The organism is Comamonas trifloxystrobinivorans (genome assembly GCF_043359985.1).
Lineage (GTDB): Bacteria > Pseudomonadota > Gammaproteobacteria > Burkholderiales > Burkholderiaceae_C > Comamonas > Comamonas trifloxystrobinivorans.
Map to the genome: position 1 here is coordinate 128778 of NZ_JBHZGV010000007.1, position 110091 is coordinate 238868.

Genomic DNA, 110091 nt, shown 5'->3' on the forward strand with positions numbered 1-110091 from the left:
TCAAGGAGATGTTTGCCTCGATCAACAAGTTTCCGCTGGCCGCGATTCCGTTCTTCATCCTGGCCGGCAACCTGATGGAGACCGGTGGCATCTCGCGCCGCTTGGTGGAGTTTGCCAAGAGCATTGTGGGCGGCGTGCAAGGCGGCCTGCCGATGACTTGCGTGCTTACCTGCATGATCTTTGCGGCCGTCTCGGGTTCGTCGGTGGCCACCACGTTTGCCATTGGCGCCATCCTGATTCCGGCGCTCATCAAGCACGGCTACCCGCGCAGCTACGCCGCTGCGCTGCAAGCCACCAGCGCTGAGCTGGGCGTGATCATTCCGCCATCGATCCCGATGATTCTGTACGGCGTGAGCGCCGAAGTCTCGATTGGCGAGCTGTTCATCGCCGGATTTGGCCCTGGCCTGCTCATCAGCGCCGCGCTGATGGTGTTTGTCTGGGCCTATTGCAAGTACAAAGGCTGGGGCAAGAACGACGGCGAAGGCCGCCTGGGCTTTGGCAAAGCCCTGCTGCAAGCGGGCTGGGCGCTGCTGATGCCGGTGATCATTCTGGGCGGCATTTACGGCGGCGTGTTCACGCCCACCGAAGCTTCGGCCGTGGCGGTGTTTTACGCGCTGATCGTCGGCATGCTGATCTACCGCGAGATCAAGGTGAAAGACCTGTACGCGATCTTGCGCAAATCGGCCATGTCGTCAGCCATCATCATGTTCATCATCGCCAACGCCGGCCTGTTTGCCTTCTTGATCACCCGCGCCGGCGTGCCCGAGGCCATTGGCCACTGGCTCGAAGCGGTGCTGCAAAGCCCGGCCATGTTCCTGCTGGGCGTAAACGCTGCGTTGTTCGTGATCGGCATGTTCATCGAAACCAGTGCGGCCATCATCGTGCTGGCCCCGATCCTGGCACCGGTGGCCGCGCACTTTGGCATTGACCCGGTGCACTTTGGCCTGATCATGGTGGTGAACCTGGCGCTGGGCATGATCACCCCGCCCTTCGGTGTGAACCTGTTCGCGGCGTGCACGGTGGCCAAGATTTCGCTGGACCAGATCATCAAGTACCTGCTGCCGTTTGTGGGTGTGATCTTGCTGTGCCTGATGGTGATCACCTATGTGCCCGGCGTGTCCCTGGGACTGCGGGATTTGGTGTACCGCTAAGGCGTACTGCAACCAGCAACATGGGTGTACGCAATGCACCCGCCCATAGCAACGCCCGGCAACAGCCGGGCGTTTTTCATGAACGATGCCTGAGAGTTTCTGCTTTGCAGGCCATCCACGCTAACGCTGGATGGGACGACGAGCGGCGCTAGCGCTCTTCGCGCAACTCTTTGAGCATGGCTTCGCGCAGAATCTGGTTCATGCGCGTCTGGTAGCCCTTGCCTTTGGCTCGGAGCCAGGCAAGCACGTCGGAATCCACTCGAATCGTGGTCGGCTCCTTGGTTGGCTTGAAGAAGGGATTGGGCTGCGCCTGCGCCCAAAAACGGGCGTCGGTTTGGGGGATATCGCTGTAGTCAATATCGCGCTCGCCAGCGGCAATCAGCTCACGCAGCTCTTGCTTTTGCGCCTCAGTCAAAGAAGGCAGCTGGTCCAGATCCAATGATTTGCGAATAGTTTTGCTCATACATCCTCCTTTCACTTTTGTCGGCCCGACGCGCCGAGATGATGCGTATGGTTTCGCTGCCATCCTCGTTGCTGCGGACGGTATGGGCTACGAGCAACAGTACGTACCCCTCTACCATTCCCAGGGTTTGCCAGCGCAACTCGCCATTCTCGATTCGGTGTTGCACCACGAGCGCAAACCGATCTGAGAACACACGTGCAGCAATCTCAAAGCTCAGTTGGTGCTTTTTTATGTTAAGCGCTGCCTTGTCTGGGTCCCACTCGAAAATTGGAGTCATGGGACGACGTTAATACAAAATTGTATGTACATTCTTGCGCTATGTCCAATCGAATACCGAGACCGGCGCTCTCCTGTTCAATATTTCGCGCTCAGGGAGCGATCAGGCAGCAGGGTAGGCAAGCCCTGAAAATTCCCCAGAGACAGCCCACCACAGCAAGCCCATATTTTTTGCCCCAATATTGCTGTTTCGTGGCAGTCTTGCCGCTAAAATGCCGCCAGTCAGGAGAGAGTCGCCGCCAGTTTTGTACTGTGCAGCGCGACCGCCGAAGGCGCAGGCTAGCACCCAAGCTGCTACCGAACGCTCAGGCAAAAGGACTGGCACACGCTGACTGGTTTCAGCGTTCCCCAGCTGGAGAGAGGTGGTGCCACGACACCATCCACCGAAGGAGCAAACCCCCAGGCCTGAGCGCTGCGGGTGAATCTCTCAGGTAAAGCGGACAGCAGGGCAAACAGCGTGCGGCTGGCAACGGCTGCATGGCATTGTTATTTGCCCTGGAGTTTTTTGATGCCCGCTTCTGCCGCTCTGCTGACCACGCCCCTCAACGCCCTGCACCTGGAACTTGGTGCTCGCATGGTGCCGTTTGCCGGTTATTCCATGCCGGTGCAATACCCCGAAGGCCTGATCGCCGAACACAAGCACACGCGCGCAGCCGCCGGCTTGTTTGACGTTTCGCACATGGGCCAGTTGCGCCTGGTAGGCCCGGATGCAGCCGCCGCCTTTGAGACCCTGATGCCCGTTGATGTGGTGGACCTGGCCGTGGGCAAGCAGCGCTACGGCTTGCTGCTCAACAACGAAGGCGGCATTCTTGATGACTTGATGTTTTTCCGCGTCTCGGCCGATGAGCTGTTCGTCATCGTCAATGGCGCCTGCAAGGTGGCCGATATCGCTCATATCCGCGCCCTGATCGGCCACCGCTGCAAGGTGCAAACCATGCCCAATCACGGCCTGCTCGCGCTGCAAGGCCCCAAAGCGGTCGATGCACTGGCCCGCCTGGCGCCCGGCGTGGAAAAGCTGGTGTTCATGACCGGCGGCAATTTCGACGTGGCCGGCATCCCCTGCTTCATCACCCGCAGCGGCTACACCGGCGAAGACGGTTTTGAGATCTCAGTAGCCGGCGAGCAAGCCGAAGCCCTGGCGCGCCAGCTGCTGGCGCAGCCCGAGGTAAAGCCCATTGGCCTGGGCGCCCGTAACTCGCTGCGCCTCGAAGCCGGCCTGTGCCTGTACGGCAGCGATCTGGACACCACCACCACGCCGTCCGAAGCGGGCCTGAACTGGGCCATCCAGAAAGTACGCCGCACTGGCGGCGCCCGCGCTGGCGGCTTCCCCGGTGCCGACAAAGTACTGGCCCAAATAGACAACCCCGCCAGCCTGCAGCGCAAGCGCGTGGGCCTGATTGCGCAAGAGCGCATTCCCGTGCGCGAGCAAGTGGAAATCTGCACGCCCGACGGCAAAACCGTGGGCGTGAGCACCAGCGGCCTGCTCGGCCCCACCATCGACAAACCTATCGTGATGGCCTATGTAGAGCCAGCGCACGCAGCAATCGGCACCCAGTTGAACGCCATGGTGCGTGGCAAGCCGGTGCCGGTGGAAGTGGTGGCTATGCCGTTTGTAGCCCCCAACTATTTCCGTGGATGACAGTGGCGCCTGCCGCCAGCGCAGCGGGCACCCCGGATCCCACTAATATGTTCGCACCGTAACCACGGTCAACCCTTTAAAACTCTCTAGCTCCCGGAGCCAACATGACTGTCAAATTCTCCAAAGACCACGAATGGATCAACGCCGCTGACGCCAACGCTGCCGTCGTCGGCATCACCGTGCACGCGCAAGACGCGCTGGGCGATGTGGTGTTCGTCGAGCTGCCCGACGTAGGCGCCTCGTTCAACCAGGGCGATGTGGCTGGCGTGGTCGAATCCGTCAAGGCCGCGGCCGATGTGTACATGCCCGTGAGCGGCGAGATCGTGGAAGTCAACGAAGCTCTGCGCGCTGACCCTTCGCTCGCCAACAGCGACCCGCTGAACGCCGGCTGGTTCTTCAAGGTCAAGCTGTCGGATGCTGGCCAGGTTGACGACCTGCTTGACGAAACCGCTTACAACGACTTCGCTGCCAACAGCTAAGCCGCTGCAGCCTTGGTGTCAGCCCCGGCTGGCACCAGGCATACGCCCCTTTATCGCTGCTCACGCTGCAACCCATTACCCAGCGCCAGCGGCACTTTCAAGCACTCAAAAACCCCTCCTCGGACCATGCTGATGCCCACCAAAGAGCCGCTCGCCGCGCTGGAAAACAGCCGCGAATTCATCCCCCGCCACATTGGCCCTGATACGGATGACCAGCAAAAAATGCTGGCCGTCATTGGCAAGCCCACGCTCGACGCACTGATCCGCGACGTGGTGCCCGCCTCCATCGCCCGCGCCAAACCCATGGACTTGCCTGCCCCGGTAACGGAAGCCGCAGCTTTGGCTGAGCTGAAGGCCATTGCCAGCAAGAACCAGGTGCTGAAAAGCTTTATCGGCCAAGGCTACTACGACACCTTCACGCCTGGCGTGATTCTGCGCAATATCTTGGAGAACCCCGCCTGGTACACGGCTTACACGCCTTACCAGGCCGAAATCTCGCAAGGCCGCATGGAGGCGCTGGTCAACTTCCAGACCATGGTGACCGACCTCACCGGCATGCCGATCGCCAACGCCTCGATGCTGGACGAAGCCACCGCCGCCGCCGAAGCCATGACGCTGGCCAAGCGCTCGGTCAAGTCCAAGAGCAACCGCATCGTGCTGGCGGGAGACGTGCACCCGCAAACCATCGAAGTCATCCAAACCCGCGCAACGCCCATCGGCATTGAAGTGGTCGTGGCCAACAGCAAAGAAGAATGGGAAGCCGCGTTGGCGGGCGACCTGTTTGCCGCCGTCATCCAGTACCCCGCATCGAGCGGCTGGATTGTGGACTGGAAAGCCGACGTGGATGCCATCCACGCCAAGCAGGCTGCCGCCATCGTCGCCACCGATCTGCTGGCCCTGACCCTGCTGACGCCGCCCGGCGAATGGGGCGCCGACATTGTGGTGGGCAACAGCCAGCGCTTTGGCATGCCCATGGGCGCTGGCGGCCCGCACGCCGCCTTCATGGCCTGCCGCGACGAGTACAAGCGCTCGCTGCCCGGCCGCCTGGTGGGCGTGAGCGTGGATGTGCACGGCAAGCCCGCTTACCGCCTGGCGCTGCAAACCCGCGAGCAACATATTCGCCGCGAAAAGGCCACCTCCAACATCTGTACCGCACAGGTGCTGCCGGCTGTTATCGCCAGCATGTACGCGGTCTACCACGGCCCGCAAGGCTTGAAGCGCATTGCCCAGCGCGTGGCACGCTTTACCGCCATTCTGAGCCGCGGCCTGGCTGCGCTGGGCTACAGCGCCCGCCACCATGACAGCGCTTTCGACACGCTGAGCCTGCACACTAAGGGCGAGACGGATGCCATCGTGGCCCGCGCACTGGCCAAGGGCGCCAACCTGCGCAAAGCCTGGGGTGAATACGTCTGCATCAGCCTGGACGAAACCACGACCCGCGCTGATGTGGAACTGCTGTGGAGCGTGTTCGCCAAAGACGGCGCCAAGCTACCCACAATTGCGGCCATGGACGAAGGCGCAGCCTCGCTGATCCCCGAAGACCTGCAACGCACGAGCGCCTACCTGACGCACCCGGTCTTCAACAGCCACCACTCCGAAACCGCCATGCTGCGCTACATCCGCAGCCTCTCGGACAAAGACCTGGCGCTGGACCGCAGCATGATCCCGCTGGGCTCGTGCACCATGAAGCTCAACGCCACCAGCGAGATGATCCCCATCACCTGGCCCGAGTTTGCTGGCATGCACCCCTTCGCGCCCGCCAACCAGCTGCAAGGCTACGCCGAGCTGGATGCGCAACTGCGCCAATGGCTGTGCCAGGCCACCGGTTACGCCGGCATCAGCCTGCAGCCCAATGCGGGCTCGCAAGGTGAATACGCGGGCCTGCTGGCGATCAAAGCCTTCCACGAATCCAAGGGCCAGGCGCACCGCAACATCTGCCTGATCCCGAGCAGCGCCCACGGCACCAACCCCGCATCGGCCCAAATGGCTGGCCTGCAAGTGGTGGTGACCAAGTGCGACGACAACGGCAACGTGGACATGGACGACCTGAAGCTGGCCTGCGAGAAGCACAGCGCCAACTTGGCCTGCATCATGATCACCTACCCCAGCACGCACGGCGTGTTCGAAACCCAGGTGAAAGAGCTGTGCGCTCTGGTGCACAGCCACGGCGGCCGCGTCTATGTGGACGGCGCCAACATGAACGCCCAAGTGGGCCTGGCAGCGCCCGGTGAGTTTGGCGGCGACGTCAGCCACCTGAACCTGCACAAAACCTTCTGCATCCCGCACGGTGGTGGCGGCCCCGGCGTCGGCCCCGTCTGCGTGGTGGAAGACCTGGTGCCTTTCCTGCCCGGCCACGCCACCGGTGGTGATGTGCGCAAGGTCGGTGCCGTCAGCGCTGCGCCGCTGGGCAATGCGGCTGTGCTGCCGATCAGCTGGATGTACATCCGCATGATGGGCGAGCCCGGTTTGAAGCTGGCCACCGAAACCGCCATCCTCAACGCCAACTACATCAGCGCGCGCTTGAAGGAGCACTTCCCCACGCTGTACGCGGGCGAAAACGGCCATGTGGCGCACGAGTGCATTCTGGACCTGCGCCACTTCAAGGAAACCTGCGGCGTGATGGCCGAAGACGTGGCCAAGCGCCTGATCGATTACGGTTTCCACGCGCCCACGCTGTCCTTCCCCGTGCCCAACACCTTGATGGTGGAGCCGACCGAAAGCGAAAGTCTGTACGAGCTGGATCGCTTTATTGACGCAATGATCACCATCCGCGCCGAAATTGCCGAGGTAGAAGCCGGCAAACAGTCGCAAGAAGACAACCCGCTCAAAAACGCCCCGCACACGGCCGAAACCCTGCTGGTGGCCGACTGGCAGCACGCCTACAGCCGCGAAACCGCCGCCTACCCCGTGCCGGCTCTCCGCCGCGCCAAGTACTGGAGCCCCGTGGGCCGCGTAGACAACGTCTACGGCGACCGCAACCTGTTCTGCAGCTGCGTGCCCATCAGCGCGTTTGAAGACTGATCCACCGTTTACTCCCAGGTAGCGGCCCTTCGGGGCCGCTTTTTTTCGCCCCACGTTTTGCGCGGGGCGCGGGAGTGTGGACGCTTAGCGGCGAGCGACTGTGTCCGTTGCTCAGGACTTCTGCGCTTCGCGCAGACCTCATTGCAGGGGAAACAAACGCTCGCCGCTACGCGTACGTAACAGACCCAATTGCCGCAAGCATTACCCAGCACAACGCCAGTTAGAAAAGCAACTTCCCATCTCTGCGCATCGCGCAGACGTCCACGCGACGGGCGCGGATACCCCTCCCTCCGCGCCCATACCAAGCCTCACCACCAGGCTGAACTCAGGCAGCCTTTGCCTGACCACCCCAGTCGCACAAGCGCCCGCACCCCAGCACCACCAGCCCCACCAGTGCGATACTCGTGCGCCCCCAAACCAGCAGGCGCTCATCGCCTGCCAACCTGGATCACGGCACTCGCCCTCCCCGCATCTCAACACTGCCAGCGGCCACCACGCACCCGCTGCCTGCCATGGAAATCACCGTCATCATCATCGGCGCCGCATTGGCGGGCTTTGTGCAAGGCTTGTCGGGCTTTGGTTACAGCATGACGGCGATGGCGCTGTGGGCCTGGACTTTGGAGCCTACCTTGGCCGCAGCACTGGCGGTGTTCGGCGGGCTCACCGGCCAGATCATCCAGGCTTTCAGCATGCGGCGCGGGTTTGACTGGCGGCTGCTGTGGCCGTTTTTGCTGGGCGGTTTGTGCGGGCTGCCGCTGGGGCTGCAATTGCTGCCCTTGCTGGACGCGCATTTGTTCAAAACCGTGCTGGGCGGTCTGCTGGTGGTGTTCTGCCCGGTGATGGCCTTGGCGCACAAGCTGCCGCGCCTGAGCGACTGGCCTTGCATGCAAGGGCCGCTGGGCCGCGTGGCCAATGGCGTGGCCGGGCTGGCGGGCGGCGTGATGGGCGCGCTTGGCGGCTTCTCTGGCGTGGTGCCTACTTTGTGGTGCCAGGTCAGCGGCATGGCCCGCGACACGCAGCGCCAGGTGATCCAGAACTTCAACCTCACCATGCTGGCCGTCACCTTTGCCAGCTACCTGGGCACAGGCTTTGTCACCACCCGGATGCTGCCGCTGTTTGCCGTGGCGCTGCCGGCCATGCTGCTGCCCTCGATCTGGGGCGGGCGGCTGTATCAGCGCATCAGCGATGTGACTTTCCGCCGCGTGGTGCTGGGGCTGCTCACACTGGCCGGTGCCGCCATGCTGCTATCGGCCTGGAGCGGCCGCTAAACCACCCACTTACCGCACCACGGGCCTGCCATTTGTTGCAAAAACCCTGGCGCCATATGCGCTTGCTTGCAATATCCACACAACGGTCTGCCCCCTGCTTGCGCGTGCAAATGGGCTTGTAAGACAGCACCGCATACCGCAATGAATAAGCGCCTTGGCCGGGAAAATCCGGCTTCAGCCCCCAAAAACCGCGCTAGGCTAAGCAGGTTTTCCATGCCTGAAGGCTTTGCAGCCCGTTTCGAGGCTTTTGTCTGCGCCAGATTCCTTCAACAAATGTAAGAAACACGCCAGGGCATTGAAACAACTAGCGACAGATTGGATAATAGAGTTTCATTTCCAGCCCCTTGCACACCATAGCTTTGTAACCAAGCCACCGGATGTCCACACCGCTCGCCAACACCTACCGCAGCCGCCCCAACGAGGCCGCTGCCGCGCGCCCCCAGGTGGCGCCGGTGTGGCGAGCGCGCAGTTTGCGCACCTATCTGGTGGCTATGATGCTGGCAGCCGCCCTGCCCGTGTTGGTGGCCAGCATCTACACCGTGCAGCATGTGGCGCGCTCGTACCGCGACAGCAGCCTGCACCGCCTGCTGGACACCACCAACAACCTCGGCCACACCATCGAGAACGATCTGGCCAGCCGCGCCGCCATGCTGCAGGCCTACGCGGCCGATGCGGCCTCGGCCGACTCCGAGGCGCTGGCCAAATGGCTGTCGCTCACCGGCATGAGCGCCGACAGCGTGCTCATCGTCACCTCGCCCGATTCCGATTCGCCGCAACTGGTCTCGGCCAACACCCATGTCACGCGCTACGTGCCGCCCGGCTTGACGCAGCAAGCGCTGGCCAGCGACAAGCCGGTGTTCTCTCAGCTGTATTTCCACGGCGACCAGCCCCGTGTCGCCATTGCCGTGCGCATGCGCAAGACCGACGACCATGTGCTGATGCTCACCACCACGCCCAAGCACCTGGTGAGCGCCGCGCAAGACAGCTCGGCCCAAGGCGTGCTGATTGCGGTGACCGACGGCACCGGCCGCATCCTGGCGCGCTCGGTGCAAGTGGAGCGCTATGTGGGCACGCCCGTGCCCGATTGGAAAAATCTCAAAAGCCTGGGCACCACCAGCGGCACCTTTGAGGCCGAGCGGGCTGACAAAGGCAAGGTGATCTTTGCTTTCCACGAGATCATCGGCACGCCCGGCTGGGTGGTGGTGGCGGGGGAGCCGCTTGAGGCCTTCAACTCGCGCTGGCAAAAGCCCATGTTCAACATCGTGCTGGTCAGCGTGCTCGCCATGACGGTGGCCGTGCTGCTGTGCGCCTGGGTTTCGCGCCAGCTGCTGCGCCCCATCCGCCAGCTCACCGAAGCCACGCGCAGCGGCGCTGCCTACGATTTGCCGGTAACGGACGACCAGCAAATGCTGCTGGTGCAAGAGTACGAAGTGCTGCGCCAAAGCCTGGCCAGTGCCCGCGCCCAATTGGAATCGGCTCTGGCAGACCAGCGCCAGATCGCCAATGCGCTGGCCGTCAGCGAACAACGCTCGCGCACCCTGGCCCATGCCGGAGCCGCCGTGCTATGGACGCTGGACGCCAGCGGCCGCGCCACCTCCATGCTCGGCTGGAAAGCCATTGTCGGCAGCCCCGACGAAAACGCCCTGGGCTTTGCCTGGCTGCGCCGCGTCCACCCCGACGATGTGGCCGACCTGCGCCGCCAGGCCAGCCATTTGCTAGCCAACCCCGACCACACCCTCGATGTAGAGCTGCGCCTGCGCACCCACGACGGCCAGTGGCGCTGGATGCGTGCGCGCGGCGCCGCCATTCTCAACCCCGAGCAGCACATCCACGAATGGCTGGGCGTGCTCGAAGACGTGGACGACCGCAAACGCGCCCAGGCCGCCGTGGCCTACCTGGCGCACCACGACCCGCTCACCGGCCTGCCCAACCGCAGCCTGCTGCAAGACCACATCAGCAACGTTGGCGGCGCTGGCAACACGCGCACCTCGGGGGCGCTGCTCTACCTCGATCTGGACCGCTTCAAGCAAGTCAACGACACGCTGGGCCACGCCGCTGGCGACAGCCTGCTGTGCTCGGTGGCCGAGCGCCTGCGCGGCCTGCTGCGCGACACCGATCTGGTGGTGCGCCTGGGTGGCGACGAGTTCTGCATCGTGCAAAAAGCCTCATCGCCGCAAGCCGCCGCCAGCCTGGCGCAGCGCGTGATCGAGGTGCTGAGCGCCGATTACTTTATCGAAGGCCAGCGCGTCAACATCGGCGTCTCGGTCGGCATTACCCTGCACGTAGGCCAGTCGCAAACCCTCGACCCAGACCGCCTGCTGCGCGAAGCTGACATAGCACTGTACGAAGCCAAGAACCAGGGCCGAGGACGCTACGTCTTCTACACGCCCGATCTGGTGGCTTGAAATTTCGAGCTCGCGCCTTGGCGTACACTGCTCGCGGAACTTTATCGGTCTATCACTCTCCCACTGAGCCATGCGCGCCCTCTTGTCCTGTTTGCTGATCCTCACGCTGGTCCTGCGCGGCCTGCTGGGCGACGCCATGGCCATGGGCATCGTGGCTCCGGCCATGCCAGAGGCTGCGCACAGTGCACACCAGGCGGCACCAACCGACACCGATGCAGGCCACCACGGCCATGCTGGTGCACATTCCGCAGCACCGGCTGAGCAAGCAATCGCGCACAGCGACGCAGCCGCGCACCACCAAACCGAAAAAGCCAAACACGCACCAGCCAGCCACTGCGCTCCAGCTGACAACAGCGCTTGTGGCGACAGCGGCATTCACGGCGCGGTCTGCTCGGCTTGCGGCATTTGCCACTCGCCCGTAGGCTTGGCTGGCCTGGCCGCGCTGCCGGCACTGGCTCCCAGCCACAGCTTGGCGCTGGCTGGCGACGCCCGCTTTGCCAGCGCCTGGTCGGCACCCGTCGCCAAACCACCGATTTCCCTCGTCTGACACCCTAGCTGCGTCCGCAATTCGGGCAGCAGGCTGCGCCTAGGCGCCAGCCCGCTGTGCCCAGCGGCCGCGAACTTGGTTTTTGACGACAGGAATCGCCCATGCGCCAAGCGCATTCATCACCCTTCAGGGGCCGCGCTGCCCGCTGCTGCCTGGCCGCACTATTGGCTAGCTTCGGCTTACCGCTGGTGGCCCAAACCACAGCCAGCCCAGCGCTGGTCACCAGCCCGGCTGCGCCCAGCGCGCCCTTGCACCACCCACCCTTGCCCACCAGCGGCAGCCTGGTGAGCCACCCCGCTGATTGGCGTGCTGCCAACGCAGCAGTGGCTGAGTTTCCGCGCGGCCATGCCGACGTGGTGCAGTGGGAAAAAGCCCAGGCCAGCGGCAAAGCGCCAGCCACGCCCGGCACCCATCCACCAGCGCCAGCCCATCACCACGGAGGCCGGCCATGACACGCTTGCTCCCCCGACTCAGCTTGCTGGGCGCTGCCTTGCTACTGGCAGGCTGCGCCAGCGTGGCACCCGACGGATTGCGCGGCGATGTTGCCCAGCAAGTACAGCGCCACTTGCCAGCCGATGCACAACTGCCCTCTGCTGACGCTGCCGCCCAGCAAAGCGCGCAAACGCAGATCAGTACCTGGCTGCAAGCGCCGCTGGACGCCGACACCGCCGTGCGCATCGCGCTCTTGAACAACCCCGCCCTGCAAGCGCAATTGGCCCAGCTGGGCATTGCCGATGCCGATCGCGTGCAAGCGCTGAGCCTGCCCAACCCCAGCTTCACCTTTGGTCGTTTCCGCAACGGCCATGAGCGCGAGATTGAACGCCAGCTCAGCTTTGGCTTGGTACAACTCATCACCTTGCCATGGCGCAGCCAGTGGCAAGGCTGGCAGCTGGAGCAGGCCAAGCTGACAGCGGCGCAGCAAGTGCTGCAATTGGCGGCCGACACACGCCGTGCCTGGCTGCGTGCGGTATCTGCTCAGCAAGCTTTGGCGGCCAACGAGCGCATGCATGAGGCCGCTGCCCTGGGTGGCGAATTGGCACGGCGCATGGCGCAAGTCGGCAACTTCAGCAAGCTGGACCAGGCACGCGAGCTGTCCCAACAACAGCAAGCTGCCGCCCAGCTGGCCCGGGCCCGCCTGAACGCGCAGTTGGAACGCGAGCAACTGGCGCGCCGCATGGGTTTGTGGGGCGAGCAACTGGCTTTCCAACTGCCCGAGCAACTACCGGCATTGCCCACCTCTGCTGAGCAACTGCGCGACGGTGCCGACGTCGAAGCCACGGCCTTGCGCCAGCGCCTCGATCTGCAAGCCATGCGCCGCGATCTGGACGTGACCGCCGGCCGCCAAGGCTGGGCCACCATCGGCGCCCTCTTTGGCGACATTGGCCTCACCTACAGCCACAACACCAGCACCGAGCGTGCCAGCGGCCACAGCGAAAAAACCCGGGGCTGGGAGCTGGAAGTGCCGCTGCCCTTGTTCGACTGGGGCTTTGCCGCGCAAGGCATGGCGCGCAACCAGGCCATGCGCAGCGCTGCGCAGTTGCGCGAAACAGCCATCCGCGCCCGCAGCGAAGCACGCAGCAGCTGGCTCGCCTACCGCACCGCTTACGACCTGGCGCAGCAACAAAAAGCCGAGGTCTTGCCACTGGCGCAGCAGATGCAAGAAGAAAGCGTGTACCGCTACAACGGCATGTTCATCAGCGTCTGGCAACTGCTGGCCCAGGCCCGCGCCACCACGCAAGCCGTGGTGACTGCCACCGAGGCGCAGCGCGATTTCTGGCTCGCCGACACCGATCTGCAACTGGCTTTGACCAGCGCCAGCGCAGGCAGCACCAGCACCGCCGCCAGCTCCACCACCACTGCAGCCCCGGCTGCCAACAACGAGGCAGGCCACTGATATGCAACGCCGACAATTCTTCAGCGGTGCCGCTACAGCCGTAGCCGCCGCCAGCGTAAGCCGGGTTGCCCTGGCCGCGCTGCCCGAGCCCGCCAGCCAAGCCAGCGCCGACACCGCTGCGCCGCTGCTGCCGCCCAACGGCCGCCCTTACCACCCGGTGGTCACGCTCAACGGCTGGACTGCGCCCTGGCGCATGAACGCCGGCGTCAAAGAGTTCCACCTGGTGGCCGAGCCCGTGGTGCGCGAAGTGGCGCCAGGCTTCTTCGTCAACATGTGGGGCTACAACGGCCAGTCGCCCGGGCCTACCATCGAAGTGGTCGAAGGCGACCGCGTGCGCATCTTCGTCACCAACCGCCTGCCGGAAAACACCACCATCCACTGGCACGGCCAGCGCCTGCCCAATGGCATGGACGGCGTGGGCGGCCTCAACCAGCCGCACATTCCGCCCGGCAAAACCTTTGTCTACGAGTTTGTGGCGCGCCGCCCCGGCACCTTCATGTACCACCCGCATTCCGACGAAATGGTGCAAATGGCCATGGGCATGATGGGCTTGTGGATCACCCACCCCAAGGCCAAACACCCGCTGATTGCCGAGGTGCAGCGCGACTACGCCTTTTTGCTGAGCGCCTATGCGGTCGAGCCCGGCACGGCCACGCCGCGCGTCAATGAGATGACGGATTTCAACATCTGGACTTTCAACAGCCGCGCCTTCCCCGCCATCACGCCGCTGGTGGCGCGCCAAGGCGAGCGCGTACGCATCCGCGTGGGCAACCTCACCATGACCAACCACCCCATCCACATCCACGGCCACGAGTTCGAGGTCACGGGCACCGACGGCGGCCCGGTGCCGCCCAGCGCCCGCTGGCCCGAAGTGACCACCGATGTCGCCGTGGGCCAGATGCGCCAAATCGAGCTCATCGCCGACGAGCCCGGCGACTGGGCCTTCCATTGCCACAAAAGCCACCACACCATGGGTGCCATGGGGCACGACGTGCCCACCATGATTGGCGTGGACCACCGCGGCCTGATCAGCCAGATCCAGAAAATCGTGCCCGACTACATGCTCATGGGCGAGCGCGGCATGGGTGACATGGGCGCCATGGAAATGCCGCTGCCCGACAACACATTCCCGATGATGACCGGCCGCGGCCCCTTCGGCAACATCGAAATGGGCGGCATGTTCACCACCTTCAAGGTGCGCAAAAACCAGGCCGCCAACGACTACAGCGACCCGGGCTGGTACCAGCAACCGCCCGGCACCACGGCTTACGAATGGAAAGGCGCGCCGCTCGCCGCGCAAGCCCCGCGCCAAACCACGCCAGGCACGGCGCCCAGCGCTGCCAGCGTGCACAAGCCCAGCAGCAAGGCCGCGACCGGCCACGAACACCACTGAACAGAGAGCGAGAAAGCATGTCTACCAACACCACCACCCGCCGTCACGCCTTGCAACTGCTGGCCTCAGCCGCCGCTCTGGCGGCCTTGCCAGCTTGGGCAACCCAAGCTGCAAAAGCACCCGCCAAAACGCCCATGGAGGTCTGGAAAGACCCCAACTGCGGCTGTTGCCAGGATTGGATCGACCTGATGGAAAAAGCCGGCTTTGCCATCACCGTGCACAACAGCGGCAACAACGCCGTGCGCGCCCAGCTCGGCCTGCCCGCCCGCCTGGGCTCTTGCCACACTGCCGTGGTTGGCGGCTACCTGGTCGAAGGCCATGTGCCCGCAGCCGATGTGCGCAAACTGCTTCAAGAAAAGCCCAAAGCGCTCGGTATCACCGTGCCCGGCATGCCCGTTGGCAGCCCCGGCATGGACGGCCCGGCCTACGGTGGTCGCAAAGACCCGTACGACGTGCTGCTGGTCAGCAAAAACCTGATGAACAACGACGTCAGCACCAGCGTCTTCACCAGCTACCGCGGCTGAACCCTCAACAATTTGGAGAACCCCATGCAACACCTGATCCCCAACAGCATCGCCACCCTTTGCCTCAGCCTGGCGCTGGCCGCCCCCGCCTTGGCGCAAGACCACTCTGCCCATGCTGGCCATGGCGCAGCCGCCGCCAGCTCGGCACCTGCAGCTGCGCCAGCCACCAGTTCGACCGAAGCGGTCATGACTGCCGGCGAAATCACCCGCGTCGACGCCCGTAGCGGCAAACTCACCATTCGCCACGAAGACATCCAAAACCTGAACATGCCCGCCATGACCATGGTTTTCAGCCTGAAAGACGCCACCCAGGCCCAGGCCGCGCAATACAAAGCGGGCGACAAAGTGCGCTTCCATGCCGAAGACAACAACGGCGCGCTGGTGATTACGCAAATCGAACTCGCCAAGTAAGCGCCGCTTGCGCTACGGTTTGCTCAGCTTGCATGGCCGCACAACTTACACTCTGCAGCCATGCAAAGTCTTCAAGAACTGGATGCGCAGTTGCGCAGCGGTGCGCTGCGTGGCGCCCAGCGCGTTCAACTGCGCGCCAATCTCAGCAGCTTCCCCGAGCAGCTCTACCAACTGGCCGATACGCTGGAAGTGCTCGATCTCTCGGGCAACCAGCTGAGCAAGCTGCCCGACGATCTGACGCGCTTTGGCAAGCTGCGCATTCTGTTCGCATCGAACAACCCGTTCCGCGAGCTGCCGCGTGTGCTGGGCCGCATGCCGCAGTTGGAGATGGTGGGTTTCAAGGCCTGCCAGATTCGTGAAGTTGCCGCCGAGAGCCTGCCGCAGCAACTGCGCTGGCTGATCTTGACGGACAACCAGCTCAGCGAACTGCCGCCCACGCTGGGCCAGCGCCCGCGCCTGCAAAAGCTGATGCTGGCCTGCAACCAGTTGGCAGCACTGCCCGCCAGCCTGGCGCAATGCAGCAAGCTGGAGCTGCTGCGCATATCCAGCAACCGCTTCACCGCCTTGCCTGAGGTGGTTTTGCAACTGCCCACACTGGCCTGGTTGGCCCTGGCTGGCAACCCGTTAACTCGCCACAGCGAAGAGCAAGCCTTGGCCGGCAGCGCGGCTGCAGCCATGGAGCACGCCAGCCTGCAAGTGCATGAGCTCTTGGGCGAAGGCGCCAGCGGCCACATCTACCGTGCTACGCGGGCCAGTGGCGCAGATGTTGCGCTCAAAGTTTTCAAAGCCGGCCAGACGAGCGACGGCACGCCGCAATCCGAGCTGGCCGCCGGTCTGTTTGCCGGCCAGCACCCGCATCTGCTGACACCGCTTGCCGCCGTGCGTGGCCAGCCGCAAGGCAAGCTGGCCATGGCATTGCCGCTGTTGCCAGCCGGCCTGCAAACCTTGGCCGGGCCACCCAGCATGGCCAGTTGCACCCGCGATGTGTATGCGCCCGATGCGCGCTTTTCGCCTGCCGCCGCAACGCGCTTGCTGCAAAGCATTCGCAGCGCGGTAGCGCATTTGCATCGACGCGGCATGTTGCACGGCGACTTGTACGCGCACAACACTTTGTGGAACCCCGCCACCGGCGAAGCGGTGTTGAGCGACCTGGGCGCGGCCGCCCTGTTGCACGAGCTGCCTGCAACGCAAATGGCGCAGCTGCAGCAGATGGAACTGCGTGCACTGCGCCATTTGGAGGCCGAGGTACAGGCGCGTATCGCCTGAAACCTGACACTTCTGAGCTTGGGCTTTACTTCAGAAAAGCGGGCTTGGAATAACCGGCAAACTGGCTGTCCACCACGGCTTTGAACTCGGGCGATTTGTAGGCAGCGGCCAGGTCTTGTGCCCAGGCGGCTTTCTCGTTGCCCGTCTTCACCGCCACCACGTTCAGGTACTGATCGGGCGTCTTCTCCAACACCACGGCTTCGCTCAGCTTCAGGCCCGAAGAAATGGCGAAATTGCCGTTCACCACCACGTAATCCGCGTCTTGCAGCACGCGCGGCAGTTGCGCTGCCTCCAGAGCCACAAACTTCAGCTTGTGCGGGTTGGCCGACAAATCCAGCTCCGAAATACGGGCCGGGTTCACGCCCTCTTTCACCTTCACCAAACCGGCTTGCTGCAGCACCAGCAGCGCGCGAGCCAGATTGCTCGGGTCGTTGGGCAAAGCCACCTTGGCGCCATTGGGCACGGCGTCCAGATTCTTGTGCTTGGTGCTGTACACGCCCATGGGCGCCACCGGGCCTTGGGCAATTGCTGTCAGCGCCAGCTTGCGGTCGGCGGTGAACTGGTCAAAGTAAGCGCGGTGTTGGAAGAAGTTGGCGTCCAGCGAACCATCGCTCAAGGCCAGATTGGGCTGCACATAGTCGTTGAACTCGATCAGCTTGATCTGGTACCCCTTCTTCTCCAACTGCGGCACGATGCCCTTTTGCAGCAAATCGTAGTTGGAACCAGCGGTGGCACCAATCTTCAGCTGCTTCTTGGCCGCATCTTGCGCCATGGCGGGCGTGCCCACGCTGGCCAGCACCAACACAGCCGCCGAGGCCAGCAGCGCACGGCGGCCAGCAGCAAAAGAAAAACCTGCAGACATGAATCACTCCTCAAAAGCCAAGCACAAGGCAGCGGACACAAGAGCGTCCACTACCGCAATTGGTTGAGTATGCACCCAATTGCACCTGCAGCTTCAGACTGATTGGCCATCAGCAAATGCGCAAAACGGCATATGCGCTGGGTTAGGCGTGAATTTTCTCAAGCCTTGGCCGGAGCAACGCTGGCAGGTGTTGGCGCAGGCAGCGGCAAATGCTGGCCGTCCATGTCGCGCACCGCATCCACGCTCGCGCCGCTCTCCAGCGGCACGCCGTGCAGCACTTTTTCCCAACCCGGCTTGAGCGAGAATGCCATCGAATCATTGATCAGCTTGCGCAGCGCGTTCACCTCGTGCCAGGTGGCATCGGTCAGCTCAATCGCTTGCGGGTAAGCGTTGTCGTGGGCCTTCCAGTGCTCGTGGATCGCGGTGATGATGTTCTCGTAGGTATCGGCCATAGCGGCCGCACTCTACGCCGCTGGGTTTAACTGCGTTGGCAGCAGTAGTAAATGGCGGTATGCATCCGCTTTCTCTGCATGAAGCGCTGACAAAAAAAGGACCGCAAGCGGTCCTCGGTCCTGATCGCTAAAGCCTAGCTGGCTTTACTGCAAAAACGCAGGCTTGGCGTAACCGGCAAATTTCGTATCCACCACGGCCTTGAACTCGTTCGAGCGGAAAGCCTCGGCCAAGTCCTTGGCCCATTGGCTGTCTTTGTCCTTGGTCTTGACGGCGGCGATGTTCAGGTAGTGCTCGGGCGTCTTCTCCAGCAGCACGGCATCACTCAGTTTCAGGCCCGAAGAAATGGCGAAGTTGCCGTTGATGATGGCGAACTGCGCGTCATCGAGCGAGCGCGGCAGGTGCGCAGCGTCCAGCGGCACCAGCTTGATTTTCTTGGGGTTCTCGGCCAGGTCCAGCTCCGAGACGCGCAGCGGGTTCACGCCCTCCTTCAGCTTTACCAGGCCCGCTTGCTGCAGCAGCAAAATACCGCGCGCCAGGTTGCTCGGGTCATTGGGCAGCGCCACCTTGTCTCCCTCTTTCAGCTCGGCCAGCGATTTGCGCTGCTTGCTGTACACGCCCATCGGCGCGATCGGGCCTTGCACCAGCGCGGTCAGGTCAAGCTTGCGGTCGCCCTTGAACTGGTTGAAATACACCTCATGCTGGAAGAAATTGGCGTCGAGCGAGCCGTCGGCCAGCGCCAGATTAGGCTGCACATAGTCGTTGAACTCCACCAGCTTGACCTTGTAGCCTTTCTTCTGCAGCAGCGGCACAATGCCCGCTTGCAACTGGTCAATGTTCGAGCCCGCCGTGCCGCCAATCACCAGCTGCTTCTTGCTGGCATCTTGCGCCAGCACTTGCCCACTCAGCCCCAGCGATGCAGCGGCCAAAACGGTCGCGGCGAGCAAAGAGCGGCGGTTCATAAAACGGGTCGTCATGTCAAAAGCCTCCTGGTGCAGTGCACCTTGTCATTGGTTGAATGGTGCAGGCAGTATCGGCGGGCGGCTTTCCAATCACAACGAATAAATTCTCCAATCCATATGCCTGCGGAGTATGAAGCGCTGATGCAGCGCTGCGCGTTTATGCCAGCCGTTGGCGCAATGCATGGATTGCGTTATCGAAGGACGCAAGCGCGCGTTCAAGTACGCTTAACCGTCGCCAACGGCAGGAACAGGGTGAGCGGCGAGTCTGGCAAGGCGATGAAACCGTGATGCCGGTAGAAGGCCGCTGCTGTCTCGTCTATGGCGTCCACCATCAGGGCGAAGGCGGCAATCTCCGAGCGTGCGACGCGATCGAGTGCATCGGCCAACAATGCGCCGCCAAGACCTTGGCCCTTGAACGCCTGATCAACAGCCAAACGCCCCATGCGTACAGCAGGCACAGTCGGATAACGCGGCAATTTCTTGCCGGTGCTGGCTGGAAGATCGGCCAAGAGCAGGCTGGCGGAAGCCAAGGTGTAATAGCCAGCGATGCGCTGCCCATCCGCCAAGGCCACGAAACAAGCCGCCACACGGCGGCGAATGTCCTGGCTGACTTGTTCCCGCAGGTAACGGTTCAGCACCTCCGAATCGCTGCTGAACGCGGCGCGATCATGGGCAGCATCCAGCTGCGCGAGCTGGAATGGTGCCTCACTCATTCAGCGCGCAGGAGCTTACGGCGACGAGCGAAAGCACGCTCCAAGGCCGGGGTCGGTTTCGGTGGAGATAACAGGGCTTGTGCAAAGCATTCCTGATCGGCCAACGACAGGCGGACGACCTCGGCTTGCTCAATGGCGCGCTGCGCGGCATCCTGAACGGCAGACACCACGAAATCGGTCATGGTGCGCCCCTGAAGTTCGGCGGCACGCTTGAGTAAAGAATGCAGATCGGTGGTGATTCGGGCTTCGAGACGGGCGGTAGAGCTGACTGCGGGCATGGTATTGTCCTCCAGATGCAAGAATACGGCAAAATGCCGTACAAATCAAGGCAGCGTTTTTTGCCGTTTCGCCCAAACCATCAAGCCATTGGCTCCAAGTACTATTTTTGCGTTGCTGAGACGACTCCCAGCCGGACTGCTCACACTGCCACCGCTTCAGCCCTTCGCTGCAATGAAAAAAGGCCAGCCCCGAAGCTGACCTTTTTGTGCTTTGCCTTTACGGCACCATCACTTGCTCTTGCGCTTGCCCTTCTTGGGCGCGGCTTTGCGCTCGGGCTCGCAAGGGGCGGCGTTTTGCTTGACCAGATGCTCGGGCCACAGGCTGTAAGTCAGGTCTTCGTCGGTGCTGCCGTTCACGTTCAGCGGGTACAGGCCGGGGGCGAACTTCTTGCAGTCCTTGTAGGCGTCGGCGGGGCTGTTCAGCTCGGGGCGCACTTCGTAGCTCAGGTTCACTGCATCGTCCGATTTGGCGTCCTTGGCCGCCACGTCGATCTGGTTGCCCGTGCGCTTCCAGGTGCCGCGGTAGAGCACAGCGTCGCCGCCGTCGGCCTTCGACTTGTAGACCACCTTGCCGCCCTTGAGGAACTGGATGCTGAAGTTGCTATTGCCTTCGCCATTGGCGGTGGCGTAGCTTTGCTGCACAAACTTGAGGGGCTTGGCATCGGCAAACTTCGCCTGGGCCTTGGGCACCTCGGCCGCCGGTGCGGGTTGGCGGGCCGCCTCGGCAGCCTTGGCTTGCTCGGCCGCCTTGGTCTCTTCGGCCTTGGCGGCAGCGGCCTGCTCTTCCTTCGAAGGGCCGGATGCGCAACCCGCCAGCACCAGGGCCGCCAACAGCGCACTGGTGGCGCCCAAAGGATTCAATCGTTTCATATATGCCTCAGACTTGTGCTCTTGCCGAGCGGGATTCACAACACCAGCCCTGGCCACGACGGCGGTCAGCAGCGGCTTCTTAAAATAGAAATTATGAATCGACTCATTTGCACCGAGTGATAAGAAACATCAATTTTTACACCTCCGTTGCGCCCGCGCTGCACACCGTGCAGCTGCTGTGGGCAGCGGGCGCCAGCCACAAAAGCAGCCGCTGACGGCCTGAGGCAGCAGCGGCAAACGGGCTGAAAACCTGTTGGAATGGGCGCATTTCTGGCCTGCGCCAGCGCTGCCAGCACCTGGCGCGGTACTCACAGCGTGCGCCAGACCTGTTGCAGGCCTTTGAGCATGTGGGCCAACGAATCAGCCGCCTGGGCCGTACTGTGGGGCCACACCAGCACTGAGAAAGCCAGTGCGACCACAGCCACCAAGGCCAGGAAAGTGGCGAAATCTGTCCAATGTGCATGGGGATGATCAAACATACGCGACCTCCTTTCATTCAGCATGGGTCGTAACGCTATTGCAGCACCGGCAGCCAGCAAAAGCTGTCAGAGAACTGCGCAATGCCCCTACGCCACACTTGGCAGCTTTTGGGAATGATTCACCACAAAACAAGCAAAACCCTGATCTAGGCCTTTGTGTGCATTCAACTGACGCTATCAAATTGATTGCAATCCAGGCCTTTCAGGGCAGGCACAGCAACTGTAGGCTGGCGGAAGATGGCAGCAAATTACCGCCAGCTGGCACAAGCTAGCACGCAAGTTCGGCCAACTTCTGCCATTGCACCGCCAAAAAGCATGCTTCTGCCAACAGCGACAACAATCAGCCTGAAGTGATACAGAGCGCAGCAAACAGAAAGCTGGTGCGACAATGGCTGCCAACGCCCCACAGCCCCGGCTGCCGGGCCTTGGCGCCCGCTGGCAGCCCTGGATTCGCCCTTTCGGCAAGTCCGCCAAAACCGGCCCGGGTTGCCAAATCTGCCAACTTGTTTTTTGACGTTTTTCGCTCCGCCCATGTCCGCTCCTTCCGCCACACCCGCCTCAGGCATCCAGCTGCAAGACGTGCACCTGATACGCGGCGCCCAGCCCGTGTTCGCCGGCCTGAGCCTGAGCCTGACCGAGCGCCGCATTGGCCTTATTGGCGACAACGGCGCGGGCAAAACCAGCCTGTTCCGCCTGCTGTGCGGGCTGGAAGTAGCGCAGCAAGGCCAGGTGCTGGTGGCAGGCCACGATGTGCAGCGCCAGCGCGAGCAACTGCCCGGCGTGGTGGGCCTGATGTTTCAGAACCCGGACGACCAAATCATCTTCCCCACCGTTGAAGAAGAGCTGGGCCTGAGCCTGCAATACCAGGGCGTGGCGCGCAAAGCGGCCATCGTGCAAGCGCAGGCTTTTCTGGCGCAGCGCGGGCTGGCCGCCTGGGCGCCGCGTGCTGTCAGCAGTTTGAGCCAAGGCCAGCGCCAGCAAGTGTGTTTTCTGGCCATGCTGCTGGCCGCGCCGCAGGTGATGCTGCTGGACGAACCCTTCGCCAGCCTTGATCTGCCCGGCCAGGCGCGGCTGGCGGCCGAGCTGGAGCGCAGCCCGGCGCAAACCGTCATCTCCACCCACGTGCTGGCCCATGTGCGCCACTTTGAGCGCGTGGTCTGGCTCGACCAAGGGCGCGTGCGCGCCGATGGCCCTGGCGACACCGTCTGCGCCGCCTACGAGGCCGACGTCGCAGCCCGCAGCCAAGCGCTCAGCGCCAATGCCAACACCAATCCAGCGGCACAAGGCTGATCACAATGGGCAGCTTGTATAGCGACATCCCCAGCTGGCTGCACCGCGTTTCTGCGGGCGCCAAGTTGCTGGTGCTGGCCTTGTGCGGCCTGGGCCTGCTGTTTGTGACCGACGTGCGCGGCCAAGCCGCCGCCTTTGCCGTGGTACTGGTTTTGTACCTGAGCATTGGCGCCGCCTCCCGCCCCACGCGTCGCTTGGTAAAAGTGGCGTTCATTGCCTCTTTGCTGGTAGGCGCGCTGCATGCGGCCACCGGCCAGCCCATGGTGGGCCTGCACAGCGGCTTGCGCTTGCTCAGCGCCACCATGCTGGGCGCCATGCTCACGGCCACCACGCGCTTTGGTGATCTGCTCAGCGTGGCCGAATGGCTGCTGCAACCGCTGGCCCGTTTTGGCGTGCCGGTAGAACGCCTGGCGCTGCAACTGGGTTTGATGCTGCGCTTTGCCGAACAGTTTTTTGTGCAATGGCAGCGCCTGGCCGATGCACACCGCGTCCGCACCGGCCGCGCCGGCGGCCTGCGCCTGCTGGCCCCGCTCACCATCCGCATGCTGCAAACCGCCCGCAAGGTGGCTGACGCGCTGGCCATCCGGCTCAAACTCTGAAGCAGTACTTGTGCCTGTAAGCCCTTTGTAGATTTTTTATGATTTGATGGAGCACCTCCGCATGACCATGACCACCTCCCGCCACGACACCCCCGCCCAGCGCATTGCTCTGGTAGCGCTGTTCGCCGCCCTGCTGGCCGCCTTCGGCATGATCCCCAAGATCGACCTGCCGCTGGGTGTGCCGATTACCGCGCAGACCATGGGCGTCATGCTGGCCGGCTGCTTGCTGGGCGCCAGCATGGGCATGCAAGCCATGCTGCTTTTCCTGCTGGCTGTGGCACTGGGCTTGCCACTGCTCTCGGGCGGGCGCGGCGGCTTGGGCGTATTCTTTCTGCCCTCGGCCGGTTACCTGATCTCTTGGCCGCTGGCCGCCCTGGTTTGCGGCTGGGTCATGCGTGCTCTCTCCGTCGGCAACGCCAGCCCCAAGCGTTTGGCACTGGCAGCATTTGTGGCTTCGGTCGCAGGTGGCATTGTGGTCATCCACGCAGGCGGCGTCATCGGCCTGGTGCTGCTGGCCAAACTCAGCTGGACCCAAGCGCTGGTGGGCACGCTGGTATTCGTGCCCGGTGATTTGATCAAGTGCGTGCTGGTAGCGCTCATCGTGCACACCGTAGCCCGTGGCCTGCCCGACTGGCGCTTTGGCGGCCGCGCACTGTGAGCGCAGCGCTCCCCGCCTGGCAGCAACTCGTACACGGCCCGCTGGCGCACTGGGCGCAAACCCGGCCCCAGGCGCTGGCCTTGGACGACGGCTCGCAGCGCATCACATTTGCCGAGCTGCATGCCGCCGTGCAAACCCGCGCCGCTGAGCTTGATGCCAGCGCCGCGCCCCACACCTGTTTGCTTGACGCCCGCTTGCCACCCGTTGCGCTGCTGACCGGATTTTTGGCCACCAACGCCAGCGGCCGTTGTGCCGCCTTGGGCGACGCCGCTTGGCCCGAAGCGCAGCGCCAGCAAGCCCAGCGCTGGATTGCCGAGCTCTGCACCACCCCGGCGCACCAAGGCGCTGCCAGCCTGGCGCCCTTCTACATAGGCTTTACCTCGGGCAGCACCGGCCAGCCCAAAGGCTTTCGGCGCCACCATTTCTCGTGGGCCGAAAGCTACCGCGTCTGCGTCGAAAGCTTTGGCGCGGCCGCGCAAGGTTGCGTCATGGCGCCGGGCAACCTGTCGCATTCGCTGTTTCTGTTTGGTGCGCTCATGGGCATCTGGACGGGTGGCGGCGCGCAACTACAAGCGCGCTTTTCTGCGCCGCAATGCCTGGCCACGCTGCGGGCCCAGGCCGCGCCCTGCCTGGTGGCCGTGCCCAGCCAACTGCTGGTGATGCTGCAACTGGCCGAGCGCCGCCATATCGAGCCCATCGACAGCGTGGAGCTGGTACTCATCAGCGGTGCCCGCTGGATGCGCCAGCACACGCCTGCTTTGCAAGCGCTATTTCCACGCGCACGCATTGTGGAGTTTTACGGCGCTTCCGAAGCCAGCTTTATCGCCTGGATGGACGCCAACGCCGCCACGCCGCCGCACGTGGTGGGCCGCGCCTTCAGCAACGTGCAACTGCAAATCCGCAACGCCGCGGGCGAACCCTTGCCAACGGGCGAAATCGGCCAGATCTGGATCCGCAGCGCCATGCTATTCATGGACTACGTGGGCGGCAGCGCCGACGCCACCGCCGCCCTGCGCGCTGGCGAACACGACGAATGGCTGAGCGTGCGCGACATGGGCAGCCTGGGCGATGACGGCTACCTCAGCCTGGTCGGCCGCGAAAAACGCATGCTTGTCACCCAAGGTAAAAACCTCTTCCCCGAAGAAGTGGAAGCCCTGTTGTGCGAACACCCGCGTGTCGCCGCCGCCTCAGTACACGGTGTGGACGACGCACTGCGCGGCAAACAGGTATGGGCTGCGGTGCAGATCAAAGATGCGATGCCGCAAGGCGATGGCCGCCTGCAGCCGCTGGATGCCGAGCTGGCCGCCGAACTGTCCACTTGGTGCCGCAGCCAACTCGAAGCCTACAAATGCCCGCGCCGCTGGTTCACTGCCCAGCCCTGGCCGCAAACCGCCAGCGCCAAAACCGACCACCCGCAACTCGCCACCGCACTGCAAAACTGGCACGCCGCGCACGCGCTCACTGCTGAAACAGCGCTGGCAAAGCAGGTATAAAGGTTGGCTGGCGCGCCGTACCGGTTGCGCCTGCCAGACCTTCCTACCGTTCCAAACTTTGACCCGCATGCCTGCAGCTCCCATCGCCATCACCGCTTTCGCCCGCAGCGCCGTGGTGCCTGTCGGCGGCGCATTCAAGGCATTGCACACGCACGAACTGGGTGCGCCCGTACTGCAGGCTCTGTTGCAGCAAGCTGCTCTGCCCGCCAACGCGGTGCAAGCCGTGGTGCTGGGCAACGCCTTGGGCGCAGGCGGCAACCCGGCGCGCATGCTGGCTTTGGCGGCGGGCTTGTCGCCCAGCTGCGCGGCCTACTCTGTTGACACGCAATGCTGCGCCGGGCTGGACGCCGTGGCGCTGGCCGCCAGCCTGGTAGCCAGCGGCCAGGCCGATGTGGTGGTGGCCGGCGGCGCCGAAGCCTGGAGCCGCGCCCCCATCCGCGCCACGCGCCCGCTGCACGCTGGTGATGCGCCCGTGCCTTACGAACGCCCGCCCTTCGCCCCCAACCCGCAAGATGACCCCGATCTGCTGCTGGCCGCCGCCCGCTACGCGGCCGCCCAAGGCCACAGCCGCTCTGCGCAAGACGCTTGCGCTGCCGCCAGCCACGCCCGCGCCTTACAAAACGCCGAGCTGCTGCGGCCAGAAATAGTACCCATCCACGGCGTGGTGCAAGACGCCTTCCCGCGCCAGCTCAGCGAACGCCAAATTGCGCGCCTGCCCGCCGTTGCGCAGACCGATGCCGATGTAGCCGATACGGTGCGTGCCGAGCACGCCGTCAGCACCATCGCCATCTCCCCCAAAGCCGACGGTGCTGCACTGGTGCTTTTGATGAGCGACGCCGCTTGCCAGCGCTACGGCATAACGCCTCGCGCCCACTGGCTGGGCCACCAGTCGCTGGGCGGAGCGCCCGCCATGCCATTGGTACTGGCTGCCGATGCTGCGCAAGCCTTGCTGCATGCCCAACAACGCCGCTGGCCCGAGCTGGCCGCCATCGAGTTGCACGACGCCTTCGCCGTCCAAACCTTGCAATGGCAAGCGCTGCTGCAAGCCCACGGCGCCGACCCCGCCCTGCTCAACCGCCACGGCGGCGGCATCGCCCGCGGCCACCCCATCGGCGCATCCGCAGCCGTAGCCTTGGTGCGTGTACTGGCCGATCTGCAAACCGCGCCCGCCGGCGCTCTGGGCTTGGCTGCGGTGGCTGGGGCTGGGGCTGGGGGCTTGGGGAGCGCGGGGTTGGTGCAACTGCACATATGCCTCATTTAGCCAACGCAACGAGCCGTAGAGCGGTGTTCGAAATTCAGTAGAAAAATATATTTACTTTTCCCACAGAATTGTTACAATCACCGCTAGACCAGATGTTTCGTCTGGGCTGCTTTTTTGTGTTGATTTAGCTTTAGAGAAGTCTAAGTTTTTCTTTTTGGAAAAACGTTCTGTTCAACAGAACTTTACCGGCTCCTCGGGATGTATCCGCCCCTATCAGCAAGATGAGGGCAATACGCCTGAGGCTCTCTCCTAAAGAGTCGGTTGTTGTGCTAAAAAGTAAATACCTGGGCCAGCTGCGAGTTTTTATTCTCTAGGTTTCTTTCGGACGTTGTGCGATACGCGCCATCCGGCGCGTCGAACCCGAAAGGACCCATATGGCAAAAAAGCCTAAGCAAAAAAAATCAACATCAGGTCATCGCAAGATGACGCCTACAAAAAAAAGTCGTGGCAAGCGTGAGCAATCTACGATTTATAGCAGCGCTAGTAGCTGGCTCGGCAATTTTTGCTCCCTCGCCCGGATCATTTCTTGCCTCGAATCCATTTCTAATTGGATGAATGAAAATTCACCCTTCTAGATGGTAGGTATTTATCTTTTCTATAGTTAATATGCGCCCATACTACAATGCAAGGCCAATAGGCTCTCTTGCCAGCTTATCGCAGACTTTGCAAGTAGATTTGGGTATTCTAAAAAATACCGCCAAAGAAATCGAAAAACATTATCACCCACATTCGATTCCCAAAAAGAATGGTGGCGAACGCTCGATAAGCATTCCCAGCAATCATTTAAAAATAATTCAAAAAAGAATTAACAAAAAGATTTTTGGAAATGTCACATACCCTCCATATTTACATGGAGGAATTGCAGATAAAGATTATGTCAAAAATGCATCTCAGCATTCCAATGCCAAGATTGTCATTGCACTAGACGTAAAAAATTTCTACCCCTCAATAAATCGCAAAAAAGTTCTCGAAATATTTCAATTTTTTTGCAAATTCCCTCCGGACGTATCAGCACTATTGGCAGATTTATGCTGTTTTAAAGATTCAGTACCTCAAGGTGCTTGCAGTAGTTCGCACCTTGCCAATCTCACTCTTCATAATACTGAATACAGCTTAGTTTCTCGTCTCCAAGGAAGGGGCTACACCTACACTCGCCTTCTGGATGACATATCAATCTCTTCCGCCAAAGAAATAAGCAAAGAAGAAATTGAAAAGATTATTAAAGAAACCAAGGCAACATTAAAAAGTTCCGAATTAAAGTTAAACAATAGAAAACAAAAAATCACATCGAAATCAAATCCAATAGATTTCATGGAAGTAACTGGGCTCTGGTTAAATCGCGGACACCCCAGAGCCCACCGCAGTGATCGAAAAGCAATTCGTGCCGAAATGCATAAGTGTCAATCTCAAGCTGCAATAGATAGGCATAGCGAAATATATCACCAATTGCACAATTCAGTTTCTGGGAAAGTAGCAAAACTGTCTTATTTAAATCATATTAAAGCAGAAAAGTACAGAACCATACTTCAATCTATACTCCCTCTTTACGACGAAAAAACGGCTCACAGCATTACTCAACAAGCAAAACATTTAAGCAAATCCAAAAGCAACTACAGAAGAAAATTTGTTTACTTTAAAAAATATTATAAAATTCACTATAAAGTAAACATCCTAATGCGAAACAATAGAAAGATCGCATTTCATATCAAAAATATACTCTCCCATTGCAAGCCTCTTGGAGATAAAGATGAGCTACTTTATGACGAACCTATCTGAGAGCAGCAACAGAGAAACCGGGACAATAAAATGCTTTTTTCCATTTAAAGGATTTGGATTTATAAGCCGAATAAAAGGCAAAGACCTATTCTTTTTCTACAAAGATTTGAATGAAGAATGGCAAATCTACGAAGGTGCTAAAGTTGTTTTTACAGTACATAAAAACAAACCGGGGAAAGGCCCCTTCGCAACCGACATATCACGTATCGGTTAAATGAGCTGAATTTTTACCGCTACAACACGGCATACTCACATCTCCGGAACAAGTGATTCCGTAGAACGTGTTCTTCATGCTCACCACCCTAGCCATCGCCAACTACCGCTCGCTGCGCCAGCTGGTGCTGCCGCTCGGGCAGCTCACGGTGGTGACCGGGCCCAATGGCAGTGGCAAAAGCAGCGTCTACAAATCGCTGCGGCTGCTGGCCGAGATTGCCAGTGGCGGCGTGGTGCGCTCTTTGGTGCGCGAAGGCGGGTTGGAATCTACGCTCTGGGCCGGGCCGCAAGAGATAAGTGCCCGCATGCGCCGAGGCGAGGTGCCAGTGCAAGGCACGGTGCGGCGCAAACCGGTGGATTTGAAGCTGGGCTTTGCCAGCGATGACGATGGTTTTGGCTACGCCATCGACATTGGCTTGCCCGCGCCTACCAGCGTACCGGCCGCGTTTGCGCACGATCCCGAGATAAAACAGGAAGCCCTGTGGGCCGGCCCGCTGCTGCGCCCCGCCGCCACTCTGGTGCAGCGCGAAGGCCCGCTGCTCAAGCTGCGCAACACCAGCGGTGGGCGCGGCTGGAACGTGGTGGAGCGCCCCATACCACGCTGGGCCAGCATGCTCACCGAATACGTCGACCCGCAAGCCGCACCCGAAATGCTGGCCCTGCGCGAGCAAGTGCGCTCCTGGCGCTTTTACGACCACTTCCGCAGCGATGCCGATGCGCCCGCCCGCCAGCCGCAACTGGGCACCTACACGCCGGTGCTCAGCAACGACGGTGCCGATGTGGCCGCCGCCTGGCAAACCATCGAATCGATTGGCGACCACGAAGCACTTGCCCAAGCCGTAGACGATGCCTTCCCCGGCGCCAGCGTGCAGGTGGAGCAGCGCGATAGCCGCTTTGCCTTGCTCATGCAGCAGCCGGGCCTGCTGCGCCCTTTGCAAGCAGCCGAGCTGTCCGACGGCACGCTGCGCTACTTGCTGTGGATTGCCGCGCTGCTCACGCCGCGCCCGCCGCAACTCTTGGTTTTGAACGAGCCAGAAACCAGCCTGCACCCCGATCTGCTGCCCGCGCTCGGCCGCCTCATTGCCGTGGCTACGCGGCAAACACAAGTCATCGTCGTCACCCACGCCAACCGCCTGATAGCTGCGTTAGACGACGCCGCTGCCGAGCTCGATTACCAAGCTCTGCATCTGGAAAAGCAAATGGGCGAAACCCAGGTAGCCAACACGCGGGCCGAGCAACTGCCGGCATGGAGCTGGCTGGAGCGCTGAGCGCCAGCATGCATGGCCATGGACGCACAACCTGCCCCTCCTCGCCCACCTGCTGAAGATGCCAGCATTCCGCAATTGGCCAGCGTGCGTATAGAGCACATCCGTTTTCAGCGCACCAACCATGGGCGCCATGTGTTCTGCAGCCACTGCGTACGCTTGCAGGGCGACGGGCCTGCACCCGCCCTAGCGGCCCTGGAAGAATTTATGAATGGCAGTTGGCTACAAAGTTTGGACGGCAGCTGGATCGAGGCCATGCTGCAAATGCAGCCGGACGAAGGCGTCAACCTGCGCGAAGAAGGCCAAGCCCTGCGCAGCGGCGCTTGGGCAAAAATCTGGCTCTCTTATGCATCTGAGGCGCCCGATCTGCAACTTCCCTGGGTTGCCTACTGCGAGCTGCTGCAAACCAACCGCTTGTATTTGATAATTCGCTCTTTTTACGAAGACCAAGGCGACCCGGAATATTCGCACCAAAGCGGGTTCCGCGTGCGCTTGCATGCACCGGCGGTATTAGCGCTAAAGCGCTAACCCAACGCTCTCTATCGAAGCAGCCTCAATCGCCACCCAGGCGCTGAAAAAAATCGCCCAGCGCGGCGCGCTCAGTGCGCGTCTGGTTGATGGGTGCGGCTGCGTCCTCGTAGCCCAGCGCCATGCCGCACACCACCGTTTGCGTCGCTGGCAGTTGCAGCGTGTCGCGGATCAGGCCGGGGTAAGAAGCCATGGCGCCGATCGCGCAAGTGGCCAAGCCGCGTGATTGGGCAGCCAGCATCAGGCCATATATGGCCATGCCCAGGTCCATATAGCCACCGGGGCCAAAACCGCTGTCGATGGTGATGATCAGCGCCACCGGCGCATCAAAAAAACGGAAGTTGCGGCCAAACTGCAAAGCGCGGCCCGCCGCATCGCCCCGCTCCACACCCAATGCGCCATACAGCGCCTGCGCGGCAGCCACCTGGCGCTTGCGCAACGACATAGGCAAAGGGCGTGGGAAATAACCGTAATCCTCGGCCTCCTGCTCGCCCGCCTCGTAGGCCTGCTGCAAACGGCCGGCCAATTGCTCACGCAAACCACCTGCTACCTGCCAAAAATAGCCGGGCTGCAAATTGGCCCCGCTGGGCGCACGCCGCGCCTCTTGCAACACCGCGTGCAACAAAGCGTCTGGCACCGGCTGCGGCGTAAAGCCGCGCACCGAGCGGCGCAACAGCGCAGCCTGCGACTGCTCGCCCAGCGCCGGGGCAAATGGCAAAGATTCAGGTTTGTTCATGGCTCGGGCGCCATTGTAGAGGCGCACAGACGGCGCTCTTGGCATGCACCATGCGATACCCATCACACCCGGTACATAACGGACTTGAATGGCCAACCCCTAAACCAAGGGCAGTCCTCAAAAACGACAGGGCGCCGCACCCGATAAAGCGCGTTGCAACCAGCTCCCAAACGCCCCTACGCTTCCGACTCTGTCTGAAACAGCGATAACAGCAAGCCAGCCACCCATTGGTGTAATGCCGAAGCGTCATTGCGCTCGTGCCAGAAAAGCTCAATGGCGCGCAAAGGTGCGGCAACTGGAAGCGGCACCCGGCACAAACCCTGTAGATGCGCTTGGTCCAGCTCTGGCGACCAAGGGAGCACACCCACGTAATCTGAATTGCGGACAACTTCCCAAGCAGTGGCGTAGTGGCTCACGCTGGCAGCTAGATTGCGCTGCAAGCCGCGGCTGCGCAGCAACGCATCGTAAATGGGGACGCTCTTGCCCGACAGATTCACATCTACATGGGGTGCGGCCAAGAACTTTTTCAGTGGAATTTTCTCCAGCTGGGCGAACGGGTGGGTTTCACGCACAAAACAAGCCATCTCCAGCAGCCACAAGGTTCTGGAGCGCAAAAAGCCCGGTCGCTGCACATCGTCGTTATAAGCGCCAATCGCAAAGTCTGCGCGGTCGTTCAGCAAGATGTCACCAAAGTCGCTAACCGTTCCCGCCAGCGTATACAGCTTCATCGCTGGCGCCATCACGCTCATTTGCGACAACAACCTGGGCGTGACATTGCATGCCACGTAATCAGACATGGCGATCCCGATTTGGGCATTGCTATTAGCGGCGTCAAAAGTATCCCCTTCCAGAACGCTGCGAATCAAATGCATCGAACGTCCCAGCGGCTCCCACAGATCCATGGCTCGCCGTGTGGGCCGAATGCCCGAGCCATGCCGTGTAAACAGCGGGTCGTTGAAGTTTTCCCGCAATCGCCGCAGTGCATTGCTGACGGTTGGCTGGGTGAGTGAGAGCTTCTCTGCCGCGCGCGTCACACTCCGCTCGGTCATCAAGGCTTCAAAGACTTTCAGCAAGTTCAGATCTGTCGTACGGAAGCTCATAAAGCGCTGGAATCTCCAGGTTCAAACATTCGTCTGGTCAATAGTTCACATTCAACATATAAACTTTACGACACATCATAGAGCTCCCTATCATCTGGCTCCAATTTCTGCAGAACCACGACAACGCCAGCTTGGAGACCCTATGACCATGATTTCCGCTCGCATAGAGCGCCTGCCTTTTTCCGGATTCCACCGCCAGCTTTTATTGGCCGGTGGCCTGGGCTACACCTTCGATGCGATGGACGCCGCAGTGATTGCCTTTGTGCTGCCAGTACTGCGCACCGATTGGGCCCTGAGCAACGTGCAGGTGGGCGTGCTGGCCAGCGCCAATTTCATTGGCTTTTTCTTTGGCGCGCTGGCGGCCGGAACGCTTGGTGATCTGATCGGTCGACGTGCCGTCATGATGTGGGCACTCTTTATCTACTGCCTGGCGTCGGCATTGAGCGCCATGGTCAATGATTGGACGTCTTTCCTAGGCTTGCGCATTTTTGCGGGCCTGGGAACTGGCGCAGAAAGCGCCATCATTGCGCCCTATTTGTCTGAGTTTGTGGCGCGCCGCTACCGCGGCGCCTTTACGGGTGCCTTGGCCGGATTCTTCTCGTTCGGCTTTGTCGGGGCCGCACTCCTGGGCTACTTTCTGGTGCCAGCCAGCGCCGACGGATGGCGAATCGTCATCTTGATCACGGCAGCCCCCGTTTTGATGCTGTTGTGGTGGCGCCGCAGCTTGCCTGAATCTCCGCGCTGGCTGGAAAGTCAAGGCCGCACTGCCGAGGCGGAGGCCATCGTCGTCGCCATGGAAACCTCTGCGCAACGCAGCGGCAAACCCTTGCAAACCATGGACGCTGCAGAAATGGCCGCCCCGCCCCCCAGCAGCTCGCGCGGCTCCGTCTTGAAGAACTACTCTGCACTGCTCTCGCGCAAGCTGCGCAAAATCACCATCATGACCTGGGTGATGTGGTTGTCGATGACCTTCAGCTACTACTCCTTCTTCACCTGGATTCCCAGCCTGCTGGTGCAAAACGGCATGACCGTCTCCAAAAGCTTCGGCTATGCCTTGGTGATGTACATCGCCCAGGTTCCCGGCTACTTCTCGGCCGCCTGGCTGAACGATCGTATCGGACGCCAAGCAACCATTGTGAGCTACATGCTGCTGGGCGGGCTGTGCGCGCTGGCTTTGGCCTACTCATCCAGCGACCAGCAGATCATGCAGGCCGGCGTGCTCTTGTCCTTCTTCATGAATGGTGCCTATGCCGGGCTGTATGCCTACACGCCCGAGGTCTTTCCCACCCATGTGCGCGCCACCGGCTCCGGTCTGGCATCGGCAATTGGCCGGATTGGCGGTATCAGCGCCCCCATCTTGGTGGGTTATGTGTATCCCACCTTGGGCTTTGGCGGCGTCTTTGGCATGACGACAGCCGTCCTGCTGCTGGGCTCGGCCGCCGTTCTGATCATGGGCGTCCCCACCCGGGGCCGTTCGTTGGAAGCCATTGCCGCCGATGAGCTGGCATAAGGCACGCAACCCGCTTGATGAATCGTTTTTTAAGAGTCGCTAAATGAACCCGCCCATCCCCGCCGTATTGGAAGCACTCGCGCTGAGCCATGATGCGCCCGCACAACCCCAGGCCACATTTGCCGCCATCGAGCGTGCAGCCGCAGACATACTGGGACACCGCTTGTTTACCGTGCTGGTCTACTGGCCTGGCGCCAGCGAATCGCAGCGTATTTACAGCAACATGCCCGATGCCTACCCCGTAGGCGGGCGCAAAGCGGTCACCAATGCGCCCTGGATGCAGCAAGTCGTGCAGCGCGGTGAGTTCTACATTGGCCGCAACGCACAAGACCTGCGCGAAGTGTTTTACGACCACGAACTCATCGACTCGCTGGGCTGCCAAAGTGTCTTGAACCTGCCTGTGCGCTGGCAAGGGCAGACGCTCGGCACCGTCAACCTGCTGCACCGGGAAGGCTGGTACAACGAAAGCCATGTAGCCCCGGCCAGAGTGCTCGCTCAGCTGGCGCTGCCAGCGTTGATGGGCTTGCAATGAACAAAAACAACAAAAAAGGAAACGCCCCATGACCCAAGCCATTCTGATCAAAAACGCCCACCTGCTCGACCCCAGCCAGCCCGAGCTGCAAGACCGCCACGACATCCTGATTGAGGGCGGAGTCATCCGCGAAGTCTCGACCCAGCCCATTTCCAGCGCGTCGGCCCTGGTCATCGATGCGCAGGGCAAAACCGCCATGCCCGGCCTGATTGACCTGCACGTACACATCGTGGCGGTGGAGGTCAACCTGGGCCGGCAGGTACACATGCCCAATGTGCTGGTCACGCTGCGCAGCCTGCCTATGCTGCAAGGCATGCTGCGCCGTGGTTTCACGACCGTGCGAGACGCAGGCGGCGCCGGCCATGCATTCAAACAAGCCGTGGACACCGGTCTGGTACAGGGCCCGCGCCTATTCGTATCGGGCCGGGCGCTGAGCCAAACCGGCGGCCACGGCGACATGCGCTTGCGCTCTGACCATTTGAACAACGGGCTCTGCCCCACCTGTGTCCGGGTCGGCTCATTGGCCCGCGTTGCCGATGGGGTAGACGAGGTACGGCGCGCAGCCAGAGAAGAACTGCAAATGGGGGCCGACCAAATAAAAATCATGGCCTCGGGCGGTGTTGCCTCGCCCACCGACCCTGTTGGTGCGCTGGGCTACAGCGAAGCGGAAATCCAGGCCATCGTTGCGGAAGCTGCAGCGCGACAAACCTACGTACTCGCCCATGCCTACACCGCGCAGGCCATCTCCCGCGCTGTACGCTGCGGTGTGCGCACCATCGAGCATGGCAACTTGGTAGACGCCGCAGCCGCACAAGCAATGGCTGAGCACCAAGCCTACGCTGTGCCCACCTTGGTCACCTACGACGCGCTGGTTGATGAAGGCCCCGCCTTGGGCCTGCCCGCCGACAGCGTGGCCAAAGTGGCCGACATGCGCGCCGCTGGCCTGCGCTCGCTCGAAATCCTCAAGGCAGCCGGCGTCAAAATGGGCTTTGGCTCCGATCTGCTGGGCGAATCACAGCGCCTGCAAAGCGATGAGTTTCGCTTGCGCACCCAAGTGCTGACGCCCGCTGAAGTCATCGCTAGCGCCACCCTGATCGGCGCTGAGGTCCTGGGCATGCAAAACCGGCTGGGCCGCCTCATCCCTGGCGCTATTGCCGACCTCTTGCTGGTGGACGGCAACCCGCTGCGCGACATCCACTGCTTGCTGGGCCAGGGCGAGCAGATTCCGCTAGTGATGAAGGCCGGAAAAATCGAGTTCAATGCGCTTTGATTAGCCCCTGACTGCACCCGCGCCGCATTAGCGCCACAGCCAGCGGCCCGTGGACTGCCATGGCTCCCTCTCGGGCCTAAAGGCGCAAACAGGCTGGTTCTGCAACAGCCCAGCACCATTGCTATAACGGCGGGGCGCACTCCCCAAAAAATCCAACGCACCGCGCTGGACGAAGATCTTGCATCCACCCTCCAGCATCTGCTTGGGAGTGCACCTGCGCGGCCCAAAACCCCCAATGCCTCTGCCCTAAAACAGCCCAGGCGCAGCCATGCGGGGCAGCACCGCTTCCAGGGCCTGGCCCAGCGCCAACAGGCGGCGGTCGCTGTGCATGGGGCCGTCCAGCGCCAGGCCCACTGGCAGCCCTTGTGACAGGCCAATGGGCAAAGACAGCCCGGGAATGCCGGCATTGCTGCCGGGGCCGGTGTTGCGGGTGAAGGTTAAAAAAGTGGGGCTGAGATGGCCGTTGTGGTCAAAAACAAGGTCGTCGCCAATACGTGGCGCCGTGCTGGGCGTTGTGGGGAACACAAGCGCCTGTACACCATTGGCAGCAAACACATCGCCATACATGGCTTGCAGCTGCGTGCGTGATTGAAGCGCTGCCTGGTAAGCCTCTGCAGAAGGTTTGAGCGTGCCCAGCAATGGCACAACAATCGCCGCAACATCGGGGCTGAGCACTTGGCCAATCAGCTCTGCAAGGCTCAACTTGGCGGGGTGCTTGCGCAGGTACTGGCCCAGGTCACTGACAAATTCAAACGACGTCAGCGCAAACGCGATTTCTGCATTCAGCTTGGCTATACCGGGCAGCGCTACCGGCACAAACTGAACGCCAGATTGGCGCAGTAGCTGCAGCGCAGCGTTGCACGTTTTTTCCACCCCGGCATCCAGATCGTCCCAAAAAATGTCTTGTGGAATACCAATTTTCAAGCCCTGCAGCGGCGCCGGTGTCTGTGCCTCCCAGTCGCCGGTCAGCACGCTGTCCAGCAAGGCAAGATCGGCCACGCTGCGCGCAATGGGGCCCGCTGTATCGCGTGTAGTGGCAATGGGGCAAAGGCCTTGGCCGCTCACCCGCCCGGTACTGGGCCTGAACCCCGCCACCCCGCATAAAGCGGCAGGAATGCGTATGGAGCCCCCGGTATCCGTACCAATAGAGGCTGGCACCAACCTGGCAGCAACGGCTGCGCCTGAACCACCGCTGCTGCCACCGGGGATACGGCTCGCATCCCAAGGGTTGTGGATGGCACCGGTACATGCGTTGTTTGACGTAATGCCAAACGCCAGCTCATGCATGCCCAGCTTGCCCGGGATCAACGCGCCCGCCTGGCGCAGGCGTGCCACCAGCTCTGCGTCCTGGCCAGAGGTAAGGGCGCCCAAAGCACGAGTGCCCGCGCCGCAAGCGAAACCAACTGCCTCGATATTGTCTTTCAGCGCAATCGGCACGCCCAAAAGCGGCAGGCGCTCGCCTTTTGCCAGCTTGGCATCAGCCGCTTGGGCCTGGCGTCGCAAACCCTCTGCGTCGAACTGCACATAGCAATTCAGAGCCTCTGCGGCCTCGGTGCGTGCAATCCAATGCTCTGCCAAATCTATGCAGCGCACATGCCCTTTTGCCAGCGTATCTCTCACCTCAATGGCGGTGCCATCCATCAGTTCCATGCGTGTCTCCAGAAACGGAGCCCCAGCTTAGGAGACCCATGTCCGCCATGCACCTGACAGGAATGCTAGGTGGCGCGGGTCAACCCTGATGGATATTGGGCACGGTGCTCCTAACATCGGGAAAACCTCTACTCCCTACCCGCTACCCATGCTGCTTTTCATCGTCTTATGCAACTGACCAAGGCCCAAACTTCTGCATTGAGCGGGCTGATGCGGCTGCTGGCAGAAACCACGGGGGCCGACGCGCTGCGCGAGGCCTGCGCCATCCACATGCTCAAGCTGTTAGAGGCCGACCAATATGTCTCGATGGTGTGGAACGCTGCGGCTGAACAGTTCGAGCGCGGCACCGCCATGAACGTGTCAACAGACAGCTTGCGCGCCTGGGACGAGCACTACCGCTTTGTCGACCCGCTCACCCTGCCGATGATGGCCCAGCGCCGCCCCACGCTGGCCACGCAGATCCTGGGCCAGGCCGAACTTGTGCGCACCGAGTTTTTCAACGACTTTCTCAAACGCGAGCGCATGCACTGGGGCATGAACGTCTACTTTTTTGCAGGCGACGAATGCATGGGCGACATGCGGATATGGCGGCGCCGTGATCGCGGCAACTTTGGCTTTGAGCAGCTGGAGCTGCTCCGCATGGTGGAGCCTGCCATTACCGCGACACTGGTCCGGCTGGCTCCTCGCCTTGGTGCTGCACATGCCGTGCCAAAGGTCGCAGAGCCAGAGCAACTGCTGCAAGCGCAAACCCAGTTAAGCAAACGCGAAGCCGAGGTTGCCTGGCTGGCCACTTGCGGCTGCACCGACAAAGAAATCGCCCAACGCCTGCGGCTGAGCTTTGCCACCGTGCGCTTTCACATGGCCAACGCCTTCCGCAAAATGCACGTGGAAAACCGAGCAGCGCTGGCATCCAGAGTGCAGGCCATTGTGGGCCAGCAACGCGCAGAGCTTGCAGGCCAGCAAGCCAATCCGGGCGTCCAAGACCTGTGCTTGTTGAGCGTTTAGCCTGCGCGGCAATTTAGCGCCGGGCCGCTTGCTGCCAAATTCGCGGTGATGTCGCCAATGCCAATCCCTGCCGCTCGCACCGCTCACCGCTGTACACCCACGCGCCACAAAACAAATCGCAAAATGCTGTGCATTCATCCAGTATTTATGTATACTGGTGTTTCGTACAGTACTTCATTGATCTCACCATGGACAGCACACCGCTTCTGGAAGTCAAACTCTGCGATTTTCCCCAGCTGGAAGACCAGCACCGCATAGCTGCCGAGCAACGCTTTGGCCGCACCCTGGCCCGCTATTTCGACAGCTTGGATGCGCTGGCCCAAGCGCGCAAGGCCTTTATCGATTGCAGCGAAAGCTACGACCCGCCCAAGCCTGACGACATTCGCTTGGCCAGCGCCTGGCAACAAGCCTTTGTGAAAGCGCACGAGGCCGGCATGCGCCCGCTGGGCGGCGCAGAAGAAGCGTATTTTGATGTGCGCATTGCGGCCTGATTGCCGCAAGTCCAACCAAGTATTTTTGGGCGAAAGCGGATGCTGGTGCGGCGCAACGGCCACCACCAGACGCAGCGAGTAACCCACCCCTCTCCTTCGGCGCAGGCTCCCTCCGAGCGTCGTTCAGCCACCGTTTACGGTGGCTTTTTTTTGCTTCAAGGGTTTCCTTGGTTCGCAAGTCTGGTGGCAAAGCAAGCTGCAACCACCGCAACCAGCCGAAACGCGCTGCATCAAACACGCGCGCAAAACGCCTGCCACACCTTCACACCACCCCGCCATTAGCCCGCAGCACCTGGCCGTTCACCCAGGCGCCGTCGGGGCTGGCCAAGAAAGCGACTACGGCGGCAATGTCTTCGGGCTCGCCCAGGCGCTCCAGTGGCGCGAGCTTGGCGATTTGCTCCATCAGCTCGGGGGTTTTGCCGCTGCGGAACAGCTCGGTGTTCACTGGCCCGGGCGCCACAGCGTTGACGGTGATGCGGCGGCCGCGCATCTCTTTGGCCATGATGTGCGTCATAGCTTCTACCGCCGCTTTGGTGGCGGCATACACGCCATAGCCAGGTTGGTACAGGCCCACCACGCTGGTCGAAAAGTTGATGATGCGCCCACCCTCGCGCAGGCGCTGGCCGGCTTCGCGCAGGCAGTTGAAGGTGCCGCGCAGGTTGATGGCGATGTGTTGGTCAAAAAGCGCATCGTCGCTTTGCACAATGGGCGCCAGCTTCATCACGCCGGCGTTGTTGACCAGCACATCTACGCCGCCAAAGGCTTCGGTGGCTTGGTCCAACATGGCTTTTACCGCTGCTGCGTCGGCCACATCGGCCTGCACGGCAATGGCCGCCCCGCCCTCGCCCTGAATCTGCGCCACCAGAGCCTTGGCCACATCTACGCCGCCGGCGTAGTTCACCACCACGGCAAAACCGTCTTGCGCCAACCGGCGCGCCACCTGGGCGCCAATGCCGCGCGATGCGCCGGTAACGATGGCTGTTCTGGCTGTGCTCATGGAGATTCTCCTGCGATGAAAAGTTGGATGTAGCGTTGGCTGGGCCAAGGCATGCCCGCGCCAGCATAGCGCCCGGCCCGCCAACCCGCTGCAGGAGAAATACCCAGGCTGCGCCAGCCGTTGTTATGTGACTGATCTCAAGCATTGCTCCACCGCGCGAACGCCGATAAGCCCGGCTGCATCCATAATCCACTCAGTCTCCTGTACAGGGGCGGGTGCTTCAAAACATCTGACAGCAAGCGGTATCGCCTCCTCGAAAGCGAGGCTCTTCAACAAGGAGCACTTAACCATGCCCCAAATGCACTCGCTTTACCGCTGCAACGGCCACGCGCCTTGCCTGCCCCGCCACCGCCTTTTGCAGACAACAGGAGGTGCGCAATGACCGATACCCTGCGCGACGCTCTCCCCGCATTTAATCTGCACACCGCGGCGCACGCCAATACGGTGGCCGGTTTTACCTCCCCTTTGCGGCTGCAAAGCCACCAAGCTGCTCAGCTGGCCAGCAGCCTGCGCGGCATGGAAGCCATCGCCCGCGTGCTGGTGGCCGAGACCGGCGAGGATTGCAGCGACACCGCGCTGATCGTGGGCGACTACCTGCGCAGCGGCTTGCTGGAAGCCATAGTCTCCATGGCCGCCAACGCGGGTGAGATGCTGGAGACGCTCAACAACCAGGCCAAAGCCGCCCAAACGGCAAACCAGCACTTGCGCTAAGCCTACAAAAAACGAAGCCCGCCCGGCCGTGTACCAGCGGGCTTCGTTTTGTCCAAGGCAAGCAGCTTTCTAGCTTTGCCATGGCTTGGTAGCACGCTGCTATGGATGCCAGGAGCAAGCTCACCTAGACCCGCCACGACCGAGTGAGTCTGATTGCCTGGGAGAAATTGGCGTCGCTTTTTTACCCGCCATCTGGTGGGCTGAGGCTGCGCCATTTCTTCAGCGCTACAACTGGCGAAGGCTCAAGAGTTGAGCCGCAACCGGCACCGAGACCGTCCATGCCCATGTCATGTTTCTGGCCTCTGTACGGGCCAACGCATTGCCACTCGCCGCTCGCTTGGCAAGCCGTGGCTGGCCTCGGCATCCAGTGCTTCTCGAAGATGTAGAACGGGATGCTTCACCGGGTTGAATCCCAATTTTGCATACGCTGGCGCGCACCATGGCACATCTTTGAATGTTGTCAGCGTCAGTGCGGCCAAGCCGGTTTCCAAAGCATATTGATATGCGCTGCGAGCCAAGCGCGTGCCAACGCCTCGGCGCTGCCAATCACCATGAACGGAGAGCTCCCAAATGTGTAGTTCATGGTTTAAAACTTCGGCGTTCAGAAAGCCGACCAAGTGACCACGCGATGACTCGGCAACCAACACGGTTTTCTTGAGGATGAGCCGCGCATGCTCGGATGGCTCTATGACCTGCCCGTCTGCCAGCCACGCCAAATCGGGTTCAGCTCGATAGAGCTCGCTGGCAGATTTTTCAATTTGCGGCAGAAACGCCGCGTCCTCAAGAGAGGCGACACGAATCAACATGTGTACGGTAAAGACTGATCGTGCAGCCTTTCAGGAGCTTGATCGAACGCATCTGCACGCCAAACGTGGAGACGCTATGGGAGTAGTCTATCGCTTGCCTGCGCTCCAGTAGCGAAAGCAACGGGCTACGAGCTGCAATCTGGAGTCTGGAACCTGCAAACCCTGTTTGATGCGGCCAATAAATCAATGGGTCAATGGTCCATGGAGCTGACATTCAGGTCAGGCCGCGCGCGCTGCCAGCGCTGATCGTCGCAGCAGGCCGCCCGGAGCCAGAAAACTGGCCGCTGAAACAGCGCCAATTACTGGCCATGCTTGTGCACTACCTGCCCGCTCCAGCCATGCCGGCCTGCAGCATCTCGTACATGTGCATGACTGCGGCACTCGCCTCTGCCTCATTGCGCAAAATGCCCAGCTCCAGATCTGGCAGTGGCGGCAAGCCTTCGCGGGCACCCAAGATGCTTAAGCCGGGCGGGACGCTGCAGCGCGCAATGGCTGCCACCGCCAGCCCGGACTGGACGACGGTAACTAGCCCGGCCAGCCCGGTGCTGGAGTAGGTGTTGCGGTACGGGCGGTCTGCTTCGGTCAGCGCTTTCAAGGCGTATTCACGTACCGATGGCGTTTGAAAAAGCGCAATCGGCAGCGGATTTTTCTCCCACACGGCATGCGCTGCAGAACCAATCCACACCATGGGTTCGCGGCGAACAACGCCACTCGTCTGCCCCATGACATGCGTGACAACGGCAATGTCGATCAGGTCGCGGGCCAGCGCGTCGATCAAGGAAAAAGACGGTTCGCAAACAAACTCCACCACCACCTCCGGATAGTGGCTGGCAAAGCGCTCCAAGATGGGCGATACCAGCGGCACAGCGTAACTCTCGGGCACGCCGAGGCGGACTTTTCCGCTGACGTGCGGCCGCGTCACACTGGCCCAGGCCTCGTCGGACAGTCGCAGCAGCCGGCGCGCGTGCACCAGCAAATCAGTGCCGGCACTGTTGGGCGTAACACGCTTGCCACCGCGTTCCAGCAAGGGTTTGCCAATGAGCGCCTCCAGCTTTTGGATTTGCATGCTGACTGCCGACTGGCTGCGCCCAATGCGCAAGGCCGCATGGGAGAAGCTGCCGCTATCGACCACCGCAACAAAGCTGCGCAACAGATCCAGATCGAGAGGCTGAGGCATGGGTATCAGGAAATCAAATTCGACTTATCAGTTTAATTCGTTTGACTGATGCCAACCAACACCGCATGCTCAGCCCATGTTCTGCCTCCAGCCCGCCTGGCACGCTTTGCTCTCGCCAGCGCTCCCCATCCATGCACTCCCGCACCCGCACAGCCCGCGCTGACAGACTCAACCTGCCGGCGCTGGTGTCCATCATGCTCGGCGTGATCGTGGTAACGCTGGATATCTCGCTCACGAGCACCGCCATCCCTTCGATTGCCGCAAGCTTGGCCGTGCCGCCGGCGCAGCTCATCTGGGTGATCAATATTTATTACCTGGCTGTGGTTGCCGCGCTTTTGCCCTTGGGCGCGCTGGGCGAGATCCACGGGCACCGGCGCGTATTTTTGGGCGGGCTGCTGGTGTTTGCACTAGGCGCGCTGTGCTCCGGGCTGGCCAGCTCGTTGTGGGCGCTGATGGCCGGGCGCGCCGTTTTGGGCCTGGGCGCGGCCGCAGTCTCAGCCACTACGCCAGCGATGATTCGCGCACTCTACCCGCCCGAAAGACTAGGCCGCGGCCTGGGTTTGTACGCCATGGTGGTGGGCATCGCCTTTACCGTGGGGCCTACGGCGACTTCGGCCGTGCTGGCCGCTGTGGACTGGCCGTGGCTGTATTGGATGAGCGCGCCGGTGGCCCTGCTTGCACTTGGCCTGGGCATTTTCTACCTGCCGGAGACTGAGCCCAATATTCGCCGCTTTGATACCCGCGCTGCAGCACTGTGCGCCGCCACATTTGCCTGCCTGCTTTTAGCCATTGCCGGCGCTGCGCATTTGGGGTGGTTGCCCGTCGCAGCTGCGGTAAGCGGCGCCCTGCTTTTTGGCTACCTGCTGCGCCTGCGCGAGGCCAAGCAGGCGGCGCCACTGCTGGCGGTGGATTTGTTCCAGATTCCGGTGTTCGCCCTCTCCGCCGTTACCGCCAGCTTCGCCTTTGCGGTGCAAGGTTTGGTCTTTGTGGTGCTGCCATTTTTGCTGATGTTCAACATGGGTTACAGCCAGGTGGAAGCCGGTTTGCTAATTACGCCTTGGCCCGCAGCACTGGCTTTTATGACGCTGATCGCACCCCGTTTGGCCGAGCGGGTGAAACCCGGGCTTTTGGGCGCAGTCGGCTTGGCCATTTTGGCCGCCGGCCTGTGCCTGGTTGCCACCATGCCAGCCACACCGAGCATCTACAGTATTGCCTGGCGCCTGTGGCTGTGCGGCGTGGGCTTTGGGCTTTTCCAATCGCCCAATATGGTGGCGCTCATGAGCAGCGCGCCCAAAAACCGCAGCGGCGGAGCCAGTGGCATTTTGGCGGCATCGCGCTTGCTGGGCCAATCCATTGGCGCGGCCGCGGTGGCTTTTTGCCTGACCACCTGGCCCACGCAAGGCGTAGCCACCGCCCTCTGGCTTGGCATGGCGTTGGCTTTGCTGGGCAGCTTGGCCAGTTTGCTGCGCCTGCTGCCATCGGTTGCGCAGCGCGCGGCGGCGTGATACCCATGCTGGCACGCACCTGAAAGCAGACGCTCCAGCACCCAATACCGCACCTTGCAGGTGCGCAATGCGCGAGCGGATACAATCGCTACTTCATCTGAGTATTTTCCGTCAAGAAAAATTTATCAATCACAACAGCAAAACCAATTAATTGATAAGCACTCAGCCCGCAGAACCCTTGTTTTCTAAAGGAGCTGAAAGACTTGCAAACCGCTAACGTCACCACCCCTCGCCTCACGCCCGTCGCCTCGGCAGGCAAGAGCGGCACGCTCAATGCCCTGAGCAACCGCAGCCGCAGCAAACTCAAGGCCTCGCCCACGGCGATCGTCACCAAGACCAGTGACACCAAGTACACCTACGCCGAGTTCAAGCCCGATCCAAGCGGCCCCTTTTTGAACGCTACCATGACCGAACCGTACCTGGGCCTGGAACTGGCGTACCGCAAGTAATCCCTCAGCTTTAAGCCTCAACGCTACGACAGCCCGCCGCATGACAACGGCGGGTTTTTTTGTTTCACGATGGCTCCAATCGGACACTTCGCTGGACTGCGCCGAAGCCATATGGACACCGGTCTTTCCAAGGCGTCATGATGAGCCAGATCAAGCTCAGCCAAACCGCTTTGGAATCGGCGCAACCCCAGGCACAGGCAGTCGAACTGCAGGATACCGTGAACTACAGGGAGCCTGACTCACTCAGCATGATCCGCATTGCGCCATAGCACACCACGCCCCCACCGCCAGCCCGAGTAAGCTGGAGCACACCGGCTGCTGCGGACACCGCCGACAATGCTGCGAAGGATTTGGACCCTATGAATGTCACCATCAAACAGCTGCGTGTGTTTTGCGCGGTTTATGAGCTTAAAAACTTCACTCTGGCAGCGGACGCCATGTTTATGACGCAGTCCGCCGTCAGCAAAGTCTGCGCCGAACTGGAGGCGGAGCTCGATATCCCGTTGTTTGAACGCACCACCCGACGCGTAGAGCCTTGCGACGGCGCGGCTGATTTCTATGTGCATGCGCAAGAGATTTTGGCCAACCTGCGCGCGGCTGAGCGCTGCGTGGCCAGCATTCGCGGGCTGGAGCATGGCAGTGTGAGTTTTTCTGCTTCGCCGATGATGGTGTTCTCGCTGCTGAAGCCGGTGATTGCACAGTTCCACCGCAGCTACCCGGGTGTGTCGATTGCCTTGCACGAGCTGTCGACTGAAGAGTCGATTGAGTTTGTGCGTACCGCCAAATGCGACTTCGCCCTTGTCTCCTACACCGGCAATGACCCGCAGTTAGCGGCCCGAGTCGTGTCTCGCAAACCCATGCAACTGGCAGTGCCCCTCAGCCATGCGCTGGCTCAGGTCGATGATGTGGACTGGGCCGAGCTGGTGTGCCACCAGCACATCACGCTGCGCAGCGCGTACAGCGTGCGACAGACCATTGATCGCATGCTCAGCTCACGGGGGCTGCAGCTGCCTTCGGTGATTCAGGCGGGCACGCTCGCGTCTGCCTTGTCGCTAGTGCGTGAGGGCCTGGGCGTGACCCTGATGCCCAGTTACGCCGCCTCGGCCGCACGCGAGATGGGGCTGAAGGTGCTGAACATTGGCGGGGCCACGCCCGAGATGCATGAGCTGTCGCTGCTCACCCGCAAAGACGCCAAGCTCTCGCTCACGGCCAACGCCTTTGTGCAGGCGCTGGACGATTACCTCAGCGCGCAAAACGCCCTCTAAACCCTTCGGTCACAGCGCATCTCCCACCGCACGCGGCCACGCCGCCGAGTGCTTGGCCAGCACGCGCCACCATTCATGAGCCCGAGGACTGGTGCGACAACTTTTATTCGCTTGTCCCGCAGCGCCTCAGCCTGCATCATTTGTCTCAGTTCAGCGCCCACCTAAAGCGTGGCAACCGCTAGCAATTGCAGCGAACCTGAACGACCCCGTCATGCGCTTTTGAGCATTGCCAAGCGGCCGCCACCCATGCCGCAGGCTATCCAGGCTGAAGATCGCATGGGCCCCATTTTCCAATAATCCATTCGGAGACAAAATGATCAAAAAGGTACTGACCTTTGGCTTTGCCGTGGCCGCAGCCGCCGCCATGGCCCAGGATGCCTACCCATCCAAACCCGTCACGCTGGTGGTGGCCTATGCCCCGGGCGGCATGACCGATATCCTCACCCGCAAGATTGCACGTGACCTGCAGCAGACCACTGGCAAGCCTTTTGTGGTGGAAAACAAGCCCGGCGCTACCGGCCAGATTGCCACCGACTACGTGGCCCGCCGCGCCCCCGATGGCTATACCATTTTGGTGGGAGCCACGAGCCACGTTATCAACCCGGCGCTGAAGAAAGGCCTGCCCTACGACCCTCGCAAGGCGTTCGAGCCGGTGGCGCTGCTGGCTGTCAGCCCCAACTTCGTCCTCGTCAACCCCAAGCTCAACATCCAGTCGTTTGCCGACCTGAAAGAGTACAGCAAGACGCAAAAAACCATTCCGTTTGGCACCGCAGGCACGGGCGGCGCGCCGCATATCGTGGGCGAGCTGTTGCGCCAGCAAAGCGGCCTGCCACTGGTGCACGTGGCCTACAAGGGCGCAGGTCCCGCCATGGCCGACCTGGTATCAGGCCAGGTACCGTTTGGCATTTCCGAATCGGTTACCGCAGATGCATACCTGAAGGACAAGCGCATTGTTCCACTGGCCATTGGCTCGGCTAAACGCTCACCCCGCTACCCCGATGTGCCCACCCTCAACGAGCTGGGCTACAAGGATTTTGACCTGTCCACCTGGGTCGGCGTGTACGCGCCAGCAGGCACTCCGGCACCCATTGTGGAAAAGCTCAACACCGAAATTCGCAAGGCCATTGCCGCCCCCGACACGCTGGAGTACATCCGCTCCACCGGCTCAGAGCCCGGAGAAATGGATGTGAAGGAATACCAGAAATACGTGGGCAACGAATTTGACAAGTGGGCGCGTGTGATTCAGGAAGCCGGGGTCAAAGATGAGTGAGCCAAGCACCACCACTGCCACACCCGAATCTCCCGAGCAGCGCTTTCTTGCCGAGCTGGCCACCGGCACAGCCAAGGTCCAGCAGTGCGCCGATTGCGGGCAGAAATTCTTTCAGCCACGCACGCACTGCCCACACTGCCACAGCGCACGTTACCACTGGGTGCCTCTCACCATGGCTGGCGTGCTGCACAGCTATACCAACCGCCCTGCGCAAAAGGACCGCGCCGCCTACAACGTGGTGCTGGTTGATATGGCTGACGGCTTTCGCATGATGTCCACCTGCCCTGGCATGGAGCTCGACATGAATGCTATTGGCCAGCCGCTTACGGCGCGCATTGACCTGGGCTGCTCGCCCGCACGCCTTGTTTTTGGAGCTGCCGCATGAGCCCATCCCTCTGGAACCCTTCTTTGCGCGCTAGCGTCTCCATTGTGGGCTGCGCCACCTATGGCATCGGCGATGCCGGCGGGCAGACCGATCTGGAGGTGTGCTCACATGCCGTGCACGCTGCCGTGGCCGATGCGGGCCTGACGATGGCCGATATCGACGGCATCATGACAGCGGGGCTGACTTCGTCGATGTGGGTAGTCAAGCTCGCTGAATACCTGGGCCTGCGCCCGGCTTTTTCAGACAGCACGCAAATAGGCGGGGCCTCGTTTGTGGCCCACCTGCTAACAGCAGCTGCGGCCATTTCGGCGGGCCTGTGCCGCAATGTGGTCATTGCCTACGGCGCCACGCCGCGCAGTGGCAGCAGCGCCTCGGCCACCTCGCCGGAGCGGGCCAAGATGGACCCTTACCCGTTTGAAGACCCGTTTGCCCCGTTTAATCCGCCTTCCAGTTACGCACTGGCGGCCACGCGGCACATGCACCAGTACGGTACTACCCGCGAGCAGATGGCCGCCGTGGCGGTCGCGGCGCGCCAATGGGCCAATCTGAACCCCGAGGCTTTCAAACAAGGGCCGCTCAGTATTCAGGATGTGCTGAATGCCAAGCCCGTTTCCACCCCCTTCACCGCAAGAGACTGCTGCCTGGTGACCGACGGAGCAGGTGCCATTGTGGTAACGGCACGAGGCAACGCCCGTGGGCCACACCAACCGGTACACATGCTGGGCACGGCAGTAGCCCACCACCACCGACAAATTTCGGCCATGCCGGACCTTACGGTCACCTCGGCGGTAGAAAGCGGTGCACTTGCCTTTTCAAGAGCAGGCCTGTCGGTGAACGACGTGGATGTGCTGCAGCTGTATGACGCGTTCACCATCAACCCCATTTTGTTCCTCGAAGACCTGGGCTTTTGCCAAAAAGGTGAAGGCGGCGCCTTTGTGGCCGATGGCCGCATTGCCCCAGGTGGCGCGCTGCCGGTTAATACCAATGGCGGCGGCCTCTCGTGCGTACACCCCGGCATGTACAGCATGTTCGCGCTGGTCGAAGCGGTGCGCCAGTTGCGCGGCAACTGTGGCGCGCGCCAAGTGCAGGGCGCACAGGTTGCCCTGGTACACGGCAACGGCGGCGTGCTCAGCGCGCAAGCCACCACCTTACTTTCAACGGAGTTCTAACCCATGCTTTCTGGAAAAACTGCAATTGTCACCGGCGCTGCGAACGGTATTGGTCGTGCAACGGCTCTGGAGCTGGCCCGCCTGGGCGCCAACGTGGTCGTCAACGACTTGAGCGTGTCGATCGACGGACGCGAATCAGAGGGCAATGCCGCACAGGCCGTGGTCGACGAGATTGTGCAAGCCGGTGGCCAAGCTACGGCCAATGGCGACTCGGTGGCTGATTACGCCGGTGCCCAGCGCATGGTGCAGCAGGCCATGGACACCTTTGGCGGCCTCGATATTGTGGTGAACAACGCTGGCATTGTGCGCGACAAAATGTTCTTCCGCCTGACCCCGGAGGACTTCGACGCCGTGGTCCAAGTGCACCTGTACGGCACCTTCAACGTCAGCCGCGCGGCGGCCGAGCAGTTCAAGGCGCAAAACGGCGGCAGCTTCATCCACATGACGTCCAACTCCGCCGTGATCGGCAATCGGGGCCAGTCCAACTACTGCGCGGCCAAGCTGGGCATTGTGGGCTTGTCCAAAGCCATTGCACTCGATATGGCGTCCTTTAACGTGCGCTCCAACTGCATCTCGCCACTGGCCTGGAGCCGCATGAGCGCCACCATCCCCCCCAAGACGGATGCGCAGGCCAAGTTCATCGCCAAGATCAAGCGCATGGGCCCCGAGACCATTGCACCCTTGGTGGGTTATCTCGCCTCCGATGCAGCGGCCGAAGTGTCGGGCCAGATCTTCGCGGTGCGCCTCAATGAGATCTTTCTGATGTCGCAATCGCGCCCCGTACGCTCGGTGCACTGCTCCGACGGATGGGAGGCCGAATCCATCGCCACGCATGGCATGGCTGCGCTCAAGGCCTCGTTCATGCCGCTCGATACCTCGGCCGAGGTGTTCGCCTGGGACCCGATTTAACTCCCCTCCCCACCATGCACCATGGCTCTGAACTACGCACAGCTTAAAAGCCTGCAACTGCCGCCCACGCACCAGACGCTGCGGCCCGAGGACTGCATCGTCTACGCGCTGGGCGTAGGTGCCGGGTTACGCTCGCCGTCAGACCTGGGTGACGAGACGCGGTTTGTCTATGAGGAGCGGCTGCAAGCCCTGCCCTCACAGGCCAGCGTCATGGCCTACCCGGGTTTCTGGATGCGCGAGCCCGCCTACGGGCTGGATTGGCGCCGCATTGTGAATGCCGAGCTGCGACTGGCCCTGCACGGCCCGCTGCCCACTGAGGGCGAGCTGGCCGGCCACACCGTGGTATCGGCCATCCACGACAAAGGTGCGGGCCGGGGCGCCATGGTGCAAACCGAGCGCCGCGTCTGCAATGCCTCTGGCCAGTTGCTTGCCCAAGTGACACAGCTGAATTTTTGCAGAGGCGATGGTGGCTATTCTGCGGGTGACAGCGCGCTGTCAGATGCACTGCCCCCCGCCATCGACAAGCCGCCTGCGCACGCCCCCGAGCGCCAGCGGGTGCTGGCCACCGGCCACCAGCAAGCCGCCATTTACCGACTAACGGGCGACCGTAACCCGCTGCACATCGCCCCCGAGGCCGCCCGCGCTGCAGGCTACCCTGGCCCGATTTTGCACGGCGCGGCCACGGCAGGCATGGTGTGCCGCGTGCTGGCCAGCCTGCCGGAGGCGCAGCACGCGCCGTATCTGCAGACCTTTCAAATACGCTTTACCGGCGTGCTCTTTCCTGGTGATGCACTGCACGCAGACCTGTGGAGCCTGCCGGATGGCCGCCTCTCTTTTCGCTGCACCACGCTGCGCGATGGCAGCAGCCACGACGTTGCGTACGGATGCGCGCAATGGGCCCACTGAACATGACTACTTTCCAAGACAAACGCATGGCCCTGCACGCTGCAGTGGCCGATATACCCTCGGGCGCCTCCATTTTCATAGGGGGCTTTGGCGGTGCAGGCATGCCCGCCCGATTGCTGGAGGCGCTGTGCGCGCGCACAGAGGTGGACAACCTCACCCTCATCAACAACAACGCAGGTGCCGCCGATGTGAGCTTTTTGCAGTTGGTAGAGAGCGGGCGTGTCTCGCGCATTTTGTGCTCTTACCCCCGCATGCCCGGCTCCGAACCCATTCGCCGTCAGGTGCAGGCAGGCCAGTTGGAAGTGGTCGTCATGTCGCAAGGCACCTTTGTAGAGCGCATTCGCGCTGCCGGCGCGGGCTTGGGGCCTTTCTACACGCCTACCGGCTATGGCACACGCTTTGCCGAGGGCAAACAAACCTGCATCTACCAAGGCCGTGGCCATGTGCTGGAAGAACCCCTGCATGCCGACTACGCCTTTGTGAAAGCCGACGTGGCCGATGCCATGGGCAACCTGACCTACCGGCTGGCCCAGCGCAATTTTGGCCCCGTCATGTGTACCGCCGCGCGGGTGACGATTGTGGAGGCCCGTGAAGTAGTAACGCCCGGCGATCTTGCCCCCTCGTCCGTGGTAACCCCGGGGGTTTTTGTGAATCGTTTAGTGGAGGTGCAATGAACTGTTCCACCCTCAACCGACAAGAAATGGCCGACATGGTGGCCCAAGACCTGCCGCGCTACGCCGCAGTGAACCTGGGCATTGGCATGCCCACCCTGGTCGCCCGAGCGATCAAACCTGAAAGCGGCGTGCAGTTGCACAGTGAAAACGGCATTCTCGGCATGCGCGGCCTGCACGCTGGTGAGACAGGTGACCGCGACCTGATCAACGCCAGCAAAGAGTTTGTGGCGCTGCTGCCCGGCGCATCTATTTTTGACCACGCCCTGTCGTTTGCCATTATGCGCGGCGGCCATTTGGATGTGACGGTGCTGGGCGCGTTTGAGCTGGCCGCCAATGGCGATTTGGCCAATTGGTCGCTTGGCGACGACGACCCACTGCCGTCCGTGGGCGGCGCGATGGACCTGGCCATGGGTGCCAAAACCGTTTGGGTGATCATGGAGACACAAACCCGCGACGGCCGCTCCAAGCTGGTGCAGCAATGCACGCTGCCGCTCACCGGCCTTGGCGTGGTGAGTCGGGTGTATACGCAAATCGGTTCCTTCGACCTGGCGGACGGCGCCTTTGTGCCCCGTGCGCTGCTCCCCGGCTTGAGCGAAGCCGACGTGCGCCAGCATGTGGCAGGCCCCTTGCGCTGGAACGCCAGCGTGCTCCGCATTCCCCCCAAAAGCCAACAGGAGCACAGCCATGTCTGATGCCATCGTCATTCGCGATCACAACACCGAGGTTTTTCTGGCCGATGTCACGCAGTGGCTGCAGCACGCACTGCAAGTGCTGCGCACCGAATTTGACGACTGGCAGTTCCCCCACGATGCCTGCCGGGCCCGCTGGAACCAGATGCTGTGCAACGCCGGGCTGGTGGCTCTGAACTGGCCGCAGGCTTATGGCGGGCGTGCCCTGCCTACGGCCACAGTCATCCGCTTTCATGAACTGTGCGCCCAGCACGGCGCGCCGCAGCCGCTCAACAGCATTGCCCATTCCATATTGGCGCCCACCTTGCTGCAATTTGGCAGCGATGCGCAAAAAGCCCAGTTCTTGCCCGGCATTCGCGATGGCAGCGCAGTCTGGTGCCAGGGCTATTCCGAACCCGGCTCAGGCTCGGACCTGGCATCGGTGCGTACACGCGCCGTGGCTGCCGACAACGACCCCAGCAAGGGCTGGCACGTTTCGGGCCACAAAATCTGGACCACCATGGCCCACAAGGCGCAGTGGTGCTTTGCGCTGGTGCGTACCCAGGCCGACAGCCGCGCCCACCACGGCCTGAGCTTCATGCTGATCGATATGACAGCACCCGGCGTGCGCGTGGAGCAAATCCGCCAGCTGACCGGCGAGGCCGATTACAACGAAGTGTTCTTCGACCAGGCATTCGTGCCCGCAAGCCAAGTACTCGGAGCCGTGGGTGAAGGCTGGCGCATGGCAATGGCCGCTGCCGAGTTTGAGCGCGGCGTGTATTTTTTGCCGCGTGTGATTCAGATTGAGGCCGAACTGAAAAGCACCCAGGCCATGCTTGACGCCGCCCGCAATACCCACCCCGATGCCGGCCGCATTGCCACCACGCTGGAACAGCTGGAGGACCGCTGTGCCGTGCTGCGCTGGCGAGTAGACACGATTGTCGAACGTGTTTCGCGCGGCAGCACGCCAGGGATTGATGGTGCCATCCTAAAACTGATCTGGAGCGAAGCGCGCCAGGCCTTGATGGATGTGCGCATGGAGCTGCTGGGTGAGGCCGCGCTGCTGGGCCCCGGCTCGGGCAAACGCTTCCCGCGTGAGGCCGCCATTTCTCGCGAATTCTTGTGGTCGCGCGCCGAAACCATTGTGGCAGGCACCTCCGAGGTTCAACGCAACATCATCGCCGAGCGCCTGCTTGGCCTGCCCAAGGACAAACATGTCAGCACAACCTGAAACCCATACCCTCGAATACGCCCCCGCATTTGCCGAACTATTGCAGCACAGGCACCCGCTGGCAGCGGCGCGCACGGCGGTAACGGCAACAGGCAAGCTCAGCTCGGCGGCCGCTGAGCTCTGGCAGCAGTTGGACGATGATGGTTGGCTGCAACTGTGGCAGCCTGAGCACCGCGAGGCTGTTGCCCCGGAGATTTTGGCCTTTGCCGAAGCTGCAGGCCGCCAATCGCTCACACTGCCCTATGGCTTTGCCACCTTTGTGCTGCCCGCGCTGCGCACCATGCCCGAGTTGGCCGCGTTTGCGTGGCAACTGCCCGAAGGCAGCTTGACCGTAGGCCGCGTTCATGCCAGCGCCGATACTGCGCCAGTTCTGATCGATTTTTTAGGCCCTGATGCCGCCTACTTTGACCTGGCCCTGTCGCCCGGCACTTGCCAGTTGCGCCGGGTGGCGCTGACCCATGGCGATACCGTCGGAGGGCTTGACCCTTGCGTACCGGTGGCCGCCGTAGCCCCGGCCAATGCCCAAGTACTGGCACAAGCGCGCTTTGCCATGGGCCGCGAACGCATGCTGGGCTTGCTGCAGCCCTACCTGGTATTTGAGTACGGCCAAATGGTGGGCGCTGCCCTGGCCGCGCTGGATTTGGCGATTTCCTACGCCAAAGAACGCCGCCAGTTTGGCCGTGCGATTGGCGAGTTCCAGGCCATCAAGCACCAATTGGCCGATGCCTGGGTGGGTGTGGACAACGCCCGCTACGCACTCCGGGCACTGCAGGCCACTGCAGCTGGTGATGCGGCTCTGCCCGCGCTCTTGCGCCAGTGCGATCGCATCGTATCTACCAACTGCCAACGGGCCACGCGGCTGGCCGTGCAAGTGCATGGCGGCATTGGTTTTGCCTGGGAGCACGATGCGCACCTGCACCTCAAGCGCAGCTACAAGCTGGCAGCGCAACTGCGCCCGCTGGTGCAAGCACTGGCCTGATGCGCAACCCTCTCTCCCATTCACCCTGGCCCTCTCTCGCCGACCCACCATAGCTACAACCTTAAGGAGACAAACATGCCCATCCCCCATGACCGCAGAACCGTTCTGAAGAAGCTGGCCGCCGCCACGCTCGCCCCCGCATTCAGTGGGCTGGCCTTGGCCGACACCTACCCGAGCCGCCCCATCAACCTGGTGGTGCCCTTTGCCGCTGGCGGCATGACCGACATTTTGGGCCGCCAGCTGGGCAAGAGCATCACCACCAGCTGGGGCACCCCGGCGATTGTGGACAACCGCCTGGGCGCAGGCGGCATTATTGGTGCGGATCGCGTGGCCAAAGCCCCGGCAGATGGCTATAACCTGCTTATCACCACCACCGCGCACGTGGTGAACCCCGCCATCACCAAAAAGCTGCCTTACGACACACTGGGCGACTTTACCCCCATTGCCATGCTGGCTCGCACGCCCAATGTGCTGCTGGTGCACCCCGGCATTCCAGCTAACAACCTGCAAGAGCTGCTGGCCTATGCGCGCAAAAAAGGCGGCGTTACCTACGGCTCATCAGGCACCGGGGGCACCACGCACCTCTCGGGCGAGCTGCTGGCCTCCAAAGCCAACGCGCCATTCATCCATGTGCCGTACAAGGGCACGGCGCTGGCGATTAACGATTTGATTGGCAAGCAGATCGATGCCTCGTTTGTCGACGCGCTTTCGGCCGTCAAATATGTGGAATCGGGCACGCTGCGAGCCATTGCCGTGTCTACCAAAGACCGTAACCCCGCCCTGCCCCAGGTACCCACCATTGCCGAGCAAGGTGTGCCCGGATACGAAACGGAGATTTGGATCGGCCTGTACGGCCCGGCCAAGCTGCCCGCGCAGTTAGTCGACAAGCTCAACAAAATCGCCCTTGAATCCATGGCCGAGCCTGACTTTAAAAACATGATGGCCAAGCAAGGCACGCAAAACGGCACCATGGATGTGAACGCCTTCCAGGCCTACGTACCGAGCGAAATGGCCAAGTGGGCCGACATTTGCAAGTTGGCCAATATTCAGCCTGCCTGACACCCCTTTATTTGATTCCCCCGCAAAAAACGCCTGGGTCATTCCAGGCGCTTTTTGTGCCCGCTACCGGGCGGAGGAAAGAGCGGGGGTAATTTAAGCCTGCGCTTTGGCGTGTTTGCGGGCTAAAAACTCGTTCATCACACGGCCTGGATCTTCAGATTCGTAGGCCGACCCAAAAATCTCCACACTGTGCCGCACAGCGCTGTCGAGATACGGCGCTTCGGAAGTACGCAACACCCGCTTTTGCGCACGCATGCCACTGGCAGACATTTGAGCAATGTCATCTGCCATGGCTTGGGCGGTGCTCATCAGCGCCGCGACTGGTACCACCTCGGTCACCAGACCCCATTGCTCGGCCTTGGCGGCGTTAATGTGTGCGCCGGTCAGCATCAGCCAACGCGCACGCCCCTCACCCACCAGGCGACTCAGAAAAGCACCCTGAATCACCGAGGGAATGCCAATTTTCACCTCGGGCATCACAAACTGCGCGTTCTCGGCGGCCACGCGAATATCGCACACCGCCGCCAGCTCCAGCCCCACGCCAATGCACCAACCTTGTATGGCGCAGATCGAAGGTACCGGCAGGTCTCGGGCAGCTTCACACAGCTCGTCGAGCTCGGCAATAAAGCTACGCGCCGTGGCTGGCTGCAGTTTGGCCAACTCCTTCAGGTCGGCTCCTCCAATAAAGGTTTTTTCGCCGCTGCCCACAAAAATCACGGCTCGCAGCTCTGGGTTGTTGGCCAAGGCACGCAGTTGCTGTCCCAGCCCCTGCGCCGTGGATTTGCTGATGATGTTGAGCGGCCCACCGCCGGTCAAGGTAACAGTGGCAACACCATTGGGCGCCAGCTCGATACGGGCAGGGGCGGTAAGGTCGTGTTGGTTTACAGGTACGGTGCTCATGCTTTTTGAAGAAGTGGTGGATGGGAAAGATAGGCTTCGGTGTGCTCGCCCAAATACGGTGCGCAGGCGTTGCGCACTGCGGGCAAGGCGCTGGCAGCCCACTCCGTGCCGCTTGCGCGGCGGTGGCTTTGGTAGAAACCAGTGCTTTGCAAGTGCTCGTCGTGGAGCAGACTCTCTACGCTGTTAACCGGGGCGCAGGGAATCTCTGCCGGGCCCAGCAGCGCCAGCCACTCTGCCGTGCTGCGCTGTGCAATGGTGCGGGCCACAAATGCATAGATGTAGTCGTAGCTATCGGCGCGCTTGTCGGCGGTGCGAAAACGCTCATCCGCGTGGTAGAGCGCCATCTGGTCGATGACTTCAAAGAACGTCTTCCAGTGCTTGTCGTTATAAACAATCACCGCCAGGTAACCATCTGCCGTTTGGTAGGGCTTGCGGTATGGGGTCAGCAGGCGGTTGTAGCCTGTGTCACCCTCGTCCGGGTTAAAACTGCGTGCGCCCAGGTGGTCGGCCATCACAAACTCGGCCATGGTCTCAAACATGGCCACATTCAAATAGCTGCCACGCCCTGTGCGCACGCGCTCCAGCAGCGCAGCCATGATGCGGTGCGCGGCAGTCACCCCCGTCAGCCGGTCTGCAATGAGAGCGGGCAAATAAGCAGGCGCCCCGCCAGTTTGGCGTGCAAACAAAGAGGCAATGCCCGATTCGGCCTGGATCACATCGTCAAATGCGGGGCGGTTGCCATACGGTCCATCTACGCCATAACCAGTCAGCTCGGCATACACTAGGCGCGGGTTTGCCTGCAGCACGTGCTCGGCATGCAAGCCAATGCGCGCAATGGCGGCAGGCCGAATGTTATGCACAAACACATCGCTGGTTTTGAGCAGTTCGCCAATCTGCCGCCGGCCCTCATCAGTCTTCAGATCAATCACCACCGATTTTTTGCCTCGGTTGGAGTGCAAAAACATCGCCCCCATACCGGCTTCGACCTTGGCACCCGCATGGCGCATGATGTCGCCCTCAGGCGCCTCTATCTTGATGACTTCGGCCCCGTACCCAGCCAAAATCTGCGTACATACCGGCCCCATGATGACGGAGGTAAGGTCGAGCACCCGCATGCCTGCCAGCGGGCCTTGTGCGTTGGAATGGGTCATTCTGGCTTCACCCCTGCCGCTTGTGCACGCGCAGTCCAAATTTTTTGCTGCTCAATGGCAAAGGCCCGCATGGCCTCGCCCGCCAGCGGTGCCACCTGCATGCCAGCATCGTTCAGCTTGGTCACCACCTCGGGGTTTTTAAGTGCGGCAGACACGGCTTGCGCCAACTTGTCGCTAATGGCAGGCGAAGTCCCCTTGGGCGCAGCCAGCCCCACCCAAACCACCAGGTCAAAGTTTTTAAAGCCCTGCTCTTGCAAGGTGGGCACGTTGGGGAAGGCCGGTAAACGTGCGGGAGTAGACACAGCCAGCGGCACCAGTTTCTTGGCGTCGACAAAGGCCTTCACCACCGAGATATCGCCAAACATGTAGTCCACCTGCCCTGCAATGAGGTCAGACACCGCAGGAGGCTGGCTTTTATAAGGCACGCCCAGCGCATCCACCTTGGCCTCGGTGTTAAAGGTACCCGTCGCGATCTGGCTCGATGCGTTGCCGTAGCCATAGTTCAGCGCTACCTTGTTGTGCGAGGCTTGGATGAGCGCCGCCACATCTGGCAGATTTTTGCTGGGGTTGGCCACCAGCATCAGCGGAATGTTGGTCATGCGCGAGACGTGCACGAAATCTGTCACCCCGTCATACGGCACGCGTTTGACCAGCGCTGCCGCGCCTGAGTGGGTAGAGCTGCTGGTGAGCACCAGCGTATAGCCATCGGGCGCCGCCTGGGCGACGCTTGCCGCGCCAATGGTGCCACCTGCCCCAGCCTTGTTGTCAATCACCACCGGCTGCTTCAGGCTGGTAGCCAGCGACGCACCCACAATGCGCGCCACCGTATCAGAAGCGCTGCCGGCAGCAAACGGCACCACTATTTTGATAGGCCGGTTGGGATAAGCCTCGTCCTGCGCCACAGCACTGGCCGCTGCTATCGACAGGCTGCAAGCCACCACGCCAAGAGCGAGGCGGCGGGTAGCCGTGAAGGGATACGACATAAAACATCTCCATAGGCGCCCAGGCACCTCGACTGAAGCTATGCAGCATCCTTGAGAACCCGCTATTTCACAATCGACTAATATTCATTGCGCCATTCCAAAATTGAATAAACGTTGAATGCCCATGTTTTTAGCAACGTGGCTCCACATGGGTGTAGCACTTGAGGCTGGGACTTAACCAGGAAAGACCGGGCAATTCATACGATCAAAGGCATAACAACCATCTTGCGGTCAAGATGTAGGCTCGGGCCTCGACAATGACTGCGATCGCCCCTCCCCCTTCCCGCTGAAGATGCCGGGCTGAGTCACGACAGCTAGAATCAATGCATACATCATTTGCCCCTTCCCCCGCCTTTCTTGGCGGCCCATGAAGGGGCATGAATTCACCACCTAAAAAATAAAATAATCAGCTATCAAAGGCATAAACCAAGTATGAAAATCGCCACCTGGAACGTGAACTCCCTGTCCGTTCGCCTGCCGCAAGTGCTCGATTGGCTGGCTGCCAACCCGGTCGATGTGCTGGGCCTGCAAGAGCTGAAGCTGACCGACGACAAGTTTCCGCACGACGCCCTGCTCGCCGCCGGTTACCAGGCGGTGAGTTTTGGCCAGAAGACGTATAACGGCGTGGCCTTGCTGGCACGCAGCGAGATCCGCGATGTGGTGCGCGCCAACCCGCTGTTTGAGGACGAGCAGTCGCGCATCATCGCGGGCACGATGGCCAGCGCAGCGGGCGATGTGCGCGTGATCAACTGCTATTTTGTGAACGGCCAGGAGCCGGGTTCGGACAAGTTTGCCTACAAGATGCGCTGGCTCGCCGGGCTGGAAGCCTATGTGAAAGCGCAGCTGGCCGAGCACCCCCGCCTGGTGCTGGTGGGCGATTTCAACGTGGCACCGGAAGACCGCGACAGCTACGACCCCGATGGCCTGCGCGAAACCATTCACCACACCACCGAAGAGCGCAACCACTTCCAAGGTCTGTTGAACCTGGGGCTAAGCGATGCCTTCCGCATGTTCGAGCAGCCTGAGAAGAGCTTCAGCTGGTGGGATTACCGCATGCTGGGTTTTCAGAAGAACCGTGGCCTGCGCATTGACCATATTTTGGTGAGCGACGCACTCAAGGGCAGCGTGAGCGCCTGCACGATTGACCGCACGCCGCGCAAGAACAAGCAGCCAAGCGACCACACGCCGGTGATCGTGACGCTGGGCTAAGCACAGCGCTTGCGCCATAAAAAACGGGCATCCCAGGACGCCCGTTTTTTTATGGGTTTGCAGCTGCCAATCGGCCGCCATTCAGCAGCCGATCCAACTTTCATCAAGCCTTGTGCGGCGCGCTGTGCAAGCCCAGTGCGGCTTCTTCGTCCAGCTTTTTGGCATTGGCTTCGGCGTCGGATTCGCTCAGCAGCTCGCCTTCCCATTTGGCAACGACGGCCGAGGCCAGCGAGTTGCCCACGGCGTTGGTGGCCGAGCGGCCCATGTCGAGGAAGGTATCCACGCCCAGAATCAGCAGCAGGCCGGCCTCAGGGATATTGAAGTGGCCCAGGCTGGCAGCCAGCACCACCAGCGATGCGCGGGGCACGCCTGCAATGCCTTTGGAGGTGAGCATGAGCACCAGCAGCATGGTGATTTGCTGGCTGAGCGAGAACTCCATGCCGTAGGCCTGCGCGATGAAGAGCATGGCGAAGGTGCAGTACATCATGGAGCCGTCGAGGTTGAACGAGTAGCCCATGGGCATGACGAAACTGGAGATTTTGCGTTTGACGCCAAAGCGATCGAGCGCATCCAAGATCTTGGGGTAAGCCGCCTCGGAGCTGGCGGTGGCGAACGACACCATGAAAGCTTCTTTGATGAGCACCAGCAGCTTGAACACGCGCTTGCCCAGGAAAGCAAAGCCCGCCCCCACCAGCAAGGCCCACAGAATGAACAGGCCTAGGTAGAACTCGCCCATGAAGACCGCGAACTTGAGCAAGATGCCCAGGCCGTTGGTGGTCACCGTGGCCGCCATGGCGCAGAGCACGGCCAGCGGGGCCAGCTTCATGACATAGCCGGTGATTTTGAGCATGACGTGCGAGAGCTCGTCGATCATGCTCAACAAGGTTTTGGCCTTGTCGCCCAGGGCCGACATGGCCACGCCAAAGAACAGCGAGAAGACGACGATCTGCAGAATTTCGTTGTGGGCCATGGCCTCGGTGAACGATTTGGGCACCGTGTGGGCAATGAACTCCTTGAGCGAGAACTTGCCCGTGGCCAGGTTGGCCGTGGCTCCGGCATCGGGCAGCGGCAGGCCCAGGTTATGGCCCGGCTGCAGCAGGTTGGCCAACACCATGCCCAGCAGCAGCGAGATGAGCGATGCGGTGATGAACCAGAGCATGGCCTTGACGAAGACGCGGCCCACCGCGCTGGCGTCGCCCATGTGGGCAATGCCGATGACCAGGGTGGAGAAGACCAGCGGCCCGATCAGCATTTTGATGAGGCGCAGAAAGATGTCCGAGACCAGGGAGATGTAGCCGGCGATCTCTTTGGCCGCTTCTTTGTCAGCCACGCCAGAGTTCACCAAGTAGCCAATGGCGATGCCCAGCACCATGGCCGCCAGTATCCATAGCGCGGAGGACGCGCCTTTTTTGCCCGTTTGAGCCATAACCAATACCTTTTCAGAGCGAATGTGGGTGCCATCAACGCTCCTAGGCGGGTTCATGGAACGCATCGGTGCTTGCTTTTGTTTGTGCCGATTGCGCTCTGCGCTCCAACAACTGCCCCGGCATGCCCAAAACGGTGCGCGCAAAAAGCACGCACAACTGCTGTGCGCCGTTGCTCACACAACAGCCACAGCCAATGGCACAACCAGGTGGGGAAAGCAGCAGCCCGGAACGCAGCCAAGTCGCCTTGCCAGGCGCTTGCCACGGGGCTGCCGCCTTACGGCAGCGAGGAAGCAATGAACCCGCTTTTTGACAGCAAGGTTGCAAAGTTCTGCGTTAGTGATTGTATCCGCAACCACTTTCCAAGCCAACGGCCCCGGCGCGGAAAGCAGGTGCCCACACAGGATTTTTTTGACTGACGCGGAAAATTTTTGAGTGCAATGCTAGGCGGGGCTGCGCCAGGGCGCGCCCTGCCCTGTGGCCAGCTTGTTTTCGCCAAGCAAGGCCGGCGCCAGATTGTTAACACTGCGGGCTCCAAAAGCTTGCTGCCGCGCAACACCTGGTGCTCGGCAGCAAGCGGCGCAAGCGTTGGGATCGGTTTAACGCGCCCAGGCGTCTTGCATGTGCTGCAGTTCGTCGATATGGCGGCGCAGTTGCTGGGCCTGGCCTTGCAGCAGGGGGCGCAGCTCCAGCGGCAGGGCCGATTCAAGCACGCGCTGGTAGCGCTCGGCCGCCAGCACCAGGCAGAGGCTGCATTCGGCGATCAGGTCGCGGTCGCCTACCAGGTTGGCGCGCAGTTTGAAATCGGTCCAGCGCTTGTGCAGGCGACCGGCCATGCTCAGGCCCGGACGCTCTACCAGCAAGGCGTTGCCATCTTGCGCCAACAAAGCGTCTTGCAACTGCCAATCCATGGCGCGAAACTGCTCGGCCAGTGCGTACAGATGGGTGCGCAAGGCAATGGCCCGCGCCTGCTCGCTGCCAGCGACCAGGCAAGCCTCGCAGTCTTGCAGGCCTTGCTGCAAGGCCTGCACGGCGTGCTGTACCTGGTCAGCAGAGAGCTCTTCGCCTTTGATGCCTTCGAGCGCGTGGTCGTAGGCGGCGCGAGCGATTTCGCATACTTGCGGCCAAGTCAGCGTATTGGCATCGCGCATGTGGCGCCACTGCACTTTGAGCTGCTCCACCATGTCGTCAAAACCCATGGGGTTGCGCTGCGCAGCAAACCAGCCCAAGGCCAGCGCCGGGCGGTAGCGCTCAAAGGGCTGACCCACTTCGTAAAAATCGCAGCTTTGGTAGTGGCTGCGCCAGTAAGCGTCTTCACGCGCCGGGTTGCCCCATTGCGCCTTGGCTTTGGGTGGCAGACCGCCCGCCAGCATGCCTTGCGCCACATCGCCCGCCACTTGCGCAATGCCGGTGGCGGTAGACGCCGCCAATCGCAAGGTGTTGAGCATGGCCGAGCGCTGCCGCCCTACGCGCTCGGGCGAGTTGCGGTAGGCCTGCGCCGTGAACACCGAAGACATTTTCTGCATAGTTGGACACCCCAGTACAAGCGTTTGACCCATTGTGGCACGCCAGCGTTGATTCCAAATGCAACACAGCCCGCTGCAAACGGCTTGCAGCGGGCTGTGGTGGTCGCGCGCGTGGCGAACTATTCGTCGCTGGCCGACAAGCCCAGCTCCTGGATTTTGCGCGTGATGGTGTTGCGGCCAATGCCCAGGCGTTGCGCTGCCTCGATGCGCTTGCCGTGCGTGGCGGCCAGGGCCGATTTGATGAGCTGCGATTCAAAGCGGCGGCTCAGCACGTCCCACACCTCGGTGCTGCCCGATTGCAGCAGCACATCGGCCTCGCGGGCGAGGTCGGCCTCCCAATGTGCGGGCTGGCCAGCCGATGCCGAGGCGGGCACATGGTGCGCCGCAGCGCCAGAAGCGCCGTTCACTGCGCCACTCAACGCAGACGCAGATCCAGCTGCAGGTGCTGCCGCCAGCGCAGCGGGTATATCCGGCATCAGGCTTTGCGGCACAGGGGTGTGCGGCTCGGCCGGACCGGCCGTGGTTTGCAGCACTTCAGGCGGCAGATCTTGCTCGGACACCCATTGCGCCGGCGCCATGACGGTGATCCAGTGGCAGATGTTCTCCAACTGGCGCACGTTGCCGGGGAAGGCAAAGCGCTGCAGCCGCGCCAGCGCAGCTTCGGACAACTGCTTGGGCTCTACGCCCAGCTGCCGCGCGCTGGCGGCCAGAAAGTGGCGCGCCAGCATGGGAATGTCTTCGCGGCGCTCGCGCAGCGGCGGCAGGCGCAGACGGATCACGTTCAGGCGGTGGAACAAGTCCTCGCGGAACACGCCTTTTTGTACGCGCTCTTCGAGGTTCTGGTGGGTGGCCGCAATCACGCGCACATGTGATTTGACGGGCACGTGGCCGCCCACGCGGTAAAAATGCCCGTCGGACAGCACACGCAGCAGGCGCGTTTGCAGGTCGAAAGGCATGTCGCCGATTTCGTCGAGGAAGAGCGTTCCGCCTTCGGCCTGCTCAAAGCGGCCGCGACGCTGGGTTTGCGCGCCGGTGAAGGCGCCGCGCTCGTGGCCAAAGAGTTCGGATTCGAGCAAGTCCTTGGGAATGGCCGCCGTGTTGATGGCCACAAAGGGGCCGTTTGAGACCGGCGAGTGCTTGTGCAGCGCACGCGCCACCAGCTCTTTGCCCGAGCCCGATTCGCCCGTCACCATCACCGTCACATTGCTTTGCGACAGGCGGCCAATGGCGCGGAACACGTCTTGCATGGCCGGCGCCTGGCCCAGCATTTCGCCGCCGCCGGCGGCCTGCGCCAGCTCGGGCGTCTGGCTTTGGCTTTGTTGCACGGCGCGCTTGATCAGCTCTACCGCCTTGGGCACGTCAAAGGGCTTGGGCAGGTATTCGAAAGCGCCGCGCTGGAAGGCCGAGACGGCGCTGTCCAGATCGGAGTACGCCGTCATGATGATGACGGGCAGCTGCGGCTGCGCCTCGTGCAATTGCTCCAGCAGCTCCAGGCCGTTGCCGCCGGGCATGCGGATGTCGCTCACCAGCACCGAAGGTGCCTGCGCCGGATCGGCTACGGATTCGAGTGCCTGCAGCACTTCCTTGGGGTGTACAAAGCTGCGCGTGGGCAGCTGCTCGCGTGCCAGTGCTTTCTCCAGCACGAACCGGATCGAAGGGTCGTCATCCACTATCCAGATTGGTTTCATTGTCGCTCTCGCCCTTCCCTACATAGTCTTCATGTCCAGATCCTGCAGCAAGGGTGCGGCGCAACCCTAATCTGTCAATGGCAGCATGATGCGGAAATCCGTGTGCCCGGGCTCGCTTTCGCATTCGATCAGGCCCTCGTGCCTTTGCACAAAGGTCTGCGCCAGCGGCAGGCCCAGGCCCGTGCCACCATCGCGCCCGGTCACCAAGGGGTAGAAGATCCGCTCCTTGATGTCCGGCTCAATGCCAGGACCATTGTCAATGACATGCAATTCCAATGCCAACTTGTGGCGCTTGCGCCCCAAGGTGAGTTGGCGCGCAATGCGGGTGCGCAAAGTGATGCGCGCCGTGCCCAGCGCAATTTGCGGGCGCAGCACCTGCGCCGCGTTTTGCACGATGTTGAGCAAGGCCTGAATGAGCTGCTCGCGGTCGCCCCGAATCTCAGGCAGCGAGATGTCGTAATCGCGCTCGATCTTGAGGCCGGGAAACTCCAGCAGCACCAGCTGGCAAACACGCTCGCAGACTTCGTGGATATTGACATCGCCCACCGTGTGCGGGTGGCGGTGCGGCGCAAGCAAACGGTCCACCAAGGCTTGCAGGCGGTCGGCCTCGTGGATGATGACGTCGGTGTACTCTTTGAGCTGCGGATCGGGCAGCTCCAGCTCCAGCAGTTGCGCTGCGCCGCGAATGCCGCCTAGCGGGTTCTTGATCTCGTGCGCCAGATTGCGGATCAGCTCTTTGTTGGCAAGCGCCTGTTCGCGCACACGCTCTTCGCGGTCTTGGCGCACCTGCTGCTCCAGCGGCCACAGCTCCACCAGAATGGTTTCGTCGTCTTGCCACCAGGACAGGTTGGCGTGCACGGGGAAAGAATCTTGCAGGCTGCGGCGCATGTGCGCCTCGAAACGCAGCGAGGAAAAGCGCTGCGCACGCGCATCGACCAGGGCTTTGTGCACCAGCTCGTCGTCTTGGAAAAAACTGCCCAGGTAGTGGCCCAGGATGTTTTTGCGCGAGACGCCGAGCGCGTTCTCCAGCGCGGCGTTGACGCGGACGGCCGAGCCGTCGAGCTGGATGACCGCCACCAGCGTGGCAATGTGCTCCAGCGCCTGCCATTCGCGGTCAGCGCCGCTCAGGCCACTCAGATCAGGCATGGCTGTGGTTCTAATACGCTAAAGCGCAAATTATGGCGCAGGCAGACGCTGCAGTTCGCGTTGGATGCCAGCGATATCGCTGTCCATGCGGGTCATTTCGGTCTTCAGGTCTTCGATGCGCTTGTTGTAGAAGGCCGGGTTACGCATTTCCAGCGCGTTCTTTTGCGGCTCGCCGTTGTTGTACTCGCGCGCCAACTCGGCCTTGCGCGATTCGGCCTTTTTCAGCTCCGTCTCCAAGATGAGGCGGGCATCGGAATCGCGAGCACGGCCTTCGGCTGTGGTGGAGCGCGGTGCAGGCGTAGCCGCTGCCGGAGCACGCGCCGGGCGCGGCGCCGCTGCAGCGCCCGATGCAGGAGCTGGCGCCGGGCTGGCTGCACCGCCTTGTGGGCGCGTGCCTTGCACAATGGTGACGTTGCCGCCTTCTACCAGCGTGCAGCCGCGCTGGCGGGCTTTGGACGCGTCGTTGGTGTATTCATTGCCGCAGCGATAGATACGATCTTGCGCCTGCGCCGCTTGCGCCCCCAGCACTGCCACAGCCAAAAACAACCACTTGATTTGCATAACCTCGCGCCTATGTACCCCAACCAAAAACATGTACCGCCTGCCGGCCCTCACCAGCAGCACCCGCAGCAGCCAGCGGCTGCGCGCGTGAGCTGGCAGTGTATAGACAATGAGCCAGCACTACAGCATCAGTTCCCACTGTTACAGATTCGCAGCCACTGCGCCACACTCTGCTGGCCCCATTTCGCGGTTGCGCTATCAACTTTATACCAAATCGCCACAGCCACCTTTGAGCCTCGCAGCCTGCAGGCCGATATTTCTCAGTAACGCATGGCAGTGCTGGCAAGTGGACAGCTTTTTGGATCCCTTACCGCAAGCCCTCTGAAAACTACGGCACAGCTCTCGCAGGCTGTTAGCTGTTAGCTGTTAGCTGTTAGCTGTTAGCTGTTAGCTGTTAGCTGTTAGCTGTTAGCTGTTGGCTGTTGGCTGTTGGCTGTTGGCTGTTGGCTGTTGGCTGTTGGCTGTTCAGGATGTACCTCCCCACCCTTTCAGCCAGCGCCTGTGGACGCAGCAAATACCGGCGGTTTGGCTGCCGCAGAGCAGCCAAACTTCGTGCTCTGACTTGCGGCAGCTGTTTAAGTGAAGCGCCTTGGCGCGCAACGAGTTTTGCCGCACGCCGGTATTGGCTGTGGCCGCAGGTTGCCCCGAAAGATTCGCAACGCGAAGCTTTCGGGGACGCTGGATGTGGGGCAGATTTTTCGCCTCCCTTTTTGGCTGGGCAAAAAGGGAGGTCGCCTGCCGGGGCGAGACCCGGCAAGCTAATGCAAGCATTGCCAGCCAACGCCAGTTAGAAAAACCACCTGAGAGTAGAGTAGCAAGCAGCGCCAACCAAGCAACCCCAGCATCTGCAATAACCCAATAAAAAAACGGCCCGCTCAATGCGGGCCGTTGCAGAGGCCGCTTTCGCTTGCCTCACGAGGGTATCGATTACTGCGATTCCCGCTTATTACAGCGAGTAGTACATGTCGAACTCGATCGGGTGCACGGCTTGGCGGAAGCGCGTCACTTCGGTCATCTTCAGCTCAATGTAGGCGTCGATCATGCTGTCGCTGAACACGCCGCCCTTGGTCAGGAATGCGCGGTCCTTGTCCAGTGCTTCCAGCGCCTGGTCCAGGCTGTGGCACACGGTAGGCACCAGCTTGTCTTCTTCGGGCGGCAGGTGGTAGAGATCCTTGGTGGCAGCTTCGCCGGGATGGATCTTGTTTTCCACGCCGTCCAGACCAGCCATCAGCAAAGCGGCAAAGCCCAGGTAGGGGTTCATCAGCGGATCGGGGAAGCGCGCTTCCACGCGACGGCCCTTGGGGTTGCTCACGTAAGGAATACGGATCGAGGCCGAGCGGTTCTTGGCCGAGTAAGCCAGCTTCACCGGGGCTTCAAAGCCGGGCACCAGGCGCTTGTAGCTGTTGGTACCGGGGTTGGTGATGGCGTTCAGGGCACGGGCGTGCTTGATGATGCCGCCGATGTAGTACAGCGCAAAATCCGACAGACCGGCATAGCCGTCGCCTGCGAACAGGTTCTTGCCGTCTTTCCACACGGATTGGTGCACGTGCATGCCCGAACCGTTGTCGCCAGCGTAAGGCTTGGGCATGAAGGTAGCGGTCTTGCCGTAGGTATCGGCCACGTTCCAGATCACGTACTTCTGCACTTGGGTCCAGTCAGCGCGCTCAACCAGGGTCGAGAAACGGGTGCCCAGTTCGTTCTGGCCAGCGCCAGCCACTTCGTGGTGGAACACTTCGACTGGAATGCCCAGCGATTCGAGCACCAGCGACATCTCGGCGCGCATGTCTTGCGTGCTGTCGACGGGAGGCACGGGGAAGTAGCCGCCCTTGGCGCGAGGACGGTGGCCACGGTTGCCGTTGTCCAGCTTGGCGCCGCTGTTCCAGGGCGCTTCGTACTCTTCGATTTCGTAGAAGGGGTGGTTGGGTTCGGTGCTCCAACGCACGCCGTCGAAGATGAAGAATTCGGGTTCAGGACCGAAGTAAGCGGTATCACCCAGGCCCGATGCCTTCAGGTAGGCTTCGGCGCGCTTGGCCACCGAGCGGGGATCGCGGTCGTAGGCCTTGCCGTCGCCCGGCTCGATCACATCGCACTGCAGGAACAGCGTGGTTTCTTCAAAGAAGGGGTCGATGTTGGCGGTGCTGGGATCGGGCATCAGCAGCATGTCCGAGGCTTCAATACCCTTCCAGCCAGCGACGGAAGAGCCGTCAAAGGCGTGACCCGAGCTGAACTTGTCTTCGTCAAAGTGCGAGATAGGCACCGTGACGTGCTGTTCTTTGCCACGGGTGTCGGTAAAACGCAGGTCCACAAACTTGACCTCGTTCTCGCTCAACATGCTCATCACATCTGCAACGCTCTTGGCCATCTATAGCTCCAAAGAAAATCGTGAATAAAAAAGGCTGTGACAAGACTAAAGCAGTTTGCGTGCCAGTTTTATGACAACCCTGCTGCGCCCGGGGCCCAGGCCCGGCAAACCCGCCTTGTCGCGGCGCTGAGCGTGACTGTACAGCGCTTTGGGGAGGCCTACGCTCTTGTCGACCATGAAATTATTTTTGCACCGCGACCGCCCAGCGAAGTGCACGCTGACCGTGCATATGCCCTGCCCCGACGCACCAGAATGAGCAAACCAAGCCACGCACGGCACCAACTGCGTGCAGACCGCAGAGGCAGCCTGCGCTGCGCGCGCATGCACCAAATTTGCACTTTTATGCACCATTATGGTGCATGCATCAATCCGGTGCGTGGTCACTTGCCGCCGCCGGGCTGTGGTGCACCAATTGCTCGTTTTGCAGTCTGTTGTCCACGCCCGGGGCCGATGCGGGCGCGCTGGCGGGCGCGTCGATCACCTCGCCATCGCCCTGCTCGGCACGCAACTGTTGCAAGGCCGCCAGGCTGAAGTGGATGAACCAGAGCGATGAGAAAGCAAAGGCAATGGCGTAAATCCACACCGCAATAGGCACCAGCACCACAAAACCAATGGCAAACACAATGCCCGAGGCCCAGACCACGCTGGGCGCAATGCCGATGTAGCCACAGATCACACCCATCAGCAGCAGCGGCCAGCGGTAGCGTTGCAGCAAGGTGCTGCGCTCAGCCTTGCTGGCGTGTTCGGCCAATGCATCCACGCTCATCACACGGTAAGTCAGCCAACCCCAGATGACCGGCGGCACCACCAGCACCAGCGGCGGAATCAGCCACAGCGGCATGGTCACGACAAAGGCAATCACCGCGAGCACCGAAGTGCCCAGCGCCCAGGCAATGGCAGCCATGAGACCTGTGCCGTGCTTTTTGGCCAAGGTGGCAAAGCGCTGCTCGGTCACCATGCGCAGCAAAGCAGGCGTCATCAAAAACGAGATCACCAGCAAAGCCAGCACGGCGGCCACGGGCGTCATCAGCACCAGCACCACAAAAGGCGCTATGCCGGCAGCAAAACCCTCAGTGCTGCTGCCGCCAAACCAGCTGAACATGGTGCGCAGCCAGCCAATGGTTTCCACCCAATGCTGCACTGCCGCCACGCTGCCCGACCAGAAGAAATACGCCCAGCCGCCCAGCGCCAGCAGCATCACCACCAGCGGCACCAGCGACAAAGCAATCACCCGGGGCCGGAAACAGTACGCCGCGGCGCGCCAAAACGAATCCAGCATCAGGCTGGTGCCTTGTTGGGACATGGGAATCTATCCTTGCAGTTGACTATGACCGGTGCGCAGCCCAGCGCCACGCCAGCGCACATCCTAGCGGCAAGCCGCGCTGCAGCGAAGTAGTCCCAGCCCGCAAACATGCGCCGCCATGGCTGGTGAGAGGCCCTGCCCGCACGCAAACCCGCCCAGTCAACGACAATCAGCCCCCATGAACAGCCCAGAACAACCGCGCAACCCTCTCCACGGCATCACCCTGGAGCGCATGCTCAACGAGCTGGTCGACCATTTCGGCTGGGCCGGCCTGGGCGACCGCATCCCCGTGCGCTGCTTCAACCTGGACCCGAGCATCTCGTCGAGCCTGAAGTTTTTGCGCAAGACGCCCTGGGCGCGCGAGAAAGTGGAGCAGCTGTATTTGTGGATGCTGCGGGGCGGCGATCAGCGCTAAGTTTCCGCGCTTCGAGTAAAGGCCTTGCAGTTGGTCAGAGAAGGTTTGAAGCGCCCCCTTTGTAAGCAGCTTCCAACGGCAACTGGCCGATTGCGGTGATTGCCTGTATTATTCACCGCATGTTTAGCGGCGAATACATCTGGCAATCGCCTGATTGGCCCCAATGGCGCTTCGATATGCAGGCACTGGCCCCAGCCCTGGAGCGCGTAAGCCATGCCCAAGGCATGCTGCTGGGGCGCCTGGCCGATGTCGGCATGGCCTTGCGCGACCAGGCCAGCCTGACGGTGCTGACGGAAGATGTGCTCAAAACCTCCGAGATCGAGGGCGAGACCTTGAATGCGGCCTCTGTGCGCTCGTCCATCGCCCGGCGCTTGGGCGTGGATATTGGCGCTTTGGCGCCGGTAGACCGGCACGTTGAAGGCGTGGTGGAGATGGTGCTGGATGCCACGGCCAACCACCAGCAGCCCGTGACTGAGCAGCGACTTTTCGGCTGGCACGCGGCTTTGTTTCCCACAGGCTACTCCGGCATGAGCAAGCTGACAGTCGGCGCCTGGCGCGACGACGCGGCAGGCCCGATGCAAGTTGTCTCCGGCCCTTTCGAGCGGCAAAAGGTTCACTATGAGGCGCCCCCGGCTGCCCGGATACCTGGCGAGATGGCAGCCCTGCTGGCCTGGGTCAACAACGCCGATGCCCTGCCTGGCTTCATCAAAGCAGGCCTGGGCCACCTGTGGTTTGTGACGGTCCACCCCTTCGACGATGGCAATGGGCGCATGGCGCGCGCTTTGGGCGATCTGCTCCTGGCGCGGGTCGATGGCAGCGGCCAGCGCTTTTACAGCTTGTCGGCCCAAATCCAGCGCGAGCGCAAAGCCTACTACGAGATACTGGAGCGCACACAAAAGGGCGATATGGACGTCACAGCCTGGCTGCAATGGTTTTTGCAAGCCTTGCAACAAGCGATTGAGCAGGCCAACACCACGCTCGAAGACGTGCTCAGCAAAGCCCGGTTCTGGCGCCGATGGTCGCTGACGCCAATGAACGAGCGGCAGACCAAAGTGCTCAACCGCTTGCTCGATGGCTTCGACGGCAAGCTCACCACCAGCAAGTGGGCAGCGATTGCCAAGTGCTCCAGCGATACGGCGCTGCGGGACATCACCGCCTTGGTCGAGCAAGGCGTGCTCCAAAAAGATGGAGCAGGCGGGCGCAGCACTGGCTACCAGCTGGCGCCGCTGTAAGAACGTGTTTAGGATCTCTACGCAGTCGCGTTGTGCCGCAATCGAGTCCGAGTTCGCTGCGATGGGTCGCAGAATGCACCCATGTGCATACAAGGCCCAGCGCTGTGAAATCGGCCGATTTCGGTGCAACCCTTGTGGACAGTGGCTTTGCGATGCACAAGCAAGGCTGTAAGAGAGCCCCGCGAGCAGTGCACAGGCAGAATTTGCAAGAAGCCCTTTGTCTCGCAAAGCCGCTGTCGCGGCGCGAGGAGATCGTAAACACGTTCTAAGCGTTTCCCAAGACGCTGAAAGCGGCCCCGGGCGCCCCTCAAGCCCGGTTGAACAAACGCAAAACCCCGCGCCATTGCTGGCTCCAAAAGCCGCTGCCGTAGTCGCGCAACTGGCCTTGTTTGTTGGGCTGCACCTGGTCGCGGATGCCGGTCGGGTCGTAGCGCAGCTCGAAGTTGGCGGTGCCAAACAGCATGTCCCACCAAGGCAGCAAGACGCCAAAGTTGCAACCACCCAGGCGCGGGCGCGGCTTTGCGGGCGCGGCTGCATCAACAGAAGCAGCTATCGGCTGAGAGGCAGCAACAGCAGTTGCCGCGCCAGCCGCTGCCACCGGTTTGCTTGGCGATTCATGGCCGATGCCGATGGCGTGGTGGCGGCGGTGGAAACGGGGGCTGATCCACAGCCGCTCGCCAATGCGGCCAAACCACACGCGCAGGTTGGCGTGCTGCAGGCTTTCGCTCAGTTGGGTGATGGCGACAATGGCCACGAACTGGCTGGGCGCCACGCCAATCAGCACGGCTACCAGTACCAGGATGCTGTCGTGGATCACGTCATCGAGCAGGTGGTTGCGGTTGTCGCTCCACATCGTCATCTGGCGCTGCGAATGGTGCAAGGCGTGCAGCTTCCACCACCAGAGAAAGCTGTGCTGGCCGCGGTGGATCCAGTAGGCGACAAAGTCGAAGATCACCAGGTAAATCAACAAGCTGACCCAGGCCACATCGGTCACGCCCGGCCACAGTGCGTCTACGTGCCAGGTCTCAAAGCCTTGCATGCGCAGGCTGCCCACCAGCCAGTCCCACAGCGGGTCGATGGTGAAGAACAGCGCCAGCCGGAACAGGCCCAGGCGGTGGATCATGGTGTAGAGCATGTCCACGCGGATGGCGTGCTTGTCCGTTACCGCCTCCACCGGGCGCCAGCGCTGCAAGGGCGCAATCACCAGCACCATGATGAGTATTTGCACGCAGCCCACCAGAAACCAGCCCGCCGCCGTGAAGCCATCTTCCAAAAAATTGGCCAGGCCCAGGTTGAACATCAAGGGCTGAAACACCTGTTCAAACACCCACTGCTGGGCGGTGTCAAAAAGCGAGCTGAGAAATTCCATGGTGCAAGAAAGCTTGCGGGCTGCAAAGGCCGCCAGTGTGCCAAACGCGGGCGGCCATTGGCATCAATGCCCGCGAATCCAATCCCGGTACTGGGGGTGATCGCGCAAGGTAGCAAAGCAGAAACCCTGCGCTTTGAGCCCCTGGATCAGCGGCTGCAGCACGGCAGGAGCCCAAGGGTCTTTGCGGTCCCAGATGCCCAGGTGGGCGAGCAAAACATCGCCGGGGCGGATGTTTTTCAGCGCCTTGTCCAGCAGCTGGGCGTTGGGGTATTTGTCGCTGGGCAGCTCGTCGCCCAGAAAGCCGGCAGGCGACCAGCCCACATGCTGATAGCCGCAGCTTTGCGCGGCCGCTATCAGCGCGGGCGAGGTTTTGCCACCGGGCGCACGGTACAGCGGCAGCGGCTTCACGCCGGTGACCTGCTGCAAGCGGTCTTCGGATTTTTTGATTTCGGCGCAGTACTCAGGCACCGTCATCGTGAAGCTTTGGCCTGCACGCGGCCCTTGCGATGGGCGCACGGCAAAGCTGCGCACGGTGCCCTGCTCTTTTTTACCATCGGCGCGCCAGTAAACGTGGTCCCAGGTGTGTGAGGCGAAAGCGTGGCCTTCGGCGGCACGGGCTTTCCACCACGGCGCCCAGTGCTCGCCCAGGCTGCCATCGCCTTCTTTGGTGCGCTCGTTGGCGGCAAAGAAGGTGACCTTGACCTGCTCCTGGCGCAGCACCTGGGCAATGTGCTCGGCCACGCCCATGTGGCCGGTGTCCAGCGTCAGGTAGACCGGCTTGTTGCAGGCCGGTGCTGGCGGCTCAGCCGTTTTTTGCGCGTGGCTGCTGGCCGCGCAGGCACTGGCAGCCAGCAGAGCAAAGGTTTTCAGGCGCATGGCAGGTTCTCCGGCTTAGCGCGGAGCGTGGTCCAGCGTCCAGATGCCGTGCGGCGATTTGCCCACCTTGATCTGGTTTACCACCTTGCGCTCTTGCGTATCGATCACGCTCATCTTGCCGGCCCAGCGCGAACTCAGGTAGATGTAGCGGCCGTCCGGGCTCACGTCCATGCAGTCCGGGCCGCTGGGGCCGGGGTATTTGTCGACCACGGCCTGGCTTTGCATGTCGAGCTTGCTGATGGTGTTGGCCACGCGGTTGCTGACAAACAGATGGCGGCCATCACCAGCGGCGCGGAAAGCATGTGCGCCCTTGTCGGTTTTGATGGTGTTGACCAGCTTGGGCTGCGCGCCGCTCACGTCGAACACCTGCACGCCGTCGCTGCCCGTCAGCGCCACAAAGACAAACTTGTTGTCGGGGCTGCCATACAGATCGGCCGGCATGGTGCCGGTCTTGATGCGCCACTTGAGGGTTTGGCTGGCGATGTCGATCGCAATCAGCTCGTCGCTGTCTTGCATGGTCGAGTAGATCGTCGTGCTCTTGCTGTCGATCCACAAGTGGCTGGGCGTTTTACCGGTGGCAATACGCTTGGCCAGCTTGGGCTCGGTGCCGTTCCAGCTGTAAATATCAATATGGTTGAGGCGGTTGGCCGCCGTCACAAACCATTTCATATCGGGCGAAAAGCGCAGATGGTAAGGGTCGGAAATGCCCTGGATCACGCGCTGCACATCGGCCGTCTTGGGGTCGACAAAGGTGAGCGAATCGCCGGTGGCATTGGCCACGATGACCGATTTGCTGTCCGGCGTGAGGTAGAGGTGGTGTGGCTCCTTGCCCGTGGGGATGCGTTTGACTTCCTTCCACGTGGCCGGGTCGATCACGCTGATGTTCGCATCGAGCGAGTTGAGCACCAAGATGGGGTTGGCCGCCTGGGCAGACAAGGCCGCAGCCGCCAGCGCAGCAGCGAACAGAGAACGGGCAATAAATGGGAGCTTCACAGACGATCCGTAAATTGAACGATGCGAGTGTAGCCGCCCGCAGCCGCCCCGCAACCAGTAGCCGAGCGCCGCCATGTAAATATTCGTTGGCGGTTGCCCGCACGCACTGTGCCCCTGCCCAGAGGACCTCAACCAGTTCACGCGTCAAGGTAATCCTAGCTGGGCTGGCCGTTGCCATATGGTCACGGCGCAGCCCGGTCTGGACACTCGATCAACTGCAAGCTACAGCAGATTTTTTTCCCGCAAAACGCCTTCCGCTGTTCTTGTGCCTTCCACTCCTGCAGGCACGCCGCAGTACACCGCTACCTGCAACATCACGGCCCTAATCTCTTCGGCGCTGCAACCATTATTGATGGCCCCGAGAGTATGAGTTTTCAACTCTGGCACCCGCCCTTGACAAGCCAACAGTGCAATCACCAACATGCTACGAATTTTTGGTGAAAGCGCATCGTCCCCCCATACTTCGCCAAAACAATATTCATCCGTCAGTCTACGCAGAGCCCCATTGAAATCATTTGTAGAATCCAGTCTTTTTTGATAATACTCATCCCCTAAAGTTTTTTTCAAAATTTTTCGACCCAATTCAATCTTCTCTACCATATCACCCCCTTAAATATACTCTTACACCACATTTCCGAACTGAACACCTGCCCACTCTTCATAACGTTTTATCAGATTCCCATAATCCATTTTTCCATCACCTTGCCCTATGGAAAATGCAAGCATCTGCCTGGCTGAATCGCTGACCCACATCGGCAGCCCTTGGCGATCTGCCTCATCCAGACAAAGTTTCACATCTTTAAACAGCAAGTCAGTGGTGAATTTAAGCGGGAAATTTCTCTCCAAAATACACTCTGGTATTTTCACTTCAGTGGCAAAGCAACGACCACTGGATACATTCACTATATCCAGCATCATCTTGGGATCCAGGCCTGCCTTGACTCCTAGCACCAAGCCTTCAAAGCTAGCCAGTGTCGATACAGCGCACATGGTGTTATTGATGATTTTCATGGTTTGCCCCTGCCCCACAGAATCACCCAAATAAAAAACGCTTCGACCAATCACAGTCAGCAACGGCCTTACTTTATCAAATGCCTCTTTATTGCCCGAAGCCATAACGCTTAGAGTTCCATTCTCTGCACCTGTAGTTCCACCACTCACAGGCGCATCAATTAAAACAATATCTTTGCGAGCCAGCGCAGCAGCAGCACGCCGGATCACCTCCGGGCCCGTTGTAGATGTATCAAAAACAACCTCAACCTTATTTCCTTCTGAGATGAATTCGCTGCCACACAGCACTGCCTCCACGATTTGTGGAGTAGGCAAACTGACCCCGATCACTGAAGCCGTGTTTGCCAGTTCCACCAGTGAGCTCACCCACCGAACCCCCAGCTCCTCAAAATAATTTTTCCATTTATTATCAACATCAAAAACAGCCAGAGAATAGCCAGCCTTAGCCAAGCGGTTAGCCATATGAAAACCCATATTCCCCAAACCCACAAAACCGATGGTTTCATCCTTCATCATTCAAACCTCCCGAGAAGATAGATTTTTACTGAGGCTCCAGCCCAGCCGCCTGAACCATCGAAGCCCAAGTTTCAATTTCTTTTCTCAGAAACTGATGAAAGACTTGCGGGGAACTCGGTGTTGCGGTAATGCCCTGCCTGGAAAAATGTTCTGTCACTGCACTGGACACAAGCGCCTTATTCAATGCGCTTGACAAACGAGCGATTACTGCTTCTGGCAACCCACTGGGCCCCACCAGCCCAAACCAAACCGTGACATCAAAATTAGGAACACCACTTTCGATCAGCGTAGGCACCTCAGGAGCCAGCGGGAAGCGTTCCTTGGTTGTCACTCCTAATGCGCGCAGCTTTCCCGCTTTTACTTGTGCCATGCCTCCAGCGAAATCGGACAACGTGGTATCCACCGTTCCACCAATAATGTCCGTCAATATTTGTGGCGAACTTTTATAAGGCACCAGTGAAAATTTACCGCCCATGGCTTGGGCCAGCATTGCACCTGAAACCTGCGCACTTCCCGACGCGTAGGCATAGGCAATCTTTTCCGGATTATTTTTGGCACTTCTGGCCAAAGAAGCTGCACTATCGATGGGAGAGCTAGATGCAGAAACCAAGAGATAGGGAGATTCCGCAACCTTGCCAATAGACGCAAAATCTTTGCTCGGGTTGTAGCTCAGGTTCTTAAAAAGAGCCTTGTTGCTCGCACCGTTTGTCACTCCCACCGACACCAGCGTGTATCCGTCTGGCGCGGCATTAACTGCCAACTGCGTTCCAATGATCCCGCTGGCGCCAGGCTTGTTATCTATGACAACGGGCTGGCCCAGCTCGCGCTCCAGCTCTGGACTCAGGACCCTGAACACTACGTCCGTCAAACTGCCGGCGGCAAACGGAATGATGAGCCGTATAGGCTTCTCCGGGTATGCGGCCAGTGTCGCAAGAGGATACAAGGCCACACCTGCTACCAGAGCCTTCATCCAACGCTTTAGTCGTTTCATATTGCCTCCGAGGTTGCTTATTCCTTCCTGTCAGGGAATTAAATTTCCCTGACAGGAACTTTCATTCAGGCAAACAAGGCAGTCAAGCTATGGTATTCCCGCAGACATCCAGGTAGGGAAGGACAAGCAGTGACCTCAACTGCGTTGATAATTTCCTCATGGAAGTGAAACTAGTTGCTCGAACATTGGATGTCATCGCGCTGTTCTCTCAAGAGTGCAGGCCTCTGTCCTTGACTGAAATTTCCAGTGCACTGAACATCCCCATGTCTAGTTGCCTTGCGCTGGTCCGCACCTTGGCCGTTAAGGGCTATGTCTATGAAGTTCGGAAACGAGGGGGCTACTACCCGACCAGAAAGCTGTTGACCCAATGCCTCAAAATTTCGACATCCGATGTGCTGCTCGATTTATGCGAGCCCGTACTCAATGAGCTTCGAGACCAATCTGGCGAGTCAGTGGTCTTGGGTAAAAGAATGGATGCATGCGTTATTTATCTGGCCTGCATTCCGTCCAGCAATCCCATTCGATACTCGATCGATGTTGGCGACTCCAGGCCACTACAGTCCAATGCACTGGGAAAGATCTTGTTTGCCATGGAAGACCCGAGCGAGAAGCAGAAAATCATGGAGCAAATCACTTGGCAAAAATTTACCGAGCACACGATTGCCGATCGCGATAGCTTTCTGCAACTATCTGAGCAATGGGCGCAGCAAGGTTGGGCAGCCAATGAAGGCGAGAAGGTAGCTGACCTTGCTTCGATTGCAGTGCCATTCCGCTATGGAACCGATTGGTATAGCTTCGCGATTGCAGGACCCATTGACAGAATCAAAGCACAGTGGGAAAGCCAGCTTCGATTGGTTCAGGGAGCCAAGGAAAAACTGGATTTCATCTTGGAGAGCTGAACCCGGCAATAAGCCACCATGGAGCTTGCATTCGCCTGCAACCTTAGTCCATGAAACATTGGCATCAACTACCAATTGCCTTTTTGAACGCAAAGCCTGACCGCATCCGACGCATTTGATGAAGCAAAGACCGCTTGCGGGGTCGGTCCGTCAAAGCCAAACGGGAGCCAGGTTTACCCCCGCCCGGTCCCGCTCAATTCAGGTCAATCCTGGCGCCGCTGTCCAGCAAAGCCTACCGCTTTTGGCTTTCGGCGACCAGAAAGCGGGCAAAGTCGTCTGGCGAGCCGGTGCTGAGCAAAACGATTGATACCCGCCCGAGCCCCCGCCTCAAGCGCCCAGCATCTCGCGGTTGGCAGCGCCGGGCGGGACCATCAGGTAGACCTTTTGCTGCACGTCGATGCTGGCGTGGATCAAGCAAGGGCCAAGGCCTCGGCCAGTGCGGCATGCGGGTCGGGGGCCGCATCCAGATCAACAGCAGCCACGCCCAGCGCACGGGCGGCGGCCAGAAAATCGGGCGCAACCTGGAACTGCGAGGCAAACAGGCGCTAGCCGAAAAACAGGGTTTGCTGCTGGTGCACCAGGCCCAGCGCGGAGTTGTTCATCAGCACGATCTTCACCCGGGCCTGCAGCTCGGCCAAAGTCACCAGCTCTTGCAGGTTCATCAGAATCGATCCATCACCTGTGAAGCAAACCACCGTGCGCTCTGGCGCGGCCAGTGCAGCGCCAATGGCGGCTGGCAAACCAAATCCCATGGTGCCCAGACCGCCCGAAGTGAGCCACTGGCGTGGCCGTGCCAGCGGGTACGCCTGGGCGGTCCACATCTGATGCTGGCCCACATCGGTGGTGACGATGGCGTCATCGCCCAAACACGCAGCCACGGCGCGGATCAAACCATAGTGCCTACGCGGATCATCGCTCCCCGGCAGCTTTTGCGGGTGCAAGGCCTTGAGCACTGCAACACGGGCAAGCCAGTCAGCGCAGGCACTGGCAGGCACCAGCGGCAGCAACCGGCTCAGCGCCTCAGCCGCGTCGGCAACTATGCCCACATGCGCCGTCTTGAGCTTGTTCAGTTCGGCCGGGTCTATATCGATATGGATGATCTTGGCCTGCGGGCAAAAGCTGGACAGCTTGCCGGTAGCACGGTCATCAAAGCGTGCGCCAACCGCCATCAGCAAATCGCACTCTTCCAAAGCCCAGTTGGTATAAGGCGCGCCATGTTGGCCGAGCATGCCGAGCAAAAGCGGATGCGTGCAAGGCATCGCCCCCAAAGCCATCAAGGTCGTGACCGTGGGCAAGCTCGCCTTTTCCGCCAGCGCGACGGCCAGTGCCGCCGCCTCAGATTGGATAACGCCGCCGCCGAAATAAAGAATGGGGCGTTCAGCAGCTGCGATCAAGGCAGCCGCAGTCTCAGGCACCAGACAAGGGACCAACGCCTTCTTGACCTCGGCAAGCTGAACCCATACGCTTTGCTCAAACCCGCCTGGGGGCGAATTCCGGTTTCGTCCGGGTTCGCACGCGAAAGCACCGAGGGCGGGTTTTCTGTTTCCATCCGTTGCAGTCCCCCTTGGCATTGACTTTACGAGCGAGTAAGCAAGGCAGCTGCGCCGCTGTAGGATGCCGTCCCTCTTCCTGTTTCCGCCATGTCTGGCAAGCACGCCGGGCTCGTTACATGCCGTTGCCGCACACCCCATCCAGGCGCCGCTCGGGCATGCGGCCTACAGCCAAGTTCGCCGCACCGAGGCAGACTGCGGAAGGAAGAAAGGATGCCAGCGAGCCGGTTGCTTGAAAAGACCACCTTCGACCTGACCCAATAGCAAGCGACTGCAAAGTGGGACTCTCCGCCGACAACTCTTTTTGGCGCTGCAGCTTCCACAGCTGGCAAACCAAGCCCCGATGGAACGGTAAGCGTCAGCGTCCCAAGATGCAAGCAGCCGGAAGAGATCTGAAAAGGCCCGCTCAACACAGCGTTCCGTGTCAACGATGGCCGCCTTATGGGCAGCAAATGCTCAGCCCATTAAGCAGAGCAGTCCCCGTTGATCATCAACCGCCAAGGTGGGCATGTTTCGCCACAGTTTCATAGGAGTTTTTATGCCTTATCTCACTGTTCCTGACACCCCGGCCGCCATCGAGCTGCATTACCAGGATGTTGGTCAGGGCGACCCGGTGGTGCTGATCCACGGCTGGCCGCTCAGCGGCCGCAGCTGGGAGGCGCAGATTGCGCCGCTGGTCGATGCGGGCTACCGCGTGGTGACTTATGACCGGCGCGGCTTCGGCGGCTCGTCCCAACCTTGGACAGGCTATGACTACAACCGCTTCAGCCAGGATCTGGAGGCCTTGCTGGTCAAGCTGGATTTAAAGAAAGTCACCCTCGTCGGTTTTTCGATGGGCGGCGGCGAAGTGGCGCGCTATTTGGGCATGTACGGCAGCAAACGCATTGCGCGTGCAGTGTTTGCCGCAGCCGTTACGCCGTACCGGCTGAAAGCCGCAGACAACCCTGAAGGCAAAGTGACGAAAGCAGATATAGCCGAGCGCCAAAGCAGCATTACCAAAGACCGACTGGCGTTTTTGGAAGCCTTCAGCAAGAACTTTTACGCCGACGCCAAGGGCAAGCTCCTGGTCAGCGAAGCGCAGCGTCAGTACACCTTCATGATGGCAGCCTTTGCATCGCCCAAAGGCACGCACGATTGCATTGCCGCGTTTTCGGGCACGGATTTTCGCGCCGATCTGGCCAAGATCAGCATACCGACGCTGGTCATCCACGGCGATAGCGACCAGATCGTGCCACTGGCAGACAGCGGTACGCGCACCCACCAGGCTGTCAAAGGCAGTCAGATGCATGTCATCAAAGGCGGTCCCCACGGTTGCAATCTCTCGCATGCGGAGGAGTTCAACCAGGTGTTGATTGACTTTTTGCGTGCCACCTGAGTTGTCGCTGTGCGCAGGCTCAACGCGCCATGCTGAAGCCGGCATGCTCCCTGGACCTCTGCATGGACAAATCTCGGTTGGCTAAACCTGACCTGTATTCCTGACGCGCTTTCGGCAATCCCCTTCAGCAACAGACGAAAAAAATCCCGCCATAAAGCGGGATTTGCTGGTTTTGATGCCTGGGAATTCTGGCTGTTTCCTATTCCAGAATCATTCCCACTCGATGGTTGCAGGTGGCTTGGAGCTCACATCGTAGGTAACGCGGTTGATGCCGCGCACTTCGTTGATTATGCGGTTGGAGACGCGCTTGAGCAGGCCGTAAGGCAGCTCGGCCCAGTCGGCGGTCATGAAGTCGCTGGTTTGCACGGCGCGCAGGGCCACGACGTAGTCGTAGGTGCGGCCGTCGCCCATGACGCCCACGCTCTTGACGGGCAGGAAGACGGTGAAGGCTTGGCTGGTCAGGTCGTACCAGGACTTGCCGGTCGCTTCGTCGGTCCAGTTGTTGAGCTCTTCGATGAAGATGGCGTCGGCGCGGCGCAGCAGCTCGGCGTATTCCTTTTTCACTTCACCCAGGATGCGCACGCCCAGGCCTGGGCCGGGGAATGGATGGCGGTAGACCATGTTGCGCGGCAGGCCCAGGGCCACGCCGAGTTCGCGCACTTCGTCCTTGAACAGGTCGCGCAGCGGCTCGAGCAGCTTGAGGCCGAGTTGCTCTGGCAGGCCGCCCACGTTGTGGTGGCTCTTGATGGTGACGGCCTTCTTGCTCTTGGCGCCGCCGGATTCGATGACGTCGGGGTAGATCGTGCCTTGCGCCAGGAAGGTTGCGCCCTTGCTGCCGGCGTTCGCAGCCTTGAGCTTGCTGGCTTCGGCCTTGAAAACGTCGACGAACAGGCGGCCGATGATCTTGCGCTTTTGCTCGGGTTCGGACACACCAGCCAGCTCGCCCAGGAACAAGTCGGAGGCGTCAACGCGCACCACCTTGGCGTGCAGCTTGCCTTCGAACATCTCCATGACCATATCGCCTTCGTTCAGGCGCAGCAGGCCGTGGTCAACGAACACGCAGGTGAGTTGGTCGCCAATGGCGCGGTGGATCAGCGCTGCGGCTACGGAAGAGTCGACACCGCCGGAGAGTCCGAGGATGACTTCTTCGTCGCCCACTTGTTCGCGGATCTTGGCAACGGCTTCTTCGATGTAGTCGCCCATGATCCAGTCCGCATTCGCGCCGCAGATGCCCTTGACGAAGCGGTTGAGCATGGCCGCGCCTTGCACGGTGTGCGTGACTTCGGGGTGGAACTGCACGGCGTAGTAGCCGCGAGCTTCGTCAGCCATGCCGGCGATGGGGCAGCTGGGCGTGGAGGCCATCACCTTGAAGCCTTCGGGCAGTTGGGTGACCTTGTCGCCGTGGCTCATCCAGACCTTCAACATCCCGTGGCCTTCTGGCGTGCTGAAGTCTTCGATGCCTTCGAGCAGCTTGGTGTGGCCGTGGGCGCGCACTTCGGCGTAACCGAATTCGCGGGTATTGGAGCCTTCCACCTTGCCACCCAATTGGGTAGCCATGGTTTGCATGCCGTAGCAGATGCCGAGCACGGGCAGGCCGAGTTCGAACACAGCGTCTGGCGCACGGTCATCCACTTCATAAACGCTGGCGTGGCTACCGGAAAGGATCACGCCTTTGAGCTTGCCGTCGGCGGCAAATTCGCGCACCCAGTCGCTCGTCACATCACAGGGATGCACTTCGCAGTAGACATTGGTTTCGCGCACGCGGCGAGCGATGAGCTGCGTGACCTGCGAGCCAAAATCGAGAATGAGGATCTTGTCGTGTTGCATGGTGTTTTAGAGCTAAGTAAAACGGTTGGGGTTGAGTTCAGAGGTCGTTCAAGTCAAGCAGCGCCACGCCGCTTTTTTTAGCGGCCTTGGCTTGCGCTGTATCGAATGTGGCGAGCGGCAATTTGAGCGATCTTGCCAGCCACAGATAAGCGGCGTCGTAGGTGGGCAAGCCGGTTTCAAGTGCTACGTCGAGCACGGCTTTGTGCTGTGCGGGAGCCAGCTCATGCAGCTCCACGCGGTGACGAATGGCTTCAAGCACGCCCCACAAACCTTCCACCGAGGTGTGCGGAATGCGACCAGCGTTGACGCCACTGGCGATGAGATTGCCGCACTCCCACTGCCACAAATTGGGCGCGTGCGGATCGACTTCATCGCGGCGGATGCGGGTGTAAAGGCGGCGCGTGGCTTCGCTGGCGTTGTCTGGCAGCAGCCAGGCTGCGGTGACGGAGGCGTCGAGCACAAAAGCGGTGACTGGGCTGCTCATGCGGCTTCGCTCCGGCCGGTTTTGCGCAGGGCTGCAGCCTCTTCGTGGGCTGCCGCCGGTGCAATGCTGGCTTGCAAGGCGGCAATCTGGCCCAGCTCGCGGGCGATCTGCTCGTCCGAGATGACCGGCCGCCGGCGCACTGGCAGCATGCGCACTACTTCCTTGCCGTGGCGCGTGATGCGCACTTCCTCGCCCTGCTCGACAAGTTCGATCAGTGCGGAAAAACGGGTCTTGGCTTCGTAGATGCCGACGGATTGCATAGGTAGAAATAAAAAAATCTGGCCTGAACAAATAGTTCAGACCAGATTCTAGCATTAAGACCAGAATTTGTCGTTCTGGTCTGTTTACCTGTTTGCCATAGCCCACGCATCTCAGCACTGGCGCAGCGCAGACAAGAACGGCCAGCAAGGGCCGCCCCGCAGCAAAGGCCGTTGTCCCCTGGGGGAAGGTGCCAACGGCACCTCAGGGGGGACTAATTAGTCGGCGCGGTAGTTAGGCGCTTCCTTGGTGATCTGCACGTCGTGCACGTGCGATTCGCGGATACCGGCGGAGGTAATTTCCACGAACTCGGCCTTGTTGTTCATCTCTTCGATGGTGGCGCAACCGCAGTAGCCCATGGAGGCGCGCACGCCGCCGGCCATTTGGTAGACGATGGAAACCATCGAGCCCTTGTAGGGAACGCGGCCTTCAATGCCTTCGGGCACCAGCTTGTCGGCATTGGGGTTGCCGGTGGTGGATTCCTGGAAGTAGCGGTCGGCCGAGCCTTGTTGCATGGCACCGATCGAGCCCATGCCGCGGTAGCTCTTGTAGGAGCGGCCTTGGAACAGGATGACTTCACCAGGGGCTTCTTCGGTGCCGGCAAACATGCCGCCCATCATCACCGTCGATGCGCCAGCAGCCAGCGCCTTGGAGATATCGCCCGAGAAGCGGATACCGCCGTCAGCGATCAACGGAACACCCGTGCCTTGCAGGGCTTGAGCCACGCTGTCGATTGCCATGATCTGGGGCACGCCCACACCGGCCACGATACGCGTGGTGCAGATGGAGCCAGGGCCGATACCAACCTTGACCGCATCAGCGCCCGCTTCCACCAGTGCCAGCGCAGCAGCGCCGGTAGCGATGTTGCCACCCACCACGTCGATATGCGGGTAGTTTTGCTTGACCCAGCGCACGCGGTCGATCACGCCCTTGCTGTGGCCGTGGGCCGTGTCCACAATGATGGCGTCCACGCCTGCCTTGGACAGCAGCTCGACACGCTCTTCCGTGCCAGCACCCACACCCACGGCAGCGCCAACGCGCAGCGAACCGGCCCGGTCACGGGCGGCATTGGGGAAAGTGGTTTGCTTGGTGATGTCTTTGACGGTGATCAGGCCCTTGAGCTCGAAGGCGTCGTTCACCACCAGGATGCGCTCCAGCTTGTGCTTGTTCAGCAGCGCCTTGGCAGCGGCGGGCGTGGTGTCGTCTTTTTCGTTGACGGTGATCAGGCGTTCGCGCGGAGTCATGATGTCGCGCACCTTCACGTCGTAGCGGGTTTCAAAGCGCAGATCGCGGCTGGTCACAATGCCAACCACCTTGCCGCCGTCGCACACCGGGAAGCCCGAGATGCCCAGGTTTTCCGACAGCTCCAGCACTTGCAGTACCGTGTGCTCGGGGGTGATCACGACCGGGTCGTGCACCACGCCTGATTCGTGGCGCTTGACCTTGGACACTTCAGCCGCTTGTTGCTCGGCCGTCATGTTCTTGTGCACGATACCGATGCCGCCCTCTTGGGCAATGGCAATGGCCAAGCGTGCTTCGGTCACCGTATCCATGGCGGCAGACACCAGGGGCAGGTTCAGCGTGATATTGCGGGAGAATTTGGTCTTGAGAGAAGTGTCCTTGGGCAGGACTTGGGAGTATGCGGGCACCAGCAACACATCGTCGAAGGTGAGCGCTTTTCCGATCAGGCGCATTGTGAAAGCTCCAAAAAAAGGATTCTAGCTTTTTTTGCATAGAGCTTGCTTGTCAGCAAGATTTCCCACCCCAGACTGCAGGTGTACTGCGCAACCAACAACTTCACACGCGCTTTGCGCGGCTCACGCTACACTCAAAGGATGAAACTTTTCAAGCTGTTCGCACTATCCCTGGCCTTTGGCCTTGCCGCGCCCGCCGCCATGGCCCAATGGCAGTGGGTAGACAAAGATGGCCGCAAGGTCTTCAGCGACCGCCCGCCGGGAGCAGAGATCCCGGAGAAAAACATTGTCAAAAAGCCCAAAGGCTATGGCGCGCTCAACGATGTCAAAAGCTCTGGCACCGGCCCCGCCATGCGTGAGGTAGCCGCCCCCGCCGAAGGCGAAGCTGCCCCGGCCGAGAGCGCCGCCAAGCCCGCGCCCAAAGCGCCCAGCGGCAAAGACAAAGAGCTCGAAGCCAAGAAGCAGGCTGAGGAAAAGGCCAAAAAAGACGCCGAGCAGGCCGAGAAAACCAAGCAGGCCGCCGCCCGGGCCGACAACTGCAAGCGCGCCCAGCAAGCCAAGACCATGTTCGACACCGGCAAAGCCGTGCGCATGCCCAATGAGAAGGGTGAAATGGTCTATATCGATGCCAACAAGCGCGCCGAAGAGCAGCAACGCATCAACGACGCCATCGCCAACAACTGTTAAAAACAGCGGCTCCCGGCCAAGCTGTCAAAAAGTCAAAAAGCCAAGCAGCATCAGTTGCTTGGCTTTTTTCATGGGCGCTGATTCAGGCGCCGTAGCCTTGTTTGGACTGCGGCCGGCGCCGCGAGAACAGGCCGGCCCGGCGGGCGCCCTGCTTGGCAAAGCGCTCGCGCCGGGCTTTTTTCGGGTCTACCAGCAAGGGCTGGTACAGCTCTACGCGATCGCCATCCGCCAGCAAGGTTTCGCGCGGGCGCTGGCGCCCCCAAATACCGGCATCTTGCTCAGCTGCAAAGGCTTGGCTGCTTTGCGCACTGGCGGCAGCCAAAGCAGCGCCCAGGCTGGAGCCGGCTGGCAATTGCAGTAGCACCGAGCGCACCTGGCCGGCCTCGGCCCAGGCCACTTCTACGCTGATGAATGCAGGCTCAGCCATACACTTTCTCGGCGCGCTGAATGAAAGCGTCCATCATGCTGGCCGCGATCTTGTCAAAAATCGGGCCCACCACGGCCGCCAGCGCCAGGCTGTCAAAGCCATAGCTCAGGTTCAGCTCCACCTTGCAGGCGCGTTGGCTGCCATCACCCACCGGGTGGAACTGCCAATCGCCTTGCAGGTGCGAGAACGGGCCTTTGACCAGTTGCATCTGCAGGCGCTTGCCCGGATCGTAGGTATTGCGCGTGACGAAGGACTTTTTGATGCCCGCCAGCGAGATGCCGACCTCGGCAGTCACACCATCGGCGTGTTGCTCCAGCACCTGTGCGTGGTCGCACCAAGGCAGAAATTCGGAGTAACGCGGCACATCGGCCACCAGATCAAACATTTCCTGGGGGCTGTACCAGATCAGAACGGACTTGTTGACAGTTTTCATGCAAGCGCGGCAGTCCGGACCTTGGGGCCCGGCTGCCCGGATTCTTCTTAAAATGAGGGCTTGGGCAAAATTAGGCGCTCCCAGCAGCCCTACAGACTTGGAAACGCGCTTTTGCCCCTAAGATGGTAATTATGTCGAAGACGAACAACACCAACAGCCGCATAGCCGATAACAAGAAGGCGGCATTCAACTATTTCTTTGAAGAACGCTTTGAGGCGGGCATGGTGCTGCACGGCTGGGAAGTGAAGGCTCTGCGCGAAGGCAAGGCCCAACTGACCGATGGCTACGTGCTGATCAAGAACGGCGAGCTGTTTTTGATGGGCTGCCAGATCAACCCGCTCAAGACCGCTTCTACCCACGTCAGCCCCGATGCCGCCCGCATCAAAAAGCTGTTGATGAAGAAGGACGAGATCCGCCGCCTGATCGGCAAGGTCGAGCAAAAAGGCTACACCCTGGTACCTATCAACCTGCACTGGAAAAACGGCCTAGCCAAATGCGATATCGCCCTGGCCAAGGGCAAGGCCGAGCACGACAAGCGCGACGTGATCAAAGAACGCGAGAGCAAGCGCGAGGTGGAGCGCGCGATGAAGGTGCATACGCGCTGAGCATTGGGCGCGCAGGTGCCCACGCCATGAAAAAAGCGACCCGAACGGTCGCTTTTAGTTTTTGGATCTTCTCGGAACACAGGAGAAAGCAAAGGCTTGATTCACCGATATTCAGACAACATCACTTCGCAGTGAACGGGGCGCTGGAATGGTTCGCAACAATGGTGAGATGGTCGCGTAGGCGCGGCGTCGGGGGTGCAGACAGTACCTGGGTACGGCAAGCCCCCGCAACAAAGCATACGCGGCCATATCACCACCTCAAAACGAAGACTCTTTACACAGGCATTGCTGCCAGCTTCAGCACCATACTTGCGCCCCGCGAATCAGTGAGGAACCTTGGGTTTTAAGTCAGGCCAGATCTTTGAGCGGGTGCGAGTGGGCGGGCCAGGGGCTCACAAACATTTGCGCCACTTCGTTCAGATCCACCTCTTCAATGCGCGCCGGGCTCCATTGCGGGTTGTGGTCTTTGTCCACGGCCAGTGCGCGAATGCCTTCCAGCGTTTCGCTCTTGCGGTCTGCCCGCAGGTAGAAGCAGTGGCGCACCATGTCGCGCTCCATGCGCAGGTCTTGCGCCAGGGTTTGCTGGCGGGCGCGGCGCACTTGCTCCAGCACCACGTACAGCATCAGCGGCGAGCGCTTGCGCAAGGTGGCAGCCGTGGTTTTGGCAAACTCGCTGCTGGCCGCTTCGAGCGCGCCGATGATGGCTGGCACGTCGGCCAGGGCAAAAAATTGCTCGATTTCCGCATCCACCGCTGCCGTAGCGCGAGCCGGTGCAGCTGCCAATTGGGCGGTGACAAAAGCCTCCACCGCCTTGGCGTCGGCCAGACTGCCGTTGGCCAGACCTTCCCACACCGCAGCCTGCTTTTCGCTGGGCAAAAATCCATCGGCCAACTGGTAGGCCATGGCGTCGGCCGCGCCGATCATCTGGCCGGTCAGGGCCAGGTATTCGCCCGCGTGGCCTGGGCAGCGCGAGAGGAAATAGCCGCCGCCCACATCGGGGAACAGGCCAATCGCCGTCTCGGGCATGGCCATCTTGGTGCGCTCAGTCACGATGCGCAGCGTGCCGCCCTGGCTGATGCCCATGCCGCCGCCCATGACGATGCCGTCCATGAAGGCGATGTAGGGCTTGCCAAAGTTATGGATCAGGTGGTTGAGTGCGTATTCTTCGGTGAAGAAATCTTCCAGCTCAGGGTTGCCTTGCATGCCGGCTGCGTGCAAAAAGCGGATGTCGCCGCCCGCGCAGAAGGCGCCAAAAGCGCCATCCTTATTGCTGCCACGGATGGCTACGGCCACCACGTTGGCATCTTGCTGCCAGCGCAGCAACACATCCATCAGCTCGCGCACCATGGCCAGCGACAGCGCATTCAGCGCCTTGGGGCGGTTCAGGGTGATCAGGCCGACGCGGCCCCGGACTTCGCTTTGCACATCTTCGGTATAGACCGCCATCGGACTTGACTCCTCATTCTTCTACGGACAAACCGCAACCTTAGCCGAAAAACGGCGCGGGTTGCGGCCAATCAGGTGCCAATTTACGCAGACTGCTGTGCACCTATGCAGCAGGCGCGGTGCTGTCGGTGATCTGGCGGATGACATCGAGGCTGATGCCGCCAGCCGCCACCAGCGCCTGGCCGGCCTGCAGCTGCCAATAGGCTTCACTGTTGGCCGTTTGGCGCCACAGGTGCAGGCGACGGGTGAACAGTTGCAGATCGAACTCGGTCGTGAAGCCGATGGCACCATGGATGGAATGCGCCAGCGAAGCCACCTCCACCGCCGCCTCGCTGGTGCGCGCCTTGCCAACGGCCACTTTCAGTGCATCGGCTTGCAAGCCATTGGCCTCGCAAGCAATCTGCGCAGCCATGCGGGAAGCGCTGACGTGCTCGGCCATCACCGCCAGCTCGTGCTGGATGGCTTGGAACTTGCCAATTGGCCGGCCGAACTGCTGGCGCTCGTTGGCAAAGTTCAGCGTTTTCTCAAAAGTAGTGAGCAAAGCGCCTGCCAGCAAAGCAGACACCAAACCGGCTTGCGCCACCAGCAAGGAAGCCGGTGCAGCCACGCGCTGTGCTTGCGCCAGCGCATCCGCGCCCCAGCGCAAATCGGCATCGAGTACAAAAATGCTCGGGCTGGCTTGCGCCGCAGCCAGTGGCAGCAGTACCAGTTGCGCGCCCTCTTGCGCCAGCACCCAATCCGCTACACGCGCGCCGCGCACGCCAGCCGCTTGAGCGCCGCCATCTACAGCGAGCAAATGCGGCGCCAGCGCAATGGCGCCAGCCGGCACTTTTGCGCCAGCAGTTGCCAGCCAGGCGCGGGCCAACATGGTTTCGCCCAAGGGCAATGGCATGGCGTGCTGGCCCAGCAAATCCCACACCGAGAAAGCATCGCGCAACACCAGGCCGGCACCGCCAACGCTTTCGGGCAGCAGCAGGTCGGCAAAACCGGTTTCCTCGATCTGCTGCCACAGCGCAGCGGCACTGGCCGAGGCTTGGCCGGGCTGGGCCGCTACTTCGGCTTCTATGGCGCGAACTGCGGCTGGCGTGCATTGGCCAATGAGCAAATCACGCAGAGCATCAACAATCAAATGGTCCATCTTGGTCTCCTCAGCGCAGGCCCAGGCCGCGCGCAATCATGCCGCGCAGAATGCTGCGCGTGCCGCCGCGCAAGGTGTAGCAAGGCGACACCAGGGTCAGGTAGTTCAGGGTTTGCAGCAGCTCGGGCGGCAGCGGCTGGCCGTCGCGGGCCATCAGGTCGTCGGCAATCGCGGCAGGAATGTACTGCTCCAGCACCGTGCCCTGGTCTTTGACCAGCGCGGCCTCCACAATCGGGCTTTGGCCTTGCACCAACTTTTCTTGCACCGCCACCGACAGTGCACGCAGCGGTGCCAGGCGCGTAAGAATCTGGCCCGCCAGGCGCAAAGATTCGGGGCGCGGCGTTTTCTCGGTGCGCAAGAAAGCCAACCATTGGTCGAACAGCACGATGGACGAGAACAGCCGCTCCGGCCCGCTGCGCTCAAAGGCGAGCTCGGCGGTCACCTGCTCCCAGCCCTGGCCTTCGGCGCCCACCAAGGCGTCAGGCGCCAGTTGCACCTTGTCAAAAAAGACTTCGCAGAAATGGCTGTCACCCGACATGTCTTCGATCGGGCGTACCGTCACGCCCGGCAGGCTCAAGTCCACAATCAGCTGCGACAAGCCTTTGTGCCGGTCTGCCGCCTCGCCCGAGGTGCGCACCAGAGCGATCATGTATTGGCAGTGCTGGGCGTTGGTGGTCCAGATTTTTTGGCCGTTCAGCAACCAGCCTTGCTCGTTGGGCACGGCGCGGGTGCGCACGCTGGCCAGGTCGGAGCCGGCGTTGGGCTCGCTCATGCCGATGCAGAAATAGCTCTCACCACGCGCTACCGGCGGCACGTATTTCTGCTTTTGCGCCTCGGTGCCGTATTTCAGAATCAGCGGCGCACTCTGGCGCTCGGCGATCCAGTGCGAGCCCACCGGCGCGCCAAAGTTCAGCAGCTCTTCGACCACCACGTAGCGCGCAAAAGCGCCCTGCTCGTGGCCGCCGTAGGCTTTGGGGAAAGTCATGCCCAGCCAGCCTTGTGCGCCGAGTTTGCGGCTGAAAGCCGGGTCGTAACCGCTCCAGGATTTGGCGCGGATATGCGCCGGAATATCTTTGACCGCGTCTTGCAAAAACGCCCGCACCTGGGCGCGCAACGCCTCGCCTTCGGGCGGGATGCTGGTCAGGCCGAGTCCATCCAGAATTGTCATGGCTTCACACTTTCTTGGTTTCAGTCCAGCGATACGCCGGTACTTTTGACCACACCGGCCCAGCGCTTGATTTCGCTGTTGATGTAGTCGCCATAAGCCTGCGGCGTGGAGCCCAGGGGCTCGGTGCCTTGCAGGCGCAGTTTCTCCAGCACGCCGGGGTCTTTGAGCGCCTTCATCAGTTCGGCGTTCAGGCGCTGCACAATGGCGTCGGGCGTTTTGGCGGGCAGCATCACGCCTTGCCAAGCACCTGCGTCAAAGCCAGTCATGCCGCTTTCGGCCAAGGTTGGCGCATCGGGGAAATTGGGCAGGCGCTTGGACGAGCTCACCGCCAGCAGCTTGAGCCGGCCATCTTTGATGAAAGGCGCCACCGAGTTGATGGTGTCGGTCATGAAGTCGATCTGGCCGGCCACCAAATCCACGTCGGCCGGCGCGCTGCCCTTGTAGGGCACGTGGCTGGCGTCAATCTTGAAATGCTGCACCACCTGAAAAGCCGCCAAGTGCGTGACGTTGCCATTGCCCGCCGAGCCGTACGAGAGCTTGCCCTTGTTGGCCTGCGCGTACTGCACAAACTCCTGCACATTGTTCACCGGCAGTTTGGGGTTGACGACCAGGCCCAGCGGCACCACGGCGGTGAGCGCCACCGGACGCAGATCCTTGTTCACGTCGTAACTCAGCTTTTTGTACAGCGAAGGGCTGAGCGAGATGGACGAGGTGTTGTAGAGCACGGTGTAACCATCGGGCGCCGCCTTGGCCACCAGCGCATTGCCGATATTGCCGTTGGCACCCGGACGGTTGTCGACCACCACGGTCTGCCCCAGTTGCTGGCCTACTTGCTGCGCCAGCACGCGCGCCACCATATCGGTTGGCCCGCCAGGCGGAAAAGGCACCACCATGGTGATCGGCTTGCTGGGCCAGGCGTCTTGCGCCTGCACTGCGCCCGCCCAACTGGCCGCAGCCGCAGCGACAACCGCGAGCCCAATGGCGCGGCGTGTGAACAAGGGCAATGAAGATTGCATGTTTGTCTCCTGTTTTTTGGGGATTACGAACAACTCAGCTGCGCCCGGCCAGCAAGCGCACCGCCGTGTAGACCATCACCTGCTCCTGGCGCTGGTTGTACACCTCGATGCGCGAGGTGACCACTGCGCGGCCGCCTTTGCTGGTGGGCTTGATGCCGGTAACTTCCACCAGCGCTTCGATGGTGTCGCCCACCACTACCGGGCCAAGAATCTTCTGGTGCAGCTCCAGCATGGCCAGGCCTGTGCCCTGGATCATGCTTTGCAGGATGAAGCCTTCGATCAGCGTGTAAGTGAGCGCGCCCGGCACCGGGCGGCCGCGGATGGCACCGCCGTCGTAGCCGTCTTCGATAAAGATGGCTTCGAGCATGCCGGTGGTGTTGATGAAGTTGACCAGGTCCGTCTCTGTGACCGTGCGGCGGAAAGTGCGCAGCTGCTGGCCCACTTGCAAGTCTTGCCAGACAAAGCCCTGGCCCATGCGCGGCGTGGCGGCCAAGGCGGCTGCGCGGTTGCTGACAGTGGTGATGATGTGGTTGGCGCTCATGTTCTTTCCTCTGCCAATAGGTTCAGCTTTGCGGGTTTTGCAACGCTGCAATGCGCGCATCGTCCCAACCCGCTTCACGCAGCAGCGCTTGCGTGTGCTCGCCCAGGCGCGGCGGCATGCTGATGGGCGCTTGCTCGCCATCAATCCGCACAGAAGAGCGCGGAAAACGCACCCGGCCCATCTTGGCGTCGTCTTTTTCTACAAAAAACTGCGTGGCCTGCAAATGTTCGTCGGCCGGCAAATCGTCCATGCGCGCCACCGGCGCGGCAGGTATCTCCAGCTGCTCGCAAGTAGCTATCCAATACGCCGTGTCTTTTTGCGCCACGTGGCTGCTCATCACCTCCAGCAATTGGGCAATGTTTTTGGTGCGCGCAGCTTGCGTAGCAAAGCGCTCTTCGCTAGCCAGTTGCGGCTCGCCGACTGCGCCAAAGAACTTGCGCCAATGCGCGTCGGTGTACGGCATCATGCAGATGTGGCCGTCCAGCGTTTTGTAAGGTCGGCGCCAGGGCGCCATCACGCGCGGATAGCCCGCGCCGCTGAGCGGCGGCGTGAAATGCATGCCGTAAAAATGCTCGACTAGGTTGAAGCCAACCATGGTTTCGTACATGGGCACTTCCACAAAACTGCCCTCGCCTGTGCGCTCGCGCTGAAACAGCGCGGCCAATACCGCATGTGCGCCCACCAGGCCGCAGGTTTTGTCGGCCGCAATCGTGGGCAGGTAGCGCGCCTCGCCGGTTTGGCGCTCCATCAGATCGGCCAGGCCGCTCATGCCCTGGATCACATCGTCATACGCGGGCAGGCCGGCATAAGGCCCGTCTTCGCCAAAACCGTGCAACCCCACGTAAATGAGGCGCGGGTACTGCTGGCGCAGCGTTTGCGGGTCCAGCCCCAGCTTGGCAAGTTTTTGCGGCCGCATGCTGTGCATGAAGACATCGGTGCTCTGCAGCAGCGCATGCAGCGCGGCCTGCGCCTCGGCGGTTTTCAGATCCAGCACCACGCTTTTCTTGCTGCGGTTGGCACCCATGAACATGGCCGCCATACCGGGCTCCACGGCCGGGCCGGTGTAGCGCGTGGAATCGCCCGTGGGCGGCTCGATCTTGATCACCTCTGCGCCGTAATCGGCCAGCACCTGGCTGGCCATGGGGCCGAAAATCACGCTGGAAAGGTCCAGCACCCGCACGCCTGTCAATGCACTCAAGGCTTGTCTCCGTCTTGGTTGTGATAGTGGTTGGGCCCATTATTTGATATGGTCGAGCAACATGTCTATGTCTTAATTGACAGATGCTGATACACCGGAGATATCAATGGACCTGCGCCAACTGCGCCACTTCGTCACGCTGGCGCATACCTTGAACTACCGCCAGGCTGCTGAGCAGCTGCATATGTCGCAGCCGCCGCTGTCGCAGTCGATCCGCAAGCTCGAAGACGAGCTGGGCGTGCAACTGTTCGAGCGCGACCGGCGCGGCACGATGCTCAGCACCGCCGGCGTTGCGGCGCTGGAGAGCGCCAAGTTGGCGCTTTTTCATGCGCAGCAGGTCAAAGCGGTATCGCAATCCACGGCCAGCGGCGAGATTGGGCGGCTGCATATCGGCTTTATCGGGTCAGCCACCTTCTCGCTGATCCCGCAGCTGGTGCAGGCTTTTCGCAGCGCCTACCCTGCCATCGATCTGGTGCTGACCGAATCCACCACGCGCGAGATCTGCACCCATGTCGCCAACGGCGATTTCGACGCCGGCCTGCTGCGCTACCCGGTAACGCAGGCGAGCGACCTGGCCATCACCATGGTCGAGCCCGACCGCCTGATTGCCGCCCTGCCCGCCGGCAACCCGCTGCTGATCAAGGACGAGCTGCGCCTGCTCGACCTGGCCAACGAGCCCTTTGTGAACTACCGCCCCAGCGAAGTGCCCGGCCTGCACGCGCTGGTGGTGCTAGCCTGCCAGAACGCCGGTTTCATGCCGCAAATCAAGCAACACGCCGTGCAGGCGCAAACCTTGGTGAGTTTGGTTGGCGCAGGTTTGGGCGTGGCCCTGGTGCCCGCCGTGGTGGCCAAGGCATCGACCCCAGGCGTGGTCTTCCGCGAACTGGCCGATACCGAGAACCTGCCGCATATCGGCATTGCCTTAGCGCTGAACCAGCGCCAGCCGGTGGCTACGGCGCAGAGGCTGCGGGATTTGCTTTTGCGGTTGGGGTAGGTTGCCGCACGGGGCGATTTACAGAACCCATTGATGGTGCGCAAATGCGCCATCCATTGGACTTTGCCTTTGGGCGCGGCTGGCGCAAAGTAGCTCATTGGTCGCAACGCATGAAACTCCTGCTTACCCCCATCCGTACCGAAGAAGACTACTTGGCCGCGTTGAAAATGGCCGAGGCGTTCTTTGATGCTGCAACAGAACCAGCCCCCACCAGTGCGGATGGTGTCAGCTTTGATGCCTTGGTGACTTTGATTGAGGCCTATGAGCGCCGGCGCTACCCGATTACCACTGAAAGGAAGCCCACATGGCCCGACAAATCCCATGGCCGCACCCCGGCGAAATCTTGATGGAGGAATGGCTGCAGCCCATGGGCTTGAGCCAGTATGCGCTGGCCAAAGCGATTGATGTGCCGCCGCGCCGCATCAACGAGATCGTCAAAGGCTTGCGGGGCATCAGCGCTGATACGGCGGTGCGCCTAGCCGCCTATTTTGGTACCTCAGCCCAGTCTTGGTTGAACCTGCAAACCCAGTTTGAGCTGGCTGCAGCGGAAGAAGCGCTGGCCGATGTGATTGCCCGTATCCAACAAGCTCGCCCCAAAGCACTGCAGTGCTGAGACCAGCTGAGAAGCCACTGCCAGCCGCACTGCCCCGCCCGCAAAAAAGGCCGCAATTGCGGCCTTTGTGGTGCTTGCAGCCCAGCTGCAGCGAAAACGCTTAAGCGTTGTTTTCGCGGTGGGCACGCTTGCGGTCGTGCTCCTTGAGGAAGCGCTTGCGCACGCGCAGGCTGGTGGGGGTGATCTCCAGCAGCTCGTCGTCTTCGATGAACTCCACACCGTATTCCAGCGACAGCTCGATAGGAGGCGTGATCTTGATCGCGTCTTCCTTGCCGCTGACGCGGAAGTTGGTCAGCTGCTTGGTACGGGTGGCGTTCACCACCAGGTCGTTGTCGCGGCTGTGGATACCGACAATCATGCCTTCGTACACGGGGTCGTTGGGCTTGACGAACATGCGGCCACGGTCGTCGAGCTTGCCCAAGGCGTAGGTGAAGATTTCACCGTCGTCCATCGAGATCAGCACGCCGTTCTTGCGGCCACCGATTTCGCCCTTATGGGGTTCGTAGCTGTCGAAGATGTTGGCGATCAGGCCGGAACCACGGGTCAGGTTCAGGAATTCGTTGGTGAAACCGATCAGGCCACGGGCCGGGATGCGGTATTCCAGACGGACGCGGCCGCGGCCATCGGGTTCCATGTTCACCAACTCGCCCTTGCGCTCGCCCAGGGCTTGCATCACGCCGCCTTGGTGGCCTTCTTCGATGTCGGCCGTCACCAGCTCGATAGGCTCGCACTTCACGCCGTCGATCATCTGCATCACCACGCGTGGCTTGGAGACAGCCAGCTCGTAGCCTTCGCGGCGCATTTCTTCCAGCAAAATGGTCAGGTGCAGTTCACCACGGCCGGAGACTTCAAAGATACCGTCTTCGTCGGTTTCCTTGACGCGCAGAGCCACGTTGGAGCGCAGTTCCTTTTGCAGACGATCCCAGATCTGGCGGCTGGTCACGTACTTGCCTTCGCGGCCTGCCAGAGGCGAGGTGTTCACGCAGAAGTTCATGGTCAGCGTGGGCTCGTCAATCTTCAGCATCGGCAGAGGCTGGGGATTGGCCGGGTCGGTGATGGTTTCGCCGATACCGATGTTTTCGATACCGCTGACCAGCACGATCTCAGAAGGACCGGCTTCGGTCGCTTGCACGCGGTCAATACCTTGGAAGGTGTGGACCTGGTTGATCTTGCCCGAGTAGGTCTTGCCGTCGGGGCCGGCCATCACGGCCACTTGCTGGCCGGGCTTGAGCGTACCTTGGGTGATGCGGCCCACGCCGATACGACCCACGAAGGTGGAGTAGTCCAGCGCCGAGACTTGCAGCTGCAGCGGTGCCGAAGCATCGCCTTGCACCGAAGGCACGTGTTCCAGAATGGTTTCGAACAGGGCCGACATGTCGGGGCCCCATTGGGCACCGGGCTCGCCCTCTTCCTTGGACGACCAGCCGTTGATACCGGAGGCGTAGACCACGGGGAAGTCGAGCTGTTCGTCGGTAGCACCGAGCTTGTCGAACAGGTCAAAAGCAGCGTTCACGACCTTGTCGGGGTTGGCACCGGGCTTGTCGACCTTGTTCACCACGACGATGGGCTTGAGGCCCAGGGCCAGTGCCTTCTTGGTCACAAAGCGCGTTTGGGGCATGGGGCCTTCTTGCGCGTCGATCAGCAGCACCACACCGTCCACCATGGACAGGGCGCGCTCCACTTCACCGCCGAAGTCCGCGTGGCCGGGGGTGTCGAGGATGTTGATGTGGGTACCGTTCCAGGAGACGGCGCAGTTCTTAGCCAAGATAGTAATGCCACGCTCACGCTCAATGGCGTGGTTGTCCATCACCGTGTCCACGACTTTTTCGTGCTCGGCGAAGGTACCGGACTGGCGCAGCAGCTGGTCAACCATGGTGGTCTTGCCATGGTCAACGTGCGCGATGATCGCAATGTTGCGGATTTGTTTGCTCATGATGTTTCCAAAATGCCGCTGGCTTGTGGACGCGGCGTTCCTTCCAAAATTTGTTGTATCTCGATGGGGCTGAGCAGCCGGTCGGGAATCAGCTCCCGCGCCCGGATATGTGCTACCCCAAGCAGCGCGGGAGGATCTTCTCCGTAGACCGCAACGGCCTGCTCGTCCGCCCAGTCTCCTCGGCGGCGCAGGCCAGACAAAAATCTGGCTGCATTATCACTATCCAGCGTGACACGTGTGTGCTCTGCCAATAATGTGTCTACCGGCAGTACGTGTTGCAGGCGCTCGGCATCGGGCGTGGCTTCGATCTGCTCGATAGTGACGCAGCGCGAGAGATCAATGCCACCGGTTTCGATGCGACGCAGGCTGCGCAAATGCGCGCCCGCGCCCAAGGCCTTGCCAATGTCTTCGGCCAACGTGCGCACATACGTGCCCTTGCTGCATTGCACCAGCATTTTCAGGGCCACGAAGTCAGATACCGCCGCATCCAGCGCCAGTTCCAGGCGGAAGATGGTGACGGCACGCGCTTCGCGCTCTACCGTGATGCCGGCGCGGGCGTATTCGTACAAGGCTTTGCCGTCGCGCTTCAAAGCGCTGTACATCGGCGGTACTTGTTCGATGGGGCCACGAAACCGGGCAGCAGCCGCTTCCAGCAGCTCGGGTGTGAGCGTGGCGCGGTCCACCGGCCAGGTTTGCAGCACCTCGCCTTCGGCGTCGCCCGTGGTCGTGGTGGCACCCAGGCACACGACGGCTTCGTAGGTTTTCGGCGCATCGAGCTGCAGCTGGCTGAACTTGGTGGCGGCGCCAAAGCACAGTGGCAGCACGCCAGTAGCCAACGGATCGAGTGTGCCGGTGTGGCCGGCTTTTTCGGCGCGCAGCAGCCACTTCACCTTTTGCAAGGCGTCGTTGCTGGACAGGCCAATGGGTTTATCGAGCAGCACCACCCCATGCACAGGGCGCCGCTGCACCCTGGTACGAGTGGCGGTCATATGCGCTTAACCTTCTTCCGGGCCGCGCGACGCCACTGCCTTGGCGATGAGGGCGTTCATGTCGGCCGCACGCTCGGTGGTGCGGTCGTAGATGAAGTGCAAAGTGGGCACGGTGTGAATGTGCAAACGCTTGAACAAGCCATTGCGCAGAAAACCTGCGGCCTGGTTCAGCGCCTCTTGGGTCTGGTCGGGATCGCCTACCAGCAAGCTGAAGTACACCTTGGCGTGGGCGTAGTCGGGCGTCACCTCTACCGCTTGCAGGGTGACCATGCCGACCCGCGGGTCCTTCAACTCGCGCGCGATCAGCTCCGCCAGATCGCGCTGGATCTGGTCAGAGACTTTGAAGCTGCGGTTGGGTGCAGCAGATTTGCGTTTGGTTGCCATGTAGTAATTGGGAGCTAGTAGCGCTTGCCGCGCAAAGGCTTCGTGTGGAACCCCTTGCGCGCCAAGCGCTGACTGCCATCGCTTTACAGCGTACGGGCGATTTCCTTGATCTCGAACACTTCGAGCATGTCGCCTTCTTTGATGTCGTTGTAGTTGCGCAGCTTGATACCGCACTCGAAGCCTTCCTTGACTTCCTTGACATCGTCCTTCATGCGGCGCAGCGATTCGATCTCACCCGTGTAGATGACCACGTTGTCGCGCAGCAGACGGAAGTGTGCGTTGCGGGTAACGTGACCCTGGGTGATGTACGAACCGGCCACGGTACCGATCTTGGAGGCCACGAACACGGTGCGGATCTCGGCCATACCGATGATCTCTTCGCGCTGCTCGGGAGCCAGCATGCCGGACATGGCGGCCTTCAACTCATCGACGGCGTCGTAAATGATGTTGTAGTAGCGCACATCCACATCATTGCCTTCGGCGGTCTTGCGTGCCTGCGCATCAGCGCGCACGTTGAAGCCGATGACGATGGCTTTGGAAGCCAGGGCCAGGTTGATGTCCGATTCGGAGATACCACCGACGCCGGCATACACCATCTGCACCTTGACCTCGTCGGTCGAGAGCTTGAGCAGCGAAGCGGCCAGCGCTTCTTGCGAACCCTGGGTGTCGGCCTTGATGATGATAGGCAGCGTTTGCACGTTGCCCGCACCCATTTCGGCGAACATGTTCTCCAGCTTGGCCGCTTGTTGCTTGGCCAGCTTGGTGTTGCGGAACTTGCCAGCGCGGTAGGTGGCGATTTCACGGGCGCGGCGCTCATCGGGCAGCACCATGAAGTCATCACCGGCTTGCGGCACATCGGACAGACCCTGGATTTCGACCGGGATCGAAGGACCTGCGTCCTTGGCGACCTTGCCGTCTTCGTCCATCATGGCGCGCACGCGGCCATAGGTTTGGCCGGCCAGCACCACATCGCCCACCTTCAGCGTACCGGACTGCACCAGCACCGTGGCCACAGGGCCGCGGCCCTTGTCCAGCTGGGCTTCGATCACGAGGCCCTTGGCGTTGGCTTCCACCGGCGCCTTCAACTCCAGCACTTCGGCTTGCAGCAGCACTTGCTCGAGCAGCTCGTCAATGCCAGCACCGGTCTTGGACGACACGGCCACGAAGGGCGAATCACCGCCGTATTCTTCTGGCAGCACGTCTTCAACGACCAGCTCTTGCTTGACCTTGTCAGGATTCGCATCAGGCTTGTCGGCCTTGGTGATGGCCACCACGATAGGAACACCAGCCGCCTTGGCGTGCTTGATGGCTTCCTTGGTCTGGGGCATCACGCCGTCGTCGGCAGCGGCCACCAGAATCACGATGTCGGTCGACTGGGCACCGCGAGCACGCATGGCCGTGAAGGCCTCGTGACCGGGGGTGTCCAGGAAGGTGATCATGCCGCGAGGGGTCTTGACGTGGTAGGCGCCAATGTGCTGCGTAATACCACCGGCTTCGCCCGCCGCCACCTTGGTGCGACGGATGTAATCCAGCAGCGAGGTCTTGCCGTGGTCGACGTGACCCATCACGGTCACCACCGGTGCGCGTGGCAGCATTTCTGCTTCGGCCTGGGATTCTTCCTCGGCGGTGAACGCTTCCGGATCGTCCAGGGCGGCAACGTGCGCCTTGTGGCCCATTTCCTCAACCACGATCATCGCGGTGTCCTGGTCCAGCGGCTGGTTGATGGTGACCATCTGGCCCATCTTCATCAGCGCCTTGATGACTTCGGACGCCTTGATCGCCATCTTGTGTGCCAGCTCGGACACGGTGATGGTTTCTGGCACGTAAACGTCCAGCACGCGGGCTTCCACCGGAGCGGCGGCCTGGTGACGCTGGTCGTGGCGGTCATTGCCACGGCGGCCACCGCCACGCGGGCCCGAACGCCAGTTGTTGCCACCGCGGTTGCCCACGCCACCCGAGGAATCACCACGGGTCTTGATTTCTTTCTTCTTGCCGTTGCTGTCGTTCTGGTTGCTCCAGCTCGACGACAGCTTGGCCGACTTGACTTCCTTGTTGGCACCTGCGCCGGCGCCAGCACCCGTCTTGGGCGCACCGGCAGCGCCAGCGGCTGGCTTGTGCAGCGTGCCCTTCTTGGCTTCGGCGGCCTTGGCAGCGGCTTCCTTGCGCTCGTCCGAAGGCTTCTTGGCCACCAGCACCTTCTTGGGTGCGTTCATCATGGCGCGGATAGCTTCGGCTTCAGCCAGTGCCTTGCGGCGGCGCTCGTCCAGGTCGACCGCACGGGCGGTTTCTTCGGCTTCGCGGGCCTTGGATTCTTCTTCGGCCTTGCGCTTGGCTTCTTCCTGGGCGGCCAGGCGGGCAGCGGCTTCGGCAGCGTGCTCGCGCTTTTCCTCTTCCTTGGCGGCCTTGGCCTCAGCGACCTTGGCGGCTTCGGAAGCGGCGTAAGCGGCAGCGCGCTCTTCGGCTTCGCGTTCGCGGCGCTCGCGCTCGGCGCGCTCCGCACGCTCTTGCGCCAGATCGGCCTCTTGCTTGCTGATAGCGTCCACTTCGCGGCGGGCTTCTTCCTCGCGCTTGACCAGATCGGCTTTGTGCTCGGCTTCCTTTTGCTTGGTTTCAGCGTGCTTGATCGCCTCTTCCGAATTGGCTTCGGCCACGTCGTCACGCTTGACGAAGGTGCGCTTCTTGCGCACTTCCACCTGGATCGTACGGGCCTTGCCGGTGGCGTCAGCCTGTTTGATTTCGCTGGTGGACTTCTTGGTCAAGGTGATCTTCTTGCGGTCAGCAGAGCCATGCGCGGCCTGCAGGTGAGACAACAGCTTTTGCTTGTCGGTCTCGGTCAGTGCATCGGACGCAGCTTGCTTGGGCACACCTGCAGATTGCAGTTGCTCCAGCAAGGTTTCCGGCGATTTTTTGAGTTCAGCGGCGAACTCAGCAACAGTATTACTCGACATATCTTGTTCCGTGCCTCCTGACCTTATTCCTGTCCATCAAACCAGTGCTCGCGCGCCTTCAAAATCAAGGCTTTCGCGTCGTCTTCTGACTGGCCGGTCAGCTCGGTCAATTCATCAATGGCCAGATCGGCCAGCTCGTCACGCGTGTGGATTCCGCCAGCTTCGAGCTTGGCGACCAGCTCAGGCGTCATCCCTTCCAGATCACGCAGTTCTTGGGAAACACGGGCAACACTCTCTTCACGGGCAATTTCCAGCGTCAGCAGCGCATCTTTGGCGCGCGTACGCAGTTCATTGACCGTTTCTTCATCAAAGCTCTCAATCTCCAGCATTTCCTGCAGCGGCACATAGGCCACTTCTTCGAGGCTGGAGAAGCCTTCTTCGATCAGGATGTCGGCGATTTCGGCGTCCACATCCAGTTTTTCCATGAACAGCTTGCGCGAAGTACTGGTTTCTTCTTCTTGCTTCTGGGCCGATTCGGCCGCGTCCATGATGTTGATTTTCCAACCGGTGAGGTCGGAGGCCAGACGCACGTTCTGGCCGCCACGGCCGATGGCGATCGCGAGGTTTTCCTCGTCCACCACCACGTCCATCGCATGCTTTTCTTCATCGACCACGATCGACGACACATTGGCCGGGGCCAGAGCGCCAATCACGAACTGGGCCGGGTCTTCCGACCACAGCACGATGTCGACGCGCTCGCCAGCGAGCTCATTGGTGACCACGTTCACGCGACTGCCACGCAAACCGACGCAGGTACCGATCGGGTCGATACGCTTGTCGTGGCTCAGCACGGCGATCTTGGCGCGGCTGCCAGGGTCGCGGGCGCAGCTCTTGATCTCCAGCAGGCCTTGCTCGATCTCGGGCACTTCGTTGCGGAACAGCTCCACCATGAATTCAGGCGCCGAGCGCGAGAGCAGGATGGGCGCGCCGCGCAGCGTCAGATCCACGTCCATGATCATGGCACGCACGCGGTCGCCGTTGCGCAGGTTTTCTTTGGGGATCATCTCCGAGCGGCGCAGACGGCCTTCGACACGGCCCGACTCCACGATCAGGTCGCCCTTGTCCATGCGCTTGACGGTGCCCGAGAAAATCTTGTCGCCACGGGCCATGAACTCGTTGAGCAGCATTTCGCGCTCAGCGTCGCGGATCTTTTGCAAGATCACCTGCTTGGCCGCCATGGCGCCGATACGACCGATAGGCACGGATTCGATCTGCTCTTCCAGATAGTCGCCAATCTGGGCATCGGGCTTGCGGTCGACCGCATCCATCAGCATCTCTTCGGCTTCGGGGTTTTGCAGGCCGGCATCATCGGGCACCACCAGCCAGCGGCGGAAGGTGTCGTAGTCGCCGGTATCGCGGTCGATGGCCACGCGCACATCCACCTCGCCCTCATACAACTTCTTGGTTGCCTGGGCCAGGGCAGATTCCACAGCGCCAAAAACCACATCGCGCTCAACGTTCTTTTCGCGCGCGATGGCATCCACCAGCATCAACAATTCGCGATTCATGCGACGACTCTCCTATTTCAATCTTCAAACAGAAGGTGCACCCACACACCTTCCATAGCATTCGGTTCAGTCTTGCTCTGCGTCCGCATCGCGTGCAGCGCGGCCCTTGAAGCTGACGATCGGCGCCAGACGCGCCTCGCGCAGCTCTTCCAGCGTGAAGCCCAGACTCTGCAGGGGCGCTGGCGGGCGCTTTTTGCTGACACGCACGCCCGGCTTGACGGGGGGCGCATCGCTCCAGACGATTTGCCAGCCACCTTGCTCGGTACGCTCCAGCGTGCCGCGGAATTTCTTGCGATTGGCGCTGATGGCCGTGCCTTCGGCGGCGCTGCCAATGGCCTCTTTCAGCGTCAGATCGACCTCGTGGCCGGTAAAGCGGATGAAATCCTGCTCATGGCGCAATGGGCGATCGATGCCGGGGGACGATACTTCCAGGCGCTTGTAATCGACGCCGTCGACTTCCAGCGCAAACTGCAGCTGACGCGTGACCTTTTCGCAATCCTCGACGGTGACAAACTGTTCTGGCACGCCTTCGGGGCGGGTTTCTTCCGCGCTCCAGGGCAGATCAATGGTGATGCGCAGCAGACCGGCTGCGGAGCGTTCGATCTCCACCAGGTCATAACCCAGGCCGGTCACCGTTTGTTGTGCGATTTCTTGCAAGCTCACGTGTGCTATTTATCCCGCAAATACGAAAAACCCGAGAGCCACGGAAAGTTACACATTCCGCAGCTTCGAGCTGAAAAACATGCGACCAAAAAAAACGGGCGGTTGGCACCGCCCGGTTGGTCGTGTATCCAGCCATTATAGGGGCAAACCAGTAGCGTTGCAACGATTGTGAGGATATTGCAGCGCCAGATACCACCCCATCAGGACGCCCGCTCTGCCAGTACGCGCCGGGTATTGCGCAGCAGCTCATGGGCCGCATCGCCCGCCGGCAAAGGCGCCGCACCATCGCTGACAAAACGCTCCAACATGCGTTGCAAAACGCCAATCTGCGGCAACAGCGGCCCCAAAAACACTGCCTGCTCGCCTTGCGCCACCAGCACCGTGGGGAAAGTGACAATATCGAGCTCGCCCAGCGCCTCTTCCTCGTCTTCCACATCGAGCCAGGCAAATTGCAGCTGCGGCAAAGCCTGCGCCAGCTGCTCAAAAGCGGGCTGGTACTGCTTGCAAGTACCGCACCATTCGGCACACAGACACACCACCAGCCAGGGCGCGGAAGCAGCCACAGTCATACCCATACCATCCTTGGACGCAAAAGCGTGTTTTTACCACCAACAAGGCAGCGCCGCCTTGGCCTGGGCATGCGAAATTCGCACAACGCCCTCTTGAATCATTGAAAAAAGCTACCAAATTCTGAGCAATCAAACTGGCTCCACAATAGTGGTGCCGCCACACCAAACAGGAGCACTGTGCATGGACAAGAACTATTACGAGATTCTGGGGGTGGATAAAAAAGCGTCAGCGGAAGACATCAAAAAAGCCTACCGCAAACTGGCGCGCAAGTACCACCCCGACATTAGCAAGGAAAAAGACGCCGACAAACGCATGGCCGAACTCAACGAGGCCAATGCCGTGCTGTCGGATGCGGAAAAGCGTGCCGAGTACGACGCCATGCTCGACGCCCCACGCGGCTTTGCCGGCGGCGGCGGGCGCGGCGGCAACCCATTCGGCGGCGCCGAAGGCTTTGACAGCGGCGATTTCCACTTCAGCCGCCAACACATGGGCGGCGACGCCGACTACAGCGATTTCTTCAGCCAGATGTTTGGCGACGCAGCCCGCGCCCAGCGCGGTGGCCGCGCTGGCGGTGCGGCCGGCGGCCGCATGCCGCCGATGCGTGGTGACGACCAGCAGGCCAGCATCGAGCTGGACCTGATCGACAGCTACCAGGGCGCAGAGCGCGTGCTGACCTTGAACGGCCGCAGCGTCAACGAACACGGCGCGCTGGAGACGAAGGAACGCCAGCTGCAAGTCAAAATTCCCAAGGGCGTGCGCGAAGGGCAAATGATTCGCCTCGCCGGCCAGGGCGGCCCCGGCTACAACGGCGGCGAAGCCGGCGATCTGTTGCTTGAAGTGCACTTCCGCGCCGACAAGCGCTGGCGCACCGAAGGCAAAGACGTGTACATGCCTTTGCCCGTGGCACCCTGGGAAGCAGCGCTCGGCGGCAGCGCCGAAGTCAAAACACCAGCAGGCACGCTGGAGGTGACAATCCCCGCTGGCTGGTCGGCCGGACGCAAGCTGCGCCTCAAAGGCAAGGGTTTGCCGGCCGCCGCGCCCGGTGATCTGTACCTGGAACTGCAACTGACCACCCCGCCCGCTGACAGCGAGCAGGCCAAGGCCGCCTACGCCGCATTCGCCCAGGCCTTTGCCGGCTTCCAGCCCCGCCAAGGAGTTTGACCATGAGCCACTACAGCGCAAGCATTCACACCACCACGGTGGAAATTCTGGACGACGGCGCCCTGGACGCCGCCACCCTGGCCCGCGCCTGTCACCGCAGCGTGGAATGGGTACAGGCCCGCGTCGTCGACGGCGTTATCACGCCCAGCACCGGCACACGCAGCACGGCTGCACTCACCAGTTGGCGCTTTTCCAGCACGGCCATCGTGCGCGCACGCCGCGTAGCCCAGCTGGAACACATGTACGACGCCGACCCGCAACTGGCCGCCATGACGGTCGACCTGATGGAAGAAGTGCTGGAGCTGCGCCGCAAACTGCGCCAGCTCTGACGGTTGCCTGAGCACCCTGATCGCCCTGGCGTTCAGACAACAAAAAACCCGCATTCAGCTGAATGCGGGTTTTTTTCAAGCCTTTGCGGAAAGTGCGCCATCCGCATGCCGCGCCTGATCGTGGCAAGCGCGGCATGCGGACGGCACAAAACCTGTGCGCCGCAAGGCCGCAGACGGATTAACCGCCCTTGTGCGTACGCTTGCCGGGGTTCTTCTTGCTGCGGGTAGCGGTGCCACGGGCACGGCTGACCTTTTGGCCACGGCCTTCGGAAGGCAGGCTCTTGCCATTAGGCAAAGCAGGTTGAGGGGTGAACTTGCGGTCAGCTTCCGTAACGATTTTGTTGCCCATGCGGGACCTCGCGATAAACAAAAGCGATATTAGGCCACAGATGGCTGGCAGCTGGACAAAAACCGGGGTTAATTCCCACCCAAACGTGCGAAATTAGCCCGCCAGGCGACAGTCCGGGCCGCCAGGCGGCGCACAAAACGTGCTTGGCCTACAAGCGCTTGCGCCCGGGTGCTTGTAAATTTTTTGAACCAGCTTACGATCCGCAGGTCAATTCCATATCTTTGAGGAGAAAGGTGATTTATGGACGAGCTAGAACCGCAAAACCCCCAGCCAGGCCGCTCGATGTGGCTGCCGGCCGTTGCGGTGGGTTTGTCGGCCCTGGCGGCCTATTGGTGGGTGCGCAGCAAACCCCAGAGCGTACGCCCGGCCGCCGTGATCGAGCCCGTGGCCGATTTTGATGTGGAACGCTTTGTCGGCGACTGGTACGAGGTGGCCCGCATCGAGCAAGGTCTGGGCAAGCCGCTGACGCGCTCGCGCATCGAGTACGTGCTGCAAGACGATGGCAGCCTGTCGATCACCAGTCGCGGCTTTCACACCGGCACGCACCGCTGGGTGGAATCCAGTGGCACGGCGCGCTTTGTCGGTTCGCCCCATTTCGGTGCCATGAAGGCCTCGTTCCTGGGGCTGTTTTTCGAGGGCTACCACGTGGTGGCGATCGACCCGGAGTACCGCTGGGCCATGATCATGGGCGACACCACCGATTCGTTCAAACTGCTCTCGCGCACGCCTGTGCTCGACGGAGAAACCACCGACCGCCTGGTCTACCAGGCCGAGCTGATGGGCGTGGAGGCCGACCGCATCCACTGGGTGATGCAGGATGGCGTGAACCCCACCGGACAGTGGTGAAAGGCCTGGCGCTTCATAGTAAGCGCTGAGTTAGAAAAAAAGGAGCTTCGGCTCCTTTTTTGATGCATGCTTGGTTTGCAGTCTTGAGGCTTCAAACCCCCACCAATTTGGCTCCTGACTTTTCTCTCTGCTGCAGCTCAGCCATGCTGCCCTCAAACTGGATCTCGCCTTTTTCCAGCACATAGGCGCGGTCGCTCACCAGTTGGGCGAAGTGCAGGTTTTGCTCGCACAGCAAAATGCTCACGCCGCGTGCCTTGAGCTGCAAAATCATCTGCGCCATTTGCTCGACGATGACAGGCGCCACGCCTTCCGATGGCTCATCCAAAAGCACCAGGTAAGGGTTGCCCATCAAGGTGCGGGCCACGGTGAGCATCTGTTGCTCGCCACCGCTCATCTGGCCGCCTGGGCGCTGTGGCATGGCGGCCAGGTTGGGGAAGAAAGCCAGCAGCTCGGCCACCGTCCAATCGCTGGCGACGCTGCCGTCTGACCAGCGGCGGGCGGGTTGGCGCCCTACTTCCAGGTTTTCCAGCACCGTCAGTTCGGTGAAGATGCGCCGGTCTTCCGGCACATAACCCAGGCCCAGGCGAGCGATTTGCCAGGCATCGGCCTCGGCAATGCTCTGGCCCCGAAACTGCACGCTGCCGCTGCGCCGCTCCAGCAAGCCCATGATGGCCTTGAGCGTGGTGGATTTGCCCGCGCCGTTGCGCCCCATCAGCGCCACCACCTCGCCGCGCCGCACGTTCAGCGACACGCCAAACAAAATATGCGCCGCGCCATACCAGGCGTTGAGTTGCTCTACCTGCAGCAGCATCTCTTGAGCGCTTGGTTCTGTCATGCCGCCTCCTCGCTGTCGTAAGTCTGGCCCTTGCCCAGATAGACGGCTTGCACTTCGGGGTTGTGGCGCACCTCGTCTGGGGTGCCTTCGGCGATCAAGCGGCCACGCGCCAGCACGATGATGCGGTCGGCATAGGCAAACACCACGTCCATGCTGTGCTCGGTAAACAGCACCGCCATCTCGCGCTCGCGTGCCAGGCGCTGCGTCAGCGCCATCAGCTGGTGGCGCTCGGCGGCGGCCATGCCGGCGGTGGGCTCGTCCATCAGCAGCAAAGCGGGCTGGTGCGCAATGGCAATAGCCAGCTCCACGCGCTTTACGTCGCCATAGGCCAGTTCGCTGCAGGCGCGCTCGGCTTGCTCTTGCATGCCTACCAGCGCCAGCAAGTCCAAGGCTTGTTGGCGCTGAAAATCAGCCGCCTTCTGCCACAGCCGGAACACGCGCCCGGCGGCCGAGAGCAGCGCCATCTGCACGTTCTCTACCACGGTCAGCGAGGCAAAGGTTTCGGCAATCTGGAAAGTGCGACCCACGCCCAGGCGCCAAATATCGCGTGGCAGCTTGCCCACCAGCTCGGTGCCGTTCAGCAGCGCCGAGCCCGCATCGGCGCGCAACTGGCCGTTGAGCATGTTGAAGGTTGTCGTCTTGCCTGCGCCGTTGGGGCCAATCAAGGCCAGCACTTCGCCGCGGCGCAAGGCAAAGCCCACATCAGCCACCGCCTGCACGCCGCCAAAGCGCTTGCCCAGGCCAGTCACTTGCAAAAGCTCGGTCATAGAACGCTGCCTCTCACTGTGCCGCTGCAGGCACCACAAAGCGCCAGCGCGAATGCGACAACGCCACCTTCTCGCACTGCTGCATGAAAAGCGCCCGCCAGCGGTGCGTAGCATCAAACGTGGGGCCGGATTGCTCGCCCACCGTCAGGCACAGGCCCGAGCCAGCCAGCTCTACGCGGCCGTCGGCACGGTGAACAAAGCGCTGCAAAGCATCGGCTTCCAAGAACGGGCTGCGCTCGCCGCAACGCCTGGGCATCAGCGCTGCGCCGGCCAGCACGCTTTGGTTGATGCCGGCCGCCGTCACGCAAGCGTCGTAAGCCGGGAAGCGGATGCGCCCGCCCGGCTCAAAAACCACCGCCTCGTCCTGGTACAGACCGGGCTTGCAGTTGTGTGCGCTCAGCGGCATGTCAAAGCGGATGTGCTGGCCCGAGCCCAGAATGTCGATGCAATAGCCGTCTTGCGGGCGATCCAGATCGTCTACCAGGCGCAAATGGCCGGGTGTTTGCCGGCCGGATGGCGCCGCGCTTGGCGTCTGCGCCGAGCAGGCCCAAGCTGCCGCCAGCAACACCGGCACTACGCTCCAGCGCATGGTTTTTTGGCTGGCTGAACTCATGGCGTCAACTCCAGGCTGGCGGCCATGAGGCGCTGGGTATAGGCTTCGCGTGGTGCGTCCAGCACTTGCATTACCTCGCCGGCTTCCACAATCTGGCCGTCTTTCATCACCATCACCGCATGCGCCATGGCGCGGATCACGGCCACGTCGTGCGTGATCAGCAAATAGCTCAGGCCGCGCTCTTTTTGCAGGCGCTGCAGCAAAGCCAGCACCTGCTGCTGGATGGTGACGTCGAGCGCGCTGGTGGGCTCGTCCAGCACCAGCATTTCGGGGTTGACGATGAGCGCGCGCGCAATCGCCAGGCGCTGGCGCTGGCCGCCCGAAAACTCATGCGGATAGCGCTCCAGCAGGCCAGGAAACTGCTCTTCGCTCATGCCCACTTCGTGCAGCAGCGCCAGCACTTGCTGCTGCAGCTGCGCCTCGGCAATACCGGGCTGCGCCAGCTGCAGGCCTTCGCCCACGATCTCTTGCACCGTCATGCGCGGCGACAGCGACGAGAACGGGTCTTGAAAAACCACTTGCACCTTGCGCCGCAACTGCTGGTTGGCTGCGCTGTTGCGCTGCGCTGGCAACTGCCACTTTTGCTGCTCAATGCGCAGCTCGCCCGTGCTCGGCAGCAAGCCCAGAATGGCCTGCGCCAGCGTCGATTTGCCCGAGCCGGATTCGCCAATCACACCCAGCGTCTGGCCTTTGGGCAATTGCATGCTTGCGCCGCGCACCGCCTCAAAGCGCCCTTTGCGAAACCAGCCTTTGATGCCGGGCAGATGCGTGGCGTAGGCCACATGCAAATCTTGCGTGGTCAGCACCGGCTCTGCGCCGGGCTGCGCGGGCACCACATTGCGCTGCGGCGTGCTCGCCAGCAGTTTGCGCGTGTACGGGTGCTGGGGCGCGGCAAACACATCGGCCACATCGCCCTGCTCTACGAGCAGGCCTTTTTCCATCACCGCCACACGGTCGGCAAAGTGGCGCACCAACGGCAGATCGTGGGTAATCAGCAGCACGGCCATGCCAGTTTGCTGCTGCAACTCGGTCAGCAGATCCAGAATCTGGCCGCGCAAGCTCACATCGAGCGCGGTGGTGGGCTCGTCGGCAATCAGCAGGCGCGGCTTGCAGGCCAAGGCCATGGCGATCATGGCGCGCTGGCGCTGGCCGCCGCTCAATTGGTGCGGGTAGCTGGCGGCGCGGCGCTCGGGCTCGGGGATGCCGGTGGTGGCCAGCAATTGCACCGCCTGCGCCCAGGCGGCCTTGTCGTCCAGCCCTTGCTTGAGCTGCAACACCTCGGCAATTTGGGTGCCCATG

110 protein-coding genes and 2 riboswitches (2 of these 112 running past the window's edge) are annotated in these 110091 nt (G+C 61.3%); of the genes, 54 read left to right on the top strand and 56 right to left on the bottom strand.

The window, feature by feature from the left end; translation table 11 throughout:
- On the top strand, window positions 1-1151 hold the 3' portion of the coding sequence (locus ACFIQF_RS09850) for a TRAP transporter large permease (RefSeq protein ID WP_393942379.1). It extends 124 nt beyond the left edge of the window; the window shows 1151 of its 1275 coding nt (coding positions 125-1275); its start codon lies beyond the left edge, outside the window; its stop codon occupies window positions 1149-1151.
- Window positions 1152-1299: 148 nt separating this feature from the next.
- Here ACFIQF_RS09850 and ACFIQF_RS09855 read toward each other — a convergent pair whose 3' ends face one another.
- Together ACFIQF_RS09855 and ACFIQF_RS09860 are read right to left on the bottom strand one after the other, a co-directional pair.
- Entirely contained in the window at window positions 1300-1614 is a 315-nt protein-coding gene (locus ACFIQF_RS09855; RefSeq protein WP_393942381.1) for a BrnA antitoxin family protein, read from the bottom strand.
- A complete protein-coding gene (locus tag ACFIQF_RS09860; protein WP_393942383.1) occupies window positions 1559-1891 on the bottom strand; it encodes a BrnT family toxin in 333 nt (110 codons plus the stop codon). The genes ACFIQF_RS09855 and ACFIQF_RS09860 overlap by 56 nt, the downstream gene beginning before the upstream one ends.
- Before the next feature lie 212 nt (window positions 1892-2103).
- A riboswitch (glycine riboswitch) is annotated at window positions 2104-2221 on the top strand.
- Between the two features lie 11 nt (window positions 2222-2232).
- A riboswitch (glycine riboswitch) is annotated at window positions 2233-2344 on the top strand.
- A 54-nt stretch (window positions 2345-2398) separates the two neighbouring features.
- Between ACFIQF_RS09860 and gcvT the strand changes: the two genes are divergently transcribed.
- The 12 genes from gcvT (at window position 2399) to ACFIQF_RS09920 (ending at window position 16737) form a co-directional block, all read left to right on the top strand.
- The gene (gene gcvT, locus ACFIQF_RS09865; RefSeq protein WP_393942384.1) at window positions 2399-3529 is read left to right on the top strand and encodes a glycine cleavage system aminomethyltransferase GcvT; all 1131 of its coding nucleotides are present in this window, start codon (window positions 2399-2401) and stop codon (window positions 3527-3529) included.
- Between the two features lie 104 nt (window positions 3530-3633).
- Window positions 3634-4008 (top strand): glycine cleavage system protein GcvH, encoded by a 375-nt coding sequence (gene gcvH / locus ACFIQF_RS09870; RefSeq protein WP_393942386.1) that lies wholly within the window; start codon window positions 3634-3636, stop codon window positions 4006-4008.
- A 126-nt stretch (window positions 4009-4134) separates the two neighbouring features.
- Complete coding sequence (gene gcvP, locus ACFIQF_RS09875) at window positions 4135-7029, top strand: aminomethyl-transferring glycine dehydrogenase (RefSeq protein WP_393942388.1); 2895 nt, start codon at window positions 4135-4137, stop codon at window positions 7027-7029.
- 503 nt (window positions 7030-7532) lie between these two features.
- Window positions 7533-8297 carry a sulfite exporter TauE/SafE family protein gene (locus ACFIQF_RS09880; RefSeq protein WP_393942632.1) on the top strand — a complete coding sequence of 255 codons (765 nt, stop codon included), beginning with the start codon at window positions 7533-7535 and terminating at the stop codon, window positions 8295-8297.
- A 377-nt stretch (window positions 8298-8674) separates the two neighbouring features.
- Window positions 8675-10702 (top strand): diguanylate cyclase domain-containing protein, encoded by a 2028-nt coding sequence (locus tag ACFIQF_RS09885; RefSeq protein ID WP_393942390.1) that lies wholly within the window; start codon window positions 8675-8677, stop codon window positions 10700-10702.
- Between the two features lie 70 nt (window positions 10703-10772).
- Window positions 10773-11249 (top strand): hypothetical protein, encoded by a 477-nt coding sequence (locus ACFIQF_RS09890; protein WP_393942392.1) that lies wholly within the window; start codon window positions 10773-10775, stop codon window positions 11247-11249.
- 188 nt (window positions 11250-11437) lie between these two features.
- The gene (locus ACFIQF_RS09895; RefSeq protein ID WP_393942394.1) at window positions 11438-11701 is read left to right on the top strand and encodes a hypothetical protein; all 264 of its coding nucleotides are present in this window, start codon (window positions 11438-11440) and stop codon (window positions 11699-11701) included.
- A complete protein-coding gene (locus ACFIQF_RS09900) occupies window positions 11698-13143 on the top strand; it encodes a TolC family protein (RefSeq protein WP_393942395.1) in 1446 nt (481 codons plus the stop codon). The genes ACFIQF_RS09895 and ACFIQF_RS09900 overlap by 4 nt, the downstream gene beginning before the upstream one ends.
- A gap of 1 nt (window position 13144) precedes the next feature.
- Window positions 13145-14536 carry a multicopper oxidase family protein gene (locus tag ACFIQF_RS09905; RefSeq protein WP_393942396.1) on the top strand — a complete coding sequence of 464 codons (1392 nt, stop codon included), beginning with the start codon at window positions 13145-13147 and terminating at the stop codon, window positions 14534-14536.
- 17 nt (window positions 14537-14553) lie between these two features.
- Window positions 14554-15060 (top strand): DUF411 domain-containing protein, encoded by a 507-nt coding sequence (locus ACFIQF_RS09910; protein ID WP_393942397.1) that lies wholly within the window; start codon window positions 14554-14556, stop codon window positions 15058-15060.
- 24 nt (window positions 15061-15084) lie between these two features.
- Window positions 15085-15471 carry a copper-binding protein gene (locus tag ACFIQF_RS09915; RefSeq protein ID WP_393942398.1) on the top strand — a complete coding sequence of 129 codons (387 nt, stop codon included), beginning with the start codon at window positions 15085-15087 and terminating at the stop codon, window positions 15469-15471.
- A 60-nt stretch (window positions 15472-15531) separates the two neighbouring features.
- Window positions 15532-16737, top strand: coding sequence for a leucine-rich repeat-containing protein kinase family protein (locus ACFIQF_RS09920; RefSeq protein ID WP_393942399.1), 1206 nt, complete (start codon window positions 15532-15534; stop codon window positions 16735-16737).
- Window positions 16738-16762: 25 nt separating this feature from the next.
- On the opposite strand, the gene ACFIQF_RS09925 is transcribed toward ACFIQF_RS09920, so the two are convergent.
- The 7 genes from ACFIQF_RS09925 to ACFIQF_RS09955 all read right to left on the bottom strand — a co-directional run bounded on the left by ACFIQF_RS09925 (window position 16763) and on the right by ACFIQF_RS09955 (window position 21351).
- Window positions 16763-17599 (bottom strand): MetQ/NlpA family ABC transporter substrate-binding protein, encoded by an 837-nt coding sequence (locus ACFIQF_RS09925; RefSeq protein WP_393942400.1) that lies wholly within the window; start codon window positions 17597-17599, stop codon window positions 16763-16765.
- A gap of 158 nt (window positions 17600-17757) precedes the next feature.
- Entirely contained in the window at window positions 17758-18051 is a 294-nt protein-coding gene (locus ACFIQF_RS09930) for a hypothetical protein (RefSeq protein ID WP_393942401.1), read from the bottom strand.
- Window positions 18052-18195: 144 nt separating this feature from the next.
- Entirely contained in the window at window positions 18196-19026 is an 831-nt protein-coding gene (locus tag ACFIQF_RS09935; RefSeq protein ID WP_393942402.1) for a MetQ/NlpA family ABC transporter substrate-binding protein, read from the bottom strand.
- 200 nt (window positions 19027-19226) lie between these two features.
- On the bottom strand, window positions 19227-19724 hold the full coding sequence (locus tag ACFIQF_RS09940; protein WP_393942404.1) for a GNAT family N-acetyltransferase: 498 nt from the start codon (window positions 19722-19724) through the stop codon (window positions 19227-19229).
- Window positions 19721-20002: a type II toxin-antitoxin system TacA family antitoxin gene (locus ACFIQF_RS09945; RefSeq protein ID WP_393942406.1), complete on the bottom strand. Its 282-nt coding sequence runs from the start codon at window positions 20000-20002 to the stop codon at window positions 19721-19723. The genes ACFIQF_RS09940 and ACFIQF_RS09945 overlap by 4 nt, the downstream gene beginning before the upstream one ends.
- 228 nt (window positions 20003-20230) lie before the next feature.
- Window positions 20231-20872: a hypothetical protein gene (locus tag ACFIQF_RS09950; protein ID WP_393942408.1), complete on the bottom strand. Its 642-nt coding sequence runs from the start codon at window positions 20870-20872 to the stop codon at window positions 20231-20233.
- Between the two features lie 308 nt (window positions 20873-21180).
- Window positions 21181-21351 carry a hypothetical protein gene (locus tag ACFIQF_RS09955; RefSeq protein WP_393942409.1) on the bottom strand — a complete coding sequence of 57 codons (171 nt, stop codon included), beginning with the start codon at window positions 21349-21351 and terminating at the stop codon, window positions 21181-21183.
- A gap of 531 nt (window positions 21352-21882) precedes the next feature.
- On the opposite strand from ACFIQF_RS09955, the gene ACFIQF_RS09960 reads away from it, so the two are divergent.
- The 9 genes from ACFIQF_RS09960 (at window position 21883) to ACFIQF_RS10000 (ending at window position 30434) form a co-directional block, all read left to right on the top strand.
- Entirely contained in the window at window positions 21883-22641 is a 759-nt protein-coding gene (locus ACFIQF_RS09960; protein ID WP_393942411.1) for an energy-coupling factor ABC transporter ATP-binding protein, read from the top strand.
- 5 nt (window positions 22642-22646) lie between these two features.
- Window positions 22647-23240 (top strand): energy-coupling factor transporter transmembrane component T family protein, encoded by a 594-nt coding sequence (locus tag ACFIQF_RS09965; RefSeq protein ID WP_393942412.1) that lies wholly within the window; start codon window positions 22647-22649, stop codon window positions 23238-23240.
- 67 nt (window positions 23241-23307) lie between these two features.
- Entirely contained in the window at window positions 23308-23898 is a 591-nt protein-coding gene (locus ACFIQF_RS09970) for a biotin transporter BioY (RefSeq protein ID WP_393942633.1), read from the top strand.
- Window positions 23895-25391, top strand: coding sequence for an AMP-binding protein (locus ACFIQF_RS09975; protein ID WP_393942414.1), 1497 nt, complete (start codon window positions 23895-23897; stop codon window positions 25389-25391). Before ACFIQF_RS09970 ends, ACFIQF_RS09975 begins: the two co-directional genes overlap by 4 nt.
- Before the next feature lie 67 nt (window positions 25392-25458).
- The gene (locus tag ACFIQF_RS09980; protein WP_393942416.1) at window positions 25459-26652 is read left to right on the top strand and encodes a thiolase family protein; all 1194 of its coding nucleotides are present in this window, start codon (window positions 25459-25461) and stop codon (window positions 26650-26652) included.
- Between the two features lie 606 nt (window positions 26653-27258).
- A complete protein-coding gene (locus tag ACFIQF_RS09985; protein ID WP_393942417.1) occupies window positions 27259-28428 on the top strand; it encodes a reverse transcriptase family protein in 1170 nt (389 codons plus the stop codon).
- Window positions 28412-28642, top strand: coding sequence for a cold shock domain-containing protein (locus ACFIQF_RS09990; RefSeq protein WP_393942421.1), 231 nt, complete (start codon window positions 28412-28414; stop codon window positions 28640-28642). The genes ACFIQF_RS09985 and ACFIQF_RS09990 overlap by 17 nt, the downstream gene beginning before the upstream one ends.
- 76 nt (window positions 28643-28718) lie before the next feature.
- Complete coding sequence (locus tag ACFIQF_RS09995; protein WP_393942423.1) at window positions 28719-29909, top strand: AAA family ATPase; 1191 nt, start codon at window positions 28719-28721, stop codon at window positions 29907-29909.
- Between the two features lie 18 nt (window positions 29910-29927).
- A complete protein-coding gene (locus tag ACFIQF_RS10000; protein WP_393942425.1) occupies window positions 29928-30434 on the top strand; it encodes a hypothetical protein in 507 nt (168 codons plus the stop codon).
- Window positions 30435-30459: 25 nt separating this feature from the next.
- Here ACFIQF_RS10000 and ACFIQF_RS10005 read toward each other — a convergent pair whose 3' ends face one another.
- Both ACFIQF_RS10005 and ACFIQF_RS10010 read right to left on the bottom strand, forming a co-directional pair.
- A complete protein-coding gene (locus tag ACFIQF_RS10005; protein ID WP_393942427.1) occupies window positions 30460-31170 on the bottom strand; it encodes a nitroreductase in 711 nt (236 codons plus the stop codon).
- A gap of 176 nt (window positions 31171-31346) precedes the next feature.
- Complete coding sequence (locus ACFIQF_RS10010; protein WP_393942429.1) at window positions 31347-32270, bottom strand: LysR substrate-binding domain-containing protein; 924 nt, start codon at window positions 32268-32270, stop codon at window positions 31347-31349.
- Window positions 32271-32412: 142 nt separating this feature from the next.
- Between ACFIQF_RS10010 and ACFIQF_RS10015 the strand changes: the two genes are divergently transcribed.
- The 3 genes from ACFIQF_RS10015 to ACFIQF_RS10025 are packed head-to-tail and all read left to right on the top strand — an operon-like array spanning window position 32413 to window position 35582.
- The gene (locus ACFIQF_RS10015; RefSeq protein ID WP_393942431.1) at window positions 32413-33780 is read left to right on the top strand and encodes an MFS transporter; all 1368 of its coding nucleotides are present in this window, start codon (window positions 32413-32415) and stop codon (window positions 33778-33780) included.
- Window positions 33781-33823: 43 nt separating this feature from the next.
- Window positions 33824-34312, top strand: a complete 489-nt coding sequence (locus tag ACFIQF_RS10020; protein WP_393942433.1) for a GAF domain-containing protein — start codon at window positions 33824-33826, stop codon at window positions 34310-34312.
- Between the two features lie 28 nt (window positions 34313-34340).
- On the top strand, window positions 34341-35582 hold the full coding sequence (locus tag ACFIQF_RS10025) for a metal-dependent hydrolase family protein (RefSeq protein ID WP_393942435.1): 1242 nt from the start codon (window positions 34341-34343) through the stop codon (window positions 35580-35582).
- 246 nt (window positions 35583-35828) lie between these two features.
- Here ACFIQF_RS10025 and iaaH read toward each other — a convergent pair whose 3' ends face one another.
- A complete protein-coding gene (gene iaaH, locus ACFIQF_RS10030) occupies window positions 35829-37232 on the bottom strand; it encodes an indoleacetamide hydrolase (protein ID WP_393942437.1) in 1404 nt (467 codons plus the stop codon).
- 168 nt (window positions 37233-37400) lie between these two features.
- Between iaaH and ACFIQF_RS10035 the strand changes: the two genes are divergently transcribed.
- A complete protein-coding gene (locus ACFIQF_RS10035) occupies window positions 37401-38237 on the top strand; it encodes a helix-turn-helix transcriptional regulator (RefSeq protein WP_393942439.1) in 837 nt (278 codons plus the stop codon).
- A 188-nt stretch (window positions 38238-38425) separates the two neighbouring features.
- A complete protein-coding gene (locus tag ACFIQF_RS10040; RefSeq protein ID WP_393942440.1) occupies window positions 38426-38728 on the top strand; it encodes a hypothetical protein in 303 nt (100 codons plus the stop codon).
- A gap of 262 nt (window positions 38729-38990) precedes the next feature.
- On the opposite strand, the gene ACFIQF_RS10045 is transcribed toward ACFIQF_RS10040, so the two are convergent.
- The gene (locus ACFIQF_RS10045) at window positions 38991-39725 is read right to left on the bottom strand and encodes an SDR family oxidoreductase (RefSeq protein ID WP_393942442.1); all 735 of its coding nucleotides are present in this window, start codon (window positions 39723-39725) and stop codon (window positions 38991-38993) included.
- Between the two features lie 378 nt (window positions 39726-40103).
- Here ACFIQF_RS10045 and ACFIQF_RS10050 point away from each other — a divergent pair, with 378 nt between their 5' ends.
- Entirely contained in the window at window positions 40104-40436 is a 333-nt protein-coding gene (locus ACFIQF_RS10050; protein WP_393942444.1) for a hypothetical protein, read from the top strand.
- A 287-nt stretch (window positions 40437-40723) separates the two neighbouring features.
- Here the strand turns inward: ACFIQF_RS10050 and ACFIQF_RS10055 are convergent, their stop codons facing one another.
- Window positions 40724-41242: a GNAT family N-acetyltransferase gene (locus ACFIQF_RS10055; protein ID WP_393942445.1), complete on the bottom strand. Its 519-nt coding sequence runs from the start codon at window positions 41240-41242 to the stop codon at window positions 40724-40726.
- A gap of 319 nt (window positions 41243-41561) precedes the next feature.
- Entirely contained in the window at window positions 41562-42419 is an 858-nt protein-coding gene (locus ACFIQF_RS10060; RefSeq protein WP_393942447.1) for a LysR substrate-binding domain-containing protein, read from the bottom strand.
- A 131-nt stretch (window positions 42420-42550) separates the two neighbouring features.
- Between ACFIQF_RS10060 and ACFIQF_RS10065 the strand changes: the two genes are divergently transcribed.
- From ACFIQF_RS10065 to ACFIQF_RS10125, 13 genes are all read left to right on the top strand, one after another.
- Window positions 42551-43924 carry an MFS transporter gene (locus ACFIQF_RS10065; protein WP_393942449.1) on the top strand — a complete coding sequence of 458 codons (1374 nt, stop codon included), beginning with the start codon at window positions 42551-42553 and terminating at the stop codon, window positions 43922-43924.
- A gap of 203 nt (window positions 43925-44127) precedes the next feature.
- Entirely contained in the window at window positions 44128-44373 is a 246-nt protein-coding gene (locus ACFIQF_RS10070) for a hypothetical protein (RefSeq protein WP_393942451.1), read from the top strand.
- A 359-nt stretch (window positions 44374-44732) separates the two neighbouring features.
- Window positions 44733-45638, top strand: a complete 906-nt coding sequence (locus ACFIQF_RS10075) for a LysR family transcriptional regulator (protein WP_393942453.1) — start codon at window positions 44733-44735, stop codon at window positions 45636-45638.
- Between the two features lie 313 nt (window positions 45639-45951).
- Window positions 45952-46908, top strand: coding sequence for a tripartite tricarboxylate transporter substrate binding protein (locus ACFIQF_RS10080; RefSeq protein ID WP_393942454.1), 957 nt, complete (start codon window positions 45952-45954; stop codon window positions 46906-46908).
- Window positions 46901-47293, top strand: coding sequence for a Zn-ribbon domain-containing OB-fold protein (locus ACFIQF_RS10085; protein WP_393942455.1), 393 nt, complete (start codon window positions 46901-46903; stop codon window positions 47291-47293). Before ACFIQF_RS10080 ends, ACFIQF_RS10085 begins: the two co-directional genes overlap by 8 nt.
- The gene (locus ACFIQF_RS10090) at window positions 47290-48462 is read left to right on the top strand and encodes an acetyl-CoA acetyltransferase (protein ID WP_393942457.1); all 1173 of its coding nucleotides are present in this window, start codon (window positions 47290-47292) and stop codon (window positions 48460-48462) included. The genes ACFIQF_RS10085 and ACFIQF_RS10090 overlap by 4 nt, the downstream gene beginning before the upstream one ends.
- A 3-nt stretch (window positions 48463-48465) precedes the next feature.
- Window positions 48466-49371, top strand: coding sequence for an SDR family oxidoreductase (locus ACFIQF_RS10095; protein WP_393942459.1), 906 nt, complete (start codon window positions 48466-48468; stop codon window positions 49369-49371).
- 21 nt (window positions 49372-49392) lie between these two features.
- A complete protein-coding gene (locus ACFIQF_RS10100) occupies window positions 49393-50277 on the top strand; it encodes a MaoC/PaaZ C-terminal domain-containing protein (protein WP_393942461.1) in 885 nt (294 codons plus the stop codon).
- Window positions 50278-50279: 2 nt separating this feature from the next.
- Complete coding sequence (locus tag ACFIQF_RS10105; protein ID WP_393942463.1) at window positions 50280-50951, top strand: 3-oxoacid CoA-transferase subunit A; 672 nt, start codon at window positions 50280-50282, stop codon at window positions 50949-50951.
- Window positions 50948-51643, top strand: coding sequence for a CoA-transferase (locus ACFIQF_RS10110; protein WP_393942464.1), 696 nt, complete (start codon window positions 50948-50950; stop codon window positions 51641-51643). The genes ACFIQF_RS10105 and ACFIQF_RS10110 overlap by 4 nt, the downstream gene beginning before the upstream one ends.
- Complete coding sequence (locus tag ACFIQF_RS10115) at window positions 51636-52850, top strand: acyl-CoA dehydrogenase family protein (RefSeq protein WP_393942466.1); 1215 nt, start codon at window positions 51636-51638, stop codon at window positions 52848-52850. The genes ACFIQF_RS10110 and ACFIQF_RS10115 overlap by 8 nt, the downstream gene beginning before the upstream one ends.
- Entirely contained in the window at window positions 52834-53829 is a 996-nt protein-coding gene (locus ACFIQF_RS10120) for an acyl-CoA dehydrogenase family protein (RefSeq protein WP_393942468.1), read from the top strand. Before ACFIQF_RS10115 ends, ACFIQF_RS10120 begins: the two co-directional genes overlap by 17 nt.
- 75 nt (window positions 53830-53904) lie before the next feature.
- The gene (locus tag ACFIQF_RS10125; protein ID WP_393942470.1) at window positions 53905-54888 is read left to right on the top strand and encodes a Bug family tripartite tricarboxylate transporter substrate binding protein; all 984 of its coding nucleotides are present in this window, start codon (window positions 53905-53907) and stop codon (window positions 54886-54888) included.
- A 93-nt stretch (window positions 54889-54981) separates the two neighbouring features.
- Here the strand turns inward: ACFIQF_RS10125 and ACFIQF_RS10130 are convergent, their stop codons facing one another.
- Genes ACFIQF_RS10130 through ACFIQF_RS10140 form a run of 3 tightly spaced genes read right to left on the bottom strand, consistent with a single transcriptional unit; the run spans window position 54982 to window position 57922 of the window.
- Window positions 54982-55788, bottom strand: coding sequence for an enoyl-CoA hydratase (locus tag ACFIQF_RS10130; RefSeq protein WP_393942472.1), 807 nt, complete (start codon window positions 55786-55788; stop codon window positions 54982-54984).
- Window positions 55785-56939 (bottom strand): CaiB/BaiF CoA transferase family protein, encoded by a 1155-nt coding sequence (locus tag ACFIQF_RS10135; RefSeq protein WP_393942474.1) that lies wholly within the window; start codon window positions 56937-56939, stop codon window positions 55785-55787. Before ACFIQF_RS10135 ends, ACFIQF_RS10130 begins: the two co-directional genes overlap by 4 nt.
- Window positions 56936-57922 carry a Bug family tripartite tricarboxylate transporter substrate binding protein gene (locus ACFIQF_RS10140; RefSeq protein ID WP_393942476.1) on the bottom strand — a complete coding sequence of 329 codons (987 nt, stop codon included), beginning with the start codon at window positions 57920-57922 and terminating at the stop codon, window positions 56936-56938. Before ACFIQF_RS10140 ends, ACFIQF_RS10135 begins: the two co-directional genes overlap by 4 nt.
- Before the next feature lie 432 nt (window positions 57923-58354).
- Between ACFIQF_RS10140 and xth the strand changes: the two genes are divergently transcribed.
- Complete coding sequence (gene xth / locus ACFIQF_RS10145; protein ID WP_393942478.1) at window positions 58355-59131, top strand: exodeoxyribonuclease III; 777 nt, start codon at window positions 58355-58357, stop codon at window positions 59129-59131.
- 103 nt (window positions 59132-59234) lie between these two features.
- On the opposite strand, the gene ACFIQF_RS10150 is transcribed toward xth, so the two are convergent.
- The 7 genes from ACFIQF_RS10150 to ACFIQF_RS10180 form a co-directional block, all read right to left on the bottom strand.
- Window positions 59235-60557 carry a dicarboxylate/amino acid:cation symporter gene (locus tag ACFIQF_RS10150; protein WP_393942480.1) on the bottom strand — a complete coding sequence of 441 codons (1323 nt, stop codon included), beginning with the start codon at window positions 60555-60557 and terminating at the stop codon, window positions 59235-59237.
- A gap of 597 nt (window positions 60558-61154) precedes the next feature.
- The gene (locus ACFIQF_RS10155; protein ID WP_393942482.1) at window positions 61155-62081 is read right to left on the bottom strand and encodes a ferritin family protein; all 927 of its coding nucleotides are present in this window, start codon (window positions 62079-62081) and stop codon (window positions 61155-61157) included.
- Window positions 62082-62200: 119 nt separating this feature from the next.
- Window positions 62201-63769 carry a nitrogen regulation protein NR(I) gene (ntrC, locus tag ACFIQF_RS10160; protein ID WP_393942485.1) on the bottom strand — a complete coding sequence of 523 codons (1569 nt, stop codon included), beginning with the start codon at window positions 63767-63769 and terminating at the stop codon, window positions 62201-62203.
- Between the two features lie 66 nt (window positions 63770-63835).
- Window positions 63836-64915 (bottom strand): nitrogen regulation protein NR(II), encoded by a 1080-nt coding sequence (gene glnL / locus ACFIQF_RS10165; protein WP_393942487.1) that lies wholly within the window; start codon window positions 64913-64915, stop codon window positions 63836-63838.
- A 30-nt stretch (window positions 64916-64945) separates the two neighbouring features.
- Window positions 64946-65476, bottom strand: a complete 531-nt coding sequence (locus tag ACFIQF_RS10170) for a hypothetical protein (protein WP_393942490.1) — start codon at window positions 65474-65476, stop codon at window positions 64946-64948.
- 946 nt (window positions 65477-66422) lie between these two features.
- The gene (glnA, locus tag ACFIQF_RS10175; RefSeq protein WP_393942492.1) at window positions 66423-67838 is read right to left on the bottom strand and encodes a type I glutamate--ammonia ligase; all 1416 of its coding nucleotides are present in this window, start codon (window positions 67836-67838) and stop codon (window positions 66423-66425) included.
- A gap of 364 nt (window positions 67839-68202) precedes the next feature.
- On the bottom strand, window positions 68203-69141 hold the full coding sequence (locus tag ACFIQF_RS10180) for an EI24 domain-containing protein (protein WP_393942495.1): 939 nt from the start codon (window positions 69139-69141) through the stop codon (window positions 68203-68205).
- Between the two features lie 178 nt (window positions 69142-69319).
- On the opposite strand from ACFIQF_RS10180, the gene ACFIQF_RS10185 reads away from it, so the two are divergent.
- Window positions 69320-69556, top strand: coding sequence for a VF530 family protein (locus ACFIQF_RS10185; RefSeq protein ID WP_393942497.1), 237 nt, complete (start codon window positions 69320-69322; stop codon window positions 69554-69556).
- Between the two features lie 119 nt (window positions 69557-69675).
- Window positions 69676-70788, top strand: coding sequence for a Fic family protein (locus tag ACFIQF_RS10190; RefSeq protein WP_393942499.1), 1113 nt, complete (start codon window positions 69676-69678; stop codon window positions 70786-70788).
- 307 nt (window positions 70789-71095) lie between these two features.
- On the opposite strand, the gene ACFIQF_RS10195 is transcribed toward ACFIQF_RS10190, so the two are convergent.
- From ACFIQF_RS10195 to ACFIQF_RS10220, 6 genes are all read right to left on the bottom strand, one after another.
- Window positions 71096-72157: a sterol desaturase family protein gene (locus ACFIQF_RS10195; RefSeq protein ID WP_393942501.1), complete on the bottom strand. Its 1062-nt coding sequence runs from the start codon at window positions 72155-72157 to the stop codon at window positions 71096-71098.
- A gap of 63 nt (window positions 72158-72220) precedes the next feature.
- On the bottom strand, window positions 72221-73033 hold the full coding sequence (locus ACFIQF_RS10200) for a polysaccharide deacetylase family protein (RefSeq protein ID WP_393942502.1): 813 nt from the start codon (window positions 73031-73033) through the stop codon (window positions 72221-72223).
- Between the two features lie 15 nt (window positions 73034-73048).
- A complete protein-coding gene (locus ACFIQF_RS10205; RefSeq protein WP_393942504.1) occupies window positions 73049-74026 on the bottom strand; it encodes a YncE family protein in 978 nt (325 codons plus the stop codon).
- A gap of 222 nt (window positions 74027-74248) precedes the next feature.
- Window positions 74249-74626, bottom strand: a complete 378-nt coding sequence (locus tag ACFIQF_RS10210) for a carboxymuconolactone decarboxylase family protein (protein ID WP_393942506.1) — start codon at window positions 74624-74626, stop codon at window positions 74249-74251.
- A 21-nt stretch (window positions 74627-74647) separates the two neighbouring features.
- On the bottom strand, window positions 74648-75553 hold the full coding sequence (locus ACFIQF_RS10215) for an NAD(P)-dependent oxidoreductase (RefSeq protein WP_393942508.1): 906 nt from the start codon (window positions 75551-75553) through the stop codon (window positions 74648-74650).
- Window positions 75554-75578: 25 nt separating this feature from the next.
- Window positions 75579-76544 (bottom strand): Bug family tripartite tricarboxylate transporter substrate binding protein, encoded by a 966-nt coding sequence (locus ACFIQF_RS10220; protein WP_393942510.1) that lies wholly within the window; start codon window positions 76542-76544, stop codon window positions 75579-75581.
- Between the two features lie 158 nt (window positions 76545-76702).
- Between ACFIQF_RS10220 and ACFIQF_RS10225 the strand changes: the two genes are divergently transcribed.
- The gene (locus ACFIQF_RS10225; RefSeq protein WP_393942511.1) at window positions 76703-77443 is read left to right on the top strand and encodes an IclR family transcriptional regulator; all 741 of its coding nucleotides are present in this window, start codon (window positions 76703-76705) and stop codon (window positions 77441-77443) included.
- A gap of 545 nt (window positions 77444-77988) precedes the next feature.
- Here ACFIQF_RS10225 and ACFIQF_RS10230 read toward each other — a convergent pair.
- Window positions 77989-79134 (bottom strand): thiamine pyrophosphate-dependent enzyme, encoded by a 1146-nt coding sequence (locus ACFIQF_RS10230; RefSeq protein ID WP_393942512.1) that lies wholly within the window; start codon window positions 79132-79134, stop codon window positions 77989-77991.
- A 397-nt stretch (window positions 79135-79531) separates the two neighbouring features.
- Here ACFIQF_RS10230 and ACFIQF_RS10235 point away from each other — a divergent pair, with 397 nt between their 5' ends.
- Window positions 79532-80368, top strand: a complete 837-nt coding sequence (locus tag ACFIQF_RS10235) for an alpha/beta fold hydrolase (protein WP_393942513.1) — start codon at window positions 79532-79534, stop codon at window positions 80366-80368.
- A gap of 210 nt (window positions 80369-80578) precedes the next feature.
- Here ACFIQF_RS10235 and guaA read toward each other — a convergent pair whose 3' ends face one another.
- The 4 genes from guaA to guaB form a co-directional block, all read right to left on the bottom strand.
- A complete protein-coding gene (guaA, locus tag ACFIQF_RS10240) occupies window positions 80579-82195 on the bottom strand; it encodes a glutamine-hydrolyzing GMP synthase (RefSeq protein WP_393942515.1) in 1617 nt (538 codons plus the stop codon).
- 37 nt (window positions 82196-82232) lie between these two features.
- Window positions 82233-82679, bottom strand: coding sequence for a type II toxin-antitoxin system VapC family toxin (locus tag ACFIQF_RS10245; protein ID WP_393942516.1), 447 nt, complete (start codon window positions 82677-82679; stop codon window positions 82233-82235).
- Window positions 82676-82939, bottom strand: coding sequence for a type II toxin-antitoxin system Phd/YefM family antitoxin (locus ACFIQF_RS10250; protein WP_393942518.1), 264 nt, complete (start codon window positions 82937-82939; stop codon window positions 82676-82678). Before ACFIQF_RS10250 ends, ACFIQF_RS10245 begins: the two co-directional genes overlap by 4 nt.
- 216 nt (window positions 82940-83155) lie before the next feature.
- A complete protein-coding gene (gene guaB / locus ACFIQF_RS10255; protein ID WP_393942519.1) occupies window positions 83156-84631 on the bottom strand; it encodes an IMP dehydrogenase in 1476 nt (491 codons plus the stop codon).
- A 141-nt stretch (window positions 84632-84772) separates the two neighbouring features.
- Here guaB and ACFIQF_RS10260 point away from each other — a divergent pair, with 141 nt between their 5' ends.
- Entirely contained in the window at window positions 84773-85318 is a 546-nt protein-coding gene (locus ACFIQF_RS10260; RefSeq protein ID WP_393942521.1) for a DUF4124 domain-containing protein, read from the top strand.
- Window positions 85319-85400: 82 nt separating this feature from the next.
- Here ACFIQF_RS10260 and ACFIQF_RS10265 read toward each other — a convergent pair whose 3' ends face one another.
- Together ACFIQF_RS10265 and ACFIQF_RS10270 are read right to left on the bottom strand one after the other, a co-directional pair.
- Complete coding sequence (locus ACFIQF_RS10265) at window positions 85401-85745, bottom strand: RnfH family protein (RefSeq protein WP_393942522.1); 345 nt, start codon at window positions 85743-85745, stop codon at window positions 85401-85403.
- On the bottom strand, window positions 85738-86178 hold the full coding sequence (locus ACFIQF_RS10270; protein ID WP_393942524.1) for a type II toxin-antitoxin system RatA family toxin: 441 nt from the start codon (window positions 86176-86178) through the stop codon (window positions 85738-85740). The genes ACFIQF_RS10265 and ACFIQF_RS10270 overlap by 8 nt, the downstream gene beginning before the upstream one ends.
- Window positions 86179-86309: 131 nt before the next feature.
- Between ACFIQF_RS10270 and smpB the strand changes: the two genes are divergently transcribed.
- A complete protein-coding gene (gene smpB, locus ACFIQF_RS10275) occupies window positions 86310-86783 on the top strand; it encodes an SsrA-binding protein SmpB (RefSeq protein WP_393942525.1) in 474 nt (157 codons plus the stop codon).
- A 348-nt stretch (window positions 86784-87131) separates the two neighbouring features.
- On the opposite strand, the gene ACFIQF_RS10280 is transcribed toward smpB, so the two are convergent.
- The 6 genes from ACFIQF_RS10280 to ACFIQF_RS10305 all read right to left on the bottom strand — a co-directional run bounded on the left by ACFIQF_RS10280 (window position 87132) and on the right by ACFIQF_RS10305 (window position 93290).
- Window positions 87132-88229, bottom strand: coding sequence for an enoyl-CoA hydratase/isomerase family protein (locus tag ACFIQF_RS10280; RefSeq protein WP_393942527.1), 1098 nt, complete (start codon window positions 88227-88229; stop codon window positions 87132-87134).
- A gap of 103 nt (window positions 88230-88332) precedes the next feature.
- Window positions 88333-89367 (bottom strand): acyl-CoA dehydrogenase family protein, encoded by a 1035-nt coding sequence (locus ACFIQF_RS10285; RefSeq protein ID WP_393942528.1) that lies wholly within the window; start codon window positions 89365-89367, stop codon window positions 88333-88335.
- Window positions 89368-89377: 10 nt separating this feature from the next.
- Window positions 89378-90535, bottom strand: coding sequence for an acyl-CoA dehydrogenase family protein (locus tag ACFIQF_RS10290; protein ID WP_393942530.1), 1158 nt, complete (start codon window positions 90533-90535; stop codon window positions 89378-89380).
- 20 nt (window positions 90536-90555) lie between these two features.
- Window positions 90556-91551: a Bug family tripartite tricarboxylate transporter substrate binding protein gene (locus ACFIQF_RS10295; protein WP_393942531.1), complete on the bottom strand. Its 996-nt coding sequence runs from the start codon at window positions 91549-91551 to the stop codon at window positions 90556-90558.
- A 34-nt stretch (window positions 91552-91585) separates the two neighbouring features.
- Window positions 91586-92092 (bottom strand): MaoC family dehydratase, encoded by a 507-nt coding sequence (locus ACFIQF_RS10300; protein WP_393942533.1) that lies wholly within the window; start codon window positions 92090-92092, stop codon window positions 91586-91588.
- A 22-nt stretch (window positions 92093-92114) separates the two neighbouring features.
- Window positions 92115-93290 (bottom strand): CaiB/BaiF CoA transferase family protein, encoded by a 1176-nt coding sequence (locus ACFIQF_RS10305; RefSeq protein WP_393942535.1) that lies wholly within the window; start codon window positions 93288-93290, stop codon window positions 92115-92117.
- Window positions 93291-93396: 106 nt separating this feature from the next.
- Between ACFIQF_RS10305 and ACFIQF_RS10310 the strand changes: the two genes are divergently transcribed.
- Genes ACFIQF_RS10310 through ACFIQF_RS10320 form a run of 3 tightly spaced genes read left to right on the top strand, consistent with a single transcriptional unit; the run spans window position 93397 to window position 94897 of the window.
- Window positions 93397-94284, top strand: coding sequence for a LysR family transcriptional regulator (locus tag ACFIQF_RS10310; RefSeq protein ID WP_393942537.1), 888 nt, complete (start codon window positions 93397-93399; stop codon window positions 94282-94284).
- A gap of 44 nt (window positions 94285-94328) precedes the next feature.
- Window positions 94329-94631, top strand: a complete 303-nt coding sequence (locus ACFIQF_RS10315) for a hypothetical protein (RefSeq protein WP_393942538.1) — start codon at window positions 94329-94331, stop codon at window positions 94629-94631.
- Window positions 94589-94897: a HigA family addiction module antitoxin gene (locus ACFIQF_RS10320; RefSeq protein WP_393942540.1), complete on the top strand. Its 309-nt coding sequence runs from the start codon at window positions 94589-94591 to the stop codon at window positions 94895-94897. Before ACFIQF_RS10315 ends, ACFIQF_RS10320 begins: the two co-directional genes overlap by 43 nt.
- 100 nt (window positions 94898-94997) lie before the next feature.
- Here the strand turns inward: ACFIQF_RS10320 and typA are convergent, their stop codons facing one another.
- From typA to ACFIQF_RS10355, 7 genes are all read right to left on the bottom strand, one after another.
- Window positions 94998-96830, bottom strand: coding sequence for a translational GTPase TypA (typA, locus tag ACFIQF_RS10325; protein ID WP_393942542.1), 1833 nt, complete (start codon window positions 96828-96830; stop codon window positions 94998-95000).
- On the bottom strand, window positions 96827-97819 hold the full coding sequence (truB, locus tag ACFIQF_RS10330) for a tRNA pseudouridine(55) synthase TruB (RefSeq protein WP_393942544.1): 993 nt from the start codon (window positions 97817-97819) through the stop codon (window positions 96827-96829). The genes typA and truB overlap by 4 nt, the downstream gene beginning before the upstream one ends.
- A gap of 6 nt (window positions 97820-97825) precedes the next feature.
- Entirely contained in the window at window positions 97826-98203 is a 378-nt protein-coding gene (rbfA, locus tag ACFIQF_RS10335; protein ID WP_393942546.1) for a 30S ribosome-binding factor RbfA, read from the bottom strand.
- 83 nt (window positions 98204-98286) lie between these two features.
- A complete protein-coding gene (infB, locus tag ACFIQF_RS10340; protein WP_393942548.1) occupies window positions 98287-101151 on the bottom strand; it encodes a translation initiation factor IF-2 in 2865 nt (954 codons plus the stop codon).
- Between the two features lie 23 nt (window positions 101152-101174).
- Window positions 101175-102659, bottom strand: a complete 1485-nt coding sequence (gene nusA / locus ACFIQF_RS10345; RefSeq protein WP_393942549.1) for a transcription termination factor NusA — start codon at window positions 102657-102659, stop codon at window positions 101175-101177.
- A 66-nt stretch (window positions 102660-102725) separates the two neighbouring features.
- Window positions 102726-103322, bottom strand: a complete 597-nt coding sequence (gene rimP, locus ACFIQF_RS10350) for a ribosome maturation factor RimP (protein ID WP_393942550.1) — start codon at window positions 103320-103322, stop codon at window positions 102726-102728.
- A gap of 200 nt (window positions 103323-103522) precedes the next feature.
- Window positions 103523-103897 carry a thioredoxin family protein gene (locus ACFIQF_RS10355; RefSeq protein WP_393942551.1) on the bottom strand — a complete coding sequence of 125 codons (375 nt, stop codon included), beginning with the start codon at window positions 103895-103897 and terminating at the stop codon, window positions 103523-103525.
- Between the two features lie 175 nt (window positions 103898-104072).
- Between ACFIQF_RS10355 and ACFIQF_RS10360 the strand changes: the two genes are divergently transcribed.
- Complete coding sequence (locus ACFIQF_RS10360; RefSeq protein WP_393942552.1) at window positions 104073-105053, top strand: DnaJ C-terminal domain-containing protein; 981 nt, start codon at window positions 104073-104075, stop codon at window positions 105051-105053.
- A gap of 2 nt (window positions 105054-105055) precedes the next feature.
- On the top strand, window positions 105056-105382 hold the full coding sequence (locus tag ACFIQF_RS10365) for a chaperone modulator CbpM (RefSeq protein WP_393942553.1): 327 nt from the start codon (window positions 105056-105058) through the stop codon (window positions 105380-105382).
- Window positions 105383-105560: 178 nt separating this feature from the next.
- Here the strand turns inward: ACFIQF_RS10365 and ACFIQF_RS10370 are convergent, their stop codons facing one another.
- A complete protein-coding gene (locus ACFIQF_RS10370) occupies window positions 105561-105731 on the bottom strand; it encodes a hypothetical protein (RefSeq protein WP_393942555.1) in 171 nt (56 codons plus the stop codon).
- Window positions 105732-105971: 240 nt separating this feature from the next.
- Between ACFIQF_RS10370 and ACFIQF_RS10375 the strand changes: the two genes are divergently transcribed.
- Window positions 105972-106577 carry a lipocalin family protein gene (locus ACFIQF_RS10375; protein WP_393942557.1) on the top strand — a complete coding sequence of 202 codons (606 nt, stop codon included), beginning with the start codon at window positions 105972-105974 and terminating at the stop codon, window positions 106575-106577.
- 91 nt (window positions 106578-106668) lie between these two features.
- Here ACFIQF_RS10375 and ACFIQF_RS10380 read toward each other — a convergent pair whose 3' ends face one another.
- The 4 genes in view from ACFIQF_RS10380 to ACFIQF_RS10395 are tightly spaced (at most 13 nt apart) and all read right to left on the bottom strand, a layout consistent with a single transcriptional unit that may run on beyond the window.
- Window positions 106669-107412 (bottom strand): ABC transporter ATP-binding protein, encoded by a 744-nt coding sequence (locus tag ACFIQF_RS10380; RefSeq protein ID WP_393942558.1) that lies wholly within the window; start codon window positions 107410-107412, stop codon window positions 106669-106671.
- A complete protein-coding gene (locus ACFIQF_RS10385) occupies window positions 107409-108179 on the bottom strand; it encodes an ABC transporter ATP-binding protein (RefSeq protein WP_393942559.1) in 771 nt (256 codons plus the stop codon). The genes ACFIQF_RS10380 and ACFIQF_RS10385 overlap by 4 nt, the downstream gene beginning before the upstream one ends.
- Window positions 108180-108192: 13 nt before the next feature.
- Window positions 108193-108792, bottom strand: coding sequence for a hypothetical protein (locus ACFIQF_RS10390; RefSeq protein WP_393942561.1), 600 nt, complete (start codon window positions 108790-108792; stop codon window positions 108193-108195).
- Window positions 108789-110091: the 3' portion of an ABC transporter ATP-binding protein gene (locus ACFIQF_RS10395; protein WP_393942563.1), read on the bottom strand. It continues 329 nt past the right edge of the window; only the last 1303 of its 1632 coding nucleotides appear in the window; its start codon lies beyond the right edge, outside the window; its stop codon occupies window positions 108789-108791. Before ACFIQF_RS10395 ends, ACFIQF_RS10390 begins: the two co-directional genes overlap by 4 nt.

What these genes read in the sequence shown, in the direction of transcription:
- ACFIQF_RS10245 (WP_393942516.1), bottom strand. Translation starts at nt 82,679, where the DNA reads ATGAGCAGCCCAGTCACCGCTTTTGTGCTCGACGCCTCCGTCACCGCA.
- smpB (WP_393942525.1), top strand. Translation starts at nt 86,310, where the DNA reads ATGTCGAAGACGAACAACACCAACAGCCGCATAGCCGATAACAAGAAG.
- ACFIQF_RS10185 (WP_393942497.1), top strand. Translation starts at nt 69,320, where the DNA reads ATGAACAGCCCAGAACAACCGCGCAACCCTCTCCACGGCATCACCCTG.
- ACFIQF_RS10200 (WP_393942502.1), bottom strand. Translation starts at nt 73,033, where the DNA reads ATGCGCCTGAAAACCTTTGCTCTGCTGGCTGCCAGTGCCTGCGCGGCC.
- ACFIQF_RS10315 (WP_393942538.1), top strand. Translation starts at nt 94,329, where the DNA reads ATGCGCCATCCATTGGACTTTGCCTTTGGGCGCGGCTGGCGCAAAGTA.
- ACFIQF_RS10085 (WP_393942455.1), top strand. Translation starts at nt 46,901, where the DNA reads ATGAGTGAGCCAAGCACCACCACTGCCACACCCGAATCTCCCGAGCAG.
- ACFIQF_RS10025 (WP_393942435.1), top strand. Translation starts at nt 34,341, where the DNA reads ATGACCCAAGCCATTCTGATCAAAAACGCCCACCTGCTCGACCCCAGC.
- ACFIQF_RS10120 (WP_393942468.1), top strand. Translation starts at nt 52,834, where the DNA reads ATGTCAGCACAACCTGAAACCCATACCCTCGAATACGCCCCCGCATTT.
- ACFIQF_RS10365 (WP_393942553.1), top strand. Translation starts at nt 105,056, where the DNA reads ATGAGCCACTACAGCGCAAGCATTCACACCACCACGGTGGAAATTCTG.
- ACFIQF_RS10170 (WP_393942490.1), bottom strand. Translation starts at nt 65,476, where the DNA reads ATGCAAATCAAGTGGTTGTTTTTGGCTGTGGCAGTGCTGGGGGCGCAA.
- infB (WP_393942548.1), bottom strand. Translation starts at nt 101,151, where the DNA reads ATGTCGAGTAATACTGTTGCTGAGTTCGCCGCTGAACTCAAAAAATCG.
- ACFIQF_RS09945 (WP_393942406.1), bottom strand. Translation starts at nt 20,002, where the DNA reads ATGCCCGCAGTCAGCTCTACCGCCCGTCTCGAAGCCCGAATCACCACC.
- ACFIQF_RS10220 (WP_393942510.1), bottom strand. Translation starts at nt 76,544, where the DNA reads ATGAAACGACTAAAGCGTTGGATGAAGGCTCTGGTAGCAGGTGTGGCC.
- ACFIQF_RS10285 (WP_393942528.1), bottom strand. Translation starts at nt 89,367, where the DNA reads ATGGACCATTTGATTGTTGATGCTCTGCGTGATTTGCTCATTGGCCAA.
- ACFIQF_RS10280 (WP_393942527.1), bottom strand. Translation starts at nt 88,229, where the DNA reads ATGGCGGTCTATACCGAAGATGTGCAAAGCGAAGTCCGGGGCCGCGTC.
- ACFIQF_RS09950 (WP_393942408.1), bottom strand. Translation starts at nt 20,872, where the DNA reads ATGAAACGATTGAATCCTTTGGGCGCCACCAGTGCGCTGTTGGCGGCC.
- xth (WP_393942478.1), top strand. Translation starts at nt 58,355, where the DNA reads ATGAAAATCGCCACCTGGAACGTGAACTCCCTGTCCGTTCGCCTGCCG.
- ACFIQF_RS10235 (WP_393942513.1), top strand. Translation starts at nt 79,532, where the DNA reads ATGCCTTATCTCACTGTTCCTGACACCCCGGCCGCCATCGAGCTGCAT.
- ACFIQF_RS10215 (WP_393942508.1), bottom strand. Translation starts at nt 75,553, where the DNA reads ATGATGAAGGATGAAACCATCGGTTTTGTGGGTTTGGGGAATATGGGT.
- guaA (WP_393942515.1), bottom strand. Translation starts at nt 82,195, where the DNA reads ATGCAACACGACAAGATCCTCATTCTCGATTTTGGCTCGCAGGTCACG.
- ACFIQF_RS10000 (WP_393942425.1), top strand. Translation starts at nt 29,928, where the DNA reads ATGGACGCACAACCTGCCCCTCCTCGCCCACCTGCTGAAGATGCCAGC.
- ACFIQF_RS09905 (WP_393942396.1), top strand. Translation starts at nt 13,145, where the DNA reads ATGCAACGCCGACAATTCTTCAGCGGTGCCGCTACAGCCGTAGCCGCC.
- ACFIQF_RS10260 (WP_393942521.1), top strand. Translation starts at nt 84,773, where the DNA reads ATGAAACTTTTCAAGCTGTTCGCACTATCCCTGGCCTTTGGCCTTGCC.
- ACFIQF_RS09980 (WP_393942416.1), top strand. Translation starts at nt 25,459, where the DNA reads ATGCCTGCAGCTCCCATCGCCATCACCGCTTTCGCCCGCAGCGCCGTG.
- ACFIQF_RS10090 (WP_393942457.1), top strand. Translation starts at nt 47,290, where the DNA reads ATGAGCCCATCCCTCTGGAACCCTTCTTTGCGCGCTAGCGTCTCCATT.
- rbfA (WP_393942546.1), bottom strand. Translation starts at nt 98,203, where the DNA reads ATGGCAACCAAACGCAAATCTGCTGCACCCAACCGCAGCTTCAAAGTC.
- ACFIQF_RS09910 (WP_393942397.1), top strand. Translation starts at nt 14,554, where the DNA reads ATGTCTACCAACACCACCACCCGCCGTCACGCCTTGCAACTGCTGGCC.
- ACFIQF_RS10105 (WP_393942463.1), top strand. Translation starts at nt 50,280, where the DNA reads ATGACTACTTTCCAAGACAAACGCATGGCCCTGCACGCTGCAGTGGCC.
- ACFIQF_RS10155 (WP_393942482.1), bottom strand. Translation starts at nt 62,081, where the DNA reads ATGCAGAAAATGTCTTCGGTGTTCACGGCGCAGGCCTACCGCAACTCG.
- ACFIQF_RS10290 (WP_393942530.1), bottom strand. Translation starts at nt 90,535, where the DNA reads ATGACAATTCTGGATGGACTCGGCCTGACCAGCATCCCGCCCGAAGGC.
- ACFIQF_RS10130 (WP_393942472.1), bottom strand. Translation starts at nt 55,788, where the DNA reads ATGAGCACCGTACCTGTAAACCAACACGACCTTACCGCCCCTGCCCGT.
- ACFIQF_RS10355 (WP_393942551.1), bottom strand. Translation starts at nt 103,897, where the DNA reads ATGGGTATGACTGTGGCTGCTTCCGCGCCCTGGCTGGTGGTGTGTCTG.
- ACFIQF_RS10360 (WP_393942552.1), top strand. Translation starts at nt 104,073, where the DNA reads ATGGACAAGAACTATTACGAGATTCTGGGGGTGGATAAAAAAGCGTCA.
- ACFIQF_RS10370 (WP_393942555.1), bottom strand. Translation starts at nt 105,731, where the DNA reads ATGGGCAACAAAATCGTTACGGAAGCTGACCGCAAGTTCACCCCTCAA.
- ACFIQF_RS09855 (WP_393942381.1), bottom strand. Translation starts at nt 1,614, where the DNA reads ATGAGCAAAACTATTCGCAAATCATTGGATCTGGACCAGCTGCCTTCT.
- ACFIQF_RS09995 (WP_393942423.1), top strand. Translation starts at nt 28,719, where the DNA reads ATGCTCACCACCCTAGCCATCGCCAACTACCGCTCGCTGCGCCAGCTG.
- ACFIQF_RS09970 (WP_393942633.1), top strand. Translation starts at nt 23,308, where the DNA reads ATGACCACCTCCCGCCACGACACCCCCGCCCAGCGCATTGCTCTGGTA.
- ACFIQF_RS10020 (WP_393942433.1), top strand. Translation starts at nt 33,824, where the DNA reads ATGAACCCGCCCATCCCCGCCGTATTGGAAGCACTCGCGCTGAGCCAT.
- ACFIQF_RS10115 (WP_393942466.1), top strand. Translation starts at nt 51,636, where the DNA reads ATGTCTGATGCCATCGTCATTCGCGATCACAACACCGAGGTTTTTCTG.
- ACFIQF_RS10100 (WP_393942461.1), top strand. Translation starts at nt 49,393, where the DNA reads ATGGCTCTGAACTACGCACAGCTTAAAAGCCTGCAACTGCCGCCCACG.
- ACFIQF_RS10015 (WP_393942431.1), top strand. Translation starts at nt 32,413, where the DNA reads ATGACCATGATTTCCGCTCGCATAGAGCGCCTGCCTTTTTCCGGATTC.
- ACFIQF_RS09955 (WP_393942409.1), bottom strand. Translation starts at nt 21,351, where the DNA reads ATGTTTGATCATCCCCATGCACATTGGACAGATTTCGCCACTTTCCTG.
- gcvT (WP_393942384.1), top strand. Translation starts at nt 2,399, where the DNA reads ATGCCCGCTTCTGCCGCTCTGCTGACCACGCCCCTCAACGCCCTGCAC.
- ACFIQF_RS10195 (WP_393942501.1), bottom strand. Translation starts at nt 72,157, where the DNA reads ATGGAATTTCTCAGCTCGCTTTTTGACACCGCCCAGCAGTGGGTGTTT.
- ACFIQF_RS09940 (WP_393942404.1), bottom strand. Translation starts at nt 19,724, where the DNA reads ATGAGTGAGGCACCATTCCAGCTCGCGCAGCTGGATGCTGCCCATGAT.
- truB (WP_393942544.1), bottom strand. Translation starts at nt 97,819, where the DNA reads ATGACCGCCACTCGTACCAGGGTGCAGCGGCGCCCTGTGCATGGGGTG.
- glnA (WP_393942492.1), bottom strand. Translation starts at nt 67,838, where the DNA reads ATGGCCAAGAGCGTTGCAGATGTGATGAGCATGTTGAGCGAGAACGAG.
- ACFIQF_RS10135 (WP_393942474.1), bottom strand. Translation starts at nt 56,939, where the DNA reads ATGACCCATTCCAACGCACAAGGCCCGCTGGCAGGCATGCGGGTGCTC.
- ACFIQF_RS10210 (WP_393942506.1), bottom strand. Translation starts at nt 74,626, where the DNA reads ATGGTAGAGAAGATTGAATTGGGTCGAAAAATTTTGAAAAAAACTTTA.
- ACFIQF_RS09935 (WP_393942402.1), bottom strand. Translation starts at nt 19,026, where the DNA reads ATGACGACCCGTTTTATGAACCGCCGCTCTTTGCTCGCCGCGACCGTT.
- ACFIQF_RS09890 (WP_393942392.1), top strand. Translation starts at nt 10,773, where the DNA reads ATGCGCGCCCTCTTGTCCTGTTTGCTGATCCTCACGCTGGTCCTGCGC.
- ACFIQF_RS10055 (WP_393942445.1), bottom strand. Translation starts at nt 41,242, where the DNA reads ATGTTGATTCGTGTCGCCTCTCTTGAGGACGCGGCGTTTCTGCCGCAA.
- ACFIQF_RS10035 (WP_393942439.1), top strand. Translation starts at nt 37,401, where the DNA reads ATGCAACTGACCAAGGCCCAAACTTCTGCATTGAGCGGGCTGATGCGG.
- ACFIQF_RS09920 (WP_393942399.1), top strand. Translation starts at nt 15,532, where the DNA reads ATGCAAAGTCTTCAAGAACTGGATGCGCAGTTGCGCAGCGGTGCGCTG.
- ACFIQF_RS10040 (WP_393942440.1), top strand. Translation starts at nt 38,426, where the DNA reads ATGGACAGCACACCGCTTCTGGAAGTCAAACTCTGCGATTTTCCCCAG.
- ACFIQF_RS10320 (WP_393942540.1), top strand. Translation starts at nt 94,589, where the DNA reads ATGGCCCGACAAATCCCATGGCCGCACCCCGGCGAAATCTTGATGGAG.
- ACFIQF_RS10045 (WP_393942442.1), bottom strand. Translation starts at nt 39,725, where the DNA reads ATGAGCACAGCCAGAACAGCCATCGTTACCGGCGCATCGCGCGGCATT.
- gcvP (WP_393942388.1), top strand. Translation starts at nt 4,135, where the DNA reads ATGCTGATGCCCACCAAAGAGCCGCTCGCCGCGCTGGAAAACAGCCGC.
- ACFIQF_RS09990 (WP_393942421.1), top strand. Translation starts at nt 28,412, where the DNA reads ATGACGAACCTATCTGAGAGCAGCAACAGAGAAACCGGGACAATAAAA.
- ACFIQF_RS10125 (WP_393942470.1), top strand. Translation starts at nt 53,905, where the DNA reads ATGCCCATCCCCCATGACCGCAGAACCGTTCTGAAGAAGCTGGCCGCC.
- ACFIQF_RS10075 (WP_393942453.1), top strand. Translation starts at nt 44,733, where the DNA reads ATGAATGTCACCATCAAACAGCTGCGTGTGTTTTGCGCGGTTTATGAG.
- ACFIQF_RS09960 (WP_393942411.1), top strand. Translation starts at nt 21,883, where the DNA reads ATGTCCGCTCCTTCCGCCACACCCGCCTCAGGCATCCAGCTGCAAGAC.
- ACFIQF_RS10225 (WP_393942511.1), top strand. Translation starts at nt 76,703, where the DNA reads ATGGAAGTGAAACTAGTTGCTCGAACATTGGATGTCATCGCGCTGTTC.
- ACFIQF_RS10065 (WP_393942449.1), top strand. Translation starts at nt 42,551, where the DNA reads ATGCACTCCCGCACCCGCACAGCCCGCGCTGACAGACTCAACCTGCCG.
- ACFIQF_RS10050 (WP_393942444.1), top strand. Translation starts at nt 40,104, where the DNA reads ATGACCGATACCCTGCGCGACGCTCTCCCCGCATTTAATCTGCACACC.
- ACFIQF_RS10110 (WP_393942464.1), top strand. Translation starts at nt 50,948, where the DNA reads ATGAACTGTTCCACCCTCAACCGACAAGAAATGGCCGACATGGTGGCC.
- ACFIQF_RS09985 (WP_393942417.1), top strand. Translation starts at nt 27,259, where the DNA reads ATGCGCCCATACTACAATGCAAGGCCAATAGGCTCTCTTGCCAGCTTA.
- ACFIQF_RS09860 (WP_393942383.1), bottom strand. Translation starts at nt 1,891, where the DNA reads ATGACTCCAATTTTCGAGTGGGACCCAGACAAGGCAGCGCTTAACATA.
- nusA (WP_393942549.1), bottom strand. Translation starts at nt 102,659, where the DNA reads ATGAATCGCGAATTGTTGATGCTGGTGGATGCCATCGCGCGCGAAAAG.
- ACFIQF_RS09930 (WP_393942401.1), bottom strand. Translation starts at nt 18,051, where the DNA reads ATGGCCGATACCTACGAGAACATCATCACCGCGATCCACGAGCACTGG.
- ACFIQF_RS09925 (WP_393942400.1), bottom strand. Translation starts at nt 17,599, where the DNA reads ATGTCTGCAGGTTTTTCTTTTGCTGCTGGCCGCCGTGCGCTGCTGGCC.
- ACFIQF_RS10310 (WP_393942537.1), top strand. Translation starts at nt 93,397, where the DNA reads ATGGACCTGCGCCAACTGCGCCACTTCGTCACGCTGGCGCATACCTTG.
- ACFIQF_RS10375 (WP_393942557.1), top strand. Translation starts at nt 105,972, where the DNA reads ATGGACGAGCTAGAACCGCAAAACCCCCAGCCAGGCCGCTCGATGTGG.
- ACFIQF_RS10270 (WP_393942524.1), bottom strand. Translation starts at nt 86,178, where the DNA reads ATGAAAACTGTCAACAAGTCCGTTCTGATCTGGTACAGCCCCCAGGAA.
- ACFIQF_RS10190 (WP_393942499.1), top strand. Translation starts at nt 69,676, where the DNA reads ATGTTTAGCGGCGAATACATCTGGCAATCGCCTGATTGGCCCCAATGG.
- ACFIQF_RS09915 (WP_393942398.1), top strand. Translation starts at nt 15,085, where the DNA reads ATGCAACACCTGATCCCCAACAGCATCGCCACCCTTTGCCTCAGCCTG.
- ACFIQF_RS09885 (WP_393942390.1), top strand. Translation starts at nt 8,675, where the DNA reads ATGTCCACACCGCTCGCCAACACCTACCGCAGCCGCCCCAACGAGGCC.
- ACFIQF_RS10010 (WP_393942429.1), bottom strand. Translation starts at nt 32,270, where the DNA reads ATGAGCTTCCGTACGACAGATCTGAACTTGCTGAAAGTCTTTGAAGCC.
- ACFIQF_RS10385 (WP_393942559.1), bottom strand. Translation starts at nt 108,179, where the DNA reads ATGACCGAGCTTTTGCAAGTGACTGGCCTGGGCAAGCGCTTTGGCGGC.
- ACFIQF_RS10380 (WP_393942558.1), bottom strand. Translation starts at nt 107,412, where the DNA reads ATGACAGAACCAAGCGCTCAAGAGATGCTGCTGCAGGTAGAGCAACTC.
- ACFIQF_RS09965 (WP_393942412.1), top strand. Translation starts at nt 22,647, where the DNA reads ATGGGCAGCTTGTATAGCGACATCCCCAGCTGGCTGCACCGCGTTTCT.
- ntrC (WP_393942485.1), bottom strand. Translation starts at nt 63,769, where the DNA reads ATGAAACCAATCTGGATAGTGGATGACGACCCTTCGATCCGGTTCGTG.
- ACFIQF_RS10390 (WP_393942561.1), bottom strand. Translation starts at nt 108,792, where the DNA reads ATGAGTTCAGCCAGCCAAAAAACCATGCGCTGGAGCGTAGTGCCGGTG.
- gcvH (WP_393942386.1), top strand. Translation starts at nt 3,634, where the DNA reads ATGACTGTCAAATTCTCCAAAGACCACGAATGGATCAACGCCGCTGAC.
- ACFIQF_RS10265 (WP_393942522.1), bottom strand. Translation starts at nt 85,745, where the DNA reads ATGGCTGAGCCTGCATTCATCAGCGTAGAAGTGGCCTGGGCCGAGGCC.
- ACFIQF_RS09900 (WP_393942395.1), top strand. Translation starts at nt 11,698, where the DNA reads ATGACACGCTTGCTCCCCCGACTCAGCTTGCTGGGCGCTGCCTTGCTA.
- ACFIQF_RS10095 (WP_393942459.1), top strand. Translation starts at nt 48,466, where the DNA reads ATGCTTTCTGGAAAAACTGCAATTGTCACCGGCGCTGCGAACGGTATT.
- ACFIQF_RS10150 (WP_393942480.1), bottom strand. Translation starts at nt 60,557, where the DNA reads ATGGCTCAAACGGGCAAAAAAGGCGCGTCCTCCGCGCTATGGATACTG.
- ACFIQF_RS10300 (WP_393942533.1), bottom strand. Translation starts at nt 92,092, where the DNA reads ATGAGCGCCAACCACATCATCACCACTGTCAGCAACCGCGCAGCCGCC.
- ACFIQF_RS10230 (WP_393942512.1), bottom strand. Translation starts at nt 79,134, where the DNA reads ATGGGGTGTGCGGCAACGGCATGTAACGAGCCCGGCGTGCTTGCCAGA.
- ACFIQF_RS10180 (WP_393942495.1), bottom strand. Translation starts at nt 69,141, where the DNA reads ATGTCCCAACAAGGCACCAGCCTGATGCTGGATTCGTTTTGGCGCGCC.
- ACFIQF_RS10140 (WP_393942476.1), bottom strand. Translation starts at nt 57,922, where the DNA reads ATGTCGTATCCCTTCACGGCTACCCGCCGCCTCGCTCTTGGCGTGGTG.
- iaaH (WP_393942437.1), bottom strand. Translation starts at nt 37,232, where the DNA reads ATGGAACTGATGGATGGCACCGCCATTGAGGTGAGAGATACGCTGGCA.
- ACFIQF_RS10250 (WP_393942518.1), bottom strand. Translation starts at nt 82,939, where the DNA reads ATGCAATCCGTCGGCATCTACGAAGCCAAGACCCGTTTTTCCGCACTG.
- ACFIQF_RS10080 (WP_393942454.1), top strand. Translation starts at nt 45,952, where the DNA reads ATGATCAAAAAGGTACTGACCTTTGGCTTTGCCGTGGCCGCAGCCGCC.
- ACFIQF_RS10005 (WP_393942427.1), bottom strand. Translation starts at nt 31,170, where the DNA reads ATGAACAAACCTGAATCTTTGCCATTTGCCCCGGCGCTGGGCGAGCAG.
- ACFIQF_RS10060 (WP_393942447.1), bottom strand. Translation starts at nt 42,419, where the DNA reads ATGCCTCAGCCTCTCGATCTGGATCTGTTGCGCAGCTTTGTTGCGGTG.
- ACFIQF_RS10295 (WP_393942531.1), bottom strand. Translation starts at nt 91,551, where the DNA reads ATGCAATCTTCATTGCCCTTGTTCACACGCCGCGCCATTGGGCTCGCG.
- guaB (WP_393942519.1), bottom strand. Translation starts at nt 84,631, where the DNA reads ATGCGCCTGATCGGAAAAGCGCTCACCTTCGACGATGTGTTGCTGGTG.
- glnL (WP_393942487.1), bottom strand. Translation starts at nt 64,915, where the DNA reads ATGCCTGATCTGAGTGGCCTGAGCGGCGCTGACCGCGAATGGCAGGCG.
- typA (WP_393942542.1), bottom strand. Translation starts at nt 96,830, where the DNA reads ATGAGCAAACAAATCCGCAACATTGCGATCATCGCGCACGTTGACCAT.